75 protein-coding genes, 2 tRNA genes and 2 pseudogenes (1 of these 79 running past the window's edge) are annotated in these 83,388 nt (G+C 66.0%); 44 read left to right on the forward strand and 35 right to left on the reverse strand.

The features are described 5' to 3' along the window. Positions 1 to 2,042, reverse strand: the 5' portion of a protein-coding gene (tkt, locus tag ACFQU1_RS21775) for a transketolase (RefSeq protein ID WP_378136823.1). 34 nt of this gene lie to the left of the window's left edge; the window shows 2,042 of its 2,076 coding nt (coding positions 1-2,042); the start codon lies at positions 2,040 to 2,042; the stop codon falls past the left edge of the window. A gap of 289 nt (positions 2,043 to 2,331) precedes the next feature. Between tkt and ACFQU1_RS21780 the strand changes: the two genes are divergently transcribed. From ACFQU1_RS21780 to ACFQU1_RS21800, 5 genes are all read left to right on the forward strand, one after another. Further along, positions 2,332 to 3,261 (forward strand): class I fructose-bisphosphate aldolase, encoded by a 930-nt coding sequence (locus ACFQU1_RS21780; protein ID WP_378136622.1) that lies wholly within the window; start codon positions 2,332 to 2,334, stop codon positions 3,259 to 3,261. A 95-nt stretch (positions 3,262 to 3,356) separates the two neighbouring features. Continuing rightward, positions 3,357 to 4,376, forward strand: a complete 1,020-nt coding sequence (locus ACFQU1_RS21785) for an ROK family protein (protein ID WP_378136624.1) — start codon at positions 3,357 to 3,359, stop codon at positions 4,374 to 4,376. An 81-nt stretch (positions 4,377 to 4,457) separates the two neighbouring features. Beyond that, positions 4,458 to 6,950: a glucan 1,4-alpha-glucosidase gene (locus ACFQU1_RS21790; protein ID WP_378136626.1), complete on the forward strand. Its 2,493-nt coding sequence runs from the start codon at positions 4,458 to 4,460 to the stop codon at positions 6,948 to 6,950. Positions 6,951 to 7,175: 225 nt separating this feature from the next. Beyond that, a complete protein-coding gene (locus ACFQU1_RS21795) occupies positions 7,176 to 7,676 on the forward strand; it encodes a DUF2939 domain-containing protein (protein ID WP_378136628.1) in 501 nt (166 codons plus the stop codon). Positions 7,677 to 7,766: 90 nt separating this feature from the next. After that, positions 7,767 to 8,129, forward strand: a complete 363-nt coding sequence (locus tag ACFQU1_RS21800) for a hypothetical protein (RefSeq protein WP_378136630.1) — start codon at positions 7,767 to 7,769, stop codon at positions 8,127 to 8,129. Positions 8,130 to 8,212: 83 nt separating this feature from the next. Here ACFQU1_RS21800 and ACFQU1_RS21805 read toward each other — a convergent pair whose 3' ends face one another. Together ACFQU1_RS21805 and ACFQU1_RS21810 are read right to left on the reverse strand one after the other, a co-directional pair. Beyond that, a complete protein-coding gene (locus ACFQU1_RS21805) occupies positions 8,213 to 8,509 on the reverse strand; it encodes a UxaA family hydrolase (RefSeq protein WP_378136632.1) in 297 nt (98 codons plus the stop codon). A 49-nt stretch (positions 8,510 to 8,558) separates the two neighbouring features. After that, the gene (locus ACFQU1_RS21810; RefSeq protein WP_378136634.1) at positions 8,559 to 9,746 is read right to left on the reverse strand and encodes a UxaA family hydrolase; all 1,188 of its coding nucleotides are present in this window, start codon (positions 9,744 to 9,746) and stop codon (positions 8,559 to 8,561) included. A gap of 154 nt (positions 9,747 to 9,900) precedes the next feature. Here ACFQU1_RS21810 and ACFQU1_RS21815 point away from each other — a divergent pair, with 154 nt between their 5' ends. Both ACFQU1_RS21815 and ACFQU1_RS21820 read left to right on the forward strand, forming a co-directional pair. Beyond that, positions 9,901 to 10,560, forward strand: coding sequence for a GntR family transcriptional regulator (locus ACFQU1_RS21815; protein WP_378136636.1), 660 nt, complete (start codon positions 9,901 to 9,903; stop codon positions 10,558 to 10,560). A 3-nt stretch (positions 10,561 to 10,563) separates the two neighbouring features. Beyond that, entirely contained in the window at positions 10,564 to 11,451 is an 888-nt protein-coding gene (locus ACFQU1_RS21820; protein ID WP_378136638.1) for an SMP-30/gluconolactonase/LRE family protein, read from the forward strand. Between the two features lie 13 nt (positions 11,452 to 11,464). On the opposite strand, the gene ACFQU1_RS21825 is transcribed toward ACFQU1_RS21820, so the two are convergent. The 3 genes from ACFQU1_RS21825 to ACFQU1_RS21835 all read right to left on the reverse strand — a co-directional run bounded on the left by ACFQU1_RS21825 (position 11,465) and on the right by ACFQU1_RS21835 (position 15,793). Then, positions 11,465 to 13,204 (reverse strand): IlvD/Edd family dehydratase, encoded by a 1,740-nt coding sequence (locus ACFQU1_RS21825; RefSeq protein ID WP_378136640.1) that lies wholly within the window; start codon positions 13,202 to 13,204, stop codon positions 11,465 to 11,467. A 91-nt stretch (positions 13,205 to 13,295) separates the two neighbouring features. Next, on the reverse strand, positions 13,296 to 14,990 hold the full coding sequence (locus ACFQU1_RS21830) for an ATP-binding protein (RefSeq protein ID WP_378136642.1): 1,695 nt from the start codon (positions 14,988 to 14,990) through the stop codon (positions 13,296 to 13,298). Further along, on the reverse strand, positions 14,987 to 15,793 hold the full coding sequence (locus ACFQU1_RS21835) for an alpha/beta fold hydrolase (RefSeq protein ID WP_378136644.1): 807 nt from the start codon (positions 15,791 to 15,793) through the stop codon (positions 14,987 to 14,989). The genes ACFQU1_RS21830 and ACFQU1_RS21835 overlap by 4 nt, the downstream gene beginning before the upstream one ends. Before the next feature lie 249 nt (positions 15,794 to 16,042). On the opposite strand from ACFQU1_RS21835, the gene ACFQU1_RS21840 reads away from it, so the two are divergent. From ACFQU1_RS21840 to ACFQU1_RS21860, 5 genes are all read left to right on the forward strand, one after another. Beyond that, complete coding sequence (locus ACFQU1_RS21840) at positions 16,043 to 17,275, forward strand: putative DNA modification/repair radical SAM protein (RefSeq protein WP_378136646.1); 1,233 nt, start codon at positions 16,043 to 16,045, stop codon at positions 17,273 to 17,275. Continuing rightward, the gene (locus ACFQU1_RS21845) at positions 17,275 to 18,699 is read left to right on the forward strand and encodes a UdgX family uracil-DNA binding protein (RefSeq protein WP_378136648.1); all 1,425 of its coding nucleotides are present in this window, start codon (positions 17,275 to 17,277) and stop codon (positions 18,697 to 18,699) included. The genes ACFQU1_RS21840 and ACFQU1_RS21845 overlap by 1 nt, the downstream gene beginning before the upstream one ends. 125 nt (positions 18,700 to 18,824) lie before the next feature. Further along, a complete protein-coding gene (locus tag ACFQU1_RS21850; protein WP_378136650.1) occupies positions 18,825 to 20,786 on the forward strand; it encodes a PAS domain S-box protein in 1,962 nt (653 codons plus the stop codon). A 105-nt stretch (positions 20,787 to 20,891) separates the two neighbouring features. Continuing rightward, a complete protein-coding gene (purU, locus tag ACFQU1_RS21855; protein WP_378136652.1) occupies positions 20,892 to 21,752 on the forward strand; it encodes a formyltetrahydrofolate deformylase in 861 nt (286 codons plus the stop codon). Positions 21,753 to 21,930: 178 nt separating this feature from the next. After that, complete coding sequence (locus tag ACFQU1_RS21860; RefSeq protein ID WP_378136654.1) at positions 21,931 to 22,257, forward strand: zf-TFIIB domain-containing protein; 327 nt, start codon at positions 21,931 to 21,933, stop codon at positions 22,255 to 22,257. 57 nt (positions 22,258 to 22,314) lie between these two features. On the opposite strand, the gene ACFQU1_RS21865 is transcribed toward ACFQU1_RS21860, so the two are convergent. Then, positions 22,315 to 23,490: an MFS transporter gene (locus tag ACFQU1_RS21865; protein WP_378136656.1), complete on the reverse strand. Its 1,176-nt coding sequence runs from the start codon at positions 23,488 to 23,490 to the stop codon at positions 22,315 to 22,317. Continuing rightward, positions 23,487 to 24,338: a GNAT family N-acetyltransferase gene (locus ACFQU1_RS21870; RefSeq protein WP_378136658.1), complete on the reverse strand. Its 852-nt coding sequence runs from the start codon at positions 24,336 to 24,338 to the stop codon at positions 23,487 to 23,489. The genes ACFQU1_RS21865 and ACFQU1_RS21870 overlap by 4 nt, the downstream gene beginning before the upstream one ends. Positions 24,339 to 24,446: 108 nt before the next feature. Here ACFQU1_RS21870 and ACFQU1_RS21875 point away from each other — a divergent pair, with 108 nt between their 5' ends. Further along, positions 24,447 to 25,343, forward strand: a complete 897-nt coding sequence (locus ACFQU1_RS21875; protein WP_378136661.1) for a LysR family transcriptional regulator — start codon at positions 24,447 to 24,449, stop codon at positions 25,341 to 25,343. Positions 25,344 to 25,345: 2 nt separating this feature from the next. Here the strand turns inward: ACFQU1_RS21875 and ACFQU1_RS21880 are convergent, their stop codons facing one another. The 4 genes from ACFQU1_RS21880 to ACFQU1_RS21895 all read right to left on the reverse strand — a co-directional run bounded on the left by ACFQU1_RS21880 (position 25,346) and on the right by ACFQU1_RS21895 (position 29,795). Beyond that, positions 25,346 to 25,726: an antibiotic biosynthesis monooxygenase family protein gene (locus tag ACFQU1_RS21880; RefSeq protein ID WP_378136663.1), complete on the reverse strand. Its 381-nt coding sequence runs from the start codon at positions 25,724 to 25,726 to the stop codon at positions 25,346 to 25,348. A 300-nt stretch (positions 25,727 to 26,026) separates the two neighbouring features. Further along, the gene (locus ACFQU1_RS21885) at positions 26,027 to 28,318 is read right to left on the reverse strand and encodes a xanthine dehydrogenase family protein molybdopterin-binding subunit (protein WP_378136665.1); all 2,292 of its coding nucleotides are present in this window, start codon (positions 28,316 to 28,318) and stop codon (positions 26,027 to 26,029) included. Continuing rightward, positions 28,315 to 29,322: an FAD binding domain-containing protein gene (locus ACFQU1_RS21890; RefSeq protein ID WP_378136667.1), complete on the reverse strand. Its 1,008-nt coding sequence runs from the start codon at positions 29,320 to 29,322 to the stop codon at positions 28,315 to 28,317. The genes ACFQU1_RS21885 and ACFQU1_RS21890 overlap by 4 nt, the downstream gene beginning before the upstream one ends. Then, positions 29,319 to 29,795 (reverse strand): (2Fe-2S)-binding protein, encoded by a 477-nt coding sequence (locus ACFQU1_RS21895; protein WP_378136669.1) that lies wholly within the window; start codon positions 29,793 to 29,795, stop codon positions 29,319 to 29,321. Before ACFQU1_RS21895 ends, ACFQU1_RS21890 begins: the two co-directional genes overlap by 4 nt. 257 nt (positions 29,796 to 30,052) lie before the next feature. Here ACFQU1_RS21895 and ACFQU1_RS21900 point away from each other — a divergent pair, with 257 nt between their 5' ends. Then, positions 30,053 to 30,700, forward strand: a complete 648-nt coding sequence (locus ACFQU1_RS21900) for a TetR/AcrR family transcriptional regulator (RefSeq protein ID WP_378136671.1) — start codon at positions 30,053 to 30,055, stop codon at positions 30,698 to 30,700. Between the two features lie 19 nt (positions 30,701 to 30,719). Here ACFQU1_RS21900 and ampC read toward each other — a convergent pair whose 3' ends face one another. The 3 genes from ampC to ACFQU1_RS21915 all read right to left on the reverse strand — a co-directional run bounded on the left by ampC (position 30,720) and on the right by ACFQU1_RS21915 (position 33,863). Then, positions 30,720 to 31,883, reverse strand: coding sequence for a class C beta-lactamase (gene ampC, locus ACFQU1_RS21905; protein ID WP_378136825.1), 1,164 nt, complete (start codon positions 31,881 to 31,883; stop codon positions 30,720 to 30,722). A gap of 67 nt (positions 31,884 to 31,950) precedes the next feature. Next, positions 31,951 to 32,838 carry a class A beta-lactamase gene (gene bla / locus ACFQU1_RS21910; RefSeq protein ID WP_378136673.1) on the reverse strand — a complete coding sequence of 296 codons (888 nt, stop codon included), beginning with the start codon at positions 32,836 to 32,838 and terminating at the stop codon, positions 31,951 to 31,953. Positions 32,839 to 32,957: 119 nt separating this feature from the next. After that, complete coding sequence (locus tag ACFQU1_RS21915) at positions 32,958 to 33,863, reverse strand: NAD(P)/FAD-dependent oxidoreductase (RefSeq protein WP_378136675.1); 906 nt, start codon at positions 33,861 to 33,863, stop codon at positions 32,958 to 32,960. 139 nt (positions 33,864 to 34,002) lie between these two features. Here ACFQU1_RS21915 and ACFQU1_RS21920 point away from each other — a divergent pair, with 139 nt between their 5' ends. Beyond that, positions 34,003 to 34,590 carry an alpha-ketoglutarate-dependent dioxygenase AlkB gene (locus ACFQU1_RS21920; RefSeq protein WP_378136677.1) on the forward strand — a complete coding sequence of 196 codons (588 nt, stop codon included), beginning with the start codon at positions 34,003 to 34,005 and terminating at the stop codon, positions 34,588 to 34,590. A gap of 78 nt (positions 34,591 to 34,668) precedes the next feature. Here the strand turns inward: ACFQU1_RS21920 and ACFQU1_RS21925 are convergent, their stop codons facing one another. Then, a complete protein-coding gene (locus ACFQU1_RS21925; RefSeq protein ID WP_378136828.1) occupies positions 34,669 to 34,848 on the reverse strand; it encodes a CsbD family protein in 180 nt (59 codons plus the stop codon). Between the two features lie 337 nt (positions 34,849 to 35,185). Here ACFQU1_RS21925 and ACFQU1_RS21930 point away from each other — a divergent pair, with 337 nt between their 5' ends. After that, the gene (locus ACFQU1_RS21930; protein WP_378136679.1) at positions 35,186 to 35,629 is read left to right on the forward strand and encodes a nuclear transport factor 2 family protein; all 444 of its coding nucleotides are present in this window, start codon (positions 35,186 to 35,188) and stop codon (positions 35,627 to 35,629) included. Between the two features lie 26 nt (positions 35,630 to 35,655). Here the strand turns inward: ACFQU1_RS21930 and ACFQU1_RS21935 are convergent, their stop codons facing one another. The 3 genes from ACFQU1_RS21935 to ACFQU1_RS21945 all read right to left on the reverse strand — a co-directional run bounded on the left by ACFQU1_RS21935 (position 35,656) and on the right by ACFQU1_RS21945 (position 38,416). Then, positions 35,656 to 35,955 carry a hypothetical protein gene (locus ACFQU1_RS21935; RefSeq protein ID WP_378136681.1) on the reverse strand — a complete coding sequence of 100 codons (300 nt, stop codon included), beginning with the start codon at positions 35,953 to 35,955 and terminating at the stop codon, positions 35,656 to 35,658. A 149-nt stretch (positions 35,956 to 36,104) separates the two neighbouring features. Beyond that, entirely contained in the window at positions 36,105 to 37,235 is a 1,131-nt protein-coding gene (locus tag ACFQU1_RS21940) for a M20/M25/M40 family metallo-hydrolase (protein WP_378136683.1), read from the reverse strand. A gap of 137 nt (positions 37,236 to 37,372) precedes the next feature. Continuing rightward, positions 37,373 to 38,416, reverse strand: a complete 1,044-nt coding sequence (locus ACFQU1_RS21945; protein ID WP_378136685.1) for an SDR family oxidoreductase — start codon at positions 38,414 to 38,416, stop codon at positions 37,373 to 37,375. 227 nt (positions 38,417 to 38,643) lie between these two features. Here ACFQU1_RS21945 and ACFQU1_RS21950 point away from each other — a divergent pair, with 227 nt between their 5' ends. From ACFQU1_RS21950 to ACFQU1_RS21990, 9 genes are all read left to right on the forward strand, one after another. After that, the gene (locus tag ACFQU1_RS21950; protein ID WP_378136687.1) at positions 38,644 to 40,092 is read left to right on the forward strand and encodes an NAD-dependent succinate-semialdehyde dehydrogenase; all 1,449 of its coding nucleotides are present in this window, start codon (positions 38,644 to 38,646) and stop codon (positions 40,090 to 40,092) included. Positions 40,093 to 40,188: 96 nt separating this feature from the next. Then, complete coding sequence (locus ACFQU1_RS21955; protein ID WP_378136689.1) at positions 40,189 to 40,758, forward strand: NADPH-dependent FMN reductase; 570 nt, start codon at positions 40,189 to 40,191, stop codon at positions 40,756 to 40,758. Between the two features lie 247 nt (positions 40,759 to 41,005). Beyond that, on the forward strand, positions 41,006 to 41,737 hold the full coding sequence (locus ACFQU1_RS21960; RefSeq protein WP_378136691.1) for a class I SAM-dependent methyltransferase: 732 nt from the start codon (positions 41,006 to 41,008) through the stop codon (positions 41,735 to 41,737). Positions 41,738 to 41,854: 117 nt separating this feature from the next. After that, entirely contained in the window at positions 41,855 to 42,565 is a 711-nt protein-coding gene (locus tag ACFQU1_RS21965; protein ID WP_378136693.1) for a ribonuclease activity regulator RraA, read from the forward strand. Between the two features lie 146 nt (positions 42,566 to 42,711). Then, positions 42,712 to 43,713: a tripartite tricarboxylate transporter substrate binding protein gene (locus ACFQU1_RS21970; RefSeq protein WP_378136695.1), complete on the forward strand. Its 1,002-nt coding sequence runs from the start codon at positions 42,712 to 42,714 to the stop codon at positions 43,711 to 43,713. Positions 43,714 to 43,799: 86 nt separating this feature from the next. Next, positions 43,800 to 44,786 (forward strand): aminopeptidase, encoded by a 987-nt coding sequence (locus tag ACFQU1_RS21975; protein WP_378136697.1) that lies wholly within the window; start codon positions 43,800 to 43,802, stop codon positions 44,784 to 44,786. A 189-nt stretch (positions 44,787 to 44,975) separates the two neighbouring features. Continuing rightward, positions 44,976 to 45,443 carry a tripartite tricarboxylate transporter TctB family protein gene (locus ACFQU1_RS21980; protein ID WP_378136699.1) on the forward strand — a complete coding sequence of 156 codons (468 nt, stop codon included), beginning with the start codon at positions 44,976 to 44,978 and terminating at the stop codon, positions 45,441 to 45,443. Between the two features lie 43 nt (positions 45,444 to 45,486). Beyond that, positions 45,487 to 47,016, forward strand: a complete 1,530-nt coding sequence (locus ACFQU1_RS21985) for a tripartite tricarboxylate transporter permease (protein ID WP_378136701.1) — start codon at positions 45,487 to 45,489, stop codon at positions 47,014 to 47,016. 38 nt (positions 47,017 to 47,054) lie between these two features. Then, the gene (locus ACFQU1_RS21990; protein WP_378136703.1) at positions 47,055 to 47,816 is read left to right on the forward strand and encodes a GntR family transcriptional regulator; all 762 of its coding nucleotides are present in this window, start codon (positions 47,055 to 47,057) and stop codon (positions 47,814 to 47,816) included. Positions 47,817 to 48,002: 186 nt separating this feature from the next. Here the strand turns inward: ACFQU1_RS21990 and efeO (ACFQU1_RS21995) are convergent, their stop codons facing one another. Genes efeO (ACFQU1_RS21995) through efeU form a run of 4 tightly spaced genes read right to left on the reverse strand, consistent with a single transcriptional unit; the run spans position 48,003 to position 52,187 of the window. After that, positions 48,003 to 48,830 (reverse strand): iron uptake system protein EfeO, encoded by an 828-nt coding sequence (gene efeO / locus ACFQU1_RS21995; protein ID WP_378136705.1) that lies wholly within the window; start codon positions 48,828 to 48,830, stop codon positions 48,003 to 48,005. 17 nt (positions 48,831 to 48,847) lie between these two features. Next, positions 48,848 to 50,158, reverse strand: a complete 1,311-nt coding sequence (gene efeB, locus ACFQU1_RS22000) for an iron uptake transporter deferrochelatase/peroxidase subunit (protein WP_378136707.1) — start codon at positions 50,156 to 50,158, stop codon at positions 48,848 to 48,850. A 3-nt stretch (positions 50,159 to 50,161) separates the two neighbouring features. Further along, entirely contained in the window at positions 50,162 to 51,343 is a 1,182-nt protein-coding gene (gene efeO / locus ACFQU1_RS22005) for an iron uptake system protein EfeO (protein ID WP_378136709.1), read from the reverse strand. After that, positions 51,330 to 52,187: an iron uptake transporter permease EfeU gene (efeU, locus tag ACFQU1_RS22010; protein WP_378136711.1), complete on the reverse strand. Its 858-nt coding sequence runs from the start codon at positions 52,185 to 52,187 to the stop codon at positions 51,330 to 51,332. The genes efeO (ACFQU1_RS22005) and efeU overlap by 14 nt, the downstream gene beginning before the upstream one ends. Positions 52,188 to 52,600: 413 nt before the next feature. Here efeU and ACFQU1_RS22015 point away from each other — a divergent pair, with 413 nt between their 5' ends. Genes ACFQU1_RS22015 through ACFQU1_RS22025 form a run of 3 tightly spaced genes read left to right on the forward strand, consistent with a single transcriptional unit; the run spans position 52,601 to position 53,589 of the window. Next, a complete protein-coding gene (locus ACFQU1_RS22015) occupies positions 52,601 to 53,029 on the forward strand; it encodes an NUDIX domain-containing protein (RefSeq protein WP_378136713.1) in 429 nt (142 codons plus the stop codon). A gap of 4 nt (positions 53,030 to 53,033) precedes the next feature. Further along, positions 53,034 to 53,408 carry a hypothetical protein gene (locus ACFQU1_RS22020; RefSeq protein ID WP_378136715.1) on the forward strand — a complete coding sequence of 125 codons (375 nt, stop codon included), beginning with the start codon at positions 53,034 to 53,036 and terminating at the stop codon, positions 53,406 to 53,408. Beyond that, positions 53,368 to 53,589 carry a hypothetical protein gene (locus ACFQU1_RS22025; RefSeq protein ID WP_378136717.1) on the forward strand — a complete coding sequence of 74 codons (222 nt, stop codon included), beginning with the start codon at positions 53,368 to 53,370 and terminating at the stop codon, positions 53,587 to 53,589. The genes ACFQU1_RS22020 and ACFQU1_RS22025 overlap by 41 nt, the downstream gene beginning before the upstream one ends. An 86-nt stretch (positions 53,590 to 53,675) precedes the next feature. Here the strand turns inward: ACFQU1_RS22025 and ACFQU1_RS22030 are convergent, their stop codons facing one another. Continuing rightward, positions 53,676 to 53,963 carry a hypothetical protein gene (locus tag ACFQU1_RS22030; protein ID WP_378136719.1) on the reverse strand — a complete coding sequence of 96 codons (288 nt, stop codon included), beginning with the start codon at positions 53,961 to 53,963 and terminating at the stop codon, positions 53,676 to 53,678. A 361-nt stretch (positions 53,964 to 54,324) separates the two neighbouring features. After that, positions 54,325 to 54,400 (reverse strand) — tRNA-Asn (locus ACFQU1_RS22035). Positions 54,401 to 54,535: 135 nt separating this feature from the next. Between ACFQU1_RS22035 and ACFQU1_RS22040 the strand changes: the two genes are divergently transcribed. The 7 genes from ACFQU1_RS22040 (at position 54,536) to ACFQU1_RS22070 (ending at position 62,883) form a co-directional block, all read left to right on the forward strand. Beyond that, positions 54,536 to 54,609, forward strand: a tRNA-Cys gene (locus ACFQU1_RS22040). A 45-nt stretch (positions 54,610 to 54,654) separates the two neighbouring features. Then, complete coding sequence (locus ACFQU1_RS22045) at positions 54,655 to 55,320, forward strand: protein-L-isoaspartate O-methyltransferase (RefSeq protein ID WP_378136722.1); 666 nt, start codon at positions 54,655 to 54,657, stop codon at positions 55,318 to 55,320. A gap of 177 nt (positions 55,321 to 55,497) precedes the next feature. Continuing rightward, a complete protein-coding gene (locus ACFQU1_RS22050) occupies positions 55,498 to 56,910 on the forward strand; it encodes a TolC family outer membrane protein (protein ID WP_378136724.1) in 1,413 nt (470 codons plus the stop codon). Positions 56,911 to 57,208: 298 nt separating this feature from the next. Then, positions 57,209 to 57,898: a DUF2497 domain-containing protein gene (locus ACFQU1_RS22055; RefSeq protein ID WP_378136726.1), complete on the forward strand. Its 690-nt coding sequence runs from the start codon at positions 57,209 to 57,211 to the stop codon at positions 57,896 to 57,898. Positions 57,899 to 58,067: 169 nt separating this feature from the next. Further along, on the forward strand, positions 58,068 to 60,851 hold the full coding sequence (locus ACFQU1_RS22060) for a valine--tRNA ligase (protein ID WP_378136830.1): 2,784 nt from the start codon (positions 58,068 to 58,070) through the stop codon (positions 60,849 to 60,851). Positions 60,852 to 61,290: 439 nt separating this feature from the next. Next, on the forward strand, positions 61,291 to 62,106 hold the full coding sequence (locus ACFQU1_RS22065) for a tetratricopeptide repeat protein (RefSeq protein WP_378136728.1): 816 nt from the start codon (positions 61,291 to 61,293) through the stop codon (positions 62,104 to 62,106). Positions 62,107 to 62,166: 60 nt separating this feature from the next. Then, the gene (locus ACFQU1_RS22070) at positions 62,167 to 62,883 is read left to right on the forward strand and encodes a ceramidase domain-containing protein (RefSeq protein ID WP_378136730.1); all 717 of its coding nucleotides are present in this window, start codon (positions 62,167 to 62,169) and stop codon (positions 62,881 to 62,883) included. Here the strand turns inward: ACFQU1_RS22070 and xth are convergent. The 5 genes from xth to ACFQU1_RS22095 form a co-directional block, all read right to left on the reverse strand. Then, entirely contained in the window at positions 62,850 to 63,647 is a 798-nt protein-coding gene (gene xth / locus ACFQU1_RS22075) for an exodeoxyribonuclease III (RefSeq protein ID WP_378136832.1), read from the reverse strand. The genes ACFQU1_RS22070 and xth overlap by 34 nt on opposite strands. 135 nt (positions 63,648 to 63,782) lie before the next feature. Continuing rightward, entirely contained in the window at positions 63,783 to 64,097 is a 315-nt protein-coding gene (locus ACFQU1_RS22080; protein WP_378136732.1) for a hypothetical protein, read from the reverse strand. Between the two features lie 247 nt (positions 64,098 to 64,344). Then, positions 64,345 to 65,049: an SDR family oxidoreductase gene (locus ACFQU1_RS22085; protein ID WP_378136734.1), complete on the reverse strand. Its 705-nt coding sequence runs from the start codon at positions 65,047 to 65,049 to the stop codon at positions 64,345 to 64,347. A 116-nt stretch (positions 65,050 to 65,165) separates the two neighbouring features. After that, complete coding sequence (locus ACFQU1_RS22090) at positions 65,166 to 65,543, reverse strand: hypothetical protein (protein ID WP_378136736.1); 378 nt, start codon at positions 65,541 to 65,543, stop codon at positions 65,166 to 65,168. Between the two features lie 181 nt (positions 65,544 to 65,724). Continuing rightward, a complete protein-coding gene (locus ACFQU1_RS22095; RefSeq protein WP_378136738.1) occupies positions 65,725 to 65,985 on the reverse strand; it encodes a hypothetical protein in 261 nt (86 codons plus the stop codon). A 301-nt stretch (positions 65,986 to 66,286) separates the two neighbouring features. On the opposite strand from ACFQU1_RS22095, the gene ACFQU1_RS22100 reads away from it, so the two are divergent. After that, positions 66,287 to 68,356 carry a M3 family metallopeptidase gene (locus ACFQU1_RS22100; RefSeq protein WP_378136740.1) on the forward strand — a complete coding sequence of 690 codons (2,070 nt, stop codon included), beginning with the start codon at positions 66,287 to 66,289 and terminating at the stop codon, positions 68,354 to 68,356. A 175-nt stretch (positions 68,357 to 68,531) separates the two neighbouring features. Beyond that, entirely contained in the window at positions 68,532 to 68,957 is a 426-nt protein-coding gene (locus ACFQU1_RS22105) for a hypothetical protein (RefSeq protein ID WP_378136742.1), read from the forward strand. A gap of 257 nt (positions 68,958 to 69,214) precedes the next feature. On the opposite strand, the gene ACFQU1_RS22110 is transcribed toward ACFQU1_RS22105, so the two are convergent. Both ACFQU1_RS22110 and ACFQU1_RS22115 read right to left on the reverse strand, forming a co-directional pair. Then, complete coding sequence (locus ACFQU1_RS22110; RefSeq protein ID WP_378136744.1) at positions 69,215 to 69,346, reverse strand: hypothetical protein; 132 nt, start codon at positions 69,344 to 69,346, stop codon at positions 69,215 to 69,217. Positions 69,347 to 69,636: 290 nt separating this feature from the next. Continuing rightward, positions 69,637 to 70,485 carry an outer membrane protein gene (locus tag ACFQU1_RS22115; protein ID WP_378136746.1) on the reverse strand — a complete coding sequence of 283 codons (849 nt, stop codon included), beginning with the start codon at positions 70,483 to 70,485 and terminating at the stop codon, positions 69,637 to 69,639. Between the two features lie 384 nt (positions 70,486 to 70,869). On the opposite strand from ACFQU1_RS22115, the gene ACFQU1_RS22120 reads away from it, so the two are divergent. Beyond that, positions 70,870 to 71,997: a Ppx/GppA phosphatase family protein gene (locus ACFQU1_RS22120; protein ID WP_378136749.1), complete on the forward strand. Its 1,128-nt coding sequence runs from the start codon at positions 70,870 to 70,872 to the stop codon at positions 71,995 to 71,997. Next, positions 71,985 to 72,719, forward strand: a complete 735-nt coding sequence (locus ACFQU1_RS22125) for an RlmE family RNA methyltransferase (protein WP_378136751.1) — start codon at positions 71,985 to 71,987, stop codon at positions 72,717 to 72,719. The genes ACFQU1_RS22120 and ACFQU1_RS22125 overlap by 13 nt, the downstream gene beginning before the upstream one ends. 80 nt (positions 72,720 to 72,799) lie before the next feature. On the opposite strand, the gene ACFQU1_RS22130 is transcribed toward ACFQU1_RS22125, so the two are convergent. Continuing rightward, positions 72,800 to 74,224 (reverse strand): DHA2 family efflux MFS transporter permease subunit, encoded by a 1,425-nt coding sequence (locus tag ACFQU1_RS22130; protein ID WP_378136834.1) that lies wholly within the window; start codon positions 74,222 to 74,224, stop codon positions 72,800 to 72,802. Positions 74,225 to 74,490: 266 nt separating this feature from the next. Here ACFQU1_RS22130 and guaB point away from each other — a divergent pair, with 266 nt between their 5' ends. Genes guaB through ACFQU1_RS22145 form a run of 3 tightly spaced genes read left to right on the forward strand, consistent with a single transcriptional unit; the run spans position 74,491 to position 77,731 of the window. After that, complete coding sequence (gene guaB / locus ACFQU1_RS22135; RefSeq protein ID WP_378136836.1) at positions 74,491 to 75,984, forward strand: IMP dehydrogenase; 1,494 nt, start codon at positions 74,491 to 74,493, stop codon at positions 75,982 to 75,984. 3 nt (positions 75,985 to 75,987) lie between these two features. Next, positions 75,988 to 76,410 carry an MAPEG family protein gene (locus ACFQU1_RS22140; RefSeq protein ID WP_378136753.1) on the forward strand — a complete coding sequence of 141 codons (423 nt, stop codon included), beginning with the start codon at positions 75,988 to 75,990 and terminating at the stop codon, positions 76,408 to 76,410. A 19-nt stretch (positions 76,411 to 76,429) separates the two neighbouring features. Continuing rightward, the gene (locus ACFQU1_RS22145) at positions 76,430 to 77,731 is read left to right on the forward strand and encodes an RsmB/NOP family class I SAM-dependent RNA methyltransferase (protein WP_378136755.1); all 1,302 of its coding nucleotides are present in this window, start codon (positions 76,430 to 76,432) and stop codon (positions 77,729 to 77,731) included. Here the strand turns inward: ACFQU1_RS22145 and ACFQU1_RS22150 are convergent. Continuing rightward, entirely contained in the window at positions 77,728 to 78,975 is a 1,248-nt protein-coding gene (locus ACFQU1_RS22150; protein ID WP_378136757.1) for a GNAT family N-acetyltransferase, read from the reverse strand. The two genes, ACFQU1_RS22145 and ACFQU1_RS22150, sit on opposite strands and share 4 nt — an antisense overlap. Positions 78,976 to 79,175: 200 nt before the next feature. On the opposite strand from ACFQU1_RS22150, the gene guaA reads away from it, so the two are divergent. Both guaA and ACFQU1_RS22160 read left to right on the forward strand, forming a co-directional pair. Then, a complete protein-coding gene (gene guaA, locus ACFQU1_RS22155; protein ID WP_378136759.1) occupies positions 79,176 to 80,729 on the forward strand; it encodes a glutamine-hydrolyzing GMP synthase in 1,554 nt (517 codons plus the stop codon). A 292-nt stretch (positions 80,730 to 81,021) separates the two neighbouring features. After that, a pseudogene (locus tag ACFQU1_RS22160) lies at positions 81,022 to 81,771 on the forward strand (tyrosine-type recombinase/integrase); the annotation flags it as partial. Here ACFQU1_RS22160 and ACFQU1_RS22165 read toward each other — a convergent pair. After that, a pseudogene (locus ACFQU1_RS22165) lies at positions 81,714 to 82,838 on the reverse strand (acyl-CoA dehydrogenase family protein). The pseudogenes ACFQU1_RS22160 and ACFQU1_RS22165 overlap by 58 nt on opposite strands. Between the last annotated feature and the right edge of the window lie 550 nt (positions 82,839 to 83,388).

Consider the following 83,388-nt stretch of genomic DNA (forward strand, 5'->3'; position numbering starts at 1 on the left):
ACGTGATCCGGAGTGAAGCCGAATTTTTCCTGCACTGCCTTGAGCGGCGCCGATGCGCCGAAGGTATGCATACCGATCTTGACGCCGCCGAGGCCGACATAGCGGTCCCAGCCGAGCGTGGAGGCCTGCTCCACCGCCACCCGAGCGGTAATCTCCGGTGGCAGCACGGAATCGCGATAGGCCTGGTCCTGTTTCTCGAAGATTTCCCAAGAGGGCATCGACACGACGCGCGAGCGGATGCCCTCCTTGGAGAGCGCCTCATGGGCGCCGACGCAGAGCTGCACCTCGCTGCCCGTCGCCATGAGGACGACCTCCGGCGTGCCCTCGGCAGAATCGGCGAGCACATAGGCGCCGCGCGCTAGTCCCGAAGCCGGCGCATAGACCGAGCGGTCGAAGGTCGGCAGCGCCTGCCGCGACAGCACGAGGCAGGCCGGCTCGTGCTTGAGACCCAGCATCAACCGCCAGGCCTCCGCCACCTCATTGGCATCGGCGGGCCGGATGACGAGAAGGCCGGGAATGCTCCTGAGGCCGATGAGCTGTTCCACCGGCTGATGCGTCGGGCCGTCCTCGCCGACGCCGATCGAGTCATGCGTGAAGACATAGATGACCGGCAGATCCATCAGCGACGACAGGCGGATAGCCGGCTTCATATAGTCGGAAAAGATCAGGAAGCCCGAACCGAAGGAGCGCAGCTTGGAGAGCGACATGCCATTGCAGATCGCGCCCATGGCATGTTCGCGAATGCCGAAATGGAAGTTGCGCCCACCGTAGGAGCCTGCCTCGAAATCACCCGCGCCCTCGAAGGTGAGCCGCGTCTTGGTGGACGGCGCAAGGTCGGCTGCGCCGCCGAGAAGCCAAGGCAGCTTCGGTGCGATGGCGTTCAAGACCTTGGCCGAGGCGTCGCGGCCGGCGAGCCCCTTGGCGTCGGCCGGGAAGGTCGGAATGTCGGCGTCCCAGCCCTCCGGCAGGCGCCGCCCCTGCATGCGCGTGATCTCGTCTGCGAGCGCGGGATGCTCACCGGCATAGCGGGCGAACATTGCCTCCCATTCCTGCCGTAGCTCCTTGCCGCGCTTGCCCATGACGGCCGCGAAATGTTCGCGCACGCCGTCCGGCACGAGGAATTTGGCATCCTCCGGCCAGCCGTAGCTCTTCTTGGCGAGGCGCACCTCGTCCTCGCCGAGCGGCTCGCCGTGGGCGGCGCTGGTGTCCTGCTTGTTCGGCGCGCCATAGCCGATATGGCTCTCGACGACGATCAGCGTCGGCCGGTCCGTGACCCCGCGCGCGGCCTCGAGCGCTGCGGCGATGCGCTCGCAGTCATTGGCGTTGCCGACGCGCTGCACGTTCCACCCGTAGGCGAGGAAACGGCTGGCGACATCTTCGGAGAAGGCGAGCGAGGTGTTGCCCTCGATGGTGATGCGGTTGGAATCGTAAATCCAGCAGAGATTCGAGAGCTTGAGATGGCCGGCGAGCGAGGCCGCCTCGCCGGAGATGCCCTCCATCATGTCGCCGTCGCCGCAGAGCGCATAGACGCGGTAGTCGAAGATGGGAAAGCCCGGGCGGTTGTAGTGCGCGGCGAGCCAGCGCTCTGCGATCGCCATGCCGACCGACGTCGCGACGCCCTGGCCGAGCGGCCCCGTCGTAGTCTCCACGCCGGAGGTCAGGTGATATTCCGGATGGCCGGGGCATTTGCTGCCGAGCTGGCGGAAATGCTTGATGTCGTCGAGCGTGACGGAGGGCTCGCCCAGCCGCTCGTAATCGGCGTTCACCGCCTTGACGCCCGTCAAGTGGAGGAGCGCGTAGAGCAGCATGGAGGCATGCCCCGCCGACAGCACGAAGCGGTCGCGGTTCGGCCAGATCGGGTCCTGCGGATCGAAGCGCAGGACCTGCTGCCAGAGGGTGTAGGCCACCGGCGCCATGGCCATGGGCGTGCCTGGATGGCCCGAATTCGCCTGCTGCACAGCATCGATGGCGAGCGTGCGGATGGTGTTGATCGCGAGGCTGTCGATGGCCGAAGGGGTCTGGGCGGAGCCCGTGCCGCGCAGATGCCCGCCCTCGGCGAGCTGTCCTGCAGTCTGTCCCGGCCTTGATGGATCGTTCGGCAAACCAGTCCCTCCTTGTTAACACTTTTGGCGGACCCGGCATCGATAACGACACAGCCTAGGACGGTTGAGCCAAAGCAGCAATCGACTAAGTTTGGGGATAGTGTGGTATTGTTAAGCCAAAGCCAAGCTTGAACTTGCCGGCGTTCACTTTAGGGTCGACAAGGTTTACAGAAAAAATTCGGGCGCGCGGCGGTGCTGCGGCCCCTGGTGCAGTCGAAGGGGAAGGCCGATGCAGACCACGGAGCAAGTTCGCGGAATCCTTGCCAATTACGCCAGCGAACCGCCGGGCGTGAAAGCGCGGCTCGCGGAGATTTTGTCGCACGGCAAACTGGGCGGCACGGGCAAGCTCGTCATCCTGCCCGTCGACCAGGGCATCGAGCACGGGCCGGCACGCAGTTTCGCCATCAATCCCGACGGCTACGATCCCTTCTATCATCACCGTCTCGCGATCGAGGCCGGTCTCAGCGCTTATGCCGCGCCGCTCGGCCAGCTGTCGGTCACCATGGGCGAGCTCTACGGACAAGTTCCGACGATTTTGAAGCTTAATCACTCCAACAGCCTGTCGCGGCTGAAGGAGGATGCCGACCAGGCGATCTTCGCTTCGGTCGACGATGCGCTGCGTCTTGGCGCCACGGCTATCGGCTTCACCATCTATCCCGGCTCGGACAGGGGTCTCGAACAGATGGAGGAGATCGGCGAGCTGATCCGGGAGGCGAGGGCGGTTGGCCTGCCCACCGTGCTCTGGTCCTACCCGCGCGGCGGCAACATCTCCAAGGACGGCGAGACGGCGATCGATGTCGTCGCCTATGCCGCGCATCTCGCCTGCCAACTCGGCGCGCACATCATCAAGGTAAAGCTGCCGACCGAGTTCATCGAGCAGAAGGAGGCGAAGGCCGAATTCGAGGCCAATCGCATCCCGATCGCGACCCAGCCCGAGCGCGTCGCCGAGGTCGTGCGCTCCTGCTTCAACGGCCGGCGCATCGTGGTCTTCTCGGGCGGGGCGGCCAAAGGCACCGATGCGGTGCTCGCCGATGCCCGCGCCGTCCGCGATGGTGGCGGCAACGGCTGCATCATCGGCCGCAACAGCTTCCGGCGTCCCCATGACGAGGCCCTGAAGCTGCTCGATACCCTCATCCGCATTTTCAAGGGACAAGAGTGATTCCGAGACGGATCTCAGAAAATAATCGCAAGAACAATCCAGGGGGGAAACATGATCGAACTCCTGAGCTACCCGGTCCAGCCGCGGGCTCCGCGATGAGAGGCCATCATCAGGTGCCGTTCCCCGTGCTGATCGGGGATCTCGGTGGAACGAACGCGCGCTTCGCCATCGTTCCGGACGCGGATGCCCCGATCGAGGAACTGCCGATCGTCCACACCGCGAGCTTCCCGACGATGGACGAGGCGATCGCCGAGGCGGTTTTCGCCAGGACGGCGCATCCACCGCGCTCCGCCGTCATCGCCATCGCCGGGGCGATCCGCACCGAGCGGATCGCCTTCACCAACGCCAAATGGGTTGTCGAGCCGCGCCAGCTCATCGCCCGCTTCGGCTTCGAGGACTTCATCGTCCTCAATGACTTCGAGGCACTGTCTCTCGCCCTGCCGGAGTTCACGGAGGCGGACCTCGACCCGGTCGGGGGAGGCGAGCGCTCTGAATTCGGCACCCGCCTTGCGCTCGGTCCCGGCACCGGTCTGGGCGTCGGGGCGTTACTCCATGCGCGCGGCACCTGGATCCCCGTGGCCAGCGAGGCCGGGCATATCGATTTCGGCCCGGTGACCCAGCGCGATCTCGCCATCTGGCCGCATCTGGAGCGCCTGCACGGCGACCGCATCTCGGCCGAGACGGTGATGAGCGGCCAAGGCCTTCTCAATCTCTACGGAGCGATCGTGGCGGCGGACGGCAAGAGCCGTGCGTTGGACACGCCGGCCGCCATTACGGGGGCTGCCCTGGCCGGTTCCGATCCGACGGCGGTGGAAGCCGTTGAGCTTTTCGCCACCTATCTCGGGCGGCTCGCCGGCGACCTCGCCATGACCTTCCTGGCGCGCGGCGGCGTTTATCTCGCGGGCGGCATCTCTCCCCATATCGCGCCCTTTCTCAAGGCCGGCAGCTTCCGGACGGCTTTCGAGGCGAAGGAGCCGCACCGCGCGCTGCTTCAGGACATCGGGACCGCCATCATCAGCCATGCGACACCAGCCTTCGTCGGGCTTGCCGCCTTCGCGCGCCACCAGGAGCGCTTCGGCGTGAGCCTCGATGGCCGCCACTGGCAGGGCAAATGAACTGACCACCGAATGCCGGCCGCCTTCGCGGCCGGTCGCGCCAAAGCCGGCAGAAGCCGCACAGGTGAAGTTGAGGATGCAATGACCGACACGGATGCGATCACACCTCCGGGCGCGCCGGGCTGGCAGGCGCGTTGGACCTCGAGCGCCAAGAGCGGCGTCGGCACGGCGCTGACGGCCGCAAGCCGCGTCTGGTTCACCTTGAGCCACGGCATTCTCAACGAGATCTACTATCCGCGCGTCGACACGGCCTGCACGCGCGATTTCGGCCTTATCGTCACCGACGGCAAGGGCTATTTCTCGGAGGAGAAGCGCGAGGCCGATCATGAGATCAGCATGATCGAGGAGGGCGTGCCGGCCTTTCGACTCGTCAATACAGCCCGCGACGGCCGCTATCGCATCGAGAAGGAGATCCTCGCCGATTCTCGCCGCGAGGCGCTCCTGCAGAAGATCACCTTCCAGGCGCTCGAAGGTAATCTCTCTGATTACCGGCTCTATGCGCTGCTTGCGCCGCATCTCGTCAACGCGGGCGCCGACAACACCGCCTGGGTGGGGGATTACAAGGGCACGCCGATGCTCTTTGCGAGCGGCCGGCAGGGCCTGTCCTTGGCTGTCGCATCGTCGGTGCCATGGCGCGCCCGCTCGGTCGGCTATGTCGGAGCGTCCGACGGCTGGCAGCAGCTGTCGCGGACCAAGACCATCGACCCGCGCTACCGCCGCGCCGAGAACGGCAATGTGGCCATGACCGGCGAGATCGATCTGGCCGCCGGCGGCGGCGCATTCCTCCTGGCGCTCGGCTTCGGCGCGAGGCCCGAGGAAGCGGGATACCGGGCGCTCGCCAGCCTGCAGGACGGCTTTGAGCGCGCCCGTCGCGGCTATGTCAGCGGCTGGCGGGCGTGGCAGAGCGGACTTTTGCCGCTCGACCGGCCGGCCTCGAACACCAATCTCAACAGCTATCGTATCAGCACGGCGGTGCTCGCGACGCATCAGCCGCTGTCCTTCCCGGGCGCCGTCATCGCGAGCCTGTCAATTCCGTGGGGGTACAACAAGGGCGACGAGGATCTCGGTGGCTACCATCTCGTCTGGCCGCGCGATCTGGTGGAAACCGCCGGCGGTTTCCTCGCTGCCGGGGCTGTCGAAGAGACGAAGGCCATCCTGAGCTATCTCATGGCCATCCAGGAAGAGGACGGCCACTGGTCGCAGAACGTCTGGCTCGACGGTGCGCCCTACTGGGGCGGCGTACAGATGGACGAATGCGCGTTCCCCATTCTGCTCGCGGACATGCTGCGCCGTGGCGGCCACTGCGGTGGCGCCGAATTCGAGCGCTTCGTGCCCATGATCGAGCGTGCCGCGGGCTATGTCGTGCGCAACGGGCCGGTAACCTGCCAGGACCGCTGGGAGGAGGACGCCGGCTATTCGCCCTTCACGCTGGCGGTGGAGATCGCCGGCTTGCTGGCGGCTGCCGATATCCTCGAGGAAGCGGGCAAGCCCGCCGCCGCCCAATATCTGCGCGAGAAGGCGGACAGCTGGAACGACGAGATCGAGCACTGGACCTTCGCCACCGGCACCGAGCTCGCCGAGCGCCTCGGCATCTCCGGCTATTACGTCCGCATCGCCCCGCCTGAAACGGCTGATGCCGCGTCGCCCACCGACGGCTTCGTGCCGATCAAGAACCGGCCGCCGAGCGACATGAACCAGCAGGCTGCATTGCTCGTCAGCCCGGACGCGCTGGCGCTCGTGCGCTTCGGCCTGAGGGCGCCCGACGATCCGCGGATCGTCGATACCGTCAAGGCGATCGACGCCTTGTTGAAAGCCGATCTGCCGCAAGGTCCGGTCTGGTACCGCTATAACGGCGACGGCTATGGCGAGCACGACGACGGCCGGCCCTTCGACGGCACCGGCGTCGGCCGGCCCTGGCCGCTATTGACGGGCGAACGTGCCCATTACGAACTGGCGCTGGGGCGGCGGGACGTGGCCGAGCAGCTGCTCGCCACCGTCGAAGCTTCGGCCGGGAAAGGTGGCCTCCTTCCCGAGCAGGTCTGGGACGGTCCGGACATGCCGCAGCGTGAGCTCTTTCGCGGGCGCCCCACGGGCAGCGCCATGCCGCTCGTCTGGGCTCATTCCGAACATATCAAGCTCCTGCGCTCGCTGCGTGACGGCGAAATCTTCGACATGCCGCCGCAAACCGTCCAGCGCTACCAGCGTGATGGCGTGACGTCAGCGCTCCGGGTGTGGAGCTTCAACCAGAAGCTGCGCAGCCTCCCGGCGGGGAAGACCTTGCGCATCGAGTTGTCGGCGCCGGCCGTCGTTCACTGGACCATGGACGACTGGGCGACCAGCCACGACAGCCCGACGAGCAAGAACAGCTTCGATATCCACTTCATCGATCTTCCCACGAAGAAAGCGGCGCGTGGCAAATCGATCCGCTTCACGCTGTTCTGGACGGAGCCCGGGCGCTGGGAGGGGACCGACTTCGCCGTCGAGCTCGACGGCAGCACGCCGCTCACGCCACGGCGGGTTCGCAAGGCGCCGCACCGTGTCAGCGGCCGGACGCCGGAGCCGGCCGAGGCGTAAGCGGCGTATGTCGGGCTCCGGGGGCGGCGTTCCGGCCCCGGCCGTCCGGCATGGTATTTGTCAGCGCACGACGGGTTGGCTCCACTCGCCGCGCACCCCATATGACCGGCATCAACGAGCTCACCTCTCAATCCAGCCGAGGCGCCATCGCGGCCGCGGCAGTCTGCCGTTCGGCGAGGCCGAGCTGCCGGGAGAGTTCGTGAGCATTCGGTCCAGGAGGCAATCTTGAGAATTTGGATCGGCGTCATCGTGCTTGCGGTGATCGCCTGGGTCGCATGGCCTTATTACGCCGTGAACGATCTTGTGACAGCCGTGCGCGACGGCGATGTTGCCCGACTCGAACAGCGGGTGGACTGGCCGGCTGTCAAGGCGGGCGTCCGCGAGGACCTGTCCGCGATGGCGATCCGCCGGGGGGACAACCCTGGCGTCGTTCTCGGCCCGCGGCTCATCGACAGCATCATCGACTCGATGGTCACGCCGCAGCGTGTCGTCGAGCTCTTGCGCGGCGAGCGCGGCCTCGGCCAAGGGGAGCCCACGGGTGGCAGGTTCGGCACCGTCGATTGGGGCCGCGTGAATTGGGCCTTTTTCTCCGGCGGCCCGACGTCCTTTCTGGTCGACGTGAATACGAGGGACAGTAGCGGCGGCGACAGCCTCAAGCTTCTGTTCCGCTGGGAGGGCGATTGGAAGCTCCACCGTCTGGTGCTGCCGCCCGATCTGCTGCAATAGCAACGACCGCGGCAGACCCAGCGATCGCCAGGAACAAGCCTCGCCTTGAATTGTTACCTCGATACGGCATAGTTGCGGTCGGAGGTGGCGATGGTCTCGTTGCGTCGTTGGATCATCTTGGGAGTCGGCAGCATCGGGCTTCTCGCCCTGGGCGGCTGCGTCTCCTCGGGCCCGGGTTATTACGGTGCGGGCTATGGTTATGACTATAGCGACAGCGTCTACGTGCCGCCCCCGGTCTATGCTGGCCGGTATTACTACGGGTCGCGCGGCTATTATAGGTCGCGCGGCTATTACGGCTCACGGGGCTACTATGGGTCGCGCGGTTACTACCGGTCGCGCGGCGCCTATGGCGGGCGCAATTACAGCGGTCGCAATTACGGCCAGCGATGGCAGGGTCGCCAGGGCGGCGGTCGCAACTGGGGCGGACGCGGCGGCGGCGGACGCGGGCGCTGAGCGCGGCTCGGAAGCCCCTTCGGCCGTTACGCCGTGGTCAAACCAGGCTGGCGCCGGTGAGGCCACCTGGCCGGCGTTGATGATCAGTGCGCCCGCAGGCTCGCGAGATTGTGGACATGGATGTGGTCGCCGGCAGCGACATCGGCGGTCAACCGGCCGATGACCTCGCCGTATTTGCGAATATCGGAGCCCGCCGGCATGGCGCGCAGGGCGAGCTTGTGACCGAGGGCAAGCGAGGCCTTTGCTCTCAGCGTAAGCCTGCCGCGCGCTCCCGCCACGGTAACCAGTTCGCCGGCCCCGATCGGCCTGATCAGCACGGCGACATCATCCCTTTCATGCAGCACGATCGCCGCAATTCCCGTAGCCGCTTGTGCTTTCATGCAGCACCAGCCCCCTGGGCAGCATGACTGTCTGCGATCTTGACGCGCATCACAACGAGCCCCTGATCCGCGTGGGAACTTCAAGCCCCTCGGCGAGAACCTCGCCCCAGGTAAGCGTGCCCTCGGCGACGTCGAGGAGATGAACAACGAGTCGCTGGGCGGCCTCGGCAGCGCTCTCCTCGCCCGTCAGCACCGAGCTCGCATCGAAATCGATCTGCTCGCGCAGCCGCTGCGCCGTCTCTGCCTGAGCCGTGACTTTGACGGTGGGCGCGAGCTGGCTGGCGAAGCTGTTGCCCGGCCCTGTCGTGAACATCATCATCTGCGCGCCGGCGGCCGCAAAGCCCGTCATGGATTCCGGCGAGAAGGACGGTCCGTCCATCAGATAGAGACCGCGCGCCGATGGCCTTTCGGCGGTCACCAGCAGGCCCTCGATCGGCCGTGAGCCGGTCTTGGCGATGGCGCCGAGCGATTTTTCCTCGATGGTGCTCAGACCGCCGCGGATATTCTCCTCGCCCGGATTGTTCCCGGTGAGACTTTGCCCCGAGGCCGCCGCCATCGCCTCGCGCGCCTCGACCGCCTGGGCGATCTTCGCGCCGAGGCCGGGGTCGCGCGCCCGCCGCGCGAGGAGATGCTCGGCGCCGAGCCATTCCACCGTTTCGCCGACGATGACGGTCGCGCCGCAATGGACGAGGCGGTCCACAGCCGCCCCCACCACCGGATTGCTGGCGATGCCCGACGTTGCATCCGAATGGCCGCATTCGACGCCGATGGTGAGATCGCGGAAGGGTATGGGTTCTCGGCGACATCGCGAGGCCTGGCGCACGAGATGAGCCAGGCGGCGAATGCCCTGATCGAGCACGGCGAGCATATCCTCGCCCCCCTCCGCGAAGGAGACGCTCTCCACCGGTTTGCCGGCTTCCGCGATGCGATCGGCAACCAAGGCAGTCGTCTCGGCGTCAACCCCGACGACAAGGACGGCGGCGACATTGCCGTTCCGACCAAGCCCGACGAGCTGGTTGAGATGAAGCCCGAGGTCGGGTTCGACCAAGCCGCGCCCGCTCGGCGTGGCAACGCAGATGGTGCCAGGGACCGCCTTGGCGATCCGTTCGGTGACGCGCAGGGCGAGCCCGTTGATGCCCAGCACGAGGACGTGATTGCGGATGCCGATGACCGCGCCAGTGCGGCGATAGCCGGAAATCATCGTATCGGAACGGTCGGCGCCCAACGTCGCGTTCACGCTTATCATCTGGCTTCGGCGGCCTTTCGCCAAGGGCTCGACATGCGAGGAGGGGTATGCAGATTTGATCAAAAATGCAAGCGCGAGGTCGAAGGTTAGGTTATTGCTATTCCATTCTGCGGCGAATTTGCTCAAATCTCCAATTGCGAGCGCCATGGGGCGATTTCCGGATATCCAACAGCGACTGCGCGGCGACATCGTTTCAGGCGAGCTCCCGTTTGGTTCTCGCCTGCGTATAGACGAGCTCGCAACGCGTTACGGCGTCAGCCACATGCCCGTGCGCGAGGCCTTGCGCGAGTTGCACGGGGAGGGCCTCGTCATCATCGAGCCGAACCGGGGCGCGCGCGTGCGGCCAGTCCACATTGGTTTCGTCGAGGACCTCTTCGATATCCGGGGCGCCATGGAGACGATGCTGGCGCGGCGGGCCTGCGAACGCCGCACCGAAGGGCACATCAAAAGGCTGGAAGAGGTGGAGGCGGAGCTCGAAGCCTTGGTGGCGACGGGGGATTTTTTCTCGGTGCCTGCCGCCAACCACGACTTCCACGGCGTGATCAACGATGCGGCCGGCAATCCCGGCGCGTTATCGCTGGCCGATCGCCACTGGCTCATCGTCGCGGCGCTCTGGCGGCGCTACGGCTACGACACCGAGCGCTTCCACGTCGTCGTGGACGACCACCGCCAGATCATCCGCGCCATCGAGCGTCGGGACGCGACTTCGGCCACGGTGCTGATGGCCGCGCATATCGAGAAGGCGAAGCACGACTTGCTCGCGCGGATCGCCGCTGATCCGAAACCCGATATCCTGAGGGAGTGATCCATGCATTTCCTGCAACGCGATGCCGACCTTCGCGTCGTCGCCCGGATCGGTGACGTCCTCGGCGAGTCTCCGACGTGGGTTGGCTCCACCGAGCATCTCTACTGGGTCGACCTGCGCCGTCCCGCCCTTCGCCGCCTCGATCCTTCCGGCCGGGTCGAGACTTGGCCCATGCCCGAGGTGGCGGCGGCGGTGGTTCCGCGGCGCAGCGGCGGCGTGGTCTTGGCGTTGAAGACCGGCCTCCACGCCTTCGATCCGGAGAACGGGGCCCTGACATTCCTCGCGACGGTGGAGGAGGGGCAGCCGGAGAACCGTCTCAACGACGCCAAATGCGATGCCGCCGGCCGCCTCTGGTGCGGCAGCATGTGGGACTACGGCCTGGAAACCACCGGCAGTCTCTACCGCATCGATGCGGAGCGGCGGGTGACGCGCATGCGGGACGGCGTGACGGTGCCGAATGCCATCGCCTTCTCGCCTGACGGCCGGACGCTCTATTTCGCCGATACGCGGCGCGGCGCGATCGAGCGGACTGATTTCGATCCGGCCACCGGCGAGATCGGGCCCTGGCGTGTCTTTGCTCCAGCCGATGCAGCCCCCGGTCGGCCGGATGGCGCGACGGTGGATGCCGAGGGCTTCCTCTGGAATGCCCGCTATGGCGGCGGCTGCCTCGCCCGTTTCGCGCCGGATGGTCGCCTCGACCGCATCGTGCAGCTGCCGGTCACGCAGCCGACATCCTGCGCCTTCGGCGGACCGGGACTTGCGACGCTCTTCGTCACCACGGCAACGCAGAGGCTCGATGCCTATGCGCTGCAGCAGCAACCGCTGGCCGGCAGCTTGCTGGCGGTCGATGTCGGTGTGGCGGGACTGCCCGAACCAGCCTTCGCCGGATGAGGCGCCTGGGCGCTCAATCCTTCAAAACAGGCCCGGTCGTGCTTTTCTGTAGGAAGGCGAAGTCGCAGCCGTCCTCGGCCTGCGTCACCTGCTCCAGATAGAGCTTGAGGTAACCGCGGTCGGAGCCGGGATGCGTCGCGGGCTTCCATTCCGCCTTGCGCCGCGCGAGCTCGGCCTCGTCGACGAGCAGATCGAGCCGGCCCTCCGCCACGTCGAGACTGATCCGATCGCCCGTGCGCACCAGGCCGATCGGCCCGCCGACGGCGGCCTCCGGGCTCGCATGCAGCACGATGGTGCCGAAGGCTGTGCCGCTCATGCGCGCATCCGAGATCCGCACCATGTCCTTGATCCCCTGCGCGGCGAGCTTTCTGGGGATGGGCAGATAGCCGGCTTCCGGCATGCCGGGGGCGCCCTTCGGTCCGGCGTTCTGCAGCACGAGAATGTCGTCCGGCGTGACGTCGAGATCGGGATCGTCGACACGCTCGGCAAGATCTTGCAACGACGTGAACACGACCGCCCGGCCGGTGTGCTGCAGGAGGGCAGGGGTCGCCGCCGACTGCTTGATGACAGCCCCGGCCGGCGCGAGATTGCCCTTCAGCATCCGCAGGCCCCCGCCCTTGTGGATCGGGTTCGAGACCGGCCGCACTACGTCCTGCGGCCAGGGGGCCGGGGCGGCAGCGATAGTCTCGGCGAGGGTCTTGCCGGTGACCGTGAGGCAGTCGGTATCGAGGAAATCCTCGATCTCACGCAGGATCGGGGCGAGCCCGCCCGCCTTCTCCAAATCCTCCATATAGTGCTGGCCGGAGGGCTTGAGGTCGACCAGCACGGGGATCTCCCGGCCCATGCGGTCGAAGGCGTCGAAATCGAGCGTCACGCCGACACGTCCCGCGATGGCCGCGAGATGCACGAGGCCGTTCGTGGAGCCCCCGACCGCCTGCAAGACCCGTAGGGCATTGGCGAGCGAGCGCTCGGTGATGATCTGGCTCGGCCGCAGGTTCTCGCGGGCGAGCGCGACAGCGCGCGCGCCGGTCGTCTCGGCATGGCGCAGCCGGTCGGCGGAGACGGCCGGAATGGCCGCGCCGCCCGGCAGCATCATGCCCATGGCCTCGGCGACGAGCGCCATGGTGCTCGCCGTGCCCATCACCATGCAGGTGCCGGGCCCTGGCGCGAGGCGCCCGCTGATAGCCTCGATCTCGCTCTCGCTGATGGCGCCGGCGCGATGCTGCCCCCAGAGCCGGCGGCAATCGGTGCAGGCACCGAGCCGCTCGCCCTCGTAGTGGCCGGTGATCATCGGCCCGGTGACGGTCAGGATCGCCGGGACGTCGGCGCTCGCCGCGCCCATCAGAAGCGCCGGCACCGTCTTGTCGCAGCCGCCGATGAGCACCACCGCATCCATCGGCTGGGCGCGGATCATCTCCTCCGCATCCATGGCCATGAGATTGCGCAGGAACATGGAGGTCGGATGCGAGAAGGATTCGGCCACGGAGACGATGGGAAACTCGATCGGCAGGCCGCCCGCCAGCATGACGCCACGCTTGATGGCCTCGATCATGTCCGGCACGTTCTTGTGGCAGGCATTGTAGCCGGAGAAGGTATTGGTGATGCCGACGATAGTGCGGTCGAGCGCATCGTCCGAATAGCCCATCGCCTTGATGAAGGCCTTGCGCAGGAAGAGCGAAAAGCCCGCATCGCCGTAGCCGGCGAGGCCTTTGCGCATGCCGCCGTTGCGCGTACTACCCGTGTCGTCCGACATGCCGAGGACCCTTGTTGCAAATGCGGCCCACCATAGACGCAGCCGGCGCTCCGATCCAAGCCGCTGGGCGGTTTGGTCGCGGCGGGGGAGGTCAGTCGGCCTCGAGCAGCTTGCGAATCTTGGCGGCGAGCGCCTCGTATGTGAAAGGCTTGGCCAGGAGCTCGACGTCGGGGTCGAGCCGGCCGTGATGCACGATGGCGTTGCGCGCATAGCCGGTCGTGAAGAGCACCTTGAGCTCGGGACGCCGCGTTCGTGCGGCATCGGCGAGCTCGCGGCCGTTCATGCCCTCCGGCAGCACCACATCGGTGAAGAGGAGGTCGACGGGCTCGGCGTCGAGCGCGGCGAGCGCCTGCGGTCCGGTTGTCGCCTCGATGACGCGATAGCCCAGCTCGCGCAGGGCCTCGGTTGCAAAGGCGCGCACGTGGTCGTCGTCCTCGACGAGGAGGATGGTCTCGTTCGCCCCGCGATGGGCCGGCACGGGCGCTGCGGCGGTGGCCTCGGCCCTGTCCGCGACGCCATGAAGCCGCGGCAGATAAATCTTCACCGTCGTGCCCTGGCCCAGCTCGCTGTAGATCCGGACATGACCGCCGGACTGGCGCACGAAGCCGTAGACCTGGCTGAGGCCGAGCCCCGTCCCCTTGCCGGCCGGCTTCGTCGTGAAGAAGGGCTCGAAGACGCGCGTCATCGTCTCCGGATCCATGCCGGTGCCACTGTCGGAGACGGCAATCAGCACATATTGCCCGGGCGGCACGGGCTCGGGAATGCCCTCGACATAGGCTTCGTCGAGGAAGGCATTGGCCGTTTCGATGGTGAGCCTGCCACCGTTCGGCATGGCATCGCGTGCATTGACCGCCAGATTGAGCAGCGCATTCTCGAGCTCGTTCGGGTCGGCTTGCGTGCGCCAGAGGCCGGCCGCCTCCACCACTTCGAGCGCGACCGGCTCGCCCAGGGTGCGCTTGAGGATCGCGGCAAGATCCGCCACCAGCCGGTTGGCGTCGATGGGCTTCGGATCGAGCGGCTGCCTGCGTGAAAAGGCGAGCAGCCGGGCGGTGAGGGTGGCCGCACGCTGGGCGCCCTGCATCGCGAGCTCGCGAGCGCGCCCGATGCGCGCGAGGTCCGGGCCGTCGGTGGCTTTGGCGAGCTGCCGGCCGATGGTGTCGAGCCCGCCCATCACGACCGTCAGCAGATTGTTGAAGTCGTGCGCCACGCCACCGGTGAGCTGCCCGATCGCCTCCATCTTCTGCGCCTGGCGCAGCGCATCCTCGGCCTTGATGCGCTGGTCCACCTCGGCGGCGACACGCTCCTCGAGATGCGCGTTGAGCGCGGCGAGCTCTTCATTGGCGGCGAGCGCCGCCTGGCGGGCGGCGAGCAGTTCGCGCTCGTAGCGGCGCCGGTCCGTGGCATTGAACACGGTGATGCGGATGAAGAGGAGGCCGCCGTTCTCGTCTCGACGCTCCTGGGCATTGACCAGAACCGGGACGCGTTGTCCGTCGGCAGCGACGAGATCGAGCGCCACCTCGTTGAAGAAGCCCTGCATGCGCAGGAGCGGCGCGAAATGCGTGTCGTAATAGATCTTGCCGGCGATGTTCAGGAGGTCCTGGAAACGCCGGCCGATCAACGCCTCGGGCTCATGTCCGAGCCAGTGCGCCAAGGTGCGGTTGACCTTGCAGATGCGCCCATCCGGCTGCGCCGAGAGATAGCCGCAGGGCGCATTCTCATAGAGGTCCTCATAGTCCTCAGCGCGTTGCACCGTGTCCGGCGCGGGTGGAGACGGCCGGTCCGTCACGACAGATGCTGCTCCACGAGAAACCGCTCGATCGCCGCGATCGTCTCCTCGGGCGCGCTGAGGTTCGGGCAATGGCCCGTGGCGCGCATCTGCACGAAGGCGCTGTTCGGAAGGGCTCGATGGACATATTCCCCCACCGCCTGCGGCGCGATCACGTCTTCCGCACATTGCAAGATAAGGGCAGGGGTCCTGAGCCTGGCGAGATCGGCGCGATTGTCCGAGAGGAAGGTGGTACGGGCGAAATGCTTGGCGATCTCGGGATCGGTCATGCAGAAGCTGTTGGTCAACTCATCGCCGAGCTCCGGCCGGTCGGGATTGCCCATGATCACCGGCGCCATGGCCGCCGACCAGCCCATATGGTTGCTGTCAAGGAATTCGAGCAGCTCGTCGAGCTCGGCGCGGCTGAAACCGCCGACATAATCGCCGTCATTGACGTAGCAGGGCGAGGGGCCGATGAGCACGAGCGCATCGAACAGCTCGGGCGCCTGGATGGCGGCGAGCACGCCGATCATCGCGCTGACGGAATGCCCGACGAAGATGCCGCCGCGCATGTCGACCACGCGGCCAATCTCGATCACATCCGTCGCATAGCCGCTGAGGCAGCCGTATTTCTCGCGCGAATAGGCGGAAAGATCGGAGCCGCCGGCTCCGACATGGTCGAACAGAACGATACGAAAACGGTCCTCGAAGGCGGGGACCAGGAAGCGCCACATATTCTGGTCACAGCCGAAGCCGTGGGCAAACATCATGGTCCGCTCACCCGCACCGCGAGTAATGACATTGTTGCGTCTTTCGATAGTCAACGGTGTTCCTCGCTGGCGGCGAGGCGCCGACGGGGCGCCTCCCAGCTACTGAAATAGGTGAAGGTCGCGGCACGCCCAGAGGCTCGCGCGAGGAAGGCGGCGAACCGGTCGTTATTCCGTCCACCCGGCCGGGCTGCGGCGCGGAAGCGCAGGCCGGCATCCAAGGACAAGCCCTCGCTTGCTCGGCAGCATGGCGCGCTCTAGAACAAATAGAGAACAGAAGAGCTCCCCCAGGAATGGAGTCCCCCCTTGGCGCTCAGCCTCCTTCAAAAGCTCGATATTCTCGCGGATGCCGCGAAATATGATGCTTCCTGCGTATCCTCGGGCGGCGAGAAGCGGAAGGCCGGGAGCGGTATCGGCTCGGTAACAGGGCAGGGCATTTGCCACGCCTTCACCCCGGACGGGCGCTGCGTCTCGCTTTTGAAAATCCTGCTCACCAATTTCTGCCGCTACGACTGCATTTATTGCGTCAGCCGCCGGTCGAGCGACGTGCCGCGGGCGCGCTTCGCCGTCGAGGAGGTGGTCAAGCTCACGCTCGACCTTTATCGCCGCAACTGCATCGAGGGACTGTTTCTGTCCTCCGGCATCGCCCGCTCCGCCGACGAGACGATGGCCGACCTCGTGCGCGTCGCCAAGGCGCTTCGCCAGGAGCACGGCTTCCAGGGCTACATTCACCTGAAGACCATTCCCGGTGCGAGCGCCGAGCTTCTCGCCGAGGCGGGGCTTTATGCCGACCGCCTGTCTATGAATGTCGAGCTGCCGGCCGAGGCGGCGCTCGCCGATCTCGCGCCGGAGAAGTCCGCGACCGAGATCAAGCGCGGGCTGGCCCGCACCCGGGTGCATATTGAGGCCTCCGCCGAGCGCACGCGAGGCAGGGCACGTCCGCCGCGCTATGCGCCGGCCGGGCAGAGCACGCAGATGGTGGTTGGCGCCGATCCGTCGTCCGATCGCGACATCCTGCGCTCCAGCGCACAGCTTTATGCCTCCTATGGCTTACAGCGGGTCTATTACTCCGCCTTCAGCCCGACCGGACATGCCTCCGCGCGCCTGCCGGGCAAGGCGGCGCCGCTGATGCGCGAGCATCGGCTCTATCAGGCCGACTGGCTGATGCGCTTCTACGGCTTTGAGCTGCCCGAGCTCGAAAGCGCCTTGCCCGACGGCATGCTCGATCTCGCCATCGACCCGAAGCTCGCCTGGGCGCTCGCCCATCGCGACTTCTTCCCCGTCGACGTCAACCGCGCGAGCCGCGAGCAGCTGTTGCGCGTGCCCGGCCTTGGCGTCCGGGCGGTCGACCGGATCATCGCCGCGCGCCGGCACGGGGCCTTGAGATTGGCCGACATCGGCCGGCTCACCGCCTCGCTCGGCCGCGTGCGCCCCTTCATCGCGGCGCCCGACTGGCGGCCGCGCGCGCTGCTCGACGACGCCGGTCTGCAGCAACGGCTCGCGCCGAAGCCGCAGCAGCTGATGCTGGAGCTCGGCTGATGCGCACCGTTGCCCTGCCTGAGGACTGCGACGAAGCCGCCTTCCGCGCCGCGGCCCGCTATTGCCTGGCGGAGCGTCTCGCGCCCGACGAACTCGTCTTTGTCACGGAGGAGGCCGGTGCTTTATTCGAGGCCGTCACGCCGGCCGATGCGCCGCCCGTCCCGGTGCCGCGCTCCTTCGCCAAGCTTGTGCCCGACGTCCTCTGCCACAGTGCGGGGGATCGCTTCGCGCTGCTCTACGGGCTGCTCTGGCGCATCCAAGCCGGTGAGCGCGACCTGATGGAGCGGCCGACCGACCCCGCGGTGGAACAGGTGACGCGCTACGCAAAAGCCGTGACGCGCGACACCTACCGCATGCACGCTTTCCTGCGCTTCACCGAGCGCCTCGTCGACGGGAAGCCGATCTTCGTCGCCTGGTTCGAGCCGCTGCATCACGTGCTGCGGCGTGCCGTGCCCTTCTTCGTCGACCGCTTCCGCAACATGGACTGGCTGATCGCGACCCCGAAGGGCACGGCGGCCTGGAACGGCGGCGTGCTCACCTTCGGCCCGCCCGCCACCCGCCCCGCCGAGGGGAGCGACGCCGTCCTCGACGAGCTCTGGACGGCCTATTACCGCGCCACCTTCAACCCGGCCCGCCTCAGGGTGAAGGCGATGCGCGCGCAGATGCCGAAACGCCATTGGCCGACCATGCCGGAAACGGCGTTCGTTCCCGGACTGGTGCAGAGCGCCGGGCGCGTCGTCGATGAGATGGAGCAGCGTGCGCCGGACAAGCCGCCGCGCTTTGCTGCGGCGCTCGCGCAGCGGCCCCCCGTCGCGCAGGCGGCCCCGGCCACGCCGCTCGATGCGCTCCGCCGGGAGGCGGAGGGTTGCACGCTATGTCCGCTGCACGGCCCGGCCACTCAGACCGTATTCGGGGAGGGGCCGGCGGATGCCGGCATCGTCTTCATCGGCGAGCAGCCGGGGGATCAGGAGGATCTCGAAGGCAGGCCCTTCGTCGGTCCGGCCGGGCAGGTGTTCGACCGCGCTTTGGCGCAGGCCGGCATCGACCGCAGCCGCGTCTATGTCACCAATGCGGTCAAGCATTTCAAATTCCTGCCGCGCGGCAAGCGGCGCATCCACCAGAAGCCCGGCACGTCGGAAATCCGTACCTGTCGATTTTGGCTCACGCGTGAATTGGCGGCTCTCAGGCCGAAGCTCGTGGTGGCGCTGGGGGCGACCGCCATGCAGGGCCTCACCGGCCGGGCGGTCGCCGTGACCAAGGAGCGTGGCCGCATCATCGAGGCGGACGGCCTTTCCGTGCTCGTGACCGTCCATCCCTCCTATCTGCTCAGGTTGCCGGACGCCGACCTTGCCGAGGCGGAGTTCGCCCGTTTCGTCCGGGATCTCGCCCTCGCGAAGCCGTGGTGCGAGGAAAACGCCGCTTAACGCCACCACTGAAGAGCGCGGCAATGCCTCGCCCCCGAAAATTAATGCCCTTGGGAACTTTGCCTTTTGTCATATGTTATTGACAGCTAATAACGGGCTGTTGGGCGGGGCCCGTTGGGGGTGCGATGGAGAACGTGGACCGGTTTGAAGCGTCGCAGAGTGACGAAGGCCGCTATCGCCTGCTCGTGGACGCAATCACCGATTATGCGATCTACATGCTCGACCCGACCGGGCTGATCACCAGCTGGAATTCTGGTGCTCAACGGTTCAAGGGCTACGAAGCCTATGAAATCATCGGCGAGCATTTCTCCAGGTTCTACACCGAGGAGGAGAAGGCGGCCGGTATTCCTCAGCTTGCGCTGAAGGTCGCGGCCGAGGAAGGTCGGTTCGAGCGCGAGGGCTGGCGCGTCCGCAAGGACGGCACCCGCTTCTGGGCGCATGTGGTCATCGATCCCATCCGTCAGCCCTCCGGCAAGCTCGTCGGCTATGCCAAGATCACCCGCGACCTGACGGAGCGCCGGGCGGCCGAGGAAGCGTTGCGCCAGAGCGAGCGGCAGTTCAGGCTGCTCGTGCAGGGCGTCACCGACTATGCCATCTACATGCTCGATCGCGAGGGCCGCATCTCCAACTGGAATGCCGGCGCCCAGCGCATCAAGGGCTATCTCCCGGACGAGGTCATCGGCGAGCATTTCTCCAAGTTCTACACCGATGAAGACCGCGAGGCGGGCATTCCCTTCACGGGGCTGGAGACCGCGGCGCGCGAGGGGCGCTGGGAAAAGGAGGGCTGGCGGGTCCGCAAGGACGGCAGCCGCTTCTGGGCTCATGTCATCATCGATGCCATCCGCGACGATAGCGGCGAAGTCATCGGCTTCGCCAAGGTTACCCGCGACATCACCGAACGCATGCAGGCGCAGCGGGCTCTGGATGCAGCACGCGAGGCCCTGTTCCAGTCGCAGAAGATGGACGCCATCGGCCAACTCACCGGCGGCATCGCGCATGATTTCAACAATCTGCTCATGGCGGTCCTCGGCAGCCTGGAACTCGTGCGCAAGCGCCTGCCCTATGACCCCCGCATCACGCCGCTGCTGGACAACGCCATGCAGGGCGCCCAGCGCGGAGCGACGCTGACCCAGCGGATGCTCGCCTTCGCCCGCCGCCAGGAGCTCAAGCTGGAGGCCGTCGATCTCGCTTCGCTCGTGCGCGGCATGATGGCTTTCCTGCAACGGACGATCGGCCCGACCATCGAGATCGAGGCGCGCTTTTCGGCGTCCCTGCCGCGTGCCCATACGGATCCCAACCAACTTGAGACGGCGCTGCTGAACCTCGTGGTGAACGCCCGCGACGCTATGCCGGAGGGTGGCACGATCAGGATCTCCGCGCGCCACGAGACGATCGGCTCGACAAGCCTGCCCTTGCGCGAAGGAGAGTATGTCTGTTTGCAGGTTGCCGACACCGGCGAGGGCATGGATAAGGAGACCCTGCAGCGCGCGACCGAGCCCTTCTTCACCACCAAGGGGGTCGGCAAGGGCACGGGGCTGGGGCTGCCGATGGTCCATGGCCTGGCCGCGCAGTCCGGCGGGCGCCTCGATATCCACAGCCGCAAGGGCGAGGGTACGACGATCGAACTTTGGCTGCCGATTGCGCCGGCTGACCAGGTCGCGGCCGGGCCGAGCAGCGAACCAGCTGTCGCGCCGGGCCCAGACGTGCAACCGCTGGAGATCCTGGTGGTCGACGACGACGGCCTCGTCCTCATGAATACGGCAGCCATGCTGGAGGACCTCGGCCATGTGGTGCTCCAGGCGACGTCGGGTCGGCAGGCTCTGGAAGAGTTCGAGCGCCATCCCGACATCGACCTCGTGATTACTGATCAAGCCATGCCGCATATGACCGGGCTTCAGCTCATCGAGGCGATGCGCTCGGTCAGGCCGGATCTCCCCGTCATAGTCGCCACCGGCTACGCCGAGATGCCGCCATTGCCCGGCCCAGCGCTTCCGCGCTTGGCAAAGCCCTTCTCGCAGGAGGACCTGGCGCGTTCCGTCACCGCGGTCGTGGAGGCGAATTCCGCGACGCGTCGAGAGCGTGATTGACAGCGTGAAGGCCTGAAGCGCAGTTCCCGGATTGATTGCGCGAGGCCGGCCGCCTATGAGGGCGCTGGCGTCCCGGCCAACGGCTCTCTTTCCGGCAGATGGTGCATGTCGTCCGATCATTTCGTCCTGACGCTCTCCTGCCCGAACCGCCCCGGAATCGTGGCGGCGGTCTCGACCCATCTCTTCGAGAGCGGTTGCAACATCCTGGGCGCCAATCAGTTCGACGACACCGAAACCGGGCGTTTCTTCATGCGGGTCGTCTTCAACTTCGTCGAGCGGGGCGAGATGCAGGCCGTCCGCGGCGGCTTCGAGAGGATCGCCGCCGCCTATGCCATGCAATGGTCCCTGCGCAGCCGCACGGAGCGGCAGCGGGTGCTGCTGCTCGCCTCCAAATTCGACCATTGCCTGGCCGATCTCCTCTATCGCTGGCGGATCGGCGAATTGCCGATGGATCTCGTCGGCATCGTCTCCAACCATGCGCGGGACAGCTATACCCATCTCGATTTCGACGGGGTGCCCTTCCACCATCTGCCCGTGACCCGGGAGACGAAGCTCGAGCAGGAAGCTGCGCTTTGGGGCGTCATCCAGTCCGCCAGGGCCGATCTCGTCGTGCTCGCCCGCTACATGCAGGTGCTGTCCGATGGGCTCGCCGCCAAGCTCACCGGGCGTTGCATCAATATCCACCATTCCTTCCTGCCCGGCTTCAAGGGCGCGCGGCCCTATCACCAGGCCCATCAGCGCGGCGTGAAGCTGATCGGCGCCACCGCCCATTACGTCACGGCGGACCTGGACGAAGGCCCCATCATCGAGCAGGACGTGGAACGCATCAGCCACGACGACCGGCCGGAGGACCTCGTGCGCAAGGGGCGTGATATCGAGCGTCGGGTCCTGGCGCGAGCCATCGCCTGGCATCTCGACGGCCGCGTGCTCCTCAACGGTTCGAAGACCGTGGTCTTCCGGGATTGAACCTGCCGGATCTTGAAATCGGCTTGCCCTCGGCTTAGCTGAACCTCGCGGGCCGGGCCCCTCTGGCAGTCACGCGCGTGGCTGTGATGTCGGACCGCATCGAGCATGCTCGGTGCTGGTACTGCCAAGGCCGATCGGCACTCCGAGCTTGTCGCAACTTGTCTCAGGAGCCCAAGCGATGACCAATCCCGCAGTCGGTATGCCTTGTCCCGTATGCCGCGTCCCCCTCGTGATGAGCGAGCGGCAGGGCGTCGAGATCGACTATTGCCCGCAATGCCGCGGCGTGTGGCTCGATCGGGGAGAGCTCGACAAGATCATCGAACGCAATGTGACGGAAGCGCCGCCACCCCGGGCTGCCGCGCCCGCTCACAACCCCGGCTTTTCGCAGCCCCAGCATGTGCAGCCCCAATATCCCCAAGGCCATCATCCGCAAGGCGAGCAGCCTCATTACGGTCAAGGCTATCCGAAGCGGAAGAAGTCCTTTCTCCAGGAACTGTTCGACTGATTGCTTGCAAGGATGGACCGCCGGTCGGCATCGTCGCGGCCGGCGGGCCGCTTCCGCTCACGGGCGGGTGAACAGGCTTTTCAGCAGGACGGCGGCCGTCAGCGTGACGGCCGCAACGGCTATCGACAGATAGAGCGCGCCGGCCTGGCCGAACCGGTCGATCACCACCGCATAGATCAGCGGCGCCGTCGCCGAGAGCACGAAACTCGGGGCGAGCAGTCGGCCGACGAAGGCGCCGTAGGTGCGATGGTCGAAGAGGACGAGCGGCAGCGTCCCGCGCGTGATCGTCACGATGCCGTTGCTCGCGCCGTAGAGGAAGGCGAAGGCGATCGCCGCGGCGCCGAACTCGCCGCCATATAGCCCGGCGATGAAGGCAAAGGGCAGCAGCATGGACGCCAAGAGATTGAGCGTCAGCGGGTGGAGGCGCCGGCCGAACAGAACCTCGCACAGGCGTGCCGACGACTGGCCTACGCCCCTCAACGTGGCGATCCAGACGGCGGTCGAGGCAGCGACCCCGAGCCCGGTCAGAATGGCGATCATATGCGCCGACATGCCGGCATTGAGGAAATTGGTGAGCGTGGTGATGACCGCATAGAGACCACCCGCCAGGACGAGGTCGCGTCCGCTTGCGGCGAGCGGCCGGTGCTTCTGGACGGCCTCCCGCGGCGCCAGATCCTCATAGCGGCCATTGGGGATCGCGAGATGAAGCGGGACTGTGAGAAGCGCAAAGCCGGCATAGGCGAGGAGCGCGCCGCGCCAGCCGAAATGGTCCGCGAGGAAGTGGCCGACCGGCCAGAAGGTGGTTGAGGCCAGCCCGCCGAGCAGTGTGATCTGCGCGATGGGGCGCCGCGCCTCCGGCCCGCCGATCCGCGCGAGCGCGGCGAAGGCAGCGTCGTAAAGCGTGAGGCGCATGGCGACGCCGAGGCAGATCCAGGCGGCGTAATAGACCGGCAGGCTATGGCAGAGCGCGAGCGTAATGCAGCCTGCGGCATTGAGGAGCGCGCCGGCGATCATCACATTGCGCCCGCCATGACGGTCGATGAGGCGACCGGCGAGCGGCGAGGTCAGCCCCATGACGAGGAGCGCGAGGGCGAAGCCGCCATAGACGAGGTCGCGCGACCAGCCGAGGTCGGCGGCGATCATCTCGCCGAAGCCACCGATGAGATAATAGGAGATGCCCCAGGCGATGAGTTGCGCGAGGCCGAGGCACAGGACCGTCCGGCGGAGGATCACCGGGGTTTTCCACGGGCGGCGTCGATCGGCGGCGTTGCGTCACCGCGCCCGAGCGGCCGCTGCATCAGCACCGTGTCCACCCACTGTCCGAGCTTGAAGCCGACTGAGGTCAGGGTGCCGACCGGCTGGAAACCCAGACGGCGGTGGAGTGCGATCGATCCCTCATTGCCGCTGTTGCCGATGACCGCGAGCATCTGCCGCCAGGGGCCCGTCTCGCAGCGGTCGATCAGGGCAGAGAGCAACGCGCGGCCGATGCCGCGCCCACCGAGCCCCTCCGCGACATAGACGGAATCTTCGATCGTGTGGCGATAGGCCGGCCGCGGCCGGTAGGCGGTGGCATAGCTGTAGCCCACGACCGCCCCGTCGACTTCGGCCGCAAGATAGGGCAGGCCGCGCTCCAGAACGGCGGTGCGGCGCGCCACCATCTCTTCGACGGAGGGCGGCACCTCCTCGAAGGTGGCAAGTCCATGCAGCACGTGATGCGCATAGATGGCCTGGATTGTGGCCATATCCTCGGTATGCGCGTCGCGAACGGTGATCTGCCGCTCGTCCGCCGGCCGTCTCTCCATCCTGTGCATCTTTCCTTCCATTCTCCCTGACCGAATGCCATGCCCGCCGCCGAGATCCAAGCGTCGCCGAGATCCAAGCGTCGCCGAGATCCAAGCGTCGCCGAGATCCAAGCGTCGCCCGACTTGTGCCTTGCCACGTGTCACGCCGATGTCGGCCAGGAGCCGGCGATCGAGATCGCGTAGCGCCTCCCGCTGACGCAACCGCGACTGCGGTGATCCCGCGAGATAGCGGCCGACCTCCAACAGGATAGCGGTGATCGACGGGAGAGCGGCAGCCATGAGAGCTGGTGGTTGACAATGGGTGAGCTGAGCGACGGCCCATTGTGCCGTTGCAATTCTATAAAGGAAGCTTTTGGCTCTTATACGAAGCATGATAGATTCTTCGAGATGGATAGCCTCAATCTCGACCAGTTACGCGCCTTCCTGGACGTGGTTGCCCTTGGCAGCTTCTCGGCGGCGGCGGAGCGGAGAAACCTGACGCAGCCGGCCGTCAGCCTGCAGGTTCGCCAGCTCGAACGCCGGCTCGGCGTCAGCTTGATCGAGCGGGTCGGACGCAAGGCGCGGCCAACCTCGGCCGGCGCCGAACTCATGGCCCACGCCGGTCGGATCGATGCCGCCGTCTCGGCTGCACTCGACGCGATGGCGCGTCACGCGACGGGCGCGGTCGGCCGCGTGCGGCTCGGCACCGGCGCGACCGCCTGCATTTTCCTGCTGCCGCCCATCCTGCGCGATTTGCGCCGGCGCTTTCCGTCTCTCGAGCTTACGGTCAGCGCCGGCAATACGGCGGAGGTCGTCAAGGCGGTCGAGGACAATGTCATCGATCTTGCGCTCGTCACCCTGCCGGCCTCCGGCCGCGCGCTGGCCATCACGCCGGTGCTCGACGACGAATTCGTGGCCATCGCGCCGCCGGCGATGGCGCTGCCGGAGCGGCTGACCCCGCAGACCGTCGCCGCTCTACCGGTGCTGCTCTATGAGCCGGGCGGCAATACGCGGCGGATCGTCGATGACTGGTTCGCGCGGGGCGGTGCGGGGCTGAAGCCTGTCATGTCGCTCGGCAGCGTGGAGGCGATCAAGGAGCTGGTGGGCGCCGGCCTCGGCTGTGCCGTGCTGCCGAGCATGGCCGTGCGCAACGCACCTGATCGCGAAATCTTCCAGGTGAGGTCGCTCTCGCCGCAGCTGCACCGGCGGCTCGCGGTCGTGATCCGCCAGGACAAGCCGCTCTATCGCGGTCTCAAGGAAACGGTCGATGCGCTTCTGGCAATTGGGGATATCGGCGCGCAGTGAGCCTATGCGCCGGCTGGCGCGAAGCTTCGCACGACGGTGTATATTCCGGGATCGAACTGCGCGAAGGTGAGCGCTTCCTCGAGGAAAGGCCGCGGGCCGGGATCCCCGCGCATCGCCTGGTAATCCTCGATGCTGCGCCATTGCGCATACATCGTGACCTTCGTGCCGTCGAGGCTGCGATGCAGCGTGGACGACAGAAAGCCCGGCGCACGGCTCACGAACTCATCCGTGGCACGCGTCAGGAGGTCCATCAGCCGCTCCTGGTTGCTCGGATCAACAGTAAAGACATTGATCAGCGTGACCACGTTGCTGTTCTCCGATGCGGGGATCGAGGGGGCTTTGTCGGCGCCGCCACCTCCCCTGGAGGGGGTAGGCAATTGCATATGAAAGCTTCGTCCCCTCTCCCCGGCGGGGAGAGGGACAGGGTGAGGGGGATTAATATTCGAGATTAGAGGGATTTTCCCCTCACCCGGCCGCTTCGCGGCCGACCTCTCCCCACCGGGGAGAGGTGAAACGAGCGTCTCGCCGATTATACAATCGCCCTCCTTGGAGGGGGGAGGTCGACGTGGCGCAAGCCGCGGCGGGAGGGGGGATGAGAAAAGCCCCAGATCTCCCACGCCATCCCGGCTCGGTTATCGCTCGCCGACCCTCCCCCTCAAGGGGGAGAGTGCGACCGCTCCCGTCTAAATCAGCTTCTCCAGCGTGATCGGCAGGTCCCGCACCCGCTTGCCGGTGGCGTGGAAGACCGCATTGGCGATCGCAGGGGCGACCCCGACGATGCCGACCTCGCCCACGCCCTTGCCACCAAGCGGCGAAGCAAGCGGGTCGGGAATGCCGACCGAGATCACCTCAATGTCCGGAATATCGGCATTAGTGGCGACGAGATAATCGGCGAGGTTATTGTTGATCACCCGGCCGAAGCGGTTGTCGACGAGGCCTTCTTCGAGCAGCGCCTGGCCGATGCCCATGATGATGCCGCCCTTCCACTGGCTCTCGACAAGCTTCGGATTATAGAGCCGGCCGCAGTCGAAAGCCGACACCACCCGCGAGACGCGCACGGTTCCGAAATCCTCGTCGACGCGAACCTCGATGAAATGCGCGCACCAGCTGTGCAGGGAATGGTCGCCGTCGGTCGGCGGGCGCATGGTGGTCATGGTCGTCCAGGCGCGTCGCCGGCCTTCCTCGTTCTGCAGCGCCTCGGGGAGGGTGTCGCGCTTGGCCTCGATCTGGTCGCGGCCCGTCCGCGCCATCAGCTCGGCAATGGGGACCGCGAGCCCGTCGCCGCGCGGCGCCGCGATCCGGCCGCCCGCCACCGACAGCGTATTGGCGCCGCTGTCATGGAAAGGCGAGTTCGGGTCGCTGAGCGCAAGCGCGATCAGCTCCTCGCGCGCCGCCGTGGCCGCCTGGTGAACGGGTCCGGTGATCGCGCCGGCGAGCATTGAGCCGCCGGCGACGGTCGAGCCCGGCATGGAGGAATCGCCGAGCTGGACGTCGACCTGTTCGACAGGCACGCCCAACGCCTCCGCAGCCGTCTGGGCGAGCACCGTATAGGTGCCTTGGCCCATGTCGATCGCGCCGGTCACGACCTCGACGATGCCGTCCTTGCGGATGCGCACGATCGCCTCGCCATAGGCGCGGATGACCGGGAAGGTGCCGGTCGCCACGCCCCAGCCGATGAGCTCACGCCCGTCGCGCATGGACCTCGGCTCGGGGTCGCGCCGGGCCCAGCCGAAGGCCTCGGCGCCCGCGGCGAGCGCCTCGCGGAGTTGCCGCGTCGACCAGGGCTTGCCGGACTGCGGGTCCTTTTCGGCATTGTTCCGGAGTCTCAGTTCTACCGGATCGATTCCGACCGCATAGGCGAGCTCGTCCATGGCGCATTCGATGCCGAAGGCGCTCGGGTTCTTGCCGGGCGCGCGTAGTGCCCCCGGGGTCACGGTATTGACCGGAACGAGCCGGTGCTCCGAGCTGAAATTGGGCACCGCATACATCAGCGGCGTTGCGGCGCCCGCATGTTCCACCCAGGTGCCGACCATCGAGGTTTCGTTCGCGCCCTGGTGGACGACCGCCTGCAGTATCCCCTCCTTGGTCGCGCCGAGCGCGATCTTCTGGTATGTCGCCGCGCGCCCGCCATAAGCCGTGAAGGTCTGTGGGCGCGTCACCGCGAGCCTGACAGGCCGGCCGAGCTTGCGGGCAGTCGCTGCCGCGATTGCCCCGTAATGGGAGGCGACGGCCTTAGACCCGAAGCCGCCGCCGACGAAGGGCGAAACCAGCCGGACATTCTCGTAAGGCAGCCCGAACATTTCCGCATAGGAGCGCGCCATGCCGTGGGTCCACTGGCTCGGCTCGAAGATGGTGAGGCGGTCGCCTTCCCAGGCGGCGATGAGCCCATGCGGCTCGATCGGCACATGATATTCGCGCGGCGTGCGGTATTCGGCCTCGACACGCACGGGGGCGGCCGCGAGCGCCGCGTCGGCATCGCCCCAGTTCACCGTCAGCTGATCGACGAGATTGCCCGCGCCGGCTTTGGGATCGTCGAGCCCGGCGATCGCCGGCGCTTCCTCGTAGGTGATCTTGACGAGGGCGGCCGCCGCGGTCGCCTGTTCGAATGTCTCGGCCACGACGGCGGCGACAGGCTGGCCGTTGAAGGCGATATCCGGGACGAGCGGACGATAGGCGCCTTCGGTGCGATTGCCGTACCAGTCGGAGGCGATCTGGACGGCGAGGTCGTCGTCGGGCGTGAGCACGAGGAGTGTGCCCGGTGCAGCCTTCGCGGCCGTGGTGTCCACTGCGAGAACCCGGCCGGCCGCGACCGTGCTCGGCACAAGCACCGCATGGACGAGATTCTCGATCCTGTGCTCCAGGGCATAGGTCGCGGCGCCGGTGATCTTGAGACGGCCGTCGACGCGGGACAGGCGACCGCCGATGACGCCGTCGGAGGCATCACCGCGTTTGCGGGGGCTGTCGAGAAGGGTCATGCCGTTTCTCCCGAGTTCTTTCCCACGGTCTCACTCAAGCTCAGGATGGCGCGCGCGACGACGCGCGGCGCCAGATCGATCTTGTAGGCATTGTCCCCGTGGGCGACGGCGCCTTCGACGGCGAGGCGGCTCGCCTGCCTGACGGCCTCCGCTTCCAGCGGGCGTCCCTTGAGGGCATCTTCCACCGCGCGGGCGCGCCAGGGCTTCGTCGCCACGCCCCCGAGTGCAACACGGATATCGCGGATCGTCCGCCCGTCCGCCTCGAAGGCGATGCCGACGGCCGCGCTCGCCGCTGCGAATTCATAGGACTGCCGGTCGCGCACCTTCAAATAGGTGGAGCGCCGGGCGGCTTCCGACGCCGGCAGAGAGACCGCGGTGATCACTTCGCCCGGCGCGAGCGGGTGCTCGCGGTCCGGCGTCGTGCCGGGAAGCAGGAAGAAATCGTCGATCGGAACTTGCCGCTCGCCGATATGGACGACGGCATCGAAGGCGACGAGCGCGGCCGCGAGATCGCCGGGATAGGTGGCGATGCAGGCTTCGCTCGTGCCGAGGATCGCGTGATTGCGCGTCACGCCGCCGATGGCAGAACAGCCGGAGCCAGGCTCCCGCTTGTTGCAGGCGGGGAAGGCCGCAGGATCGCGAAAATAGGCACAGCGCGTGCGCTGCAGAAGATTGCCGCCGATGGTCGCCATGTTGCGCAGTTGCGCCGAGGCGCCTTTCAGGAGCGCTTCCGAGACCGCGGGAAACTGCGCCTTGATGCCGGGATGTTCGGCGACGCGGCTCATCCGGGCGAGCGCGCCGATCGAGGCGCCGGCCTCGCTGACCGTGATGGTATCGAGCCCGGGGAGGCGGGTGATGTCGACGACCGTCTCGGGTTCGGCAACGCCGCATTTGGCGAGGTCGATGAGGGTGGTGCCGCCGGCGAGCAGCGCAGCGGCGGGAAGGGCGGCGAGCCGCCGGGCCTCGTCCAGCGAGCCGGCGCGATGATAGGCGAAGTCTCTCATGGGGTTGCCTCCGCGGCCTTGCGCACGGCCTCGACGATATGCGGATAGGCCCCGCAGCGGCAGAGATTGCCCGCCATGAACTCGCGGATCTCCTCGTCGGAGCCGGCATGGCCCTCGCGGATGCAGGCGACCGCGGACATGATCTGGCCGGGCGTGCAATAGCCGCACTGGAAGGCATCCTCCTCCAGGAAAGCGGCCTGGACCGGGTGCAGGCTGCCGTTCGGGCCGGCGAGCCCTTCGATGGTGGTGACCATCCGGCCATCGGCTTGCGCCGCCAGCATCAGGCAGGAGAGCACGCGCTCGCCGTCGACATGGACGGTGCAGGCGCCGCACTGGCCCTGGTCGCAGCCCTTCTTGGAGCCGGTAAGGTCGAGATGGTCGCGTAACGCGTCGAGAAGCGTGACGCGTGGGTCGAGCGTGAGGCTCACCGCCTCACCATTGACGTCGAGTTGGATTGTGGTTCGCTGCGTCATGAATGTCCGGCTCCGTTGCGGTCGGGACATGGCGATTGGGAACAGGGGAGGGTGTCTCGCGTTTGCTTCCGTGCGGGCGGCGCGGCCAGTCCGTCCAAGCAATCCAGGCGACGACCCCTCCTTGTAAATTCGACGGGTGACAGGCCCGGTGCGAGGTGAAATAAAGAGGCGAGACGCCGTAACCGGAGGCGCCTCCGCTTAGAACTTAGGAGCTTGCCGCGGGCGGTTCAAGCCCCATCGGCATGGAGACTTGATCCTTGGCTGCAAAGCCGCCGGCCGCAGAGGCGGCCATCCCTCGTCCGCCATCGCCGCGCATGCGTGCGGACGCCCGCCGAAATCGTGAAAAGCTCATCGAGACCGCCGCGGCCGCCTTCGCTCGGGGAGGCGTCCAGACCTCATTGGAGGATATCGCCCGGCGCGCCGGCGTGGGGATCGGTACGCTCTACCGGCATTTCCCGACGCGCGAGCATCTGGTGGAGGTGGTCTACCGGCGGGAATTGGACGGGCTTTGCACGGCGGCCGTGGAACTCGCCCGTACGCTCCGGACGGACGAGGCGCTCGCCGAATGGATGCAGCGCCTGGTCGGCTATATCGCCACCAAGCGCGGCATGGCCGACAGCCTGCGCATTCTCATGACCGCACATTCCGAGCGTTTCGCCGATGTGGCGGGCAGGCTGTCGCAGGCGCTCAAGGGGCTGATCGAGGCGGCGGCCGCTGACGGCACCATTCGCGGCGATGTCGATTCGACGGATGTGATGCAGGCGCTGTCAGGGATCTACAGCGCGCCCGACACGCCGGATTGGCAGGACCGGTCACGCAGGCTCGTCTCGCTGCTCATGGACGGCCTCAGGAGCGGGGCGCCAAAAGGCGCGGTGAGGAGCGGCGGCTCCTCACCGGAAGAATGATCCTGGCCGGCTGCGCAGGTTACTGCCCGTCCGCGACGAGCGCCTGGAGCACGGCATAAGCCGCCGTGACGCGTGCCGGAATCGGGAAGGCTTTGTTCGCCAGCATCACGATGCCGATCTTCTTCTCCGGCACGAAGGCGACATAGGAGCCGAACCCGTTGGTGGAGCCGGTTTTGTTGAAAAGCCTCGCTCCTGAAGCCAGCGGCGGGGTGAGCGGCGTTGTGGAGTGCGGCTTGCGGGCCATGTCTGTGGAGTTGCCGGCCAAAAGGCGGTCGAGGGTGACGGGATAAGGATACTGTTCCCACCCGAGCCCCTGCACCATCTCGCCGACCTTGAAATAGCCGATATGCGTGTCCTCGATCGCGCCCCGCATCGGCGGCTCCAAGCCCTCAGGCTGGATATTGGCTTCGACGAAGCGGATCATGTCGGCGGCGGTCGATTTGACGCCATAGGCTTCCGCATCGAACACGCCCGGAGTGACGCGCACCGGCTTGCCGGCCTTGTTGTAGCCCCAAGCGTAATGGCCCATCGCCCCATCAGGGACATGGATGTAGCTGTGGCTGAGACCAAGCTTGGCAAACAGCTCGGTCTCGACGAGGGCGGCGAAATCACCGTTCATGGCAAGCCCTGTGACATGCCCGAACAGCCCGATGCTCGGATTGGAATATCGCCGCTGTTCGCCTGGCGCCGCCCCCGGCTTCCATCGCTTAAAATAGGTGATCATCGCGGCATCATTGTCGACGGCGTCAGGAAATTGTAGCGGCAGGCCGCCCGCCGTATAGGTGCCGAGGTTGAGCACGCTCGCCGTGTCGATCGGGGTGCCGCGCAGCTCCGGCATGTATTTGCTGGGGTGTTCGTCCAGCGCGAGCTTGCCACTGATCTGCGCATAGGCGGCAAGCGTCCCGGTGAACGTCTTGCTCACTGAGCCGAGCTCGAACAACGTGTCCTGCGTCACCGGCCGGCAGCCCTCCTTCGAGGCGACGCCGTAGTTGAAGAAATGCTCGCGACCATTGACGGTCACGGCCACGGCGATCCCCGGCACGTCGTATTCCTTCATGAGCGGCCGGAAGGCCCGGTCGACCGCAGCGGCGATCCTTCCGGCATTATCGGCGGCATCATCTGCGGCTTGGCTCGCGACCGGAAGCAGGCAGGTGAGGGCGGTGGCCAGGGCGAGTGCCCCCACCGTTTTCGAGATGACAGCCAAGTCGTTGCCTCCTAACTGGGTGTGGCACGGGTGCGGCGCATTACAGTCAGACCTTCATCGCCGCCACGATGGCGCGGGCGACCGCCGCATGGATGGCATCGCGGCCGGCCGGTTTGAGCGGGCTCGTGGTGAGATAGCTCGTCACGAGCAGCGGCGCACCCTTCGGCGGCCAGAGCACCGCGATGTCGTTGGCCGTACCGTTCTCCCCCGTTCCCGTCTTGTCGCCGGCGCGCCAGCCTTGCGGCAGGCCCGCCCTGATGCGGGCGTCACCTGTGCGCGCCGCAACGAGCCAGCCGGTGAGACGCTCGCGCGATGGGGCCGCGAGCACGGACCCGAGCACGATGCGGTCGAGATCGGCGAGCATGGCGTTCGGGGTCGTCGTGTCTCGCGGATCGCCGACCTTCGCCTCGTTGAGCTCGGGCTCCATCCGGTCGAGCCGCGTGATGTCGTCGCCGATCTCGCGTGCGAAGCGGGTCAGTCCCTCGGGGCCGCCGAGGGTGTTGAGCAGCAGATTGGCAGCGCCGTTGTCGCTGACGGTCACGGCCGCGTCGCAGAGTTGCGCGATGGTCGCCTCGCGCCCGACGAGCGCCTTGGTGACGGGGCCGTAGCTCTGAACGTCCTCCGGCCTGATCGGCAGGGCGCGATCCAGACGCTCGCGTCCCTTGTCGACGCGGGCGAGTACCGCTGCCGCCAATAGAAATTTGAAGGTGCTGCACATCGGGAAGCGCTCGTCGCCGCGATGTGCGAAGCGCTGGCCGGAGCCCGTGTCGAGCACCGCGACACCGAGGCGACCACGGCTCTTCGCTTCGATCGCCGCAATGGACTTCGGCAGTTCAGACCCACCGAATGGCTTATCTTCCGCAGCATGAGCGCGGTGCGTGAGCGTCAGGGCGGCGCTGCCGGCCACAATCATCAGATGTCGTCTCGATAGCATGGCGGTCTCCGTTCCAGCTTTCTGGATAGCCAGGCGGGGCGCCGCCAACAAACGATGTTATCTCGCGTTAGATATGAGATTTTCTAGGGCATCACGGTCGGGGCCGCCGCCAACGGGCTTCATGGCCCGCGGCGGGTGAGCTCGTTGTGAATGGCTGTTGCGGCGATCGCCGCATGGCCGAAGGCGACCGAAATCTGGTTGAGCTCGTTCACCACGTCGCCGGCTGCATAGAGCCCGGCCACGGACGTCTCCTGGTGCGGATCGGTGATGATGCAGCCGAGGTCGTTGCAGTGCGCGCCGAGTGCGATGGCGAGATCCGACCGCACATCCGCGCCGAGCGCGGGATAGAGCACCTCTACGCGCTCGCGCCGGCCGCTCGCCATCACGGCGGCGATGTCGTCCCCCTCCACGTGGAGTTCGACGACCGGCTCCTGCGGGCAGGAAATTCCGGCCTCCTGCAGCCGTCCGCGCTCGGGCTCCGCCAGCGTGAATTCCGGGCCGAGCGGCAGGATGGTGAGATTGGCGGTGAAGGTGCGCAGGAAGAGCGCCTTCTTCACGGCCTGCGCGGTCGGGCCGAGAACGGCGACCGTTTTGTCGATCACCTCGTAGCCGTCGCAGACCGGGCAGAGCCGGACGTGGCCTTCGCGGATGAGCCGGCCGAGACCCGGCAGGTCCGGCTCCTTGTCGACGATGCCGGTCGCGATGAGCACGGTCGCGGCGGCAATCTCCTGCCCGTCGACATCGGCCAGAAAGCCGTCCTCCGTCCGCGTCAGGCGCGTCACCGTTCCGCGCTGCACCGCGGCACCATAGCGCCCGGCCTGAGCGGCGAGCCGAGCGAGCAAATCCGGGCCGGGAATGCCGTCCGGAAAGCCCGGACAATTATGCGAGACCGGAATGAGGGCGGCGCGGCTCGCGCCGGAATCGATGAGGGCGAAACGCCGCCGGAAGCGCGCGAGATAAGTGGCGGCGGTGAGCCCGGCGGGGCCGCCACCCACCACGAGGCAGTCGAGGCGCGCATTGGTCATTGTGATTGTCCAGACGAGGAGGTCCCACGCTCAACCGCTTCCCTCGTCAAGTGTTCCGGGCGGACTGCCGGTGGAACGGGCCCGGCCACTCCGGCATTCTTGCCAAAGCTACGAAAACACATGTCCGGCGAAAGACATCATGAGTCCAACCCAGCTCAGCCTGTTGCAGCCGGAGAAGCCGGGTCCCGAAGGCTTCGCCTATCAGCCGGATCTGATCTCGCCCGCGGAGGAGCAGGAGCTTCTCGTCGCTTTCCGCGACTTGCCGTTTCAGGAATTCGAATTCCAGGGCTATCGCGGCAAACGCCGGGTCGTGTCCTACGGGCTGCGATATGATTTCAATGACGGCAAGCTGCGGCAGGCGGAGGCTATTCCCGGCTTCCTGCGGCCGTTGCGGGAGCGCGCCGCCGGCTTTGCCGGTATCGCGGCATCGGACCTCGCCCAAGCGCTCGTGACCGAATATGCGCCCGGCGCCGGCATCGGCTGGCACAAGGATCGCTCGGTCTTCGCCGATGTGATCGGCATTTCGCTCGTCTCACCCTGCCGTTTCCGCCTGCGGCGCAAGGCCAGCGCCGGCTGGGAGCGCGTGACGCTGGCAATCGAGCCCCGCTCGGCCTATCTCCTGCGCGGCGAGGCTAGAGCGGTTTGGGAGCACAGCATCCCGCCCATGGAAAGTCTGCGCTATTCCGTTACCTTCAGGAGCATGAAGGCAGGTCCTGCGAGCGCCTGAGGCGTCCTGCAAGAGGGCGCAAAATAAGACGCCCGCCCTCCGGAGAGGACGAGCGCCGCACATCGATCATGCGAGTCGTTATTTCGTCAGGTCGCGCGCGGCGTCCTTGACATTGCCGGCGGCGTTGCGCGCGCTGCCCTTGGCCTTGTCCATCTTGCCTTCCGCTTCAAGCCGCTCGTTTCCGGTTACTTTGCCGGCGGCCTCTTTCACGCTGCCTTTGGCTTTGTCGGCGGCGCCCTTGATATGCTGCTTGTCCATGTGATTCTCCTGCTGCTGCAAGGATAACGGAGCTGCCGCGACGAAGGTTCCGCGGCCACCAGCAGCGTGGGTGTCGCAGGCAAGCAAGAACGGTCCGTGAAAGATGGGCAAAGCTGTGGCTGGAACTCAACCGGCTACCTTTCGAGAACATTCGCAGTTTGCCCGTGTGAAACCCATGAACACAGGGCCGACAGACCATGAACATCCCCGCTTTTCACAGGGGGGAACCTTTCCGGTCGCTGCGAATTAAGGCGGCCGTTGATCAGGCCGGGGACATTGGGCCGGCGTCCGGCTAACGTGGGCCACGCAGATCTTGGATAGGCCAGGGGAGAGACGCGTGGCGAAGCCGTCGATCGAAGATCGCATCGCGATCGAGGACCTTTTCATTCGCTATACGACCAGTCTCGACGACTTCGATATTGCCGGCATCGAGAGTTGCTTCGTGGAGGACTGCGCCCTCGTCACGCCCAATCACGGGGAGTTTCGCGGCAAGAGCTCTATTCGCGAATGGATGAAACCAAACCTCGCCGTCAAAGATTTGGGCGGGCGTTTCCGACATGTCATCTCCAATTTCACCATGGATGTGAATGGTGATCATGCGAAAGCGGGCTGTTATCTGCTCGATTTCCTGATCATCGACGGCCACACCAAGCTCCTGTCGCCGGGGATTTACGACTGCGATCTGGTGAGGATCGGCGGCGAATGGCTGTTCGAGCGGCGGACCGTCATCATGGACAAGCCCTACAGCCTGCCGCAGGCACAGCCGCCGGCGCATGGTTGAAACCGTGAGCTGGCGGCGAGCTGGTGTTACTGGCGCAGCAGAACGAGGCAGCGTCCTGCGGCTTCGGCCGCCTCGCGCGCGCCGGCGCGCGGCAACTGGCCAGACATTACCAGACTACGCGTCTTGCTGGCGACCAGATCCCGCAGATCGCCGCTGCTCACGGCCGTCTGCGCAGTGGCGTCGTAGATGAGACGTGACGGCTTGTCGAGCTTGCCCGCGCAGGCGGCCGCTCCAGCGGCGTCGGCGCGTGCCGAAGACGCGGAGAGCAGGCTGATGCCGACGAGGGCAAAGGCGATCCTCACGCCCGTTCCGATGGAAAGATGCATGTGGGTAGCTCCTCGCAGGACATGGGCTGGCAAGCCCGGGAAAAGACGGCGTCTCCGCCGGGCGCGATTACTTTTGCTCGTCGCCTCGATACCTGTAATAGGCCCCACAGACCGCGATGCACAAGCTCGCGCACTGCGTCGTGGCTTCCCTAGCGCAAAGTCTCCATCAGCCTGAGCAGCAGGGTGGCCCGCGGCACGAGCGAGGAGATGAAGATTCGCTCCTCATGCGTATGCGCCCCGCTGCCGTCCACTCCAAGGCCGTCGAGGGTCGGCACGGTCGCCGCCGTGAAATTGCCGTCCGAGCCGCCGCCGGTGCTCATGCCCTCGAGGTCGAAGCCGATCTCCGCCGCGAGCGTCTTCGCGTGCTGGAAGAGCGCCTCGATGCCGGGTGATTTTTCATAGCCCGGCCTGTTGAGACCGCCGGCGATGGTGAGCGTGCAATCCGGATCATAGGGCTTGATGGCGAGCACGCGCGCCACCGCGGCGTCGCCGATCTCCGGATTCGGCACGCGCATGTCGATCTCGGCGAAGGCTTCCTGCGGGACTACATTGGGCCGGGTGCCGCCGCCTGCGACCCCGACATTGACGGTGACGCCGGTCGCGGAATCGGTCATCGCTTCGAGATCGAGGATCTGCCGGGCGAGCTCGCGCAGCGCACTGCGCCCATCCTGATGGCGCGAGCCAGAATGGGCTGCGCGGCCGGTGATCTTGAGGTTGAAGCGCGCCACGCCCTTGCGGGCTGTGACGATGCGGCCGCCCTCGCGTGCGGGCTCGGTGACGAGCACGTAGCGGGCACGCCGCGCCTCCTCTTCGATGATGGCGCGCGAGGAGGGACTGCCCACCTCCTCGTCGGAGACGAAGAGCTGGCGGACGGGAAGCATGTCCGTGCGGCCCGACTGGGCGATCTTGCGCATGGCCGCGAAGGCGATGAGCGCGCCGCCCTTCATGTCGTAGATGCCGGGGCCGTAGGCCTCGTCCCCTTCCACCCGGAAGGGCAGGTCTTTTGCGAGCGTGCCGATCGGGTGGACGGTATCGAGGTGGCTCAGCACGAGGATGCCCGGCACATTGCGTCTGCCGGGGATCTCGGCGAGGAGGTGATCGCCATAGCCGTCGCGCCCCGGAATGCGGCGGATCGACATGCCGGCGGCCGCCGCTTCGGCCGCGACTTTGTCGGCCATGCGGTTGACGGCGGTCGCATCGGTGGTCGGGCTTTCGATCTCCACCCAGCTGCGAATTTCGTCCAGGAGATCCGCGGCGGAAAATGGGGCGACGTCTGGCATCGTTGATCCTCTGGGGGAGAGTTCGAGGGTGGCCCGCTGCAGGGGCCGTCGGTGATCACGCCCAAGATTAGCGCGCTGCGTTCCGGTTTGGCCACGCGGCGCAGGGGATCGGGCGCTGTCGGTTGCACCAGGCCGGATTACGGAATGACCCGTTGGCGCTTCAGGCTGTCGATCGCCTCGATGAGCGATGCGGTGGAATCCATCCGCTCGGAGAAGCCGTGGGCATAGATCTTGTTCACGTCCGAAATCACGTCCGTTTCGGTGTGGAAGATGAAATCCCCGAAGCCCCAGCCCACGAGCTTGCCGAGATCGGGCTCCGCGAGCCCATGCGCCTCGGCGAGGCCGCGCCAGAGCGGCCCCTTGTCGGCCATGTGGCGGGCGAGCGTCAGCGGCACCGGAGCTGCCGTCTCGAGCCCGAGATGGCGCGCGACATCGCCCCACATCCGCTCCCAGCGGAAGATGTCGCCATTGGTGACGTTGAAAGCTTCGCCCGCTGCCCGCTCGCTGGTCGCGGCCCACAGGCTCGCCCGGGCAAGAAGCCGCGAGTCGGTGAACTGCACGAGCTGGCCATAGGCCTTGTCCGTGCCCGGAAAGCGCAGGGGAATGCCGAGCGCGCGGGAGATTTCGGCGAAGGCGCCGACGACGAGCGCGATATTCATGGGATTGCCCCAGATGTCGCCGACCACGACATCGGGCCTCAGTGCGACGTAGTCCCAGCGGCTCTTTGCCGCTCGTGCGCGCAGCGCCGCTTCCTGCGCCATGTAGAGATTGGGTGGCATATGCGGCGGGTCGTTCTCGCGCGCCGGCGTCACGACCTTTGCCCCGAGATGGATGCCGTAGATCTTGAAGCCCTGGTAGATCACGACGCGCTGCAGGGGCGCGCCGGCTTCCTCCAGCCCGTCGAGCAGATGGCTCAGCATCGCCGCGTTGCGCTCGGCCTCGGTGGCGAGATCGGGATCGGGCGCGAGCGCCGCGTAGAAGAGATGCGTGGTATCGGCGGCCCCGCGCAGGGCCGCTGCGGTCGCCTCACGGTCGGACAGATCCGCTTGCAGCGAAGCAAGGCCCGCCACCGGCCGGCGGGCGATGCCGCGCGCCGTCCAGCCCTGCGCCTTCAGTTCCTGCGCGACCGCATGGCCGATGATGCCGCCGGCTCCCGCCACCAAAGCTGTTCCTGCTGTCATCAGTCGCTCCAAACGCCCAAGGCTGTGGTCTTCGGGATCGGGGCCGCTGCAGAAGGCCACAGCGGTCCGGACCCGAACCAACGGGAAACTAGCACGTTGACTTTCGCGGGCCCAACACGCGTCCGCGAGCAAGACGGCGTCGTTAGACGCGTCGCCATCGGACGGCGTGGCACTTCCCGTCCCACACGGCGTGGCTCAGCCGCAAGGATCAACAAAGGAACGCGATCATGCAGCAGAAGGCAGAAGCTCCCGAGCGCGACCAGTCCCATGCTCGCGAGCCGGAGAAGGCGCCGCAGGAGAAGCCGCGCATCACGACGACCGATCCGACGACAGGCCGGCCCGGCAAGAGCTACGACGGACACACGGCCGAGGAGGCGCGTGCCATCGCCGGTGCGGCGCAGCGCGCCTTCGAAAGCTGGCGCAGAACCTCCTTCGCCGAGCGCGCGGCGCTGATGCGGCGCGCCGCCGAGGTGTTGCGGCGCCGGCGCGACGAATTCGCCGCGCTGATGACCGAGGAAATGGGCAAGACGCTGAAGGACGGCCGCGACGAGGTCGAGAAATGCGCCTTCAACTGCGAGCATTTCGCTGACAATGCCGAACGCTATCTGGCGCGCGAGCCGGTCGACCTCGGCGGCCAGAAAGCGTTTGTCACTTATAATCCGCTCGGCGTGGTGCTGGCCGTCATGCCCTGGAATTTTCCTTTCTGGCAGGTCTTCCGCTTCGCCGCACCAGGCCTCATGGCCGGAAATGCTGCCGTGCTGAAACACGCGAGCAACGTGCCGGGCTGCGCGCTCGCCATCGAAAGCGTATTTCGAGAAGCGGGCTTTCCCGAGAATCTCTTCCGCGCTGTCCTGATCCCCGGCCGGGAGGTGCGCGGGCTCATCGAGGATCCGGCGATCGCCGCCGCGACCCTGACCGGCAGCGTCGAGGCCGGTCGGCAGGTGGCGACCGCCGCCGGCTCCGTGCTCAAGAAGACCGTGCTCGAGCTCGGCGGCTCGGACGCCTATGTCGTGCTCGAAGACGCCGATATCGAGAAGGCCGCCAAGATCTGTGCGGCAGCTCGTATGGTCAATGCCGGCCAGAGCTGCATCGCCGGCAAGCGCTTCATCGTCGTCAAGCCGGTGCGCGAGGCCTTCGAGCGGGCCTTCACGGAGGCGATGCGCGCTTATGAGATGGGCGATCCGCGGGAGGAGGGGACGAAGCTTGGGCCCCTGCAGGCGGTCGCGGCGCGCGATGAAATCCACAAGCAGGTCGAGGAGAGCATCGCCAACGGCGCGCGCTGCTTGACTGGCGGCGAGGTTCCGGACCGGGTTGGCGCCTGGTATCCGCCGACGGTGCTGACAGACGTCCGCCCGGGCATGCCGGCCTATGACGAGGAGGTTTTTGGGCCGGTCGCGGCGATCATCGAGGCGGCCGACGAAGGAGAGGCGATCCGCATCGCCAATGCGTCACGCTTCGGGCTCGGCTCCGGCGTGCTGACGCGCGATCTCGCGCGCGGCGAGCGCATCGCGGCCGAGGAGCTGGAAGCAGGCATGAGCTTCGTCAATGCCAATGTGCGCTCCGATCCGCGCATGCCCTTCGGCGGCGTCAAGGAATCCGGTTATGGCCGCGAATGCTCGCATTTCGGCATCCGCGAATTCACCAATGTGAAGAGCGTGCTGGTGGCGCCGGCGTGAAACCTTTCCCCGCTGCCTGCCGTTCCCTGAACAACTGCGGCTTTGCGCCCGTGCCGGCGCAAGCCGCCCGCAGCTGCGAGAAAAGGATAGCAGGACATGAGTGAGCGTGACGTTGCCGTCTTCGTCGGAAGCCTCCGCAAGGCCTCCCTCAACCGCAAGCTCGCGCATGCCCTGGCCGAGCTCGCGCCGCCCGAGCTCAAGCACTCCATCATCGAGATCGGCCAGCTGCCGCTCTACGATCAGGACCTGGACGAGAACCCGCCGGAAGCCTGGAGAGCGCTTCGCGAGCGGGTAAAGGCCGCCGATGCCGTCCTCTTCGTGACCCCGGAATATAACCGCTCTGTCCCCGGCGGCCTAAAGAACGCCCTCGACGTCGGCTCGCGGCCCTACGGCCAGAGCGCCTGGAACGAGAAGCCAGGCGCGGTCATTAGCGCCTCGCCGGGGGCGATCGGCGGCTTCGGCGCCAACCATCACCTGCGGCAGATGCTGACCTATCTCAACGTTCCGACCATGCCGCAGCCGGAGGCTTATGTGGGCGGCGCGGACAAGCTCTTCGACGAGAGCGGCAAACTCGTCAACGAGAGCACGCGCAAATTCCTGCAGTCCTTCATGCAGGCCTTCGCGGGCTGGATCGCGATGTACAACAACGCCAAGGCAAGAGCGTGAGCCGTCAACCCGGGGCCGTGCAGCCGCACTCGGCGAGGCTCCTGATCCAGAAACGATGTGGGATCAACAAGCAGACCGTAACGGTGCAGCGAGCATTGAAGCGCCATCGGTTCTGGATTCCGGGCCCGATCCTTCGGATCGTCCCGGAATAACTACAGGGGCGATCGCGTCACCCCCACCATTGACATGGTGCCCGCTATAGGCTTTTGCGGCGGATAATCCCTGACCCGTCCCGCAGAGCACCGCCATGGCGCAGAACATCTACGACGATCCGCAATTCTTCGTCGGCTACAGCGGGCTTCGCCGCTCGGTCGAAGGGCTCGCCGGCGCGCCGGAGTGGCCGGCGCTGAAGGCGCTTCTCCCCGATCTGACCGGCCGTCGGGTCGTCGATCTCGGCTGCGGCTTCGGCTGGTTCTGTCGTTTCGCCCGCGAGGCGGGCGCGGGCGAGGTGCTCGGCCTCGATCTCTCAGAAAACATGCTGGCGCGCGCCCGCGAAATGGCGAGCGATCCGGCGATCACCTATCGGCGTGCCGATCTCGAAGCGCTTGAGCTGCCGGTGGCATCCTTCGATCTCGCCTATAGCTCGCTGGCCTTTCACTACGTTGAGAACCTGTCCGGCCTTCTCGCGACCATAGCGCGGGCGCTCGTCCCCGGCGGCCGGCTGGTCTTCTCGGCGGAGCATCCGATCTATACCGCGCCGCGCCGCCCGGGCTGGACAGTCGATTCCGACGGTCACAAATCATGGCCGGTCGATCACTATCTCGCCGAGGGGCCGCGCCGGACGAATTGGTTTGCCGAAGGCGTCGTGAAGCAGCACCGCACCATCGGCGCCTATCTCAACCTCTTGGTCAGCGCCGGCTTCACAGTGTCGCATCTCGAAGAATGGGGCCCGTCGCAGGCGCAGATCGCTGTGCAGCCGGAGCTTGCGGAAGAGCGCGAGCGGCCGATGTTCTTCATCGTCGCGGTCGAGCGACGATAGCTCGGGAATTGTCGCCTGGGCGCGTTACAAAAGGAATCGTTTGGTCCTAGGATCCGCCGCTTGTTTTTTTCCATCCCCGCCCGTCGTCGACGGGCGGTCCATCTTTCGAGGACGACGATGGCACTCGACAAAGCGGCGATCGAGACGCTCAAGAACATCTCCACGGCGACCGTCACCACGGTCTTGTTGAAGAAGGGGCTGCGCAACATCTGGATGCGCGGCACGAAACCCTTGAAGCCAGGCCAGCCGCGCATCGTCGGGCCGGCCTTCACGATGCGCTTCGTGCCGGCGCGCGAGGATTTGGCGACGCCGGCCTCATGGGCCTCGCCGATCTCGACCCGTGCGGCGATCGAGGACATGCCCGAAGGCTGCGTGGCCGTGGTCGATTCCATGGGCATTACCGATGCCGGAATTTTCGGCGACATCCTCTGCGCGCGCATGGCCAAGCGCAAGGTAGCCGCTCTCGTCACGGACGGCGTGGTGCGCGACCTGGCCGGCGTGCTCGGCACCGGGCTCGACGTCTGGTGCAACGGCGTGGCGGCGCCGCCCTCGGTCGCCGGGCTCACCTTCGTTGGGTGGCAGCAGCCGATCGGCTGCGGCGGCGTCGCGGTCTTCCCCGACGATGTCGTTATCTGCGACCAGGATGGCGCAGTCCTTGTTCCGGCCGCTCAGCTCGATGCGTTGCTCGCCGAGGCACCGGAGCAGGAGCGCATGGAAGCCTGGATCATGGACGAGGTCGGGCGCGGCGAGAAGCTCCCCGGCCTTTATCCCATGAATGCCGAGACGAAATCGCGCTACGAGGCCGAGAAGTCGGCCGGCCGCGCCTGAAATGAGCGAAGGGCGGGGCGCCTGCCTCGCCCTCGCATTCGTCTAAAGACCACCTTGTGCGAGGAGAACAATCAGGTCTAAATTTTGGATACAAAAATACAAAAACGACGCGCCTCCGGCGACGTCGATCGACAGGGAGGACGACAATGGCTGTGAGATTGTTTGACAGGGCCTCATTCAGGCGTTCCGTCATGGGCACGCTGGCGGGTGGCATGGCCGCTCTACTGGCGGCTGTCTTGCCGGCCGGTTCGGCCTTCGCCGCGAGCGAAGGCCCGACCCGCGCCGTCACAATGATCGTGCCGTTTTCCGCGGGTGGCGGCAGCGATGTGCTCGCTCGCCAGATCGCGGCGGCGCTCAACGAATCCGGCAAATTGCCGAAGGGCATCGTGGTGGAGAACCGCCCCGGCGGGAGCGGCGCTGTGGGCTATAGCCTGCTCGCCTCACACAAGGGCGACCCCAACACCATCGCAACCGTCAGCGTGAGCTTCTTCACGACGCCGCTCCTTGGCCAGTCACCGGTGAGCTACAAGGATTTCACGCCGCTCGCCGCCATCGCCCAGGACCCTTACATCCTGGTCGTGAAGGCTACCTCCGACATCAAGTCGGTGAACGACCTCAAGGGCAAGCAGGGGCTCGTTGCCGCCACGACCGGCATCGTCGCCGACCCGACGATCCTCGCCAAGATGCTGGAGAAGGCGATCGGCGCCTCCTTCAAGATCGTGCCCTATGAGGGTGACGGCGAGGTCCTGAGCGCGATCCTCGGCGGCCATGTACATCTGCAGTTCGGCAATCCCTCCGAGATCCTGGCGCAGGTGAAAAGCGGCGATCTCCGGGCGCTCGCCGTGAGCTCCGGGACAAGGCTAGCCGCGCTGCCGGACGTGCCGACCTTCAAGGAGCTGGGCTACGACATCGAGCTTGTGCAGCTGCGCGGTGTCGTGGCGCCCAAGGGCGTTTCCGAGGGAACGATCGCCTTCTGGGAGGATGCTCTGCGGGCCGTCGCCGACAGCAAGGCCTGGAAGACGAATTACCTCGATCGCTTCAACGTCCAGCCGCTGTTCATGGGTAGCCGCGAATTCGGTGACGCCATGGCCGGCATCAGCGGGCGCTACGAGGCACTCATGCGCGAGCAAGGACTCATCAAAAACTGAGCCGGAGGCGGGCGGGAGGCGCCGTGCGTGCTGCGTTGCGGTGGCCCTCCGAGCGCCGGACCGTTCCTCATCACAAGGAGAAGACCATGATCGGCAAGGAAGCTCTCATGATGGCGGGAGCGCATAAGATCGTGCGCGTTTGCGCGGGGCTGAAGCCCGACGAGCGCGTATTGATCGTCACCGATCCCGAGCGCTACCGCGTCGCCTCGGCGCTCGCCGCCGCCGTGCGCGACGTCGGGCCGGAGCCGCTCGTCGTCGTGCAGAAGCCGAACGAATATGACGGCCAGGAGCCGCACCCGCTTGCCCGCGACCTCATGCTCTCCGGCAAGATCGATGTAATGTTCATGCCGGTCACGCGGTCCATCAGCCATTCGCGCGCCGTGCACGAGGCGCTCGACGAGGGCGTGCGCGTGCTGTCGCTGCCGAAATTCGAGGAGGAGCAGCTCTATCGCGGTGGCATCCATGCCGATTTCGACGCGCAGAAGCCGCAGTGCGACGAGATGGCCCGGCGCTTCGGCGCTGCACGCACCGCGCGCCTGACGACGCCGGCGGGTACCGATCTCAGCTTCGACCTCGCGGGACGGCCCGGTAATTCGCACCCCTGCATTGCGCGCGAGCCTGGGAAATTCACCGCGCTCATCAATATCGAGGCGAATGTCGCGCCGATCGAAGGCACGACCGAGGGGACGCTCATCGTCGATGGGTCGATCTCGAATTTCGACATCGGTCCCATCAGCCAGCCGATCGAGATGAAGGTGGAACGGGGCCGCGTGGTCTCGATCCGCGGCGGCTCGCAAGGCCACAGGCTGCGCACGATTCTGGAGAAGATCGGCGACGAGGGGGCCTATGACATCGCTCAACTCGCCGTCGGGCTCAATCCGGAATGCACCGGCTTCAACGGCTGGTTCTCCAACGAACACGGCGTCTACGGCTCCTGTCACATCGGCATCGGCACCAGCGAGAACCTCGGCGGCTCGTCCCGCGCGCCGGTGCATTACGACGTGATGATGAGCTCGCCGACTCTGACGTTCGACGGCGAGGACGTCGTGCGCGACGGCAAGGTGCTGATTTAGGGGCATGGGTTACCTCTCCCCGCGTGCGGGGGGAGGTCGGACGCGAAGCGGCCGGGTGAGGGGGATTTTTGTCTTGATCGTCCGCACCCCTCACCCTGGCCCTCTCCCCGCAGGCGGGGAGAGGGAACGACAGCCGCACGTGTGGTTGCCCTTCTCAAGGGACGGCGGATCACTCTCGGGAGACGACCCATGCCGCTGAAGCTCGCCGATGAAATCTTCGCCGCGCTGCTTCTCGTGGTCGGCCTCGTCGTGCTCGTCATGTCCTGGAACTACGGCCTGATGAGCGAGGGCACGCCCGGAACCGGCTTCTTCCCGTTCTTTGCCGGCCTGGTGATCACCGGCGGATCCGGCGCGACGCTGGCGAGGAGCCTCCGCGGCCGGGCAGCCCTCGAGGGGCGGATCGGGCGCAACGAGGTCTTGATCAATGCCGGCCTCGTCGTTGCCTTCATCGTCTTTCTCTTCGCCGTGCCTGTGCTCGGCTTCACGCCGGCCGCCCTGCTGATGACGCTCGCCGTGGGCTGGATATCGCGCGATCAGCGCGGACTGGCTTTCGCCGCAAAACTCCTGGCCACCACGGTTCTCGTGGTGGCCGGCTGTCACGTGCTGTTCGGCACCGTTCTCGGGGCGCCGTTGCCGACCGGCTTCTTCGGCTTCTGAGAAAAAGACCCTGCCACCCCGGCTGGGCGCAGAGGAGGCCCCGATGGAAACGCTCGAGCTGCTCTGGACGGGGCTTGTCGCTGCGACCCACCCGACGATCCTGCTCGGCATGCTCTTCGGTGTCGTCGTCGGCCTCGTTATCGGCGCGCTGCCCGGCCTCGGGCCGGCGGCGGGCGTCGCCATCCTCCTGCCCGTTGTCGTCAGCCTCGACGGCACCGCGGGCATGGCCGCCTTGGCCGGCGTCTACTACGGGGCGATGTATGGCGGTGCGGTCACGTCGATCCTGCTGGGCATCCCCGGCGACGCTCCCTCTGTCATGACGGTCGCCGATGGCTACCCGTTGGCCCGGCAGGGTCACGCCGGGCGCGCGCTCGGAATGGCGATCTATGCCTCCTTCATCGGCGGCCTCATCGGCCTCATCGTGCTCGTCTTCGTGGCGCGGCAGATCGCCCGGGCGGCGCTCGCCTTCGGCCCGGCCGAGATGACCGGGCTGATGGTCATGGCGCTCTGCCTGGTCAGCGTTCTCGGGGGCGCCGACCGGGTCAAGAGTTTCGTCGCGCTCGCCCTCGGCCTCATGGTCGGAATGGTCGGGCTCGACAGCATCACCGGCGCGCCGCGCTTCACCTTGGGCAGCATGGAACTGCTCGACGGCTTCGAATTCTCGGTGATCGCCGTTGGGCTCTTCGGTCTCGGGCAGATGTTCGCGGCGCTCGACGAATCGGTCGTCTCGCAATCGGCGACGCCGCGCTTCGCGCTTCGCTCGCTGATGCCTGACCTGCGCGACCTGCGGCAATGCCGGGCGGATCTCCTGCGCGGCTCGGTGGTCGGCTTCATCGTCGGCATTCTGCCCGGCGTTGGCGCAACGGCCGCCACCATTCTCTCCTATGCCTGGGCGAAGCGCGCGTCGAAGACGCCGGAGCGCTTCGGCAAGGGGGCGCTCGAAGGCGTGGCCGCGCCGGAAGCAGCCAACAACGCCGCCTCCTATGCCGCGATGGTGCCGCTGCTGACGCTCGGCATTCCCGGATCGGCCACCACGGCGATTATGATGGGCGGCCTCCTGATGTTCGGCCTCCAGCCGGGCCCGCGGCTTTTCACCGACAATCCGGAATTCGTCTGGACCCTAATCGGCACCTTCTGGATCGGCAATATCGCGCTCGTCTTCATCACCATCCTGATGACGCCCTTGCTCGCCTCGGTGATCTTTCTCTCGCGCGGTCTTCTCTATGCGCTCGTCAGCGCCATCGTGGTCTATGGCGTCTACAGCATCGGCTACAGCATGGCCGATCTCTGGGTCTGCCTCGTCTTCGGCGTGCTCGGCTACATCATGGCGAAGCTCGGCTATGCCGCGGTGCCCATGGTGCTCGGGCTCGTGCTCGGGCCGCTGCTCGAACTCGGCATCCGTCGTACGCTGATCGCATCGGGCGGAAACCCGGTCGTCTTCTTCGAACGCCCGATCGCGCTCGCCTTCTTTATTGCGGCCGCGCTCCTCGTCTTCTACCCCTGGGTCGCACGCGCCGTTCAAGCGCGGCGGCACCGCGGCGACGAGGCGCTGACGCGGCAACCGCTTTCATGAGACGACACCTGATGGATCTTGAACGAACAAGCGACCCCATGGCCACCTGGCCGATCCAGCCGGCGGACGAAGAGAGCGGCCTCATCACCGATTGGATCTTTCGCCAGTTGTGGCGGCGCTTGGTGACCCAGGAGCTCGCACCCGGCGCGCGTATCACCGAGGATGGGTTATGCGAGTTGCTGTCCGTGAGTCGCACACCGCTCCGGGAGGCGCTGCGCCGGCTGCGTGAGACGGGCATGGTGGTGCGGCAGCGCAACCGCACCTGGCGCGTGGCGCCCATGTCGGTGGAAGAGGCCAAGCAGCTCACGATGGTGCGTGAGCGGCTCGACGGTCTCGTCGCGCGGCTCGCCTGCGACCGGGTACGGGACGAGCGGCTCTCCATGAGCCCCGCCGCGGAGATTCTCGACCACATGGAGGCGCTCGTGCGCGGCGGCGGATCGGCAGCCGCCATCCTCCAGCTCGGCCGGGCTTTTCACGCCGAGTTGGAGACGGCGGCAGCCGCGCCGCATCTGGTGCGCATGCTGGAGCGGCTACGCCTCTCGCTGGAACGCTACCGCTACCTCCTTGCTCACGACATGGCGCGCGCGCCGGCCATCATCACCGAGCACCGGGTGATTCTCGCCGCCGTGCGGTCGGGCGATGCGGATGCGGCCGAAGACGCCATGCGCGCCCATATCGCGGCGGCGCGGCAATCCTATCTCAAAGAGCTCGGCGGGCTGATAGCGGCGAATGGCTGGGACAACCCCGTCGACGCAGACGACGAGATGCCCCGGAAGCGGAAGATGCGAACGTCTGCGTGATTGCAGTCCGGGCGTATCGCTTAGGATGACAGGTAGGTCCGGCGCCGCTTTGCCCGCGCCGGGACGGCTTTCATCTGTGGTGGAGATGCAGGTTCACCTCTCCCCGCCTGCGGGGAGAGGTCGGGCGCGAAGCGGCCGGGTGAGGGGGAGTTCGTATCCTGTCCCTTCAACGCGGGAAAATCGCGCTCAGTTCAGGCCGAGCTTGCCGCGCAGCTGGGAAAGGTCTTCCGCCAGCGTATTGACTGCCGCCGCCATCACCGTCCGGTCGCTGTCCGTCAGCTTGTCATAGGTGACATAGCCGTTGCCGGACTTGTATTTCTCCAGCGTCTTATCGATCGTCTCGAAATTGGCGGCGACTTTCTTGACGAATTCCGGATCGTCCTTGGTGATGATCGGGCGGACCAGCTCGAAGATCTTCTGCGAGCCGTCGAAATTGGCCTTGAAGTCCCAAAGGTCGGTATGGCTGTAGCGGTCTTCCTCGCCGGAGATCTTGGTGGCGGCGACCTCTTCCATCAAGACAGCCGCGCCGCCGACCACCTTCTCGGGCGGGAAGGTCAGCGCATTGATGCGCTGGTCGAGTTCCTTGACGTCGGCAAGAAGCTTGTCGGCGTAGGACGCGAGACCCTCGGTGCTGTTGCCGACCCACAGGCCGTATTCGAGCCGGTGGAAGCCGGTGAAGGTCGGATCCTTCTCGCCCTTCTCGAAGTCGTCGGCGCGCGCGTCGATCGCCGCATCGAGATCGCTGAAGAGCTCGGCGACCGGCTCGATCGCCTCGTAGCTCATGCGCGTCGGCGCATAGAGAGCCTTGGCCTTCGCCACGTCGCCCGCCTTGATGGCCGCCACGAAGTCGCTGGTTTCCTTCACCAGCTGCTGCGTCTTCTCGGCGACGAAGAGCTTGTAGTCGGTGATCGGCTCCACGAGTTCAAGCGTGGCGTCCGCTCTGGCCGGCGCTTGCCATGCGGTGCTGCTGGCGAGCGCCAGCGCCGTCGCCGCGAGAAATGGGGTAAGCTTCATGGCAGGCTCCTCTCCTGTCAGGTGCGTGAGGCCGGGTCGACAGCCTCGATCAATGGCCGGCCGAGATAATCCCCGGCCTGTTCCACGCCGGGCAGGACGTAGAAATAGCCTCCGCCGACCGGCTTGATGTATTCCTCGAGCGGCTCGCCGTTGAGCTTGTTCTGTACGGCCACGAAGCCGTTCTCGAGGTCCGCCTGATAGGCGATGAACAGGAGCCCCTGATCGAGCTGGCCGGATTTCGTGACGCCGTTCGAATAGTTGAACGGCCGGCGCAGCATCAGATGCTTGTCGGAGCCGGGCGTGCGCGGATTGGCGAGCCGGATATGGGCATCGAGCGGCGTGACGTGCCCCTGCTGGTCCTTGTCATAGGCCGGCACGTCATGTTCCGTGTGGCCGTCGAAGGGCGCGCCGCTCATCTTGCGGCGGCCGATGATCGCCTCCTGCTCGCCGAGCGGCGTGCGGTCCCAGCGCTCCACGAAATTGCGGATGATGCGCACCACCTGATAGGTGCCGCCCGCCGCCCAGGCCGGCTCGCGCGACTGATCCACCCAGACGATCTGCTGCATCAGCGCGTCGTTGGTGGAATCCGGATTGGCCGATCCGTCGCGAAAGCCGAGCAGATTGCGGGCGCTCTCTGTCGTGCCGTCGGCCTTGCGCGGAACCTCCGGCACGCTGCCCTCCTGCTTCCAGCGCAGCACCAGAAATTCCGACAGGTTCTTCAGGATGTCGCGCAGCGCATGAAGGCTCGTGTGCTGGGCATTGGCGCAGATCTGCAGGCAGAGATCCCCATGGCATTGGGCCGCTTCCAGCGCGTCATTCGGGAACTGCGCCATGCGCACGAGCTGCTTGGGCTTCAGCGGCTGAAGCCACGGCCGGTTGTCGAAGAGCGAGGATCCGAGCGCAGCCGTGATCGTCAGGTCGTCGGGCTCGACCACAGGGCCGAGAATGCCGGAATCGGCGGGCGGCAACTTCGGATCGAGCGCCGGTGGGTGGCCACCGTGCATGAGAAAGACGATACGCTGCGTGAGCTGGCGGAAGAGCTCTTCGAGATCAGCCGGGGTCTGGGCGACGACGTCGAAGGCCGCCACCATGCCATTGGCCGGCCGCGGCGTGACGATCCCTGCCTGGTGGACCCCATAGAAGGGCTGCCGCCGGTCGAGCGCCGAGGTGCCGTCCGGGGCATCGGTCACATGGTCGCGCGGCGGCTGGTCCGCTTGTCGCGCCTCGGCGCTGGCCGGCAGGCCGGTGGCGGCAGCGCCCAAGGCCAGCAGAAAGCGGCGGCGGTCGGTGGCCGGCGGGCCGGGTGAACGCTCCGAATTATTCGTCATGGCTCAGCTCAATCCAAGCGCCGGATTGATCCGGTTGAGGGCATCCGCGAGATTGCGGAAAGCCTGTGCGATATCTTTGCGGGTCGCCTCGTCCAGCGTGCCATAGGCAGGGAACGCCTCGCCCTTTTTCAGGCCGTCGATGACGGCCTCCGCCGCCGCCAGCTTGGCTTCGGCGTCATTGGCGATGTCCGGTGCGATGGGCGCGACCATCGGCTTGAGGAGGGCGACGACCTTGGCGATGCCGGCGAGATTGGCTTCAATATCCATGAGATCGGTGCCGGCATAGCGGTTCTCGCCGCCGGTCACACGGTCCTGGGCGAGATGTTCGGCCACCTGGGCCGCACCGTCGGCCAAGTCCGGCGGCCCGACCTTGAGGGCGCGCAGGCGGTCCTTCAGGGCAGCGAGGTCGACAAGCAGCTTGTCGGCCGTCGGGCCGAGCGCTGTGAGGTCGTTCTGCGAAAAGAGCCCGTATTCAATGCGGTGAAAGCCGGTGAAAGCCGGATCCTGCTCGCGCTTGTCGAGATAATCGGGGAGGGGGTCGATCGCATTCTTGAGGTCGGCGAGCCGATAGGCGACGGCCTCGATGCGCTTGTAGGGCAGGCGCGCGGGTTCGTAGAGCGCGCGCGCTTCCTCCAGATTGCCGGCCTTCACCGCCTCCGTGAGCCTCTCGGCCGCGTCGAGCATTTGCGCGCCCTGCTGAGCGACGAAGACCTTGTATTCGGAGAGGGGGCCGATGAAAGCTCTGAGGGTGGGGGCTTCGGGCCGCGCACCCGCCGTCTCGCCTGGCGTGACATGCAAGGTGCCGCGCGGGTTGGAAAGGAGCCCGCAGGTGATCACATAGTCGCCGGGCGCAAGCCGAGCCGTCAGGGTTTGCCGGAAGCCGGGCGCGATATTCTCGCGCTCTTCCACGACGATGACGCCGTCGAGGATCTCCCATTCGACCGGCCGGTCGGAGGCGTTGACGATCTCGAAGCTGCGTCGGCCGGCCGGAACGGTGATCTCGTTCGGTTCGCAGGCCTTGGCCGAGACCGTCACCTGATAGGCGTCGGGGGCCTTGGCGGTGCCGCGCATCTGCGTCGCATAATAGAAGGCGCCTGCGCCGGCGATGGCGAGGACGGCGGAAGCGGCGACGGCAAGGCGCATGCCACGGGAGGGGCCGGCCGCCGGCCGTTCAGGCACGGACATTGGCATCTCCCGGGGCCGCAGTCCGCGCGGCAGCGGCCCCGGCAGGCGAGGGCCGCAGGAAGAGGACGAGCGTCACCGTGAGGAAGGCGACATAGGCGACGGCCTCGCCAATGGTCGGGGCGTCGAGATAGCCGAACAGCCCGGAGAGCACCGTGCCGAGCGGGCTCGATGCCGGCAGCACGTCGCTCAGATCATAGGCATGCGTCTGCAGCCCGTTCCACAGACCTGCCTCATGCAGATTGCGTAGCGCGGTCGCGAGGATTCCCGCCGCGACGAACAGGATGAAAACGCCCGTCCAACGGAAGAAGCGGCGCAGATCGAGGCGCACCCCGCCGGCATAGATGCCATAGCCGAGAGCGGCAGCGACGAGAATGCCTCCGAGCGCCCCGAGCGGCGCTGCAGGGCCGGCGCTCTGTTGAAAGATAGCGAGCAGGAAGAAGACTGATTCCAGTCCCTCGCGCGCGACCGCGAGGAATACCACCGCCGTCAGCGCCCAATCCTGATGGGCCGGGGCAGCTAGCGCGGCATCGATGGAATGCTGCAGCTCGCCCTTGATGGAGCGCGCGGCGCGGCGCATCCAGAAAACCATGGAGACCAGCACGATCACGGCGAGCCCGCCGACCACCGCCTCGAACAGCTCCTGAGCCTTCTGCGGGAATTCGGCGCTGACGAGCTGAAGAGCCGCGCCCACGAACAGCGAGGCGGCGACAGCCAGGAATACGCCGACCCAGACGGCCGGCATCCAGCCGGCGCGGCCCGTCTGGCGGAGATAGGTGGCGATAATCCCCGTGATGAGGGCCGCCTCGATCCCCTCGCGCAACATGATCAGAAATGGAGCAAGCATTGCGATCTGGCTTGAAATGACGAAGTGCCGCGCCCTGAATGAAAAGAAGCTCGCCGGGTGGTGCCTGTCGGCCTCGTCCGTCTCGCCGCAATTCGGCTCGTTGACGGCGCGGACCCTAAAAGAAGATCGTCCTTCGATGCAAGCGACAATTGTCCTTTGTCGCTATCACAATTCTCTTTTGAACTTATCTAAGTTTAAGCTGCCGATCGATTCACCAAGAGTCCTCCGATGATCAGGCTATTCGATGTCTGTTCACCTTAGAAATCGTCTAATAAAGGCGGTGCTAGCTGGAAGTGAGCAGCATCGCTGTGCGGCCTTATGCCTCTTGGCGAATGGCTCTTGGGGATGGCTCTTGGGGATGGCATCGCGCCGGCAGGTGACCGGATCACTGCCAAATCCTATAGTGGGCCACCATGCCGAATCCACCCGCCACTATCCGGATCGCGGCCGCGCTCTTGGCGGACGCCGATGGCCGGCTTCTGCTGGTGCGCAAGCGCGGCACGCGCGCCTTCATGCAGGCAGGCGGCAAGCTCGGTCCGTCGGAGGAGCCGCTCGTCGCGCTCGTGCGTGAACTCGACGAGGAACTCGGACTGCGCATCGACCCCTCGGAAGCGATCTACCTCGGCCGGTTCGAGGCGCCGGCGGCACACGAGCCCGGCTTCGTCGTGCATGCCGACTTGTTCAGCGTCGGCCTGCACGAGGAGGTTCGCCCTGCGGCGGAGATCGACGAGGTCATCTGGCTGGACCCGAGCCGCGCCGGCGAGATCGAGCTCGCCCCGCTCACGCGCGACCACGTGCTGCCGCTCCACGCGCGCTTTCGAGCAGGACGACATGAGGGATAACGTGATGGCGCAGACCAGTGATCGCCACGCGGATGCCGGCTTCCTGGACGCCGCGCCACAGGTCGATGCCGAGGCGATGATGCGGCATTTGGCGGAACTCGCCCGCTGGACGAAGCTGAGCGGCACCGCCGAGGAGGCCGAGAGCCTGCGCTATGTAGAGCGGCAGATAGCCTCCTACGGCTACGCGACGCGCATCCTCCATCATCCCGCCTATATCAGCCTTCCTGGCAAGGCGCGTGTGGTGGCCGACGGCCGCGAGCTGAAGGCCATCACCCATTCCATGTCGCGGCAGCGCGGGGGAGGCGGACCGCATGCTCATGCGCGTCGGGCGCGCGCTGGTGCCGATCGATTACACGAGCGGCCAGCGCTTTGCCCATGACCCGGCATTGCCACAGACGAAATGGCCCGCGCTCGACCCGCTGCGCCGCTTCGCCGCCGTCCAGGAAGGCACTGAGGCGTGGTATCCGCTCCAGATCGAGGCGCGCCGGGCGCTCAATGCCATCAGGCACGCCGTCAGCCAGGCACGTCGGGAACTCAGCCCCTTTGCCGGCAAGGTTTAGGCGGGCGACTCACGCGGACGTCGGCTCGCGACCAGAAGATCGGGATGCCGATCCGGTCCCGGTGGCCCCTCGTGGCCTTTCTGGCGTCAGCGAAAGAACGGGTTCTGTTCGGTGCAGGTATAGCCGATGAAGCACTGGGGATTATCGGCCGTCCTGACCCACGCCGGCTCGACATATTCGGTAATCTCGCAGAACGAGCGATTGCGGACGAAGCGGTCGTAGGTGTGCGGGCCGGTGTCGAGCACCACGGCGCCTTGCTGGGTGACGATGCCGGCAGCAGCATTGCACGACATCGATGGCGTGAGCGGGCGTGCCTCGACGCTCAGCGGAAGAAGGAGCACGGCGGCGACGAGTGCCGCAGATAGAGCTTTCATCGTTCGATTCCCGTGGAACGCGCGTTCGGAGCCAATGTCCGACCCCGTCCGATTCGCGGCTGATGGGACAGCTCCATAAGAAGCGTTCGGCGCGCCCGGCAGTTCCGGACGCCGTTCACGAGTCCGGAGGAGGGGGGCTGCCCAGGATGCGCGTGCCGAGCTCACCAGGACAAAGGCGGAAGCCTCTTGGCGCTCAAGCGATCGATTCTGGCCGATCCGATCGGTGATCCCGTCGCCAAGGGGTATCGCTGTCGCGCCGCGGTCGGCTTGTGAACCGTCGGCCAGCCAACAGGCCTTGGCGGCTTGCGGGACAAGGATCGTATGAAGGCTGGGGGGGAGAAATTGCTGCTGTGCGCCGAAATGGCTCCCCGAGTAGGACTCGAACCTACGACCGAGCGGTTAACAGCCGCTTGCTCTACCAACTGAGCTATCGGGGACCAGCGACGCATGGCTATCGCAACGGCCCCTCGATCGCAAGCTCTTTTGCAGGGCTCCGGCGATCACGCCATGCTGAATTGCCACACGATGCGGTGTTGCCGTCAGCTATAGAGCTTTGCTATGAACCCCGCAGAGGCCTCGTGGCGGAGTGGTTACGCAGAGGACTGCAAATCCTTGCACCCCGGTTCGATTCCGGGCGAGGCCTCCAAAGCCAGCACAATACCGGGGTTCGCTCTCTCGAGTGGAGTATCGCATGATCGATTTCGCGCGGGCGCGCCGGATCATGGTGGATAGCCAGATCCGCACTTATGACGTGACGAATCGCGCCCTGCTCGCCGCGTTCGACGATATTCCGCGGGAGCGTTTTCTGCCTGAAGGGCAAGAAGATCTGGCCTATAGCGACCAGAATCTCGTCTTCGGCGACGGGGAGGGGGGGCACTACTGCATGCTCGCCCCGATGGCTCTCGCACGCCTTCTGCAGGCGCTCGACGTGCAATCGGGACAGCGGGTGCTCGATTTGGGCGGAGGCCTCGGCTATACCGCGATGGTGCTGTCGCGACTCGGTGCCGATGTCGTCTCACGCGTCGGCGGAGAAGCCCTCGCGGAGGAGGCACGCCGGCGCATAGAGGCTTGCGGTGGCTCACGAATCGAGGTTGTCGCGGGGCCGCTCGCGGGCGATTATCAAACTGGTAAGGATTACGATGCCATCGTCCTCAACGGTGGCTTCGAGGTTCTCCCGGACACCCTGACGAATCAGCTCGCCGATGGGGGCGCGCTAACCGGCATCGACAATTCGGGTGGCACCGGAAGGGCTATCCTGTGTCGGCGCAGCGGCTCGGCTTTCAGCCACCGGTCCCTGTTCAATGCGTCGGCGCCGACCTTGGCTGGTTTCTCGGCAACCCCCGCGTTCAGCTTCTGATGTAGCTTGTCAAGTGTCGCATTTATGCGGCACGGCTTGGCATAATATTAGCGTCACTTATCAAGCCTATTTCCGCTGCGCGCGCCTCAGACTATCCTTGCGGGCGTCGGGGCACGGATCATTAGTGTGTTTGTGCGGGAAACACGTGCGAGGTTTCTCCGCAATAGGAAGGCGATCGTGGCAGAAAAAGTCCGAGCAACCGGCATAACGATTCTGCGCAAGGCCCTTCTCGTGGGCCTCGCTTACGTTACTCCGTTGTCGGGTGCCCAGGCTGAGACGCTGTTTGGTGCGCTCGCCAAGGCTTATACCGGCAACCCGACCTTGAATGCGCAGCGCGCGACTTTGCGCGCCACCGATGAAGGTGTGCCCCAGGCGCTTGCAGGCTATCGTCCCACGATCACGGGCACGGCGAGCGCCGGCGCTCAAACCGTCAACCGGCATGTGCCGGGAGTGGGCGACATCCAGACCGGGGGGCAGTTCCGCCCTCTTTATCCGCGAAGCCTGAGTATTCAGGTCACGCAAAACATCTTTACCGGCGGACGAACCCTCAACACGGTCCGACAAGCCGAATCCACCGTGCAGACCGCGCGGGAGCAGCTCAGGTTTCAGGAGCAATCGACACTCTTCGATGCCTCCCAGGCCTATATGAATGTTCTCGCCGATACGGCGGTTCTGAGCCTTCAGCAGAACAACGTTGAAGTTCTGGAAGAGCAGCTCCGGCAAACGCGCGATCGCTTCAATGTCGGCGAGGTGACGCGCACCGACGTCGCACAGTCCGAGGCCGCTCTGGCGACCGGCCACGCCCAGGAAAGCGCGGCCGCCGCGACCTTGCGGAGCAGCATCGCCACCTATCGCCAGGTCATCGGCGATGATCCGCGCCAGCTCGCGCCCGGTCAGCCGGTCGAGAAGTTCCTCCCGAAGAACGTCGATTCGGCCGTCAGGGTCGCGCTCGGCAAGCATCCTGCCATATTGGCGGGTCTGCATGCGGTCGATGCTCAGGAGTTCCAGGTCAAGACCTTGGAATCGCAACTCCGGCCGCAGCTCGGCGTGACCGCCGGTCTGTCGCGCGACTATGATTCGCAGACGCGGCGCGACACGACCACCTCGGCCTCCATCGCGGCCCAGCTCACCGTGCCGATCTATGAAGGCGGCGCGGTCTATTCTCAGGTCCGCCAGGCCAAGGAGCAGGTCGGCCAGGCGCGCATGCAGGTCGACGTAACGCGCGACCAGGTCCGCCAACAGGTGATCGCCTCCTGGGCTCAGCTCGATGCGGCCCGGCAGCAGATTGCAGCGTCGCAAGCCGCCGTGCAGGCCAACGAGATCGCCTTGGCCGGTGTGCGCGAGGAGGCGAAGGTTGGGCAGCGCACGACACTCGACGTGCTCAATGCCCAGCAGACGCTGCTCAGCTCTCGCGTTCAGTTGGTCCGGGCGCAGCGCGACCGGATCGTGGCGTCCTATCAGGTGCTTGGTTCCATCGGTCTTCTCTCGGTCGGAACGCTCGGCATCAAGGTCGCGCAATACAACGCGAAGCGCCATTACGAGCAGGTCAGGGACAAGTGGTGGGGGCTGCAGACGCCCGACGGTCGCTGACGCTTCGGACGGTCCAGGACTCCGGCCGGACGCTGCAGCGATAGGCAATGGTGATCCTGGAAACGGTGAGGCTCAGGCTTGCTATTGATATGGCACCCGATTTGGAGCTTTCTGTGAACGGAGAGCTTTTGATGTGCGCACTGGTTTTTGCGTTACTGCCAAATCGGCGGTGGAGACATATGGTGGCGGCATCGGTCAGGTGATTCCCGCCTGGCGCAAAGCGCGGTGGAGCGGCATGAGCCCAGCGAGTCCCAAACTCCATGATGCGTCCCAAGATGTGAGAGGCGCCGAGCCGTCGATGGATGAGATTCTGGCATCCATTCGTCGAATCATTGCCGATGATCAGGCACTCGGACAGGTGTCCGGTCGCCGTGGACCCCCTCAGGCGGCAGCTTTCGAGAGCGGTGACGTCGACGAGGGTGGCCGGGACGTCAGGTCCCCGTACCCGCCGGCGGAGGTTCAGGACGAGCCGCCCTACGGTGCCGAGCGGTCGGCGCGGCCCGTCCGGACCTTTGCCGACGCCGCGGAAATACCTCCTGCGCCGCGGCCCGTCATGCGTGAGGCCCCGCCGCGCCCGGCGACGGTTCCTCGTGATTTGGCGCGCGCTCCCCAGCCCGCGGTCGAGCAACAGCCTCCAGTCGAGCGGCACATGCCCCCGCCGCGCGAGCGGCAGGGGCCGGCTGCTCCGCCCCCGCGTCCGGCGGCGTCCGAACCCCAATCCGCGCCCGCCGAGCGCCCGCCCGCCCGTGACGTATTCTCGGACGCGGCGGAGCGCCTGCTGTCCCCCAAGAGCGATGCGACCGTGGCTTCGGCTTTCGACACGCTGGCGTCGTCGACAACGCCGACGCCGAACGGTCGTTCGCTCGAGGACCTCGTCCGCGACATGCTGCGACCGATGCTCAAGTCCTGGCTCGACGACAATCTGCCCAGCCTGGTGGAGCGGCTGGTGCGTCAGGAAATCGAACGCGTCGCTCGGGGTTCGCGCTGACGGCAGGCCGCCCGTGACGGCAACGGCCATCTCGCCCACCGGACCGCGCAGAGCCGTCCGGTGCGAAAAGCCCGCTGTCGAGGCGCCATTGAGGCTGCCAGCCGATTGACTTGAGGGGCGGCTTCGTCGTTTACCTCCGTCGAGTTCATTCGGCGCGATAGCGGTTTGCATCATGGATAAGACATTCGAGCCCGCCCAGGTCGAGGCGCGCATCTCGGCTGCGTGGGACGAGGCGGAGGCATTCCGGGCCGGACGGCCCGAGCGGGCCGACGCGGAACCCTATTGCATCGTCATTCCTCCGCCGAATGTCACCGGCTCGCTCCACATGGGGCATGCGCTCAACAATACGCTGCAGGACGTGCTGTGTCGCTTCGAAAGAATGCGCGGCAAGGATGTTCTGTGGCAGCCGGGCATGGATCATGCCGGTATCGCCACCCAGATGGTTGTCGAGCGTCAGCTCATGGAGCGCCAGGAGCCGGGTCGCCGCGAGATGGGCCGGGAAGCCTTTCTGAAACGCGTCTGGACCTGGAAGGACGAATCGGGCGGCGCCATCGGCCGGCAGCTGCGCCGCCTCGGCGCATCCTGCGACTGGTCACGCGAGCGCTTCACCATGGACGAGGGCCTGTCACGCGCCGTGCGCAAGGTCTTTGTCGACCTTTATCGCCAGGGCCTGATCTACAAGGATAAGCGCCTCGTCAATTGGGATCCGAAGTTTCAGACGGCCATCTCCGATCTCGAAGTGCAGCAGACCGAGGTGAAGGGCCATCTCTGGCATTTGCGCTATCCGGTGGTGGACGATGCCGGCGCGCCGACGGACGAGGTGGTGATCGTCGCGACGACGCGGCCCGAAACCATGCTCGGCGACACCGCCGTTGCCGTGCATCCCGACGACGAGCGTTACCGGCATCTGCACGGCCGCAAGGTCCGCTTGCCGCTGGTCGGCCGCCTGATCCCGATCGTCGCTGACAGCTACTCCGACCCCGAGAAGGGCACCGGCGCCGTCAAGATCACCCCGGCGCACGACTTCAACGACTTCGATGTCGGCAAGCGGCACGGGCTCGCGCTGATCAACGTGCTCGGCCCCGAAGCCGAGCTCAGCCTCGTCGGCAACCAGGATTTCCTCGACGGCGCTGCGGACCCCGATCTCGAAGCGGTGCTCGCGCTCGACGGACAGGATCGCTTCGTTGCGCGCAAGCGAATCGTGGAACTGCTCGAGGAGCGCGGCTTTCTGGAGACGATCGAGCCTCACGTGCATATGGTCCCGCATGGCGACCGGTCGGGCGTCGTCGTCGAGCCGTGGCTCACGGACCAGTGGTACGTCGACGTCAAGCCGCTTGCCGAGAAGGCATTGGCGGCCGTGAGGCGTGGCAACACGTCCTTCGTGCCGAAGAACTGGGAAAAGACCTATTTCGACTGGCTCGAGAATATCGAGCCCTGGTGCGTCTCGCGTCAGCTCTGGTGGGGACACCAGATCCCGGCCTGGTACGACCCTTACGGCAATGTCTTCGTCGCCGAGAACGAAGACGAGGCCTTTGCTGCCGCCATCGGGCAGAACGTCGCGGCCGGCAATCTCGACGACGCGGATGCTGCCGCGCTCGGGACCGACCCGGATAAGCGCGCGGCCTTCCTGACCCGCGACGAGGACGTGCTCGACACCTGGTTTTCGTCCGCGCTCTGGCCGTTCTCGACGCTCGGCTGGCCCGACGAGACGCCGGAACTCGCCCGCTACTATCCAACGAGCGTCCTCGTCACCGGCTTCGATATCATCTTTTTCTGGGTCGCCCGGATGATGATGACCGGCCTCCATTTCATGGAGGAGGTGCCTTTCCGCACCGTCTACATCCACGCCCTCGTCCGCGACGAGAAGGGCGCGAAGATGTCGAAGTCGAAGGGCAACGTCATCGATCCGCTCGATCTCATCGACCGCTATGGCGCGGATGCCCTGCGCTTCACCCTGGCGGCCATGGCGGCCCAGGGGCGGGATATCAAGCTTTCCGCCCAACGTGTTGAAGGCTATCGCAATTTCGCAACGAAGCTGTGGAACGCGGCGCGCTTTGCCGAGATAAACGAGTGTCGGCGGGTCGCCGGCTATGCGCCTGCAGCCGCCCGCGAGACGCTCAATCGCTGGGCGCTTGGCGAATGTTCCCGCGCGGTGAGCGCCGTCACCGAGGCGATCGAGGCCTTCAAGTTCAACGAGGCGGCGGGCGCGGCCTATCGCTTCGTGTGGAACGTGTTCTGTGACTGGTATCTGGAGCTCGCCAAGCCCGTGCTGCAGGGCGAGGACAGTCCGGCCAAGGAGGAAACGCGCGCCACCGTCGCGCACCTGCTCGACGAGATCTGCAAGCTCCTGCATCCCTTCATGCCCTTCCTCACGGAGGAGCTCTGGACCATCAAGGGTGCCGAGGGACCGGCGCGGACCTCCGTGCTGGCGCTTGCCCGCTGGCCGATGACGAGCGCCGTCGACGATGCGGATGCCGAAGCCGAAATCGGCTGGCTGGTCGACCTCGTCTCGGAGATTCGCTCGGCGCGTGCCGAAACGAATGTGCCGGCCGGCGCGCAGATCGCCCTCGTGCTCGTGAACCCCGGTCCCGAGGTGGTGGCGCGGGCCGGCCGCTGGGACGAGGCGCTGAGGCGTCTTGCCCGCCTCTCCGAGGTGACGACCGCCGCGGCGGTGCCGGCTGGTTCCGTGCAGATCGTGGTGCGCGGGGAAGTGGCTGCCCTGCCGCTGGCGGGGCTTGTCGACCTTGCCGCCGAGCAGGTGCGCCTGGACAAGGACGCGGCCAAGCTGAGCGCCGATATCGCCAAGATCGACGCTAAGCTCGGCAATCCGGATTTCATCGCGCGCGCGCCGGAAGACGTGGTGGAGGAGCAGCGCGAGCGGCGGGAAGAGGCTGTTGCCCGCCTCGCCAAGATCCACGATGCCGCCGAGCGCCTGCGGCGCGCCGCTGGCTAGGTCGGCGGAGACTTTCAGCGGGGACTTGCACTTGTTGCGGTAGCGCAACAGTTTCCGCCATTCCGCGCAGCTCCTTCAAGACGGCGAATCATCGCCGCGATGCCGCCATAAACCAGTCGCTCAATAGCTACCTGGCAACTTCTTGAAACACCTGTCATTTACCGGCGCGTGGAGAGTTTTCCACACGTGGCGTGGCAGGCCAGGGAAGGATGTGAGCCGTTTGCACTTTTAGCAACATGCATGCATGTGATGGCCTGCTGATCGCAGTGCAGCCTCGTGAATGGTGCTGTCGTACCATCACGGAGCTTGCCTACGGTGCGGGGATCGTCGACGGGGCGCGGGGGCGTAAATGAGTGTCGTGTTGCTGTCGGTAAGGGACAGCCTGCACGCGCAAGCTCTTGGGGTGAAATTAAGAGCGATGCGGATCAGCAGTTTATCCATGTGGGGCGCCGCGGCCGTGATGGCCATGGGCTGTGTCGCACCCGCTCTCGCGTTTGATGGACCGCGCCCCCCTGAAGCCGCAGCTCCATTACCGGTTCCTCCCGCCATTTCTTTCAAGTCCGTCAAGGATGCCTTTCGCAGCGGCATCCGCAACTATAATGCCGGTGACAAGCGCGGTGCCGTTCAAGCGCTCGAATATGCGGCCACGAAAGGGCATACGCCGGCGCTATGGAAGCTCGGGCGCATGTATGCCGATGGCGACGGTGTCGTCCATGACGATTTGAAGGCCTTCGAGTATTTCTCCAAGGTTGCCGACGAATATGCGGACGAAAGCCCTTATTCGCCGGATGCACGCTTCGTGGCGAGTGCCTTTACGGCGCTTGGCGGCTATTTCCTCGAAGGCATCCCGAATACCTATGTGAAGCCGGATGTGCAGCGGGCTGTAGACCTCTTCCGCTATTCGGCGTCCTTTTACGGCGATCCCAACGCGCAATACGATCTCGGCCGGCTCTATCTGGACGGGCAGGGCTTGCCGAAAGATCCGCGGCAGGCGGCGCGCTGGCTCAATCTCGCGGCCGAGAAAGGCCACCACCAGGCACAGGCTCTCCTTGGCCATCTGCTCGTCACGGGAGAGGGTGTGCCACGTCAAAGAGCTCGTGGTCTCATGTGGCTGACGATGGCCCGTGAGGCGGCCGATCCGGACAAGGACGAGTGGATCATCGAGCTGCACGAGAAGGATTTCGCCGCTGCCAGCGAGAGCGACCGCCAGGCTGCGCTCACCTTTCTCGAAGGCTATCTCAAGAGAAACCAGTAACGGTCTGCCGTTGCGGTATGATCCGCGCCTCCTGGGGCGGCCGCTGAAAGCGAGCTCCGCATGGCCTTGAGCGCGATCTCTTGGTTCGCCCCCGTCGACGGCTATTGCGAGCGTCTGGAGCCGGGCTTCTGGGCCGAGCCCATCAACGCATTGACCAATGCAGCCTTTCTGATCGCGGCCCTCGGTGCGGCTCTTCTCCTGGCGCGCCGCAAGAACGCGGATCGGGCAGCCGGCCTCCTGGTCGGGCTGACCGTCGCCATCGGCATCGGCAGCTTTCTTTTCCACACCTTCGCTGTCGTCTGGGCGTCGCTTGCCGACGTCATCCCGATCGCAGTCTTCATTCTCGTCTATTTTTATATGTCGATGCGCCGGTTCCTCGGCTTGCCGGTCGCCGGCGCGGCCTTGCTGACAGCGGCCTATGAGGCGGCTTCCATGGCCTTTCCGCGGCTCTGGCGAGCGATCGTGCCGGCCGATGCCGATCCTGTGGGAAGTTCCGTCGGCTATCTGCCGGCATTCCTCGCCATGATAGCGATTGGCAGCCTCGCCCTGGCGCGCGATCCTGCGTCGAGCCGGCGGCTTCTCGCGGCCGGCGCCGTCTTCGCCGTCTCGCTGGCGTTACGCTCCATCGATCTTCAGATTTGCGCGGCCGTCCCGCTCGGCAGCCATTTCCTCTGGCATATCCTCAACGGGCTCGTGCTCTTCCTCCTGATGCGCGCCGCGATTCTCGCCGGCCCCGCTCCGCCTCACACCGCCAGGTCGACGGAGACGGGCACGTGATCGGAGGGCTTTTCGAGGGCGCGCAGGGAACGGTGAATGGTCGTGTGCTGCAGGCGGTCGGCGGCCTGCGGCGAGAGCAGCAGATGGTCGATGCGGATGCCGTTGTTCTTCTGCCAGGCACCGGCCTGGTAATCCCAGAAGCTGTAGAGCCCGCCGGCATCGCTGCAGGCGCGCAAGGCGTCGGTCAGGCCGAGATCGACCAGGGCGCGGAAACGCTCGCGCGTCGGCGGCAGGAAGAGGGCATCGCTCACCCAGATCTCCGGGCGCGCGGCATCGCGGGGATCCGGGATGACATTGTAGTCGCCGGCGAGCACCAGCGGCTCCTCCAAGGTGAGCAGGTTCTGCGCGTGCTCGGTCAGACGCTCCATCCAGCGCAGCTTGTAGTCATATTTCGGCGTATCGGGCGGATTGCCGTTCGGTAGATAGATCGAGGCGACCCGGACCGCGCCTGTGTCCGTCGAGATGCTGGCCTCGAGATAGCGGGCCTGATCCTCGCCCTCCTGGTCGGCCCAATCGCGGCCGGGCAGCCCCCGCTTGACGTCCTCGATCGGGCGCCTTGCGAGAATGGCGACGCCATTGAAGGCCTTTTGGCCGTAAACCGCGACATTGTAGCCGGCGGCCTCGACCTCGGCGCGTGGAAAGGCCTCGTCGACGCATTTGATCTCCTGCAGGCACAGGACATCCGGCGCATCCTCGGCCAGAAAGGCGAGGAGATGGCCAAGGCGCTGTTTGACGGAATTGATGTTCCAGGTGGCGATGCGCATGATCACGGGGGAAGGTCAGGTGAGCGCACCACCTTTGCCACGGCGGGGCCGCCGTGTCATCCCGCTGCTGCTCGCAAAGGGGGGACGCGCAAAGAGCCTCGGCCGCTGGAAACGGCCGAGGCCTGCCTGCCTATGTCAGCGGCGCCAGCAGACGCGGCGCGGTCCCCATGGCGAGGGCTGCCACCTGCAGACCACGCGCGGGCGGTAGAAGCGCCGCGGCGGCGGGCCGTAATAGCCGCCGCGCCAGCGACGCGGGCCGCCGCGCCAAACGCAGCGCCCATAACGGCCGCAGACCCAGCGTGCCGGTGTCACCAACCCCTCCGCCGCAAGGCTCTGTGGCGCGGCGCCGATGCCGATGGGAACGGGGCCGGCCGCCTCGGCACGGCCGATGCCCATCGCGGCACCAGCCAGAGCGGCGGCGACCAGGAAAGTCTTCAAGGACAGTCGCATCATCAACTCCTGACGGTCATAGGCCCTGATCAACCCCACAGCCCGAGAGCCATCCCTCACTCACACTATCGCGCCGCACTCCTGAATCCACTCTGTGCGTCCCGTTCATCTCGCATTCACGGTCAATATCACCGTGGCCTTGCCCGGACGAAGTTGGACGATGGAGGTCGCGCGCACGCGAACCTCGTGCCGACTGCCTCATAAACGGGCAGCCAATGGCTTAGTTCCCGTTCGTCTGGCGCCCTGATCAGCTCCGTCCGAAGACCGGAATGGCGGCGCCAGAAACCGCGCGGGAGGCCGGCGCGAGCAGGAAGAGGACGACGTCCGCGACCGCAGCGGCAGCCACCCAGCGGTCGAAGGGCGCATCGGGCATGGCGGCGCGATTGGCGGGCGTGTCGATGATGGACGGCAGGACGCAATTCGCCCGAATCTCGCGGGCCGCCATATCCTCGGCGAGACTCTCGGTGAAATTGACCAAAGCCGCCTTGGCCGCGCCATAGGCCGCCATGCGACCCATGCCTTTGCGGGCCGCGCGCGCGCCCACGGTGACGATGCTGCTTCCTTCGGCGAGCAATGGAGCGATCGCCTGGACCGCCGTCACGGCGCTGCGCAGATTGGCGGCAAGCATCGCCTCGAAGGCGGACCAATCCTCCTCGAAGGCGAGCTCTCCCGCATCGAAGGCACCGACCGTACAGACGAGACCGGTGATGGGTCCGACACGCCGATGTGCCTCACCGAGCACCTCGGCAACGCTGCCCCGATCGAGGAGGTCGAGATCGCCACGCGCGAAGACGCGCGCGCCGGCCGGCAGATCGGCCGTGGCGAGCTTGCGCGCGGATCGGTCGAGGAGAACGAGGCCCGCGCCCGCCTCTGCCGCGCCCCTGGCAACGGCGCTTCCGAGATGGCCGCCGGCGCCGGTGACGACAACGACGTGATTTTCGAAGTTGAACATCGGCCGGCTCCACGACTGCATGCACGCGAGGGCGCGATCATGTCATTCGTCGTCGTGGAGTTCAAACCGACTGGCCGCAGGCGTGGAGCATCGCGGACCAGCGGCCGTTGCCGCAATCAGGCCGATGGCGGCTGGGCTGGCTGGAAAACCCGCTGTGCGGCCTTTGCGAGAAACTGCGCGAGCTTTCCACACTCCTCCGAGGGGAGCGAATAGTGCAGCCAGCCAAAGCGGGGATCGCGCAGGTGCAGGACGGTAAAGTCCTTGTCCGGCGGCACCTCCGCCGAGAATCGCGGATTGGTCACGGCCTGAACACTGCGGCCTGGCTGCCAGTCCGGAGCGATTTTTGGCTGCATGCGGGCGCGCATGTCGCCGAGGGCCTCAAGGAGTCGATCGATCTGCGCAACATCGAGTTCGATCGCGAGATCGGATCGAGCCTCGTCCGACAGGGTGACCGTCTCTCTCTCGATATTCTGATGCAAGCGAATGACGGCCAATGACGCCTCCTGATCCCGGGAAAGGCTAGCGTCGCGGTGAGCCGTCGTCCACCGTGGCCGCGGGGATCATTCGGGTGATCCTCAAAGGGTGCATACCTTCGACGACCTCATACGGAAGACGGAGCCACGGGCGCGAGAGGCGGCCTCCAGCGAAGCCGCCCCCTTGCCTTGCTCGACGCTGTTAGCGGCGAACCACGCAGCGCTGCACGCGCTTCGTCACCCACCGGCCATAGGCACCGCGAACCCGGACCGTCTGCCAGCGGCAGACGCGGCGGGGGGCCGGCGCATAATGGCGCGGCCGGTACTGGACCTTCGTGACCGTCGCATGCGGCGGAACGAACACGACGGGGCCGGCCGGCGCGGCTGAAGCGGGGGTGACGGCCACGGCCGCACCCAGGACCAGGCCGGCGGCAACAACAAACTGAGAAAGCTTCTTAAGCATGGTTTCTCCTCCAACATGCTGCACGTAGTAATGGTCCAGTCACATGAACCGCAGATTAATGGGATACCCAATTAACAAAATTTAATCTTTAGAGCGCCGGGCATTGGAGGCTCTTCAGGGTTAAGATATCGGTAACAAAAAACCGATTACGCGTGCAGATGATGTGTGCCGGTCATCGATTGCTTAAGGCAGCTCTCTTCAACTTCGGTGGTAGCGCCACGCAGTTGAATTACATCATTGGATGTTCCTCGCCCGGCGCACATGGTAAGCAGAAGGCCGGGACGAAGGAGGAAGGCTTTCCATGACAGGCGATCTCAGCGGTTGTGAGGGTGCTGATGCGGCCGCCGGTGATAATCCGCTGCTCGCTGCCTGGACGACCCCCTTCGGCCTGCCGCCCTTTGCGCGCATCAAGCCCGAGCATTTCCGGCCGGCTTTCGAGGCGGCAATGGCGGCCCAGGAACGCGAGATCGCGGCAATCGCGACCGATGTGGCGGAACCCAGCTTCGCCAATACCGTCGACGCGCTCGAGGCGAGCGGCCGTGCTCTTCGCCGGATCTCAGCGGTTTTCTACAACCTGACGGGCGCCGACACCAACGACGCTCTGGAGGCGGTCGATCGGGAGGTCGCACCCGTTTTGGCGCGGCATCGCAACGCCATTGCCCAAAATGCTGCGCTGTTCGAGCGGTTAGAGGCCCTGTGCGATGAGCCCGACCTCACCCCCGAACAGGTGCAGGTGCGCGAGCGCTACCGTCGGACGTTCCTGCGGGCGGGCGCCGGCCTCGACGCGGCAACCAAGCAGCGCCTCGGCGCGATCGTCGAGCGGCTCGCTACTCTCGGTACTCGTTTTGCCCAGAATGTTCTCGCGGACGAAAAAGCCTACCAGCTCGTGCTCGACCAAGCCGATCTCGCAGGTCTGCCCGATTTCGTGCGGAATGCCGCCGCCCAGGCCGCCGCCGAGCGGGGAATGCCCGGCCGCTATGTGATCACGCTCGCGCGGTCGAGCATCGAGCCCTTCCTGCAATTCTCCGCCCGCCGCGACCTCCGGGAAAAGGTGTTCAAGGCCTGGGTCGCACGTGGCGAAGCGGGCGAGACCGACAACCGCGCGTTGATCGCCGAGATGGTGGCGCTACGCGCCGAGCGCGCCCGCCTGCTCGGCTTTCCGAGCTTCGCCCATTTCCGGCTCGACGATTCCATGGCCAAGGCGCCCGAGGCGGCGCTCGCGTTGCTCCGCTCGGTCTGGCAACCGGCCGTCGCTCGCGCCAAGCGCGAAGGTGCCGCCATCGAGGCGGCCATTCGCGCCGAGGGAGGCAATTTCGCCCTCATGCCCTGGGATTGGCGCTACTACGCCGAGCAGCAGCGCAAGGCGGCGTTCGACATCGACGAGAGCGAGACGAAGCCCTATCTACAGCTCGACAATGTCATCGATGCCGCTTTCCATACGGCCTCCAAGCTCTTCCGCATCACCTTCGAGGAGCGGCACGATCTCGGCCTCTACCATCCGGATGTGCGGGCTTTCGAGGTCACCGATGCCGACGGCCGGCATATCGGCCTTTTTCTCGGCGACTACTTCAGCCGGGCTTCGAAACGCAGTGGCGCCTGGATGAGCTCCTTCCGCGGCCAGGAAAAGCTCACCGGCGACATCCGGCCGATCGTCGTCAATGTCATGAATTTCGCCAAGGCTCTCGAAGGGCCGACGCTTCTTTCGCTCGACGACGCACGCACGCTGTTCCACGAGTTCGGCCATGCCCTGCACGGGCTTCTGTCGGACGTGACCTATCCGCTGATCGCCGGCACCAATGTGGCGCGCGACTTCGTGGAGTTCCCGTCGCAGCTCTTCGAACATTGGCTGGAGCAGCCCGAAATCCTTCGCCGCTTCGCTCTGCATTGCGAGACCGGCGAGCCCATGCCCGAGGCGCTCCTTGATCGCATCCTGGCGAGCCGCACCTTTGGCCAGGGCTTCGCCACCGTGGAATATGCCGCCTCAGCGATCGTGGATCTGGAGCTTCATCTTCTGTCAGCGGCGGACGACATCGATGTTGCCGCCTTCGAGAAGGCGACCCTCGCCCGGATCGGCATGCCGGACGCGATTGTCATGCGCCATCGTCCGCCTCACTTCACCCATGTCTTTTCCGGCGACGGCTATTCAGCCGCCTATTACAGCTATCTCTGGTCGGAGGTGCTCGATGCCGACGGGTTCGGCGCCTTCGAGGAGGCCGGCGATATCTTCGATCCGGCAACCGCCAGCCGCCTGCGCGAGCACGTCTATGCCGCCGGCTATTCACAAGCTCCCGAGGCCGCCTACCGCGCATTCCGCGGCCGCGATCCCGACCCCGAAGCGCTCCTGCGCAAGCGTGGGCTCGTCGAGATCTGAAGTCCTGCACATTGCCGGATGAGTTGACTGACGCTCCTCGCAAAGATGTTTTGCGTGCAATTTGTCCGATCAGTATAGCCGTTTGTTAACGCTAGCGCCGGTTGCTTTCAGAAATGCGGAACAAACCTGCCGGTGTCCTGTTCTGCCGAGGCCTATTGTGCACAGGAGTATTGCCATGAAGGCTCTTTTGATTACTGGTATTGCATTGGCAGGTTTGACGGCCGGAATTTCGGGTGCGGGCGCGCAGACCTTTATCGTGACACCGACGCCCCTGACAAAAGCCGTGAAGCTCGTGCCGACCATTCCGAACACGATGGTGGAGCATGTGCTGCCGATCGCGAGCGGCTTGAAGGTCGTGCCCGGCAGCATCGTGCCGCGCTATGTGCCGCTGACTTATGTCACCGGCATCATTGCCTCGTCCGGCGGCCGCGTGACCTTCACGCCCGACAACAAAAAGCGGTCTCTCATCCTTTCAGGGATCGAGTCGCCGGGCGTGGTCATCCCGCACTACGGAGCCTTCGCCTATTTCGTCTCGCCGGATAAGAAGATGGTCTTCGTCAATCCGGTCAGCCGGGAAGTCACGCGTATCGCTTCGTTCTAAACGGTCGCGACCGGCTCAAAGGACACCTGCGTCGGGCCCTGCGCCGCGTGAATCTCGCGCAGCGTCCGACGTGGGTGATCACGCGTGAGTAGGTGCCTCGCGGCGCGGGGTGGCGTTCCACCGGTCGCCGGGGCGAGCCGCAGCGGCTTTCAGCCTTTCAACATTGGGGCCATGCGTGCCTGGCCCGGTTGAAGCCGGCCGGCTTGCCCCTATCGAACTCTTGCCGTCCGCTCCGAAAGCCAGCTCTGTCGACGATGCTAGGCGAACATGTGCAGCGAGACGATGGCGATCAGGGTCAGTGAAATGACGACGCTGAGCACGATGCCGCCAGCCGGCATGCCGGATTCGCTCGGGTCTCCCGCCGCACTGTGATCGTCGAGATGGGCCATGATGTCTCCGTTCCTTCCTGCGCTGCCGTGGTGGCGCGATGCTGGGCGCCACTATGGCGAAGCCGGCTGCGTTCGGCAATCTCAGGATAGATCGGTTAGGCGTGCGCACCTTGGCGGCGAGCACCGCAGGCGGCCGGCGATTCGGCCGTTCGGAGATATGTCCAGGCCTCGTTGCGGCAGTCTGCCGCGCTCCCGCTTGAAGGCTCCGGCTGCTTGCGTTGGACACGTCAACGCCCGCTCCCACGGGAGCGGGCATTACGTGATCCGAAGACCGCTGGCCGTCGACATGGTCAGAAGCGGTAGTTCACGCCGGCCTTCATCACCTCGAAAGCGGTCTTGTTCTTGAACAGAACCGCAGCCTCGCCCGAATCGGGCTGGGGCACGGCCGCGACGAAATTCCGTCCGGCGAGATTGATGTGAAGGAACTCGCCCTTGATGCTGATGTCATCGGTGAGCGCATATTCAGCGCCGGCGCCGACCACCCAACCGAAGCGGTAGCCCGAGCCCGGCTTGCCGTAGGCGCCGAAACTCGTGGTCTCCGACATGTCCGAACCCGGCGCCGTCACGGCGACCGTGCCTTGCACCCGATTGCTGGCGCGGCCGACGGCAAGTCCGCCCGTCCCGTAGATCAACAAACGCTCGAACGGGAGGAAGCCGATGCGCGGACGCAGCGTTGCGAACCAATGGAGCCGCTGGCTGCCGCTTGCCGCCGCGTCAATCCTCGCGCCGGTGACCGGATCGACGAGGCTCGCCGCCGCTACGCCGGTGCCCTGCAGCTTGATGGACATCACATCCGCTTCGAGGCCGGCCACCATCCAGCCGAACTGGTGATCATAGCCGACGTGCAGGCCGCCGCCGAAGCCTTTGCGGTGCTTGCCTGTGCCCCCGATGGTGCCGCGCAGCGAATCCGGCAGCGCGGTGGCGACCGCGTCGGTCGAGCCGGCCCAAATGGCTTTGGTCTTGAGACGCCCGAGCCCGTAGCCGACGTCCAGGCCGGCATAGGCGCCGGTCCATGTGAAGGCAGGGGGCAAGGGCGCAGGCGGCAGGGAAGGGCGGCGAGGGAGGTCCGATGCGAAGGCAGCGGGAATGCCGATCGTGCAAGCGATCGTAAATAGTGAATTAATCAATCGAGCGCGCATTTCATATCTCACACTAAAAATATGGGCATGGCGGCCGCATAAGCCGCTTAGAACGAGTAAGAGAGAAGCTAATCTCAAATAGTATTGGCAATTATGCTTGCGGCGTTGCAAAATGTGCGCAGCAAGCGGCCGTCGATGCCGAATGCCAGGCTGCGATGCAATAATGCGCTGCTATGGTTCAGGATGGATTAATCGGCGGCTTGCGCTTCGACGCTATCGAGGGCCAGCATTCCTTGATGGGCGCGAGGGAGGTCCTCTCCCGCGAAGCGGTGACCGCATGAAGCTCTTGGCATGGCGCATGGTGCGCTGCTACTCTCGCCGGGAAAACCAAACGTGGCGAGGCTTCCGGATCCTCGGCAGCATGTCGCCCGAGGAATTACGGCCGTGACGGTCATTGATGACGCAAGAGTCGGTGGGACCCCTGCCCAGACGCGGCAGAATCCGCCCGCCGGAGAGGGCGTTCCGCGGGGCGGCAAGTCGCGGCGTCGCGGACGCCGGCGGCGCTGGCGCCGCGGTGGGCCGCGAGCTGCGGCTTATGCGGCGCTCGATCTTGGAACCAACAACTGCCGCCTTCTCGTCGCCGAGCCGACGGCGCATGGCTTCCGGGTGGTCGACGCCTTTTCCCGCATCGTGCGGCTGGGGGAGGGGCTTGGGCGAGCCAATCAACTCGGCGAGCCCGCCATCCTGCGCGCCATAGAGGCGCTCAAGGTCTGCCGCAGCAAGATCGACAGCAACGGCGTGGTGCGCGCCCGCCTCATCGCGACGGAGGCCTGCCGGGCGGCGGTGAACGGGCCCGTGTTCATTGAGCGGGTCGAGCGGGAGACGGGTCTCGCGCTCGAGGTGGTCGACCGGCGCACCGAGGCCTATCTCGCCGTAACGGGCTGCGCCAATCTCGCCGATCCGCAGGCCGACGCGGTGGTGGTCTTCGACATCGGCGGCGGATCGACCGAGATCATCTGGCTCGAGGGCATGCAGTCCTCCGGACGCACGGAACCGGGCGAACGGGTGCGCGCCTGGGAATCCATGCCGACCGGCGTCGTCACGCTCGCCGAACGGCATGGCGGCGCCCATGTCACCCGTGAAGGCTTCGAAGCCATGGTGGCGGATGTCGGCGCCTTGGTCGCCGGCTTTGCGGAGCGGGCCGGCATCGCCGCCTCTCAGCGCGGCTTTCACCTGCTCGGGACCTCCGGGACGGTCACGACCATTGCCGGCGTTCACCTCGCGCTGCCGCGCTATGACCGGCGGCAGGTGGATGGGCTCTGGATGACGGATCCTGAGGTTTCGGAGGTGATCGATCATCTTCTCGACACCGGCTATGACGAGCGCGTCGCCAATCCCTGCATCGGGCGCGAGCGTGCCGACCTCGTGCTCGCCGGCTGCGCCATTCTCGAGGCCATTCGCCGTGCCTTTCCGAGCGAGCGGCTCAGGATCGCCGATCGCGGTCTGCGCGAGGGCATCCTCATGACGATGATGCGCGAGGACGGCGTCTGGCGGGGCGGATGGGGCACGTGACGCGGCGCGGGACGGGCGATACGCCGCGGACACTGAAGGTGCGCGTCAAGACGGCGGGCAAGCGCTCGGTTGCGTCGCAGAAATGGCTCGCACGCCAGCTCAACGATCCCTATGTGGCCCGCGCCAAGCGCGAGGGCTACCGGTCGCGAGCAGCCTATAAACTCCTCGAAATCGATGAGAAATACCCGATCCTGAAGCGCGGCCAGCGTGTCATTGATCTCGGCGCCGCACCGGGGGGGTGGTCGCAGGTCGCCGCTGCCAAGATCGGGGTGAGCAAAGGCGAGGGTAGGGTCGTCGGCATCGATCTCCTGCCGATCGAGCCTCTGCCCGGCATCGACTTCATCGAGCTTGATTTCCTCGCCCCGGAAGCTCCCGAGCGCCTGATGGCGCTGCTCGGCGGGCGGGCCGATGTCGTTCTGTCGGACATGGCTGCCAATGCGACCGGCCACAAGAAGACCGACCATCTCAAGATCATGGGGCTCGCAGAGACTGCAGTAGACTTCGCGCGCCGGGTCTTGGCGCCCGGCGGGGCCTTTCTCGCCAAAGTCCTGCAGGGCGGGACGGAAACGAGCCTGCTCGCCGACCTGAAGCGCGATTTCCGCGAGGTCCGTCACGTCAAGCCGGCGGCGAGCCGCGCCGATTCGGCCGAACTCTACGTATTGGCGAAGGGATTCAGGGGCGGGGACGCCGACGCCCAGGACACCGCGCCGCCCACACCTTAGCGTTCCGCGTTCTCTCCGCGGCAGCCGCTTCCTCGCTCCAACACGCTGCAGGGCGTCGAGGCCGGTGCGTGGATCGGGGATCACTCCGCCGGTTGGCGGTGTTCCTGGATGCTCTCGGCGCTCGCCTTGCGCGGATCGCGGTGGCCCGAGACCTCGGCGCCGGCATCGGGCTTCAACTGCATCAAAACGAAGGCCGATGCGGCCGAGAAAGCGGCAACGACCAGGAAGGCCGGCCAGAAGTCGGAAGCTTCGAGATCGATGCCCGGATGCCGGCTGGCCGCGATCTCGAGCGCCAGAGCCCCAACGGCAACGCCGACGCTGAGCGAGAGCTGCTGGGCGACGCTCGAGAAGCTCGTAGCGAGGCTCATGTCGCGCTTCGTCACATCCGCGAACATCAGCGCATTGAGCCCGGTGAACTGCAGCGAGCGGAAGCAGCCGCCGACGAGCAGCACGGCGAACATGATCACATAGGGCGTATCGACGGTGAAAAAGCCTTGAACGGCGAGGAAGGCAGCGCCGATGAAGGCATTGATGATCATGACCCCGCGAAAGCCGTAGCGACGCAGGATCCGGGCGGCGAGCGTCTTCATGAACATGGCGCCCGCCGCTGCGGCAAAGGTGGTCAGGCCCGAATGCAGGGGATCGAAGCCGAAGCCGACCTGCAGCATGAGCGGCAGGAGGAAGGGGATGGCGCCGACGCCGATTCGGAACAGGAAGCCCGCCAAGACCCCGATGCGGAAGGTCGGGATCTTCATGAGGGCGAGGTCGAGCACGGGATGGGGAACGCGCTTGGAATGCCAGATATAGGTGGCGACGGCGATTGCGCCGATCACCGTCGCGGCGATCGACTTCTCGATCGAGACGAGATGCCCGCCGCCCGTGGTGAGCCCGAACATGAGGAAGGAGAGGCCGACCGCCGACAGGATGGTGCCCGTGAGGTCGAGTGGCGGCACGTCATCTTCGCGGATGTTCTCGAAGAATACGGTCGCCATGGCGATGCCGATGATGCCGATCGGAATATTGATGAAAAAGATCCACTGCCAGTGGAAATAGGTGGTGATGAAGCCGCCCAACGGCGGACCGACCACCGGCCCCACCATCGCAGGGATCGATAGATAGGCGAGCGCCTGCACCATCTGGTTGCGCGGCACGCTGCGCAAGAGCACGAGCCGGCCGACCGGCACCATCATGGCGCCGCCCATGCCCTGGAAGAAGCGCGCCAACACGAAGCTTTCCAGCGAATGGGAGAAGGCGCAACCGACCGACCCCAGCATGAAGACGCCGATCGCCAGACGAAAGATCGTCCGTGCGCCGAACTTATCGGCCATCCAGCCGCTGATCGGGATGAAGACGGCGAGGCTGACCAGATAGGAGGTGAGGGCGAGCTTCAGCGCGAGCGGATCTTCGCCGAGATCCCGCGCTATGGCCGGCAGCGACGTGGCGATAACCGTCGAATCCGTGTTCTCCATGAAGAGCGCACAGGCGACGACGAAGGGGACGAGCATCGGGCGGGCCACTGCGGCCTCTTGCCTTTACGGGGGGCGACGGTTGCAAGCGCTCCATAACATAAGCCGATCCCGTGTGTTCGGCCTGGGACGCGGGGCAGCTCGCTCGCCTATGCATGGAACGGGCCATCAAACTGCGGCCAGTGCACTCGACGACTTGCCACAGGCGTGTTACACGCCGCTGCCAACTCTAGGAAGCGATTACCGCGTGGCGAGGTGATGATGGCCTCGGCGGAGTGCTTCGCAGCATGAAGAAAGGGTTGGCGATGCCCGTCATCCACGACACTCCGTTCCGTGAAGCCCTGACATTCGACGACGTGCTCCTGCAGCCCGGTCATTCCGAGGTGATGCCGAGCGAGGTCGACGTCCGCGCTCGATTGACCTCGACCATTACGCTCAATCTGCCGGTGCTCGCCTCGGCCATGGACACGGTCACCGAGGCGCGGATGGCCATTGCCATGGCCCAGAACGGCGGTATCGGCGTCATTCATCGTAATCTTACACCCGAGGCGCAGGCGGACGAGGTTCGGCTCGTCAAGAAATTCGAATCGGGCATGATCGTGAACCCGGTGACGATCAGCCCCACGGCGACCCTCGCCGACGCCTTCGATCTCATGAAGCGCCACGGCATCTCGGGCATTCCGGTGGTGGAGGACAGCCCCGGCGGGCAGCGCGGCAAACTCGTCGGCATCCTGACCAACCGTGACGTGCGCTTTGCGACGAACCCGCAGCAGCCCGTCGCCGAGCTCATGACCAAGGACAAGCTGATCACCGTGCGGGAAGGCGTCAGCCAGGACGAGGCGAAGCGCTTGCTGCACCAATATCGCATCGAAAAGCTGCTCGTCGTCGACGATCAATATCGCTGCATCGGCTTGATCACCGTCAAGGATATGGAAAAGCAGATCACCTATCCCAATGCGGTGAAGGACGAGCAGGGGCGTCTGCGCGTGGCGGCGGCCACCACCACCGGCGAGGACGGCTTCCATCGCGCCGAGATGCTGATCGATGCCGGCTGCGACCTTATCGTCGTCGATACGGCGCATGGCCATTCCCAGCGCGTGCTCGACGCGGTGACCCGCGTGAAGAAGCTTTCGAACGCGGTCCAGGTCATCGCCGGCAATATCGCGACGGCGGGTGGGGCCAAGGCGCTGATCGACGCCGGCGCCGATGCCATCAAGGTCGGTATCGGTCCGGGCTCCATCTGCACCACGCGTATCGTCGCTGGGGTGGGCGTACCGCAGCTCACCGCCATTCTCGACGCCGCCTCCGTGGCCTCCAGCCAGAACGTGCCGGTGATCGCCGACGGCGGAATCAAATTCTCAGGCGATGTGGCTAAGGCCCTGGCCGCCGGCGCGAATTGCGTGATGGTGGGCTCGCTGCTGGCCGGCACGGACGAGGCGCCCGGCGAGGTTTTCCTCTGGCAGGGGCGGTCCTACAAGTCCTATCGCGGCATGGGCTCGGTCGGCGCCATGGCGCGCGGCTCGGCGGACCGCTACTTCCAGCAGGACATCAAGGACACCCTGAAGCTCGTGCCCGAGGGCATCGAGGGCCAGGTGCCCTATAAGGGCAATGTGGCGAGCGTGCTGCACCAGCTCGTCGGCGGCTTGCGTGCCGCCATGGGCTATATCGGTGCGCGTGACCTTGCCGAACTGCGCGAGAAGGCCGAGTTCGTCCGGATCAGCGGTGCGGGCCTGCGCGAGAGCCATGTCCACGACGTGACGATCACGCGCGAAAGCCCGAACTACCGCAGCCGAGACTGAGGCATGTCCATTGCCACCGTTCTCCTGCCGGTCTTCGTCGAGGTCGCGCTGACCTTCGGGCTGCTGTTCTGGGCCGGCTTTCTGCGCACCCGTGAACTCAGATCCGGTCGGGTGCGCCGTGAAGACGTTAGACTCGACGACCACGCCTTTCCGGACAAGGTGCGGCAGGTCGCCAATTGCTACGGCAATCAGCTGCAACTGCCGGTACTGTTCTACGTGGTGGTGGCGTTGGCACTTTTCACGCGTCAGGCGGATTTCCTCTTCGTTCTCCTGTCATGGGTTTTCGTGATTACCCGTCTGGCGCATGCCTTCGTTCACACCGGCTCGAACGACATTGCCGTCCGTGGGCCGGTGTTCGGGATCGGCGGCATTGTGCTCGCGGTGATGTGGGCGATCTTCGCCGTCAAGATCCTTACCGGGATCTGACGCGCATGGAGCTTTGGCCGTGACCCCGGCAGCACGCCTCGCCGGCGCCATTGAGGTTCTCACCGACATCCTCGCTCGGCGGCGGCCAGCGCCAGATGCGCTCAAGGATTGGGGCCTCGCGCGGCGCTTTGCCGGCTCGAAGGATCGTGCCGCCGTCGCGAGCCTCGTCTATGACGCCCTGCGCCGCAAGGCGTCGAGCGCCTTCCTCATGGGCGCGGACTCGCCGCGCGCCATCCTGCTCGGCATGCTCTGCCTGCAGCGCGGGCTCGAGCCGGAGGCAATAGCCGCCCTCTGCAATGGCGAGCGCTTCGCCCCCGAGCCGCTGACAGACGACGAGGCGGCGCGACTCGCGGCCGCCGGTATCGGCGATGCCCCGGCTGCGGTTGCCGGTGATTTCCCGGAATGGATCGAGCCGTCGCTCACCAAGGCTTTTGGCCCGGCGCTGCGTGATGAAATGCAGGCGCTTGCGCGACGCGCACCGCTCGACATCCGCGTTAACGGCCTCAAAGCCTCGCGCCGGGTCGTGAAGGAGGCGCTCGCCCATCTCGCGCCGGAGGAGACGCCGCTGTCGCCCTTCGGGCTGCGCTTCGCCGTATCCGAGGACGGGCGCGGGCCGGCTTTGCAGGCGGAACCGGAATTCCTCGACGGATGGTTCGAGATCCAGGACGAAGGTTCGCAGCTCGCGAGCCTTCTGGCCGGCGCTGAGCCGGGCCTGCGCGTGGTCGACCTCTGCGCCGGCGCCGGCGGCAAGACGCTCGCGCTGGCAGCCCTGATGGATAACGGCGGCGAGATCATCGCGACCGACGTCGATGCCCGGCGGCTCGCACCGAGCCACGCACGCATCGCGCGCTCCGGGGCAACCAATATTACGCTGCGCACGCCGCGGGGACGCTACGACCCACGCCGGCCGGATCCGCTCGCCGATATCGCGGGAACGGTCGATCTCGTCCTGGTCGATGCACCCTGTACCGGCAGTGGCACCTGGCGACGCAACCCGGATGCGAAATGGCGCCTTCGGCCGGGTAGCCTCGCCGAGCGCCAGCGCGACCAGGTGGTGGTGCTCGATCGGGCGGCGACCCTCGTCAAGCCGGGCGGGCGGATCGTCTACATCACCTGTTCGATCCTGCCGGAGGAAAACGACGACGCGGTCGCGGCCTTCCGGACGCGCCACCCTAACTTCGCAGGGGTGTCGCCGGCCGATGTGGCTGCGCTGTCAGGCTTTGCCGAACTCGCGCCCTGCGCGACTGCCGGCGGACTGCAGATCACGCCCCTTCGCACCGGCACGGACGCATTTTATATCGCTGTGCTGAAGCGGGCTTAACGCCGTTTCTTGAATCGGTAATAGAGCGCCTTGGCGAACTGCCGCCCGGCTTGCAACCGTCGCTCGAAGGCGCCGAGCAGGGTGGTGCCGAGATGCCGGCCGGGTTTGGCGGATATGAGCACCTCGACGATCGCTTGCCGCTCCTTCCACAGCGAGGCCATGAAGCCGCTGTCGTCATGGGAGCAGGAATCGAGAAGGGCGATCGCCGGATCGGCTACGAGGTCGTTCGTATAGTCCTCGACCAGCAACACGCCGGGCGAATAATCGCCGAGCGCCTCGTCATAGGCGATCTTCCAGGTGAAGACGCCGCCGCCCGCGTGCAGCATGATTTGCATGGCGATGGGCTTGCCGGCGAGCCTGAGCGCTGCGATGTCGATATGTCCTGCCTCCGCCATGCCGCGGAAGGCCGCGCGCACGAAATCGGCCCGCCCCGGATCGCTCGCGACGGCCGTGCCGGTGCGCCCCTTCCAGCTCGCGGCTTCAAGCGCCAGGAACTCCTCCAACGCTGCGGCAACCTCCGCGGGCGCCTTGTGCCGCGTCGTCGTCAGCAGCCCGAGCTCGGTCAATCGGCGACGGTGCTGCCGGAGTTTCTTGCGCGTGGAGGACGAAAGCGCCCAACCCGAGCCTTTTTCGTCCGTTGCTTGTGGGCGCAGGGCGGCGCGTCGATGTGTGCCCACCACGCGGAGCGGCGAGTTGCGCCGGTAGGCAAGGGTCCGCAGACCCGCCATGACCGGGCCCTCGTCGCCCATCAGCGGGAAGGAGACGATGTTGGGCAGTCCCGGAACGGCGGCGATAGCGTCGAGCATCGTGGCGAGGAGGGGCTCCACCGCGGTCCGGTCGACGGCCGGCGTCGCCAGGAAAGCGTAATCATGGGCAAGCGCTTCCGCGACGGAGATCCAAAGCCGCGTCGCGGCCCGCCTCATCCGGAAGGCGGCAACCGCGAGGAGATCATCCGGAGCCCGTTCGCTCCCTCGCCAGACGAGCACCAAGACGAGATGCCGCGGATCCTTCATCCTTGCGGCGGCCGCCGTGACGAAGGCCGGGTCGAAGAAAGGGTTCGGCTCAACCGCCCGGCCGGTCAGGCTCTTCCAGGCCGCAGCATAATAGGCCGCCGTATAGCCGGAGCCAGCGTTCGCCAGCAGGGTCTTGCCATCGACGACTTCCGCCTCGAACAGCAGCGCGGCGGCGGACGCAGGTCGCGCCACCGCGTCGGTATCCCAGATGGTGCCGGTCTCGACAGACATGGCAGGAGGGAGCTCCAAATGCCTCGGTGGCAGGCGCCTTGCGGCAAGTGCCGTCGCGGCAGTGCCTTGGCCCCAGGATAGCGGCGCCCGCCGCAGAGAGCGATGGCAAGGCAGCGCTTTGCTCCTATCATCCCCAATGTCTATCGGTCCATGCCGGAGGCCTAGAGATCCTTGCATCCTCGCGCGCTATCCCGTAGCTGATGGCGATGCACGACAGCATTCTCATCATCGATTTCGGTAGCCAGGTCACCCAGCTCATCGCGCGCCGCGTGCGCGAGGAGGGCGTCTACTCCGAGATCGTACCCTTCACCAAGGCGGAAGAGGCTTTTGCGCGGCTGAAGCCGAAAGGTGTCATCCTCTCGGGCGGGCCGGCTTCCGTGCTCGATACTGACGCGCCGCTCGCGCCGCCTGCGATCTTTTCGGCCGGCGTGCCGGTGCTCGGCATTTGCTATGGCGAGCAGGCGATGGCGCAGCAGCTCGGCGGCGAGGTCGAGGCCGGGCATAACGGTGAATTTGGCCGGGCCGAGGTGGAAGTGGTCGCCGACACACCGCTGTTCGCCGGGGTCTGGGACAGGGGAGGTCGCTATCCCGTATGGATGAGCCACGGCGACCGCGTCACGAAGCTGCCCGAAGGCTTCCGCGTGCTCGGCGTTTCCGAGAATGCGCCCTTCGCCATCATCGCCGACGAGGCGCGGCGCTTTTACGCCACCCAGTTCCATCTTGAAGTCGTGCATACGCCGCAGGGCGCCGCCATCCTACGCAATTTCGTCCGCACCATCGTCGGCTGCGCCGGCGACTGGACCATGGCCGCTTTCCGGGACGAGGCGATCGCCCGCATTCGGGCGCAAGTGGGCAAGGGGCGGGTGATCTGCGGCCTCTCGGGCGGCGTCGATTCGGCGGTCGCGGCCGTGCTGATCCACGAGGCGATCGGCGACCAGCTCACCTGCGTGTTCGTCGACCACGGGCTGATGCGTCTCGGCGAGGCGGAGCAGGTTGTCGGCCTCTTCCGCGACCACTACAATATCCCGCTGGTGCATGTGGAGGCAGAGGAGCTCTTCCTCTCGGCGCTCGCCGGCGTCAGCGATCCGGAGGTCAAGCGCAAGACCATCGGCAAGCTTTTCATCGACGTCTTCGAGGCGGAGGCGAAGAAGGTCGGCGGCGCGGATTTCCTGGCGCAAGGCACGCTCTATCCGGACGTGATCGAGTCCGTCTCGTTTACCGGCGGCCCGTCGGTGACGATCAAGAGTCACCACAATGTCGGCGGGCTGCCCGAGCGCATGAATATGAAGCTCGTGGAGCCGCTACGCGAGTTGTTCAAGGACGAGGTGAGGGCGCTCGGGCGTGAGCTCGGCCTGCCCGAGAGCTTCGTCGGCCGCCATCCCTTCCCGGGGCCGGGGCTTGCGATCCGCGTGCCCGGTGAGATCACGCGCGAGAAGCTCGACATCCTGCGCAAGGCCGACGCCATTTATCTCGATGAGATCCGCCGGGCGGGGCTCTATGACGAGATCTGGCAGGCCTTCGCCGTGCTCCTGCCGGTGAAGACGGTTGGCGTGATGGGCGACTACCGCACCTATGACCACGTCTGTGCCTTGCGCGCCGTGACCTCGGTCGATGGCATGACGGCAGATTTCTACCCCTTCGACATGACCTTCCTGGGCCGTGTTGCAACGCGCATCATCAACGAGGTGCGCGGCATCAACCGCGTGACTTACGACATAACCTCGAAGCCGCCCGGCACGATCGAGTGGGAATGATTTTGGCCCTGCCGGGAGTATCCGGCGGCACGCCAGAATACGATGTAACACACTGATAAACAAAACATATCATCCATAGACGTTCAGGGTCTATCGGCCGGCAGAGATGGCGGCTGACGTACTCGCTGACGGTATGCCTCTCTCTTGCGAAAGCGGGTTTTGTCCGATACCGTCAGGGTCTGAGCGCTTTTGACGGTCTTTTTTTTAATCTAACTAGCTGTAGGGAAAAGAGATTTTGTTCAGATGGCGCCCGAAAACGGCCTGACGGTCTTTTTTCGTGGAGGCGGCTCAAATGCTGACGGATGCAGCCCTTAAACACCTGAAGCCAAAAGACAAAATTTACAAGGTGACGGACCGGGACGGCATGTATGTGCTTGTGAAGCCATCGGGGACCCTCACTTTTCGGCTGGATTACCGGATGAACGGGCGGCGTGAGACCGTCACGTTCGGCAAGTACGGCCCGGCCGGCCTGTCGCTCGCTCGCGCTCGCGAGCTATGCATCGACGCCAAGCGAGCCATCAGCGAAGGGCGATCGCCGGCGATCGAAAAGCAGCGGGAGAAGCGCCGGCTTCTGGAAGCGAAGAGCTTTGGCGAGTTCGGCGAGAAATGGCTGACCGCGGCGCCGATGGCGGAAAGCACGCGGGCGATGCGCCGATCGATCTTCGAGCGCGATCTGCTACCCAAATGGCGTAACAGGCTTCTGACCGAGATCACGCCCGACGACCTTCGAGCGCATTGCGGCGCCATCGTCGAGCGCGGAGCGCCGGCGACGGCAATTCACGTCCGCGACATCGTCAAGCAGATCTACGGCTTTGCGATCTTGCACGGCGAGAAGGTCGCCAACCCCGCTGACGATGTGGGGCCGTCTTCCATCGCGACCTTCGTGCCGAAGGACCGGTCGCTCTCGCCGACCGAGATCAGGATCATGCTCAAGCTGCTCGAGAAGGTGGCGACGCTGCCGACAATCCGGCTCGGCATGCGTCTCTACCTGCAGACGATGGTGCGCAAGAGCGAGCTGCAGGACGCGACCTGGGATGAGGTGCAGACGCGGACATCGCGATAAATGCGCTCGACCGGGCAGCCGCTGAGATAGCCATAACCGCCATGGATCTGAATTGCCTTGTTGCAGATCTCTTCGGCCGCTTCCGAGGCGAAGAGTTTCGCCATCGCGGCCTCGATTGACGACTATTGGCCGGCATCGCGCGTGCGCGCGGCGTGCAGCACCATAAGCTCGGCAGCCTGCAGCGAAGTTGCCATATCGGCGAGCTGAAAGGAGACTGCTTGGAAATCGATGATCGGTCGCCCGAATGTTCGCCGCTGTTTTGCGTAGGAAAGTGCCTCCGTGAGAGCCGCTCGCGCCATTCCGACAGACTGCGCGGCGATGCCGAGGCGGCCGAGATCGAGGCTGGAAAAGGCGATCTCCAAACCCTGGCCTTCGTCACCCAGCATTGATCCGACGAAACCTCGCAGTCCACCAGTTCGATTCGGCAGTGACCGCCTGACCGCTGTCCCATCGTATGTTGAACCTCGGCGACCCGATAACCGGGCGTCGCGGTCGGAACGATGAAGGCTGAAATCCCCTTCTTCCCGGCACCCGGATTCGTGACAGCAAAGACAAGGGCGAGATCGGCGCCACTCCCTGACGTGATGAAATGTTTCACGCCGGACAGTACGAACCTCTCGCCTCGGCGGTGCGCCTGAGGTCGTGATCGCAGCAGCATCAGAACCGGCATCCGGCTCAGTCAGGCAGAAGGCACCGAGGTGCTTGCCCTCGGCGAGAGGCCTGAGATAGCGATCCTTCTGTTCCGGCGTCCCGTATTTAAGGAGCGGCGTGCAAGTCAAACCATTGTGGACCTGGAGCGCGGTCGACACGGCACCGTCCGCGGCGGCGATCTCGATGATGGCAAGCACATAGGAGACATGGTCGGCGCCCACCCCGCCGAATTCCGGGGGAATTATCAGCCCCATCAGGCCAAGCTTTCCCATCGCGGCGAAGATGTCCCTGGGAAAGCGGGCTTCGCGGTCTCGTTCTGCTGCGGTCGGCGCGAGTTCGCGTGTTGCAAAGCGGCGCGCGCTTTCACGAAATTCTTGCTGTCGTTCGCTGAACACCCCTAGACGCTCCTATGTGTTCTCGTGCGGGGCAAACGAAAACAGCCCGCCAACGCCGTTGACACGACGGCAGGTCCACGACCCGATCGCTCATGCATAATGGCGGCGAGCCGGGACGTATTGGCTAAAATTGCCGGTCCAACGGCGCGAGGTCACTCAGTTATCGAGCCTCTTCACGAGGCGCCGTGCGAAGCGCTCGCAGATCGGGACTTCCTGGCCGAACCAGCCGATGGAGGCGGACGGCGGCCTACTATCGGGCTGTTCGCGCTGCCTCGTGGTGGCGAGGTTCGCGATCGCTTCGATAATCAGACCCTGGACGTCAAGGCACTTGCATTGCAAAAGTCGCGTGCAAAACTGTCGCGGGTGTCGGGATCTTTGCGTATGTAAAACGCAGGCGAGGCGGAGAGAGAATGCTGAAGGGTCATTCGAAGGTAGTGGTGCATACTGACCTGAGACCCTGATCTTCCTCCAGATTTGAGTAGAGTCCGTCACTCACGGAGACGGACGATGCGCCCCTCACGATTCACGGAAGAGCAGATCATCGGGATGC

This window comes from Chelatococcus sp. GCM10030263 (assembly GCF_042666455.1).
GTDB lineage: Bacteria > Pseudomonadota > Alphaproteobacteria > Rhizobiales > Beijerinckiaceae > Chelatococcus.

What these genes read in the sequence shown, in the direction of transcription:
- efeU (WP_378136711.1), bottom strand. Translation starts at nt 52,187, where the DNA reads ATGCTTGCTCCATTTCTGATCATGTTGCGCGAGGGGATCGAGGCGGCC.
- ACFQU1_RS21955 (WP_378136689.1), top strand. Translation starts at nt 40,189, where the DNA reads ATGAGTGAGCGTGACGTTGCCGTCTTCGTCGGAAGCCTCCGCAAGGCC.
- ACFQU1_RS21825 (WP_378136640.1), bottom strand. Translation starts at nt 13,204, where the DNA reads ATGTCGGACGACACGGGTAGTACGCGCAACGGCGGCATGCGCAAAGGC.
- ACFQU1_RS22030 (WP_378136719.1), bottom strand. Translation starts at nt 53,963, where the DNA reads ATGAAAGCTCTATCTGCGGCACTCGTCGCCGCCGTGCTCCTTCTTCCG.
- ACFQU1_RS21870 (WP_378136658.1), bottom strand. Translation starts at nt 24,338, where the DNA reads ATGGCTGCCGCTCTCCCGTCGATCACCGCTATCCTGTTGGAGGTCGGC.
- ACFQU1_RS22055 (WP_378136726.1), top strand. Translation starts at nt 57,209, where the DNA reads ATGGATGAGATTCTGGCATCCATTCGTCGAATCATTGCCGATGATCAG.
- ACFQU1_RS21780 (WP_378136622.1), top strand. Translation starts at nt 2,332, where the DNA reads ATGCAGACCACGGAGCAAGTTCGCGGAATCCTTGCCAATTACGCCAGC.
- ACFQU1_RS21785 (WP_378136624.1), top strand. Translation starts at nt 3,357, where the DNA reads ATGAGAGGCCATCATCAGGTGCCGTTCCCCGTGCTGATCGGGGATCTC.
- ACFQU1_RS22125 (WP_378136751.1), top strand. Translation starts at nt 71,985, where the DNA reads ATGGGGCACGTGACGCGGCGCGGGACGGGCGATACGCCGCGGACACTG.
- ACFQU1_RS21975 (WP_378136697.1), top strand. Translation starts at nt 43,800, where the DNA reads ATGATCGGCAAGGAAGCTCTCATGATGGCGGGAGCGCATAAGATCGTG.
- guaA (WP_378136759.1), top strand. Translation starts at nt 79,176, where the DNA reads ATGGCGATGCACGACAGCATTCTCATCATCGATTTCGGTAGCCAGGTC.
- ACFQU1_RS21980 (WP_378136699.1), top strand. Translation starts at nt 44,976, where the DNA reads ATGCCGCTGAAGCTCGCCGATGAAATCTTCGCCGCGCTGCTTCTCGTG.
- ACFQU1_RS22085 (WP_378136734.1), bottom strand. Translation starts at nt 65,049, where the DNA reads ATGTTCAACTTCGAAAATCACGTCGTTGTCGTCACCGGCGCCGGCGGC.
- ACFQU1_RS21945 (WP_378136685.1), bottom strand. Translation starts at nt 38,416, where the DNA reads ATGACAGCAGGAACAGCTTTGGTGGCGGGAGCCGGCGGCATCATCGGC.
- ACFQU1_RS21965 (WP_378136693.1), top strand. Translation starts at nt 41,855, where the DNA reads ATGGCACTCGACAAAGCGGCGATCGAGACGCTCAAGAACATCTCCACG.
- ACFQU1_RS22080 (WP_378136732.1), bottom strand. Translation starts at nt 64,097, where the DNA reads ATGCGACTGTCCTTGAAGACTTTCCTGGTCGCCGCCGCTCTGGCTGGT.
- bla (WP_378136673.1), bottom strand. Translation starts at nt 32,838, where the DNA reads ATGCTATCGAGACGACATCTGATGATTGTGGCCGGCAGCGCCGCCCTG.
- ACFQU1_RS22045 (WP_378136722.1), top strand. Translation starts at nt 54,655, where the DNA reads ATGATCGATTTCGCGCGGGCGCGCCGGATCATGGTGGATAGCCAGATC.
- guaB (WP_378136836.1), top strand. Translation starts at nt 74,491, where the DNA reads ATGCCCGTCATCCACGACACTCCGTTCCGTGAAGCCCTGACATTCGAC.
- ACFQU1_RS21820 (WP_378136638.1), top strand. Translation starts at nt 10,564, where the DNA reads ATGCATTTCCTGCAACGCGATGCCGACCTTCGCGTCGTCGCCCGGATC.
- xth (WP_378136832.1), bottom strand. Translation starts at nt 63,647, where the DNA reads ATGCGCATCGCCACCTGGAACATCAATTCCGTCAAACAGCGCCTTGGC.
- ACFQU1_RS21920 (WP_378136677.1), top strand. Translation starts at nt 34,003, where the DNA reads ATGAGTCCAACCCAGCTCAGCCTGTTGCAGCCGGAGAAGCCGGGTCCC.
- ACFQU1_RS22015 (WP_378136713.1), top strand. Translation starts at nt 52,601, where the DNA reads ATGCCGAATCCACCCGCCACTATCCGGATCGCGGCCGCGCTCTTGGCG.
- ACFQU1_RS21935 (WP_378136681.1), bottom strand. Translation starts at nt 35,955, where the DNA reads ATGCATCTTTCCATCGGAACGGGCGTGAGGATCGCCTTTGCCCTCGTC.
- ACFQU1_RS22130 (WP_378136834.1), bottom strand. Translation starts at nt 74,224, where the DNA reads ATGCTCGTCCCCTTCGTCGTCGCCTGTGCGCTCTTCATGGAGAACACG.
- ACFQU1_RS22065 (WP_378136728.1), top strand. Translation starts at nt 61,291, where the DNA reads ATGTGGGGCGCCGCGGCCGTGATGGCCATGGGCTGTGTCGCACCCGCT.
- ACFQU1_RS21960 (WP_378136691.1), top strand. Translation starts at nt 41,006, where the DNA reads ATGGCGCAGAACATCTACGACGATCCGCAATTCTTCGTCGGCTACAGC.
- ACFQU1_RS21880 (WP_378136663.1), bottom strand. Translation starts at nt 25,726, where the DNA reads ATGCAATTGCCTACCCCCTCCAGGGGAGGTGGCGGCGCCGACAAAGCC.
- ACFQU1_RS22110 (WP_378136744.1), bottom strand. Translation starts at nt 69,346, where the DNA reads ATGGCCCATCTCGACGATCACAGTGCGGCGGGAGACCCGAGCGAATCC.
- ACFQU1_RS21875 (WP_378136661.1), top strand. Translation starts at nt 24,447, where the DNA reads ATGGATAGCCTCAATCTCGACCAGTTACGCGCCTTCCTGGACGTGGTT.
- ACFQU1_RS21885 (WP_378136665.1), bottom strand. Translation starts at nt 28,318, where the DNA reads ATGACCCTTCTCGACAGCCCCCGCAAACGCGGTGATGCCTCCGACGGC.
- ACFQU1_RS21970 (WP_378136695.1), top strand. Translation starts at nt 42,712, where the DNA reads ATGGCTGTGAGATTGTTTGACAGGGCCTCATTCAGGCGTTCCGTCATG.
- ACFQU1_RS21915 (WP_378136675.1), bottom strand. Translation starts at nt 33,863, where the DNA reads ATGACCAATGCGCGCCTCGACTGCCTCGTGGTGGGTGGCGGCCCCGCC.
- efeB (WP_378136707.1), bottom strand. Translation starts at nt 50,158, where the DNA reads ATGACGAATAATTCGGAGCGTTCACCCGGCCCGCCGGCCACCGACCGC.
- efeO (WP_378136705.1), bottom strand. Translation starts at nt 48,830, where the DNA reads ATGAAGCTTACCCCATTTCTCGCGGCGACGGCGCTGGCGCTCGCCAGC.
- ACFQU1_RS22100 (WP_378136740.1), top strand. Translation starts at nt 66,287, where the DNA reads ATGACAGGCGATCTCAGCGGTTGTGAGGGTGCTGATGCGGCCGCCGGT.
- ACFQU1_RS22070 (WP_378136730.1), top strand. Translation starts at nt 62,167, where the DNA reads ATGGCCTTGAGCGCGATCTCTTGGTTCGCCCCCGTCGACGGCTATTGC.
- ACFQU1_RS21895 (WP_378136669.1), bottom strand. Translation starts at nt 29,795, where the DNA reads ATGACGCAGCGAACCACAATCCAACTCGACGTCAATGGTGAGGCGGTG.
- ACFQU1_RS21800 (WP_378136630.1), top strand. Translation starts at nt 7,767, where the DNA reads ATGGTCTCGTTGCGTCGTTGGATCATCTTGGGAGTCGGCAGCATCGGG.
- ACFQU1_RS21925 (WP_378136828.1), bottom strand. Translation starts at nt 34,848, where the DNA reads ATGGACAAGCAGCATATCAAGGGCGCCGCCGACAAAGCCAAAGGCAGC.
- ACFQU1_RS21990 (WP_378136703.1), top strand. Translation starts at nt 47,055, where the DNA reads ATGGCCACCTGGCCGATCCAGCCGGCGGACGAAGAGAGCGGCCTCATC.
- ACFQU1_RS21985 (WP_378136701.1), top strand. Translation starts at nt 45,487, where the DNA reads ATGGAAACGCTCGAGCTGCTCTGGACGGGGCTTGTCGCTGCGACCCAC.
- ACFQU1_RS21940 (WP_378136683.1), bottom strand. Translation starts at nt 37,235, where the DNA reads ATGCCAGACGTCGCCCCATTTTCCGCCGCGGATCTCCTGGACGAAATT.
- ACFQU1_RS21815 (WP_378136636.1), top strand. Translation starts at nt 9,901, where the DNA reads ATGGGGCGATTTCCGGATATCCAACAGCGACTGCGCGGCGACATCGTT.
- efeO (WP_378136709.1), bottom strand. Translation starts at nt 51,343, where the DNA reads ATGTCCGTGCCTGAACGGCCGGCGGCCGGCCCCTCCCGTGGCATGCGC.
- ACFQU1_RS22140 (WP_378136753.1), top strand. Translation starts at nt 75,988, where the DNA reads ATGTCCATTGCCACCGTTCTCCTGCCGGTCTTCGTCGAGGTCGCGCTG.
- ACFQU1_RS21845 (WP_378136648.1), top strand. Translation starts at nt 17,275, where the DNA reads ATGCGCACCGTTGCCCTGCCTGAGGACTGCGACGAAGCCGCCTTCCGC.
- ACFQU1_RS22115 (WP_378136746.1), bottom strand. Translation starts at nt 70,485, where the DNA reads ATGCGCGCTCGATTGATTAATTCACTATTTACGATCGCTTGCACGATC.
- ACFQU1_RS22105 (WP_378136742.1), top strand. Translation starts at nt 68,532, where the DNA reads ATGAAGGCTCTTTTGATTACTGGTATTGCATTGGCAGGTTTGACGGCC.
- ACFQU1_RS22095 (WP_378136738.1), bottom strand. Translation starts at nt 65,985, where the DNA reads ATGCTTAAGAAGCTTTCTCAGTTTGTTGTTGCCGCCGGCCTGGTCCTG.
- ACFQU1_RS21860 (WP_378136654.1), top strand. Translation starts at nt 21,931, where the DNA reads ATGACCAATCCCGCAGTCGGTATGCCTTGTCCCGTATGCCGCGTCCCC.
- ACFQU1_RS21850 (WP_378136650.1), top strand. Translation starts at nt 18,825, where the DNA reads ATGGAGAACGTGGACCGGTTTGAAGCGTCGCAGAGTGACGAAGGCCGC.
- ACFQU1_RS21950 (WP_378136687.1), top strand. Translation starts at nt 38,644, where the DNA reads ATGCAGCAGAAGGCAGAAGCTCCCGAGCGCGACCAGTCCCATGCTCGC.
- purU (WP_378136652.1), top strand. Translation starts at nt 20,892, where the DNA reads ATGTCGTCCGATCATTTCGTCCTGACGCTCTCCTGCCCGAACCGCCCC.
- ACFQU1_RS22150 (WP_378136757.1), bottom strand. Translation starts at nt 78,975, where the DNA reads ATGTCTGTCGAGACCGGCACCATCTGGGATACCGACGCGGTGGCGCGA.
- ACFQU1_RS21890 (WP_378136667.1), bottom strand. Translation starts at nt 29,322, where the DNA reads ATGAGAGACTTCGCCTATCATCGCGCCGGCTCGCTGGACGAGGCCCGG.
- ACFQU1_RS22020 (WP_378136715.1), top strand. Translation starts at nt 53,034, where the DNA reads ATGGCGCAGACCAGTGATCGCCACGCGGATGCCGGCTTCCTGGACGCC.
- ACFQU1_RS21805 (WP_378136632.1), bottom strand. Translation starts at nt 8,509, where the DNA reads ATGAAAGCACAAGCGGCTACGGGAATTGCGGCGATCGTGCTGCATGAA.
- ACFQU1_RS21790 (WP_378136626.1), top strand. Translation starts at nt 4,458, where the DNA reads ATGACCGACACGGATGCGATCACACCTCCGGGCGCGCCGGGCTGGCAG.